Annotated in this window: 90 protein-coding genes, 3 tRNA genes and 2 rRNA genes (2 of these 95 running past the window's edge); 28 read left to right on the top strand and 67 right to left on the bottom strand. The window is 70.2% G+C overall.

What is annotated here, in order from left to right:
• Both BJ992_RS09730 and BJ992_RS09725 read left to right on the top strand, forming a co-directional pair.
• Positions 1–1192: the 3' portion of an MFS transporter gene (locus BJ992_RS09730; RefSeq protein ID WP_184979645.1), read on the top strand. The gene continues 410 nt to the left of window position 1, outside the view; only the last 1192 of its 1602 coding nucleotides appear in the window; the start codon falls outside the window, past its left edge; it ends in the stop codon at positions 1190–1192.
• Positions 1189–1926: a DoxX family membrane protein gene (locus BJ992_RS09725; RefSeq protein ID WP_184979643.1), complete on the top strand. Its 738-nt coding sequence runs from the start codon at positions 1189–1191 to the stop codon at positions 1924–1926. The genes BJ992_RS09730 and BJ992_RS09725 overlap by 4 nt, the downstream gene beginning before the upstream one ends.
• A gap of 399 nt (positions 1927–2325) precedes the next feature.
• Here BJ992_RS09725 and BJ992_RS09720 read toward each other — a convergent pair whose 3' ends face one another.
• The 4 genes from BJ992_RS09720 to BJ992_RS09705 all read right to left on the bottom strand — a co-directional run bounded on the left by BJ992_RS09720 (position 2326) and on the right by BJ992_RS09705 (position 8734).
• Positions 2326–3342, bottom strand: a complete 1017-nt coding sequence (locus tag BJ992_RS09720) for a LacI family DNA-binding transcriptional regulator (protein ID WP_343072575.1) — start codon at positions 3340–3342, stop codon at positions 2326–2328.
• Entirely contained in the window at positions 3339–4361 is a 1023-nt protein-coding gene (locus tag BJ992_RS09715) for a LacI family DNA-binding transcriptional regulator (protein ID WP_184979641.1), read from the bottom strand. Before BJ992_RS09715 ends, BJ992_RS09720 begins: the two co-directional genes overlap by 4 nt.
• Positions 4358–7306 carry a glycoside hydrolase family 3 protein gene (locus BJ992_RS09710; RefSeq protein ID WP_184979639.1) on the bottom strand — a complete coding sequence of 983 codons (2949 nt, stop codon included), beginning with the start codon at positions 7304–7306 and terminating at the stop codon, positions 4358–4360. The genes BJ992_RS09715 and BJ992_RS09710 overlap by 4 nt, the downstream gene beginning before the upstream one ends.
• Positions 7307–7522: 216 nt before the next feature.
• Positions 7523–8734, bottom strand: a complete 1212-nt coding sequence (locus BJ992_RS09705) for an ROK family transcriptional regulator (protein WP_221474740.1) — start codon at positions 8732–8734, stop codon at positions 7523–7525.
• A gap of 240 nt (positions 8735–8974) precedes the next feature.
• On the opposite strand from BJ992_RS09705, the gene BJ992_RS09700 reads away from it, so the two are divergent.
• The 3 genes from BJ992_RS09700 (at position 8975) to BJ992_RS09690 (ending at position 12693) form a co-directional block, all read left to right on the top strand.
• Positions 8975–10684, top strand: a complete 1710-nt coding sequence (locus BJ992_RS09700; RefSeq protein ID WP_343072574.1) for an extracellular solute-binding protein — start codon at positions 8975–8977, stop codon at positions 10682–10684.
• Between the two features lie 159 nt (positions 10685–10843).
• The gene (locus BJ992_RS09695; RefSeq protein WP_184979635.1) at positions 10844–11776 is read left to right on the top strand and encodes an ABC transporter permease; all 933 of its coding nucleotides are present in this window, start codon (positions 10844–10846) and stop codon (positions 11774–11776) included.
• 11 nt (positions 11777–11787) lie between these two features.
• Entirely contained in the window at positions 11788–12693 is a 906-nt protein-coding gene (locus tag BJ992_RS09690; RefSeq protein ID WP_184979633.1) for a carbohydrate ABC transporter permease, read from the top strand.
• A 4-nt stretch (positions 12694–12697) separates the two neighbouring features.
• Here the strand turns inward: BJ992_RS09690 and BJ992_RS09685 are convergent, their stop codons facing one another.
• The gene (locus tag BJ992_RS09685; protein ID WP_184979631.1) at positions 12698–12946 is read right to left on the bottom strand and encodes a hypothetical protein; all 249 of its coding nucleotides are present in this window, start codon (positions 12944–12946) and stop codon (positions 12698–12700) included.
• 123 nt (positions 12947–13069) lie between these two features.
• On the opposite strand from BJ992_RS09685, the gene BJ992_RS09680 reads away from it, so the two are divergent.
• Both BJ992_RS09680 and BJ992_RS09675 read left to right on the top strand, forming a co-directional pair.
• Complete coding sequence (locus tag BJ992_RS09680; RefSeq protein WP_184979629.1) at positions 13070–15163, top strand: serine/threonine protein kinase; 2094 nt, start codon at positions 13070–13072, stop codon at positions 15161–15163.
• A 7-nt stretch (positions 15164–15170) separates the two neighbouring features.
• Positions 15171–17351 (top strand): serine/threonine-protein kinase, encoded by a 2181-nt coding sequence (locus BJ992_RS09675; RefSeq protein ID WP_184979627.1) that lies wholly within the window; start codon positions 15171–15173, stop codon positions 17349–17351.
• A gap of 989 nt (positions 17352–18340) precedes the next feature.
• Here the strand turns inward: BJ992_RS09675 and BJ992_RS09670 are convergent.
• Together BJ992_RS09670 and BJ992_RS09665 are read right to left on the bottom strand one after the other, a co-directional pair.
• Positions 18341–18541 (bottom strand): DUF397 domain-containing protein, encoded by a 201-nt coding sequence (locus BJ992_RS09670; protein ID WP_184979625.1) that lies wholly within the window; start codon positions 18539–18541, stop codon positions 18341–18343.
• On the bottom strand, positions 18532–19353 hold the full coding sequence (locus tag BJ992_RS09665) for a helix-turn-helix domain-containing protein (protein ID WP_184979623.1): 822 nt from the start codon (positions 19351–19353) through the stop codon (positions 18532–18534). The genes BJ992_RS09670 and BJ992_RS09665 overlap by 10 nt, the downstream gene beginning before the upstream one ends.
• A 178-nt stretch (positions 19354–19531) precedes the next feature.
• On the opposite strand from BJ992_RS09665, the gene BJ992_RS34525 reads away from it, so the two are divergent.
• The 3 genes from BJ992_RS34525 to BJ992_RS09650 all read left to right on the top strand — a co-directional run bounded on the left by BJ992_RS34525 (position 19532) and on the right by BJ992_RS09650 (position 21651).
• Positions 19532–20050 carry an ATP-binding protein gene (locus BJ992_RS34525; RefSeq protein WP_184979621.1) on the top strand — a complete coding sequence of 173 codons (519 nt, stop codon included), beginning with the start codon at positions 19532–19534 and terminating at the stop codon, positions 20048–20050.
• Positions 19996–20952, top strand: a complete 957-nt coding sequence (gene pip, locus BJ992_RS09655; RefSeq protein WP_184979619.1) for a prolyl aminopeptidase — start codon at positions 19996–19998, stop codon at positions 20950–20952. Before BJ992_RS34525 ends, pip begins: the two co-directional genes overlap by 55 nt.
• Before the next feature lie 276 nt (positions 20953–21228).
• Entirely contained in the window at positions 21229–21651 is a 423-nt protein-coding gene (locus tag BJ992_RS09650) for a PIN domain nuclease (RefSeq protein WP_343072573.1), read from the top strand.
• A gap of 60 nt (positions 21652–21711) precedes the next feature.
• Here BJ992_RS09650 and BJ992_RS09645 read toward each other — a convergent pair whose 3' ends face one another.
• Genes BJ992_RS09645 through BJ992_RS09625 form a run of 5 tightly spaced genes read right to left on the bottom strand, consistent with a single transcriptional unit; the run spans position 21712 to position 30065 of the window.
• Positions 21712–24666 carry a glycoside hydrolase family 3 protein gene (locus tag BJ992_RS09645; RefSeq protein ID WP_184979615.1) on the bottom strand — a complete coding sequence of 985 codons (2955 nt, stop codon included), beginning with the start codon at positions 24664–24666 and terminating at the stop codon, positions 21712–21714.
• 46 nt (positions 24667–24712) lie between these two features.
• Positions 24713–25537: a carbohydrate ABC transporter permease gene (locus tag BJ992_RS09640; RefSeq protein ID WP_343072572.1), complete on the bottom strand. Its 825-nt coding sequence runs from the start codon at positions 25535–25537 to the stop codon at positions 24713–24715.
• On the bottom strand, positions 25534–26418 hold the full coding sequence (locus BJ992_RS09635; protein WP_184979613.1) for a carbohydrate ABC transporter permease: 885 nt from the start codon (positions 26416–26418) through the stop codon (positions 25534–25536). Before BJ992_RS09635 ends, BJ992_RS09640 begins: the two co-directional genes overlap by 4 nt.
• Positions 26419–26424: 6 nt before the next feature.
• A complete protein-coding gene (locus BJ992_RS09630) occupies positions 26425–27744 on the bottom strand; it encodes an ABC transporter substrate-binding protein (protein WP_246496587.1) in 1320 nt (439 codons plus the stop codon).
• A gap of 2 nt (positions 27745–27746) precedes the next feature.
• Positions 27747–30065, bottom strand: coding sequence for a TIM-barrel domain-containing protein (locus BJ992_RS09625; protein ID WP_184979609.1), 2319 nt, complete (start codon positions 30063–30065; stop codon positions 27747–27749).
• Between the two features lie 181 nt (positions 30066–30246).
• Here BJ992_RS09625 and BJ992_RS09620 point away from each other — a divergent pair, with 181 nt between their 5' ends.
• Together BJ992_RS09620 and BJ992_RS09615 are read left to right on the top strand one after the other, a co-directional pair.
• Positions 30247–32253 (top strand): beta-galactosidase, encoded by a 2007-nt coding sequence (locus BJ992_RS09620; RefSeq protein WP_281390597.1) that lies wholly within the window; start codon positions 30247–30249, stop codon positions 32251–32253.
• Between the two features lie 247 nt (positions 32254–32500).
• Entirely contained in the window at positions 32501–32668 is a 168-nt protein-coding gene (locus tag BJ992_RS09615; protein WP_184979607.1) for a hypothetical protein, read from the top strand.
• Positions 32669–32752: 84 nt separating this feature from the next.
• Here the strand turns inward: BJ992_RS09615 and BJ992_RS09610 are convergent, their stop codons facing one another.
• From BJ992_RS09610 to nrdR, 4 genes are all read right to left on the bottom strand, one after another.
• Complete coding sequence (locus BJ992_RS09610; RefSeq protein WP_184979605.1) at positions 32753–33550, bottom strand: MBL fold metallo-hydrolase; 798 nt, start codon at positions 33548–33550, stop codon at positions 32753–32755.
• 13 nt (positions 33551–33563) lie between these two features.
• Positions 33564–33971: a hypothetical protein gene (locus BJ992_RS32115; protein ID WP_221474739.1), complete on the bottom strand. Its 408-nt coding sequence runs from the start codon at positions 33969–33971 to the stop codon at positions 33564–33566.
• Positions 33972–34051: 80 nt separating this feature from the next.
• Entirely contained in the window at positions 34052–36934 is a 2883-nt protein-coding gene (locus BJ992_RS09600; protein WP_184979603.1) for a vitamin B12-dependent ribonucleotide reductase, read from the bottom strand.
• 83 nt (positions 36935–37017) lie between these two features.
• Positions 37018–37497 (bottom strand): transcriptional regulator NrdR, encoded by a 480-nt coding sequence (gene nrdR / locus BJ992_RS09595; RefSeq protein WP_184979602.1) that lies wholly within the window; start codon positions 37495–37497, stop codon positions 37018–37020.
• A gap of 584 nt (positions 37498–38081) precedes the next feature.
• On the opposite strand from nrdR, the gene lexA reads away from it, so the two are divergent.
• Positions 38082–38792 carry a transcriptional repressor LexA gene (gene lexA, locus BJ992_RS09590; protein WP_184979600.1) on the top strand — a complete coding sequence of 237 codons (711 nt, stop codon included), beginning with the start codon at positions 38082–38084 and terminating at the stop codon, positions 38790–38792.
• A 189-nt stretch (positions 38793–38981) separates the two neighbouring features.
• Here lexA and leuS read toward each other — a convergent pair whose 3' ends face one another.
• Positions 38982–41474 (bottom strand): leucine--tRNA ligase, encoded by a 2493-nt coding sequence (gene leuS, locus BJ992_RS09585; RefSeq protein WP_343072971.1) that lies wholly within the window; start codon positions 41472–41474, stop codon positions 38982–38984.
• A gap of 457 nt (positions 41475–41931) precedes the next feature.
• Between leuS and BJ992_RS09580 the strand changes: the two genes are divergently transcribed.
• A complete protein-coding gene (locus BJ992_RS09580; RefSeq protein ID WP_184979597.1) occupies positions 41932–43611 on the top strand; it encodes a hypothetical protein in 1680 nt (559 codons plus the stop codon).
• 49 nt (positions 43612–43660) lie between these two features.
• Here BJ992_RS09580 and BJ992_RS09575 read toward each other — a convergent pair whose 3' ends face one another.
• Both BJ992_RS09575 and BJ992_RS09570 read right to left on the bottom strand, forming a co-directional pair.
• Entirely contained in the window at positions 43661–44941 is a 1281-nt protein-coding gene (locus BJ992_RS09575; protein ID WP_184979595.1) for a cytochrome P450, read from the bottom strand.
• 52 nt (positions 44942–44993) lie between these two features.
• A complete protein-coding gene (locus BJ992_RS09570) occupies positions 44994–46541 on the bottom strand; it encodes a GMC family oxidoreductase (RefSeq protein ID WP_184979593.1) in 1548 nt (515 codons plus the stop codon).
• A gap of 181 nt (positions 46542–46722) precedes the next feature.
• On the opposite strand from BJ992_RS09570, the gene BJ992_RS09565 reads away from it, so the two are divergent.
• Positions 46723–48270 (top strand): long-chain-fatty-acid--CoA ligase, encoded by a 1548-nt coding sequence (locus BJ992_RS09565; protein WP_184979591.1) that lies wholly within the window; start codon positions 46723–46725, stop codon positions 48268–48270.
• A 45-nt stretch (positions 48271–48315) separates the two neighbouring features.
• On the opposite strand, the gene BJ992_RS09560 is transcribed toward BJ992_RS09565, so the two are convergent.
• Together BJ992_RS09560 and BJ992_RS09555 are read right to left on the bottom strand one after the other, a co-directional pair.
• Positions 48316–49575, bottom strand: coding sequence for an SAM-dependent methyltransferase (locus BJ992_RS09560; protein ID WP_184979589.1), 1260 nt, complete (start codon positions 49573–49575; stop codon positions 48316–48318).
• A 13-nt stretch (positions 49576–49588) separates the two neighbouring features.
• On the bottom strand, positions 49589–50971 hold the full coding sequence (locus BJ992_RS09555) for an FAD-binding oxidoreductase (protein WP_246496583.1): 1383 nt from the start codon (positions 50969–50971) through the stop codon (positions 49589–49591).
• A gap of 209 nt (positions 50972–51180) precedes the next feature.
• Here BJ992_RS09555 and BJ992_RS09550 point away from each other — a divergent pair, with 209 nt between their 5' ends.
• A complete protein-coding gene (locus BJ992_RS09550) occupies positions 51181–52332 on the top strand; it encodes a CaiB/BaiF CoA transferase family protein (protein ID WP_184979587.1) in 1152 nt (383 codons plus the stop codon).
• 17 nt (positions 52333–52349) lie between these two features.
• On the opposite strand, the gene BJ992_RS09545 is transcribed toward BJ992_RS09550, so the two are convergent.
• Positions 52350–52844 (bottom strand): GyrI-like domain-containing protein, encoded by a 495-nt coding sequence (locus BJ992_RS09545; RefSeq protein WP_184979585.1) that lies wholly within the window; start codon positions 52842–52844, stop codon positions 52350–52352.
• Positions 52845–53039: 195 nt separating this feature from the next.
• On the opposite strand from BJ992_RS09545, the gene BJ992_RS09540 reads away from it, so the two are divergent.
• From BJ992_RS09540 to BJ992_RS33695, 5 genes are all read left to right on the top strand, one after another.
• Positions 53040–54479, top strand: a complete 1440-nt coding sequence (locus tag BJ992_RS09540) for a GuaB1 family IMP dehydrogenase-related protein (protein WP_184979583.1) — start codon at positions 53040–53042, stop codon at positions 54477–54479.
• A 739-nt stretch (positions 54480–55218) separates the two neighbouring features.
• Positions 55219–56184 (top strand): general stress protein, encoded by a 966-nt coding sequence (locus BJ992_RS09535; protein WP_184979581.1) that lies wholly within the window; start codon positions 55219–55221, stop codon positions 56182–56184.
• A gap of 148 nt (positions 56185–56332) precedes the next feature.
• The gene (locus BJ992_RS09530; protein ID WP_184979579.1) at positions 56333–56707 is read left to right on the top strand and encodes an FKBP-type peptidyl-prolyl cis-trans isomerase; all 375 of its coding nucleotides are present in this window, start codon (positions 56333–56335) and stop codon (positions 56705–56707) included.
• 175 nt (positions 56708–56882) lie between these two features.
• Entirely contained in the window at positions 56883–58409 is a 1527-nt protein-coding gene (locus tag BJ992_RS09525) for an ATP-dependent DNA ligase (protein ID WP_184979577.1), read from the top strand.
• 683 nt (positions 58410–59092) lie between these two features.
• The gene (locus BJ992_RS33695) at positions 59093–59764 is read left to right on the top strand and encodes a septal ring lytic transglycosylase RlpA family protein (protein WP_221474737.1); all 672 of its coding nucleotides are present in this window, start codon (positions 59093–59095) and stop codon (positions 59762–59764) included.
• A 120-nt stretch (positions 59765–59884) separates the two neighbouring features.
• On the opposite strand, the gene BJ992_RS09515 is transcribed toward BJ992_RS33695, so the two are convergent.
• The gene (locus tag BJ992_RS09515) at positions 59885–60478 is read right to left on the bottom strand and encodes a DUF1707 and DUF4870 domain-containing protein (protein ID WP_184979575.1); all 594 of its coding nucleotides are present in this window, start codon (positions 60476–60478) and stop codon (positions 59885–59887) included.
• A gap of 169 nt (positions 60479–60647) precedes the next feature.
• On the opposite strand from BJ992_RS09515, the gene BJ992_RS09510 reads away from it, so the two are divergent.
• The gene (locus tag BJ992_RS09510; protein WP_184979573.1) at positions 60648–60989 is read left to right on the top strand and encodes a hypothetical protein; all 342 of its coding nucleotides are present in this window, start codon (positions 60648–60650) and stop codon (positions 60987–60989) included.
• Between the two features lie 145 nt (positions 60990–61134).
• Here the strand turns inward: BJ992_RS09510 and BJ992_RS32720 are convergent, their stop codons facing one another.
• The 6 genes from BJ992_RS32720 to BJ992_RS09480 form a co-directional block, all read right to left on the bottom strand.
• Positions 61135–62412, bottom strand: a complete 1278-nt coding sequence (locus BJ992_RS32720) for a DUF4192 domain-containing protein (protein ID WP_246496581.1) — start codon at positions 62410–62412, stop codon at positions 61135–61137.
• 715 nt (positions 62413–63127) lie between these two features.
• Positions 63128–63913 (bottom strand): EI24 domain-containing protein, encoded by a 786-nt coding sequence (locus BJ992_RS09500; RefSeq protein ID WP_246496579.1) that lies wholly within the window; start codon positions 63911–63913, stop codon positions 63128–63130.
• A gap of 183 nt (positions 63914–64096) precedes the next feature.
• Positions 64097–64684, bottom strand: coding sequence for a Maf family protein (locus BJ992_RS09495; protein WP_184979571.1), 588 nt, complete (start codon positions 64682–64684; stop codon positions 64097–64099).
• 38 nt (positions 64685–64722) lie between these two features.
• Positions 64723–65820: a hypothetical protein gene (locus BJ992_RS09490; RefSeq protein WP_184979569.1), complete on the bottom strand. Its 1098-nt coding sequence runs from the start codon at positions 65818–65820 to the stop codon at positions 64723–64725.
• A gap of 144 nt (positions 65821–65964) precedes the next feature.
• Positions 65965–66684 (bottom strand): peptidyl-tRNA hydrolase, encoded by a 720-nt coding sequence (locus BJ992_RS09485; protein WP_184979567.1) that lies wholly within the window; start codon positions 66682–66684, stop codon positions 65965–65967.
• Positions 66685–66728: 44 nt separating this feature from the next.
• On the bottom strand, positions 66729–68039 hold the full coding sequence (locus BJ992_RS09480; protein WP_221474736.1) for an MFS transporter: 1311 nt from the start codon (positions 68037–68039) through the stop codon (positions 66729–66731).
• Between the two features lie 62 nt (positions 68040–68101).
• Here BJ992_RS09480 and BJ992_RS09475 point away from each other — a divergent pair, with 62 nt between their 5' ends.
• Complete coding sequence (locus BJ992_RS09475; RefSeq protein ID WP_184979563.1) at positions 68102–69082, top strand: GlxA family transcriptional regulator; 981 nt, start codon at positions 68102–68104, stop codon at positions 69080–69082.
• 1 nt (position 69083) lies between these two features.
• On the opposite strand, the gene BJ992_RS09470 is transcribed toward BJ992_RS09475, so the two are convergent.
• A complete protein-coding gene (locus BJ992_RS09470; RefSeq protein WP_184979561.1) occupies positions 69084–69671 on the bottom strand; it encodes a DUF1707 domain-containing protein in 588 nt (195 codons plus the stop codon).
• Positions 69672–69732: 61 nt separating this feature from the next.
• Positions 69733–69805: transfer RNA gene (locus BJ992_RS09465), tRNA-Ala, on the bottom strand.
• A 315-nt stretch (positions 69806–70120) separates the two neighbouring features.
• On the opposite strand from BJ992_RS09465, the gene BJ992_RS09460 reads away from it, so the two are divergent.
• On the top strand, positions 70121–70669 hold the full coding sequence (locus BJ992_RS09460; RefSeq protein WP_184979559.1) for an EF-hand domain-containing protein: 549 nt from the start codon (positions 70121–70123) through the stop codon (positions 70667–70669).
• A gap of 79 nt (positions 70670–70748) precedes the next feature.
• On the opposite strand, the gene BJ992_RS09455 is transcribed toward BJ992_RS09460, so the two are convergent.
• From BJ992_RS09455 to BJ992_RS09400, 12 genes are all read right to left on the bottom strand, one after another.
• Entirely contained in the window at positions 70749–72230 is a 1482-nt protein-coding gene (locus BJ992_RS09455; protein ID WP_246496577.1) for a vWA domain-containing protein, read from the bottom strand.
• 113 nt (positions 72231–72343) lie between these two features.
• The gene (locus BJ992_RS09450) at positions 72344–72997 is read right to left on the bottom strand and encodes a class I SAM-dependent DNA methyltransferase (RefSeq protein WP_184979557.1); all 654 of its coding nucleotides are present in this window, start codon (positions 72995–72997) and stop codon (positions 72344–72346) included.
• Between the two features lie 183 nt (positions 72998–73180).
• A complete protein-coding gene (locus tag BJ992_RS09445; RefSeq protein WP_184979555.1) occupies positions 73181–74011 on the bottom strand; it encodes a GNAT family N-acetyltransferase in 831 nt (276 codons plus the stop codon).
• A 58-nt stretch (positions 74012–74069) separates the two neighbouring features.
• Positions 74070–74636, bottom strand: a complete 567-nt coding sequence (locus BJ992_RS09440; protein ID WP_343072571.1) for a GntR family transcriptional regulator — start codon at positions 74634–74636, stop codon at positions 74070–74072.
• 45 nt (positions 74637–74681) lie between these two features.
• Positions 74682–74754 (bottom strand) — tRNA-Ala (locus BJ992_RS09435).
• Between the two features lie 140 nt (positions 74755–74894).
• Positions 74895–75713, bottom strand: a complete 819-nt coding sequence (locus BJ992_RS09430; protein WP_184979553.1) for an SRPBCC family protein — start codon at positions 75711–75713, stop codon at positions 74895–74897.
• Between the two features lie 55 nt (positions 75714–75768).
• Positions 75769–76152, bottom strand: coding sequence for a hypothetical protein (locus BJ992_RS09425; RefSeq protein WP_184979551.1), 384 nt, complete (start codon positions 76150–76152; stop codon positions 75769–75771).
• Positions 76149–76511 (bottom strand): hypothetical protein, encoded by a 363-nt coding sequence (locus tag BJ992_RS09420; protein ID WP_184979549.1) that lies wholly within the window; start codon positions 76509–76511, stop codon positions 76149–76151. The genes BJ992_RS09425 and BJ992_RS09420 overlap by 4 nt, the downstream gene beginning before the upstream one ends.
• A 122-nt stretch (positions 76512–76633) precedes the next feature.
• Entirely contained in the window at positions 76634–77497 is an 864-nt protein-coding gene (locus BJ992_RS09415; protein ID WP_184979547.1) for a DUF11 domain-containing protein, read from the bottom strand.
• A 786-nt stretch (positions 77498–78283) separates the two neighbouring features.
• Positions 78284–79069, bottom strand: a complete 786-nt coding sequence (locus BJ992_RS09410; protein ID WP_184979545.1) for a hypothetical protein — start codon at positions 79067–79069, stop codon at positions 78284–78286.
• 348 nt (positions 79070–79417) lie between these two features.
• Positions 79418–82486, bottom strand: coding sequence for a CHAT domain-containing protein (locus tag BJ992_RS09405; RefSeq protein WP_184979543.1), 3069 nt, complete (start codon positions 82484–82486; stop codon positions 79418–79420).
• Between the two features lie 77 nt (positions 82487–82563).
• A complete protein-coding gene (locus BJ992_RS09400; RefSeq protein WP_184979541.1) occupies positions 82564–83367 on the bottom strand; it encodes a hypothetical protein in 804 nt (267 codons plus the stop codon).
• Between the two features lie 370 nt (positions 83368–83737).
• Here BJ992_RS09400 and BJ992_RS09395 point away from each other — a divergent pair, with 370 nt between their 5' ends.
• Genes BJ992_RS09395 through BJ992_RS09385 form a run of 3 tightly spaced genes read left to right on the top strand, consistent with a single transcriptional unit; the run spans position 83738 to position 87092 of the window.
• Positions 83738–85045, top strand: a complete 1308-nt coding sequence (locus tag BJ992_RS09395) for an AfsR/SARP family transcriptional regulator (protein ID WP_184979539.1) — start codon at positions 83738–83740, stop codon at positions 85043–85045.
• Positions 85046–85077: 32 nt separating this feature from the next.
• Positions 85078–85404 carry a CATRA system-associated protein gene (locus BJ992_RS09390; protein WP_184979537.1) on the top strand — a complete coding sequence of 109 codons (327 nt, stop codon included), beginning with the start codon at positions 85078–85080 and terminating at the stop codon, positions 85402–85404.
• Positions 85401–87092, top strand: coding sequence for a CATRA conflict system CASPASE/TPR repeat-associated protein (locus BJ992_RS09385; protein ID WP_184979535.1), 1692 nt, complete (start codon positions 85401–85403; stop codon positions 87090–87092). The genes BJ992_RS09390 and BJ992_RS09385 overlap by 4 nt, the downstream gene beginning before the upstream one ends.
• A 41-nt stretch (positions 87093–87133) precedes the next feature.
• Here the strand turns inward: BJ992_RS09385 and BJ992_RS09380 are convergent.
• The 4 genes from BJ992_RS09380 to nadD all read right to left on the bottom strand — a co-directional run bounded on the left by BJ992_RS09380 (position 87134) and on the right by nadD (position 89042).
• Positions 87134–87206: transfer RNA gene (locus BJ992_RS09380), tRNA-Ala, on the bottom strand.
• A gap of 121 nt (positions 87207–87327) precedes the next feature.
• A complete protein-coding gene (locus tag BJ992_RS09375; protein WP_184979533.1) occupies positions 87328–87984 on the bottom strand; it encodes a histidine phosphatase family protein in 657 nt (218 codons plus the stop codon).
• Complete coding sequence (rsfS, locus tag BJ992_RS09370) at positions 87977–88384, bottom strand: ribosome silencing factor (protein ID WP_184979531.1); 408 nt, start codon at positions 88382–88384, stop codon at positions 87977–87979. Before rsfS ends, BJ992_RS09375 begins: the two co-directional genes overlap by 8 nt.
• A gap of 52 nt (positions 88385–88436) precedes the next feature.
• Positions 88437–89042 carry a nicotinate-nucleotide adenylyltransferase gene (gene nadD / locus BJ992_RS09365; RefSeq protein WP_184979529.1) on the bottom strand — a complete coding sequence of 202 codons (606 nt, stop codon included), beginning with the start codon at positions 89040–89042 and terminating at the stop codon, positions 88437–88439.
• Between the two features lie 118 nt (positions 89043–89160).
• Between nadD and BJ992_RS09360 the strand changes: the two genes are divergently transcribed.
• Entirely contained in the window at positions 89161–90177 is a 1017-nt protein-coding gene (locus BJ992_RS09360; protein WP_184979527.1) for a M48 family metallopeptidase, read from the top strand.
• Between the two features lie 175 nt (positions 90178–90352).
• On the opposite strand, the gene BJ992_RS09355 is transcribed toward BJ992_RS09360, so the two are convergent.
• From BJ992_RS09355 to BJ992_RS09260, 20 genes are all read right to left on the bottom strand, one after another.
• Positions 90353–92167, bottom strand: coding sequence for a protein kinase domain-containing protein (locus BJ992_RS09355; RefSeq protein WP_343072570.1), 1815 nt, complete (start codon positions 92165–92167; stop codon positions 90353–90355).
• Positions 92168–92312: 145 nt separating this feature from the next.
• Positions 92313–93623 (bottom strand): glutamate-5-semialdehyde dehydrogenase, encoded by a 1311-nt coding sequence (locus tag BJ992_RS09350; protein ID WP_184979523.1) that lies wholly within the window; start codon positions 93621–93623, stop codon positions 92313–92315.
• Positions 93616–94773 (bottom strand): glutamate 5-kinase, encoded by a 1158-nt coding sequence (gene proB / locus BJ992_RS09345; RefSeq protein ID WP_184979522.1) that lies wholly within the window; start codon positions 94771–94773, stop codon positions 93616–93618. Before proB ends, BJ992_RS09350 begins: the two co-directional genes overlap by 8 nt.
• Positions 94774–94806: 33 nt before the next feature.
• Positions 94807–96159, bottom strand: coding sequence for a GTPase ObgE (gene obgE / locus BJ992_RS09340; protein ID WP_184979520.1), 1353 nt, complete (start codon positions 96157–96159; stop codon positions 94807–94809).
• Positions 96160–96301: 142 nt separating this feature from the next.
• Positions 96302–96559, bottom strand: coding sequence for a 50S ribosomal protein L27 (rpmA, locus tag BJ992_RS09335; protein WP_184979518.1), 258 nt, complete (start codon positions 96557–96559; stop codon positions 96302–96304).
• A gap of 12 nt (positions 96560–96571) precedes the next feature.
• Positions 96572–96886: a 50S ribosomal protein L21 gene (gene rplU / locus BJ992_RS09330; RefSeq protein WP_184979516.1), complete on the bottom strand. Its 315-nt coding sequence runs from the start codon at positions 96884–96886 to the stop codon at positions 96572–96574.
• A 188-nt stretch (positions 96887–97074) separates the two neighbouring features.
• A complete protein-coding gene (locus BJ992_RS09325) occupies positions 97075–100089 on the bottom strand; it encodes an Rne/Rng family ribonuclease (RefSeq protein WP_184979514.1) in 3015 nt (1004 codons plus the stop codon).
• Between the two features lie 102 nt (positions 100090–100191).
• On the bottom strand, positions 100192–100965 hold the full coding sequence (locus BJ992_RS09320) for a TIGR03936 family radical SAM-associated protein (protein WP_343072569.1): 774 nt from the start codon (positions 100963–100965) through the stop codon (positions 100192–100194).
• 198 nt (positions 100966–101163) lie between these two features.
• Entirely contained in the window at positions 101164–103086 is a 1923-nt protein-coding gene (locus tag BJ992_RS09315; protein WP_184979512.1) for a TIGR03960 family B12-binding radical SAM protein, read from the bottom strand.
• Between the two features lie 69 nt (positions 103087–103155).
• The gene (gene rodA / locus BJ992_RS09310) at positions 103156–104271 is read right to left on the bottom strand and encodes a rod shape-determining protein RodA (RefSeq protein WP_184987788.1); all 1116 of its coding nucleotides are present in this window, start codon (positions 104269–104271) and stop codon (positions 103156–103158) included.
• A 44-nt stretch (positions 104272–104315) separates the two neighbouring features.
• Complete coding sequence (gene mrdA / locus BJ992_RS09305; RefSeq protein WP_184979510.1) at positions 104316–106364, bottom strand: penicillin-binding protein 2; 2049 nt, start codon at positions 106362–106364, stop codon at positions 104316–104318.
• Positions 106361–106888 carry a rod shape-determining protein MreD gene (gene mreD, locus BJ992_RS09300; protein ID WP_184979508.1) on the bottom strand — a complete coding sequence of 176 codons (528 nt, stop codon included), beginning with the start codon at positions 106886–106888 and terminating at the stop codon, positions 106361–106363. The genes mrdA and mreD overlap by 4 nt, the downstream gene beginning before the upstream one ends.
• Before the next feature lie 21 nt (positions 106889–106909).
• Positions 106910–108028: a rod shape-determining protein MreC gene (gene mreC, locus BJ992_RS09295; RefSeq protein WP_184979506.1), complete on the bottom strand. Its 1119-nt coding sequence runs from the start codon at positions 108026–108028 to the stop codon at positions 106910–106912.
• Between the two features lie 28 nt (positions 108029–108056).
• Positions 108057–109088, bottom strand: coding sequence for a rod shape-determining protein (locus BJ992_RS09290; RefSeq protein WP_184979504.1), 1032 nt, complete (start codon positions 109086–109088; stop codon positions 108057–108059).
• 340 nt (positions 109089–109428) lie between these two features.
• Positions 109429–109839 carry a nucleoside-diphosphate kinase gene (gene ndk, locus BJ992_RS09285; RefSeq protein WP_343072567.1) on the bottom strand — a complete coding sequence of 137 codons (411 nt, stop codon included), beginning with the start codon at positions 109837–109839 and terminating at the stop codon, positions 109429–109431.
• A 72-nt stretch (positions 109840–109911) separates the two neighbouring features.
• Positions 109912–111723, bottom strand: coding sequence for a hypothetical protein (locus BJ992_RS09280; RefSeq protein ID WP_184979502.1), 1812 nt, complete (start codon positions 111721–111723; stop codon positions 109912–109914).
• A gap of 17 nt (positions 111724–111740) precedes the next feature.
• Positions 111741–112076 (bottom strand): DUF4233 domain-containing protein, encoded by a 336-nt coding sequence (locus BJ992_RS09275; protein ID WP_221474734.1) that lies wholly within the window; start codon positions 112074–112076, stop codon positions 111741–111743.
• Positions 112077–112369: 293 nt separating this feature from the next.
• Complete coding sequence (locus BJ992_RS09270) at positions 112370–113689, bottom strand: glutamate ligase domain-containing protein (protein ID WP_184979500.1); 1320 nt, start codon at positions 113687–113689, stop codon at positions 112370–112372.
• A gap of 730 nt (positions 113690–114419) precedes the next feature.
• Positions 114420–114536, bottom strand: a 5S ribosomal RNA gene (gene rrf, locus BJ992_RS09265).
• 122 nt (positions 114537–114658) lie between these two features.
• Positions 114659–115343, bottom strand: a 23S ribosomal RNA gene (locus BJ992_RS09260) (it continues 2439 nt past the right edge of the window).

Genomic DNA, 115343 nt, shown 5'->3' with positions numbered 1-115343 from the left:
GGTGTTCACCGACCGCGAGGAGCGCGCCGTCGCGCTCGGCGTGTGGAGCGCCGTCGCGGCCGGAGGCGCGGCGGTGGGGCCGATGATCGGCGGCGCGCTCGTGGAGCACTTCCACTGGGGCACGGTGTTCCTCATCAACGTGCCGCTGCTCGTCGTGGCGCTGCCGCTCGCGGCCCGGCTGCTTCCCGAGACCCCGCGGCGCGCCGGGTACCGCTGGGACGCGCCGAGCGCGGTGCTCGCCACCCTCGGCGTGCTCGGCCTCGCGGCCGGGCTGAAGGAGGCCGGTCACGGCGCCGTCGTGGGGACAGGCGGCGCGGTGGCGATCCTGCTCACCGGGGTGGCGCTGCTCGCGTGGTTCACCGTCAGGCAGCGCCGGCTCGCGCATCCGCTGCTGGACGTCGGGCTGTTCGCGCGGCGCGGGTTCTCCGTCGGAGTGGTGTGCGTGCTGCTCGCCGTGTTCGCGCTGGTCGGGCTGGAGCTGATGCTCGCGCAGTACCTCCAGCTCGTCCTCGGCGACGGACCGCTGCGCGCCGCCGTGCGCATGCTGCCGCTGATGGCCGCGGCGATCGCCGGCGGGCTCAGCGCGGCGTTCCTGCTGAAGCGGCTCGGGTTGCGCGCCACCATGGCGGGTGGGCTCGGGCTCGCGGGCCTGTCGCTCACCCCGACGCTCGCCTGGGGAACCGAAGCCCATCCCTGGCTGCTCACGCTGTGCTTCGCCGGCATCGGCTTCGGCGTGCAGGCCGCGCTGCTCGCCGCGTCCGACACGATCATGGCGTGCGCGCCGGAATCCCGGGCCGGCGGCGCCGCGGCCATCGAGGAGACCGCCTACGAACTCGGCGCGGGCCTCGGCGTCGCCGTCCTCGGCACCGTCACCACCGCCGTGTACGCACCCGCCGTCGCCTCCGTCCCCGGCGTCCCCCCCGCCGTGCTCGGCCAGGCACGCGAGTCGCTCGCCGCCGCCGCGCACGCCGCCGCCGGCCTCCCCGGCCCCGCCGGGGCCGAACTGCTCGGGACCGCGCGGCAGGCGTTCGTGACGGCACTGCACTCCACGGTCCTGGTGAGCGTCGTCCTGCTCGCCGTCACCACCGCGGCCGTCCTGGTACTGACCCCGCGCGGCAGGGGGCATGACGAGGCGGATACAGGGCAATTGTCTGGGCAACGCGGATCTACCCCAGGAGAATGGGCACCGTGAGACGAACTTTGACCGACATCGCCGCGCTGGCCGCACGGCTCGGCGTCGGCGGCATCTTCTTCGCCAACGGCTGGCACAAACTGGAGTCCGGCCTCAACGCCACCCAGGAGCAGTTCGCACGCATGGACGCACCCGCCGCTCCGCTATGGGCCGCCGGGACCATGCTCATCGAGCTCATCGGCGGCGCTCTCATGGTCGCCGGCCTGTTCGTCCCCGCCTGCGGCATCATCCTGTTCCTGGAGGCCCTCGCCGTCTTCCTCCTGGTCAGCGGCGACGTGGGCCTTCCTCTCACCGGCGGCGACATCAACCTCATCGTCGCGCTAGGCGCCGCCTCGGTCCTGCTGGCCGTGGTCGGCGCGGGCCGCCTGTCGGCGGACCACCTGATCGTCATACGCAGACGCGAAGCCGAGGCCGACGCCGAGATGACCGCCGACGTCGAAGCCGACCGCGTCATCGCCTCCTGGCGCGACCCCTCCCGCCAGACCGCTCCCCCCGAGGACGTCACAGCGGCCCGCGTCGTGCCGCCGAAGGACTCCCCCGTCGCCGCGCCTCCGGCCGACTCCCCGCCGTCTCCTGCCGAGGACAACGAGGTCACCGCTCCCCGGAAGACCCGCCCTCGGCGGACCACCAAACCCACGGACGACAAGACCGTCCAAAGCCCGGCCGCGCCGCCTGCCGAGACCGACCGCCTGGTCGCCGGTCCGCAGAGGACGACCACTTCGTCGTCCGATTGAGCGTAAGGAGTTGAGGAGCCGGCGGCGCGGCTGGGCCCGCGCCGCCGGGGCAGGTGGGGTCAGGCCGCTGTGCAGGGGTTGCTGTTCAGGCACGTGCCTGGTGGCGGTGGGGTGACGGTCGGGGTCACGGTGGGGGTGACGGTGAGGGTGGCCGTGCTGATTCTCATGTGTCCGTCCTGCTTCCGGCCCGGCCGACTCGGCGGCGACCTACGACTGAAACATTCCGAAGTCTGAGTAGAAACGTTTCACCGCACAATGCGGCAGGCCGCGACCGGCATGCTCCATGGCCGTGACCAGCGCACATCTCGGCGAAAGACCGTCAGGTAGCTGAAAATTTCGCTGGCGCCGGCACGACGGCACCGCCACGCCTCAGGAAGGGTCGTCGGCGGCGGGGCCGGGTCAGGAGCGGGACGGTGGCGCGGTGCTGTCCCGGATCACCAGATCGGTGGCGAGTTCTATGCGGTGCTGGGCCAGGGTGCCGCCTTCGGCCAGGTCGAGGACCATGCGGGCCGCGGTGGCACCCATCTGCACCAGGGGCTGGCGGACGGTCGTCATGGGAGGGCCGGCCCAGCGGCTGAAGGGCAGGTCGTCGAAGCCGACCACGCTCAGGTCCTCGGGGATGCGCACTCCGGCGCGGCGGGCCGCCTCGTACACGCCGAAGGCCTGGAGGTCGTTGGAGGTGAAGACGGCGGTGGGAGGGTCCGGCATGGCGAGCAGCGCGGCGCCGTCGCGCAGGCCGCCTTCGACGTACAGGGTGCTGTCACGGACCAGGCCGGGGTCGACCGGCACGCCTGCGGCGTCCATCGCGGCGCGGTAGCCGTCCAGTCTGGCGCGGCAGCACGGCCAGGCGAGGGGGCCGCACAGCATCGCGACGCGGCGGTGGCCGAGGCCGAGCAGGTGACGGGTCGCGGTCAGGCCGCCGCTCCAGTTGGTGGCCCCCACCGACGGCGTCTCGTGCAGCGGCTCACCGGTCGGGTCGAGCACGACCAGGGGGATGGAACGGGTGGCGAGCTGCGCCTGCTGTTTGGCGGTCAGCTCGGAGAAGACCGCGATGACGCCGGTGGGCCGCCGGGCCAGCACCTGCTCGGTCCAGGCCTTGCCGGGGGTCATCCTGCCTTGCATCTCGGTGAGGACGACGGCCTGGCCGCGCTCACGCGCGACCTCCTCGACCCCGCGGATGATCTCCAGGGCCCACAGGCTTTCGAGCGCGTGGAAGATCAGCTCCAGGATGGGGAACGACACGGCGCTGTCCCTGCGCCGGTAGCCGACCTCGCGCAGCACGGCCTCCACGCGCTGCCGGGTCGCGACCGCCACGCCGCTCTGCCCGTTGATGACCCGCGACACCGTCGGCGGTGACACCCCGGCGAGTGCGGCGATGCGCGCCACCGTCAGTTCGGCGCCTCCGGCCTCGCTCACCGCACGCCTGGGGTGGGGCCGCCTGTGCTCTGGCGGACGGTCAGACGGGGGGCCAGCAGCGTCGCGTCGGGGACGTCGAGGCCGTCGAGCTTGTCCATGAGCAGCCGGACGGCCTGATGGCCGACGTCGGCGGCCGGTATGGCCACCGAGGTGAGCGGCGGGCTGGCACGCTCGGCGACGTCGTCGGGGCAGATGGCGACCACCGAGACGTCCTCGGGGACACGCCTGCCGAGCAGGCGCAGCGCGCCGAGGACGTGACCGACGGCCGCCTCGTTGTGCACCACCAGCCCGGAGACCTCCGGGTGGCCGGCCAGCAGAGTGGTCACCGTCGCCGACACCTCGTCGAAGCCCTCCTCGCAGGGCAGCGCGATGGTGGTGGCCCCGTGGCCGCGTCCCGCCTCAAGGAAGCCCTCCATCGTGCGCTCGGCGTATCCGGTACCCCGTTCGTACACCACCGCAGGCGCGCCGAGCAACGCGATGTGGCGGTGGCCGAGCGCCGTGAGGTGTTCGGCGCACGCGGCCCCCGCGCGAGCGAAGTCGAGGTCGACGCAGGTCAGACCGGTGGGGTCGGCGGGGAACCCGATGAGCACGCTCGGTTCCCCGAGTTCGCGCAGCAGCGGCACGCGGGGGTCGTGGATCTCGACGTCCATCAGCACCAGGCCGTCCACCAGCGCGCTCGCGGCGACCCTGCGCAGCCCGTCGGGACCCTCGTCGGACGTCATCAGCAGCACGTCGTGGTCGAACTGCCGTGCCGTGGTGACCACGGAGGTGGCGAACTGCATGAGCACCGGCAGGTGCATGCCGGCCCGCAACGGCAGCACCAGCGCGATCACGTTGGACCGTTTGCTGGCGAGCGCGCGGGCCCCGGCGTTCGGGTGGTAGCCGAGCGCGCGCACGCTGCGCATCACCCGCTGGCTGGTGGTGGCGGAGATGGCGCGTTTGCCGCTGAGCACGTAGGACACGGTGCTGACCGCGACCCCGGCGTGCTTGGCGACGTCGGCGATGGTGACCGTCCTCAACGGGGACCCTCCGCCGTGCCGCGAGGCGCGCCACGCGCCGCCTTGCGCATGGGTCCCTGCCGGGTACCCGCGGCGGCCTTCGCGCCTTGCTTCGACCCCCGTGTCACCGGCGCGGGGCCGGGGACGGCGGCCTCGGTGAAGGCGGCGTCGCGCACCGTGACCCCTTCGCTTTCGAACACCACATATAGATCGTGCACTCCGGCCGCCCCGTCCAGCGGTGTGGCGACCGGCACAAGGTCGTAACGGTCCCGCGACGGCGCGACCGACAGCGCTCCGGCGACCGGCCCGAACAGGGGGTCGTCCAGGCGCAGCGTGACCACACCGCCTTCGGTGCTCGTGACGGTGAGCGCGCAGGCGGCGGCGCCGCCGGCGAAGTCGACCTCGCGGAACGCGATCCACGCACCCGGCACGGCCCCGCGCACCGCGTCCCCGGTCACGCGGCCGGCGTCGCACAGCACGATCCCGTCGTACTCGTCGTTGTCCACCGCCTCCAGGGGCCGCGCGTACGGGTCGCGCGGGGGGATGCGCTCACCCGCCACGGTGAACCGGCCGCACAGCCGGATGTCCCCCGACGACCGGCCGACCAGCACCGCGTGCGGCGCGTCCTCCACCACGAACCGGCCGCGGGTGACGTCCCAGAACGCCAGGTCGGCGACCTTGAGCGCCAGGGTGACGCCACGGCTCTCCCCGGGTGCGAGGCGCACGCGCGCGAAGCCGCGCAGCCGCCGCAGCGGCTGCTTCACCCGGGACCTGCGCTGGCGCGTGTAGAGCTGCACGACCTCCTCTCCGGGAAGCTGGCCGGTGTTGGTGACGGTGAGCCGCACGGTCAGCACGTCGTCAGGGCCCACCGTTTCCGCGGACAGCTCCAGGCCGGAGTACGCGAACCGCGCGTAGCTCTCGCCGTGGCCGAACGGGTACAGCGGCGTGCCGCGGTAGTACATGTAGGTCGCGTCGGTGGCGATGATGTCGTAGTCGAACAGGTCCGGCAGTTCGCGCGCGGAGCGGTACCAGGTCTGGGTGAGGCGGCCGGCCGGGTCGGCGTCGCCGAACAGCACGTCGGCGAGCGCGTGGCCGTACTCCTGACCGCCGTGCGAGGACCACAGGATCGCCGGCAGCTCGGCGTGGAGCGCCGGCACGGCGAACGGGTAGCCGCTGCTGACGACGAGCACGGTGGCCGGGTTGGCGGCGTGCACGGCGCGCACCAGCGCCTCCTGCGCCGGGGGCAGCGCGAGGTCGGCGCGGTCCTCGGTCTCCCTGCCGTTGACCAGTGGGTGGTCCCCGGCGACCACGACGGCGACGTCCGAGCGCGCGGCGAGCTCCGCGGCGGCCTCCGCGCCGCTCGCCACCGGCTCCAGGGTGAGCACGACGGCCGCGTCGGGGTCCTCGGCGAGCCGCAGCGTGCCGTCCTTGGCGAGTTCCACGTGGCGGCCGGTCGAGATGTGGCGCAGCGCGAGCGCGCCGCGGGGCCGTTCGTCCAGGCGGAACGTCTGGCGCACCTCCCAGCCGTTCGGCCCCGGCTGGTCGTTCACCAGCACCCCGTCGTCGCCGGCCGACACGTACCGGCCGTTGGCGACGGCACGCAGCGCGTAGGCGCCGCCTCCCCAGTCGAACAGGTCGAACCACGTGGTCCGCGGCTCCGCGCCGTGCCGCACCGTCAGCGGCCCGCCGCCGAGGTCCTCGGCCGCGGTCACCGGTCCGCCGGGTGCGTGCAGCGCGACGCGGTCGACGCCTTCGCAGAACTCGGTCTCGCAGCGCTCGGCGAGGCCGGCGCGCGCGGTGACGGCGTACGGCAGGGTGCCGCTGTACCAGTCCTCCATCAGCGTGTCGGCGAGCTGGCCGATCACCGCGACCTTGACGGGGCCGCGCAGCGGCAGCACACCGTCGTTCTTCAGCAGCACGAACGACCGGGTGGCGGCCCGGCGCGCGAGTGCCTGGTGCTCGGGACGGTTGACGACCTCCTCGGTGATGTCGTCGTACGGCGTGGCGGGGTCGAACTCGCCGAGCCTGAAGCGGATCGACAGCGCGTGGCGCGCGGCGATGTCCACGTCGTCCTCGTCGAGCAGGCCGCGCGTGAGGGCCGTACGCAGGTGGCCGAGCGTCGCCTCGGGCCGGTCGTCGTCCTGCGTGAAACTGTCCGTGCCGGCCCGGACGGCCGCCGCGTACGCCGCCGGCGGGTCCTCGTAGTAGTCCTGGAGGCCAGTGAGGTTGGCCGGCGCGTAGGCGTCGCTGACCACGAGCAGGTCGCCGGGGGTCCAGCCGCGCACCACGTCGTTGATCAGCGGGCTGAGCATGGCGGGACGGCCGTTGACGAGGTTGTACGACGGCATGAGCGACACCGCGGCCCCTGCCTGCACGGCGGGACGGAACGCCGCGAGCTCGTACTCGTGCAGCACACGGGGTGGCAGGTTGCTCGACGTGACGCAGCGGTCGGTCTCGTTGTTGTAGGCGAGGAAGTGCTTGAGCGTCGGCGCGGTGCGCAGCACACGGTGCTCGCCGCGCAGGCCGCGCGCGAACGACGTCCCCATGACGCCGGTCAGCCACGGGTCCTCGGAGTACCCCTCCTCGTTGCGGCCCCAGCGGGGGTCGCGCAGCGGGTTGACGACCGGGGCCCAGACGTTCAGGCCGGCGCCGGCGGGGTCCTTGCGGTGGAACGCCACCACCTCCTCCCCCGTGGCGGACCCCACCTCACGGACGAGGTCGGGGTCCCAGGTGCTGGCCAGGCCGATGGCCTGCGGGAAGACGGTGGCGGGGCCGAGCCAGGCGAGGCCGTGCAGCGCCTCGGTGCCGGTGCGGAACGGGCCGACGCCAAGGCGTGGGACGGCCGCCTGGTACTGGTGCAGCAGGCCGAGCTTCTCGTCCAGGGTGAGCCGGGAGAGGAGGTCGGCGATCCGGGCCGGCAGGGGCAGGCCGGGGTCGCGGAAGGTGCCTGACACCGGTTCGTTCATCGGGGGACCGTCCTTCGCTTCACCGAGTTGGCACGCCGGGGCGCGTCACGTGAACGGCTACGGCGGGATCGAAGCGGTGCGATCGGGATCGATTTGTCGAAGCGCTTCGATGACGCCGGTCAAAGGTTTCCACAGTGTTACAAATGGGGTTTCCTGAAGACTGCCGTTTCACGGGCCCGCGGTCAAGAGCCGTTTTCGCGGCTCGACAGACCGGCGTCAGCCCGTGGCCGGCAGGCGTCCGGAGTCGATGGAGTCCAGCAGACGCGCCGCCGCGCCGAGGGCCGCGGCGCCGTACCCGAGGGTGGAGGCGACCAGCTCGGTGCCACCGGCCTCGGGAGCGAAGCTGAGGCGTGAGAGCTCCTCCCGCGCGGCCGGCAGCACCCACGGGGTGAGTGCGACGTAGTAGCCGCCGAGGACCACGACCTGCGGGTTCAGCACGTTGGCGAGGACGGCGACACCTTTGCCGAGCGCGCGGCCCGCCTGGTCCAAGATGGCGAGCACCGCCGGGTCGCCGGCCCGCGCGAGGCGCACGATCTCCTCGACCTCCGGCTCCAGCTCGGCGAGTGTCGCGTCCGGCGCGGTGTGCCTGAGCACCGCGCCGAGCCCCGCCAAGGCCTCCAGGCAACCGCGGCGTCCGCAGCGGCACTCGGGACCTCCGGGGTCGATCGGGATGTGGCCCACCTCGCCGGCGAACCCGAGGCCGCCGCGGCGCAGCCGGCCGTCCATGATCACCCCGGCGCCGACGCCGATCTCACCGGTCAGGTAGACGATGTCCCCGACGCCGCCGTGCGGGCCGAAGCGGTGCTCGGCGAGCGCGGCCAGGTTGGCGTCGTTGTCCACCAGCACGGGGAAGCCCGGGTCGCGCAGCGCCTTGGTGAGGTCGCCGGCGAGGTCGACGTCACGCCAGCCGAGGTTCGGCGCGATGCGCACCGTGCCGCTCACGTCGACCAGGCCCGGCACCGCGACGGTGAGGCCGAGCACCTGGCGGGCCTCCTTGTCCATGCGGTTCAGCACGCGCCTCGCCAGCGCGGCGATGGCGGCGACGGCCTGTCCGGAGGTGGCGGCGGCGCCGGGGAAGGTGCGGCGCCAGGACAGCAACTCGGTGCCGGCGAGGTCGACGGCGACCGCCGTGATGTAGTCGACGTTGGCTTCGAGGCCGATGGCGGCGTACGGCGAGCCGTCCAGCGTCAGCATGGTGGCGGGCCGGCCGACGCGGTTCTCCGACAGGCCGGTCTCGCGCAGCAGGCGCCGGTCGATGAGGTCGGCGACCAGGCTGGAGACGGTGGCCTTGTTGAGGCCGGTGGACGCGGCGATGTCGGCTCGGGAGCAGGGGGCGTTCTGCCGGACGAAGCGCAGCACCACCGCGAGGTTGGTGGCCCGGACGTCGGCGAAGTCCGCCGGTTGAGGGCCCGTCTGCGTGTTGATCAAGTCAGCCCCGTTCCCGCTGTGCCCCGGTGGGCTCATCATGCCTCATCATCGAGCGGCAGGTCATGCCTCATCCCGGCGTGCTCACCGGCGCCGCCTGACGGCGGCCGGACCGCCGTCTCTTGTGGCGCACGTCACGCTGGTCTAGTTTGTTTGGTCGTAAGACGAACTAACTCTACCTCGTAGCCTGCCCGGGCCGACACCCCTGACGAGATACCTGACCCGAACCGAAGGGAAAGTGTCGTGGAACACCCTCCGCATCGCGACCAAGCCCCCGTGCGCACCACCCGCCGCGGTTTCCTCGGCCTCGCCGGCCTCGGCGCCGCCGCGCTCGCCGGCGGCGGCCTCACGGCCGCCTGCTCCGCCCCCGCCACCCGTCGACCCGGCAGCGGCGGCGGCGCCACCGCGGCCGCCGCCGACAAGCTCAAGACCCTCACCCCGTCGTACGTGGCCTACCCCGGCGTCGCCCCCGACGTACCCGGCACCGTCTCCAATCTGCCAGGCGTGCCAGGCGTCGGCGGCGGCTACCTGAAGTACCCGCTGAACGCCGCCGACGCGATCACCGCCAAGGGCCCCGGCGGCACGTACAAGGCCATGACGCCGCTGTGGGGTCCGCCGCCGCCGGGGCTCGACGACAACTCCTACTTCCAGGCGTGCAACGCCGACATGGGGTCCACGATCGAGTTCCAGATCGCCGACGGCATCACCTACGTCGACAAGGTCACCGCGCGGCTCGCGGCCGGGGACATCCCCGAGCTCATGGTCATCCCGCAGTGGGAGATCGAGAAGATGTCCGACTTCAACCTGGCCGTCGACAAGGCCTTCGAGGACCTCACGCCGTACCTGCAGGGTGACAAGGTGAAGGCGTACCCGATGCTCGCCAACCTGCCGTCGCCGGCGTGGGAGTTCTCGGTGTTCAACGGCAAGCTGATGGCGGTGCCGTTCCCCACCGAGCCCTACCCGTTCGCGTTGCTGTACCGCAAGGACCTGTTCGCCGAGAACGCCGGCTGGACGCTGCCGAAGAGCGCCGACGAGCTGTTCGAGCTCGGCAAGGCCATCACCGACCCCAAGGCGAAGCGCTGGGCCTTCGGGGACATCCACGAGATGCTGTGGCCGACGTTCCGGGTGCCGCAGGAGTGGCGCGTGCAGGACGGCAAGCTGGTGTACAAGTACGAGACGCCGGAATGGGAACAGTGCGTCACGTTCATGCGGAAGCTGTTCGAGGCCAAGCTGATCCATCCGAACGTCGCCGGCAGCAAGGGTGCCAACGAGAAGGACCTGTTCGCCTCCGGCCAGTTGCTCATCTACCGGGACGGCCTCGGCGCCTGGAAGGAACTGCTCGCGCAGCACCGCGGCAAGAACCCCGACTTCGCGATCGGCGCGCTGCCACTGTTCGCGCACGACGGCGGCACGCCGATGATGTACCACAACAACCCGGCGGGGATCTTCACCTTCGTCAGGAAGGGCCTCGGCCCGGAGAAGATGAAGGAGATCCTCGGCATCCTGAACTGGTGCGCCGCGCCGTTCGGCACCAAGGAGTACGAACTCGCGACCTACGGCGTCGAAGGCAAGCACTTCGACCGCGACCAGGCCGGGGTGCCGCAGCCGACCGACCTCGGCCGCAAGGAGATCGCGCCGTCGTACGTCTTCCTCGGCGGCCGGCCGCTCGTCGCCGAGTTCGTCGCCTACCCCGACGCGGTGCGCGACAGCGTGACCTGGCAGAACGAGAGCTTCAAGTACATCGAGCCCACGCCGCTCGCCGGCATCCGCCACCAGCGGCCGTCCAAGATGTCGGGGCTCCAGGTCCCCACCGAGGACAAGTTCACCGACGTCATGCGCGGACGGCGGCCGGTGAGCGACATCAAGAAGATCGTCGAGGAGTGGCGGCGGGACGGCGGCGACGAGGCCAGGGACTTCTACCTGAAGGTCCTGCGGGACAACGGCCGTGCGTGAGGACCGCGCCGGGGCACGGCCGGACAGGCGGCCGAGTTGACCTCCGACACGAGAAAGACCGGCCCGGCGGGTGACCTGACCTCACCCGCCGGAACCGGCACCCTTAACTCTGTCCGGAACAGGGGTGCCAAGGCAAGCCGGTACGGCGGAAAATCCCGGATGACCGGCAAAAATCCCGCCGCGGACCCGCTGCGGGCCCGGTTGCGGCGCGACTGGCCCCTGTTGCTGATGACCGCGCCGGCCGTCGGGCTGCTGCTGCTCTTCCACTACGTGCCGCTGCTCGGCAACGTCATCGCGTTCCAGGACTACTCTCCGTACGTCGGCATCGCCGAGAGCCCGTTCGTCGGGTTCGCCAACTTCCAGTGGCTGCTGCTCGACGCGAGCTTCTGGGACGCGACCCTCAACACCCTCGGCATCACGGCGTTCCAGCTCGTCTTCTACTTCCCCGTGCCGATCGCGCTGGCGATCCTGCTGGACAGCGTGGTGCGGCCGAGGGTGCGGCTGCTGGTGCAGAGCGTCGTGTACATGCCGCACTTCTTCTCGTGGGTGCTGGTGGTCACGCTGTTCCAGCAGATGCTCGGCGGCGCGGGCCTGGTCTCGCAGATCCTGCGCGAGAACGGCCACGAGGGCATCGACCTGATGACCAACCCCGACACGTTCCTGCTGCTCGTCACCGGCGAGACGGTGTGGAAGGACGCCGGGTGGGGCACGATCATCTTCCTCGCCGCGCTGGCCGCCATCGACCGCAACCTGTACGAGGCGGCGGCGGTCGACGGTGCGGGACGGTGGCGACGCCTGTGGCACATCACGCTGCCGGGCCTGCGTCCGGTGGTGATCCTCCTGCTGATCCTGCGGCTCGGCGACGCGCTCAACGTGGGCTTCGAGCAGTTCTTCCTCCAGCGCGACGCCGTCGGCAGGGACGCCGCCGAGGTGCTCGACACCTTCGTGTACTGGCGCACGCTCACCACCGGCGAGTGGAGCTACGGCGCGGCGGCCGGCATGGTCAAGGGCCTGGTCGGGCTGGTGCTGATCCTGATCGCCAACAAGGTGGCGCACCGGTTCGGCGAGCAGGGCATCTACAAGCGGACATGAGAGCGAGCGGCATGACGGTATCGACGGCCCGGCCGATATGGGACGAACGGCCGAGCGTGGCGGGACGCACGCTCAAGAGCGTGATCCTCACGCTGATCGTGGCGAGCGTGGTGTTCCCGATCTACATGGTGGTGCTGACCAGCCTGTCCCCGCAGGACGTGGTGAGCAGGGCCGGCGGCCTGGTCACCGTGCCGGGGGAGCTGACGCTCGCCGCCTACCGTGAGCTGTTCTCCGGCGGGGTGGTGACGCGCGCGGTGGTGATCAGTCTCGCGGTCACCGGGGTCGGCACGGCGATCAGCCTGTCGGTGACGGTGCTGGCGGCGTACGGCCTGTCGCGGCCGGGCTCGCTGTTGCACCGGCCGCTGCTGTTCCTGATCCTCGCGACGTATCTGTTCGGGCCCGGCATGATCCCGAACTACCTGCTGGTCAGCTCGCTCGGGCTGATCGACACCTACTGGGCCCTGATCCTGCCGTCGGCGGTGACGGCGTTCAACCTGGTGGTGATGCGCGCGTTCTTCATGAACATCCCCGGTGAGATCATCGACAGCGCGCGCATCGACGGGGCCGGCGAGTTCCGCATCCTCGGCCGGATCGTGCTCCCCATCTCCAAAGGCGTCGTCGCGGTGATCGGCATGTTCTACGCCGTGGGGTACTGGAACTCGTTCTTCAACGCGGTCCTGTACCTCAACGACAACGCCAAGTGGCCCCTGCAGGTGGTGCTGCGGCAGTACGTCCTGCAGGGCCAGTCGCTGGTGGTCGGCCAGACCAGTGACACGATCGCGGGTGAGCCGCTGCCGCCGAGCCTCGCCATCCAGATGGCGATCGTGGTGCTGGCGCTGATCCCGGTGCTGTTCGTCTACCCGTTCGTGCAGCGCCACTTCACCAAGGGTGTGATCATCGGCGCCGTGAAGGGCTGACGGCTCAGCGCACGCCGGCGCCGACCCGGTCGACGATCTCGGTGACGCCTTGCGAACGCGCACAGTGCGCGCAGCAGTACCAGTGGCCGTTCGCCTCGACGCCGTGGCCGATGATCCGGCAGCCGCAGTGCTCGCAGGACGGCGCCATGCGCTGGATCGCGCACTCGAAGCTATCGAAAGTGTGCACTCCACCCATGGCATGCACTTCGAAGGTCATATCGTAATCATTTCCGCATACTTCACATCTCGCCATGTTCGCCCCCTTAGTTCTCTAACCACTCAGTTACCCAGGAAAAGCGGGAAGAGCCTGCCGGACATGTGCTTCAGTACGCATAATTGATGATCTAGGGACCCACTTTTTAAGGAGCCTCCCGATATGCCGCAGGTCCTGCCCCTGCAATCGGACGATCCCTCCGCGCTGGGCCCGTATCACATCATCGGCCGGCTGGGCGAAGGCGGCCGGAGCACCGTCTACCTCGCCAAGAGCCCGCAGAGCGAACACGTCGCGATCAAGTTGCTCCACGAGGACAGCCGCGGCGGCGACGACTTCCTCGCCAAGATCGAGGAGCTACGGCAGGTCTCGGCCTTCTGCACCGCGCAGGTCCTGGAGACCGGCCAGGCCGGCGGACGGCCGTACGTCGTCAGCGAGTACATCGACGGCCCCACGCTGCAGGCGGCCGTCGAGGCGGACGGGCCGCTGCGGGGACCCGCGCTGCACCGCCTCGCCATCGGCACCATGACGGCCCTCGTCGCCATCCATCAGGCCGGGGTCGTGCACCGCGAGTTCAGCCCGTCCAGCGTCCTGCTCGGCCCCGACGGTCCCCGGGTGATCGACTTCGGCATCGCGCAGGCGCTCGACGCCGGGGTGGAGAGCACCACACGCTCGGTCGGCACCCCCGCGTACCTCACCCCCGAGCAGCTCGAAGGCGCACCGATCGGCCCGGCGGCCGACATGTTCGCCTGGGGTGCCACCATGCTGTTCGCCGCGTCCGGCACGGCGCCGTTCGACGCGGGGTCGATGTCGGCGACCATCAACCGGGTGCTGCGCCACGAACCCGACCTCGGTGTGCTCGACGACGACCTGCTCAGCCTCGTCGCCGGCTGCCTGGCCAAGGACCCCGCGCGACGTCCCGCCGCCGGCGAGGCCCTGCTGCGGCTCGTCGGCCACTCACAGATCCTCGCCACCCTGGAGGCGGTCCCCGCCGATCCGGCCCCGCCGGCCACTCCCGTCACCCCCGAGGCAGCCCCCCAGCCACCCGTCGCGCTCGGTGCCCCGCCACCGCCGGACCCCTCCAGCCGTGTCGACTTCCTGCCTCCGCCGCCGCCGTCCGGCGGGGGCCGCAGGCGCGGCCTCATGCTCGCCGCGGCGGCCGTCGCCATCGCCGTGGTGTCCGGCGGCTCGGTGTACGTCCTCACCTCCCGGCAACCGCAGACGACCGGTCCGGCCGCGCAGGCCACACAAGGGACCCAGGCCGCGCCGCCGCCGACGCCGCTGCCGGCCCCGTCCGCCTCGGTCATCGAGGCGTCCCCCAGCCCGCCGCAGAAGGCCACCAAGGAGTTCACCACCCCCGGCATCCGCCTCAAGGTCCACGAACACCCCTCGGATCCGGTTCAGCTGGTGTCGTACTTCGTGCAGAACCTCGACGACAAGAAGTTCGAGACCTACGTCCGCGACCCGGACAAGGACACCTTCACCGCCGTCGCGAAGAACGCCGAGTTCGGCGACCCCACCGTCTCCCCCGACGGCGAGTGGATCGCGGTCAACCCGTGGCTGAAGTTCGCCGCGTCCAGCTACGACAACGTCGTCTTCATCAACCGCAGGACCGGCGAGCGGTTCTCGGTCGACACCCTCAAGCAGCCGCTGCGCGGGCTGTCCGGCACCTGGTCACGGGACAGCACCCGGTACCTGCTCACCGTGTACGAGATCGACACCAAGAACGAGACGCAGTACCCGCGCGGGTTCGTCACCGTCGACGTACGCACCCGCAAGGCCACCGTCGTGATGACCGACGACGCACGCGACGGGTTCGGCAACTTCGACTGGAGCCCCGACGGCACGCAGGTCGCCGGTGCGTACGAGAAGAAGACCAAACCCCGTTTCGGCCTGCGGTTCCGCACCCTCGACGGCAAGCTGGGCCGCACCCTGCCGTGGGTCGGGCTGGTCCCCGGACCCGGGTTGTTCTCACCATCAGGCGCCTCGTTCTACACCTACTGCCCGAACGGCGACGGGGACGCCATCTGCGTGTGGAATGTGGCCTCCGGCAACCGTGTCGCCACCATCCCCGTGTGGAGCGGGGACGCGTCCGTGCAGGGCTGGTGGGACGAGAACCACCTGCTGGTGTACGACCCGCGCAAAGCCACCAAGAAGTACGTGGTGCTCGACTTCCACGGCAAGGTCCAGCGCACCCTGGTCGAGGTCGACAAGAAAGACGCCAAGTACTCCCAGCAACTCCGCTTCGCGCGCAAGTGACGAGACCATGAGCGAGATCGCACCCCTGCGTCCAGGCGACCCGGAAAGCCTCGGCGAGTACCGGCTGACCGGACGGATCGGCGAAGGCGGCCAGGGGTCGGTCTACCTCGGCACCGCGCCGACCGACGAACACGTCGCCGTCAAGATGCTGCGCCGCGGCCTCGGCGACGACGCCTCCGCCGCGCGTTTCCAGCGGGAGACCGAGATCCTGCGCCGCGTCGCGCCGTTCTGCACGGCCCAGGTCGTCGAGAGCGGCACCGAGGACGGACGGCCGTACATCGTCAGCGAGTACATCGAAGGCCCCACCCTGCAACAAAGCGTCGAACGCGACGGCCCCCTGCGCGGCGCGCGGCTACGACGCCTCGCTGTCGGCACCATGACGGCGCTCACCGCCATCCACCGCGCCGGAGTTGTGCACCGTGACTTCAAACCCAGCAACGTGCTGCTCAGCCGGGACGGCCCCCGCGTCATCGACTTCGGCATAGCCCGGGCCCTCGACACCTCCGCCACCGGCTCAGGCGCCATCGGCACCCCGCCGTACATGGCACCGGAACAACTCGAAGGCACCTCCGTCGAGCCCCCCGCCGACCTGTTCTCCTGGGGCTCCACCATGGTCTTCGCCGCGATCGGCCGTCCCCCGTTCGGCATGGACTCCCTCCCGGCCGTCATCAACCGCATCCTGCACAAGGACCCCGACCTCGGCGACCTCGACGGCGACCTCCGCGACCTGATCGCCGACTGCCTCGCCAAAGCCCCCGCCGTCCGCCCCACGGCCCGCGACGCCTTGCTCCGCCTCCTAGGCGCACAGAACCGTCCCCCAGGAGCCGACCTCCTGTCCGCCGGCACCGCCGCCGCCTCCACCGGCCCCCCTCCATCGGCACTCACCGGCGGTCCCCCGATCCCCTCCGGCACCCCCGGGAATCCCCTCTGGCCGTCCCCCGGAGCCTCGGTCTCCCCGGTTCCCGACACGCACGGCGTTCCCTGGCCGTCCCCTGGAGAGCCGGTGCCCACCAGCTCCGGACCGCACAGTGTCCCCGGTCCGTCTTCAGGCGGGCCGGTGGACACCGGCCCGGGACTCTCGACGTCCACCACCCGTCCCGACGGCCCCGCCAGGAACCGCCGTGGGCTGTGGATCGGGGCCGCCGCCACGATCGCCGTGGTCTCCGCGCTGCTGGCCTACGTGCTCATCCCTCGCGGCGACGACCCCGTGTCCCGTCCCACCCCCTCGGCGACCCTCGCGGTCCCCGTCCCCGAGATCACGGCCGCACCGCCGACCCCGTCCACCGAGCTGACCCCGCCGGGAACCAAGACGACCCTGTACGAAAGCCCCGGCGACCCCGTGCGGCTGACGTCGTACATGTACCTCGGTGAGAAGGAGAGCAAGTCCTACGCACGCGACTCCCAAGGCGGCTTCGAGTCCGTCGGCCCTTTCCACGAGCCGCTGGTCTCCCCCGACGGCACATGGCTCGCCGTCCTGCCGTGGCTGAAGGACACCATCCCCCAGCCGTACGACCTGGTCCGCCTCGTCGAACGCGCCACCGGCCGCGAGTTCGCCGTCCGCCTCACCGACAAACCCCTGCAGAACTTCTCCCCGTACTGGTCCTCCGACGGCCGCCGCCTGCTCCTCACCACCTACGACGTCACCCCTACCAACAACCGCACCGCGGTGGGTTTCGTCATAGTCGACCGCGAGACCGCCACCGCCAGATCCGTCCCCCTGCGCGTTCCAGGCGCCGCCGGCTATCCCTTCATGTGGGCCCCAGGCGAGACAAGCGTGGCCCATCGCTACCTGGACGGCGCCAAATCCGGGGTCCGCTTCTACGACCTCGCCGGCAAGCTCATCCGCACCATCCCCAACACCGGCGACCCCATCGACCGGGAATCCATGTTCAGCCCCGCCGGCAACCTCTTCGCCACCTTCTGCCCCGACAGAGCCGGCACCCTCTGCGTCTGGAACACCACCGCCAAGCGCGTCGCCACCGTCCCCCTCCCCTACAGACGGACAGTGATCGGCTGGTACAACGACGCACACCTTCTGGTCCACGACCTGACGAAATCCCCCACCGAGGTGACCGTCCTCGACTTCAAAGGCACCCCGACCCGCACCCTCGCCAAGATCCCCGCCAACGAGACGAACGGCAACCCCTACCGCCTCATCCCCCGTTTCACCCATCCCACCACAAACTAACCGGAAATCTCCGTTCACCCGTAAACCTCAAGGGATTCGCACCATCATTTATGCGAACCTCACTTCGAAGCGGTCACCTAAAAGCCTCAGTTGAAAACACCAGTGTGATCCCAAATGGTAACATCACCAGAGAACGTCCCACCAGCGAGAGAACGGATATTCAGAGCCACTACTCTTCCTTCACTGGTTCTAATGCAGTACCATCCCGGAGTGGCATCCGACACCTGCTCAAGCCCACTAGCCATTGACAGCTCATAGCACTCACCGTACCCCGGCTTGATCTTTCGACCTAACAGAAAAGCTATAGTCGCATCATCCGAAGCATAAATGTCTCCGGAAATAATACTAAGATCACCGTCGTTATCACCCGCCATCGCGGGTGGGCTCGAATCTAAATCCTTTCTTGAGTATCCGACCACTACAGACCCCTGCCAGAAAACAGCAGGATCAGGTGCGGAAGTCGACGAAGGGGAGACGGATGGGATGCTTGATTCTAATGGTACCATCCTGGAAGGATCGGGCGATGCCTCGGCAGCGAGCGTCTGAGTAACAGTAACTGTTACGGTAGGCGATACCACTGAAGCCTCAGGGCCGATATTGATCCAATTCTGGGCTATTGCCCCGGCAAGCCCGAGCGTTGCTGCGATCACTGTTGCCACAGCGCTTATGACTGCCGATTTGACAGTTGACGCCGAATTACTATCCACATGATTCGGTGCGTCAGGCCGCCTAGACGGCCCACCCGGTGATCGCAAAGTCATGGAGAGATGTTACCGAGTTTCAGCCAGACAGAGAGGGTAATATCTTCTAGAAAGTTACGTTTTCGCTCACATCGCCGAACTACGCAAACAGGCATATTCATTGCCACAAGTGGACTGCAGCGGCTCGACAACGACTCTGTTGCGACTCGCCGTACTAAGATCCACTGGCACTCAACCTCATCGACCCCTCCGAAATGAATCTCACGGATATGAGCCCCTTGAAGAGCCTCAGCCCTTCAGTGCTTCATCTCTTACCGCGCACACGAAGAGCACCCACTCCGGACGGCGGCACAGGATCACCGCACCACCAGTGCTCTTAGAATCCCGTACCCCCACGGAACCAGGCAGACTCAACGCGACTTCGACACACTCACCTCCGTCATCACCCGATCGGATCGACTTCCGCCAGACCGCTCCGCTCAGGTCCATCTCTGCCTCACCACTTCCTCGATGATCCGCCCGGACTGGTGCCTTGGATGAGCGTCCGCCCGCAGGACGTCATAACGACGGACGTTGTTCGCGATCACGGCCCTGTCGGTGACGGTCCGCCCTTGAGGCTGGCACTCCACTCGCACCGTATACGCGTTCCCCCGCATCTCCGCAATGGTGTACGCACCCAGAAGTCCGGACAAAACCTCGGCGCCGTGCGGAACGACCTGAATGGTGATATTCGGCCGGTGCGTAAGTTCCAACAGGTATTCCAGTTGCTCGCGCATCACCACCGGCCCTCCCACAGGACGATGGAGCACCCCCTCGTCCAGCAGGCACATGATCGCCGGTGGGTCCGGCCGCGCGAATACAGCCTTCCGCCGCATTCGGCCCTCCACCCGTGTCTCGACTTCCTCAGGCGTGATGTCCGGCGAACTGGAGAAGACTCTCCTGGCGAAAGCCTCGGTCTGCAGGAGCCCTGGAATGAGGAGAGGAGCCCAGAACCTCAGGGCCGTGGCTCGTTGTTCCTCCACAGCCCAGTCCTGGAAGTGCGCGGGAACCGGCGGCGGTGGCGGCCATACCTCTACGTACAGCCGCACGATGACCCCGTCGAGCCCGAATGCCTCATCGCACAGTTCCGCAAACCGCCTCGACGGCCGGAACTTCGACGTCTCCACCATCGCCACCGAGCTGGTGGAGAAACCCAGCCGCCGACCGAGTTGCTTCTGCGTCAGACCGGCGGCCAGCCGTTGCCGCCGCACCTCGTACGCGAACCGCGCTCGTGGCGACTCGTCCGGGTCGATGTCGATCATCCTGGTCATGGGTCCCTCGTGGCTCCCGATCAGAACCGGATCACCGACCTCAGAACAACTCTGAAGTCATTCAGTAGTCAATCGGCCACCAACAGTAATAGGTCGCCATCAGCCTGGGGCGAGAATTCACGGTCCACCGGGACCGCATCCCACGAGTTCCCGACCCACGAGGTGAACCATGACCGGCCTCCCGAGGCGACAGCACGCGGACTTCCCGCCTCACCCGACGTCGGCCGCCGAGGCCCGTCGTCACGTCCGCGCCGTACTCACTACCTGGCACCTCTCAGACCTGGTCGACACCGCACAGCTACTCGTCTCCGAACTCATCACCAACGCACTCAAGACCACCACGACCAGCCCCGTACGCCTGACCCTCGACTCGTCCCGGTCCCACCTCGTGATCGAGGTCCGGGATCCGGACCCCATTCCGCCGACTCCAAGAGACCCTTTCACCATGGACGAAGGCGGCCGTGGCCTGTTCCTGGTCGAAACCCTCGCCGAGGCGTGGGGCCACCGTCCGGCCTCCCCTGGCAAGACCGTCTGGTGCGTCCTTCCCGCAAGCCCGGAAAAATGCCGCGGCGCCACCCCCGAACCCCTTCTAGAGTCTCCGGGTGCCTCCGCTCACGAAGGGACCCCGGAACCATGGCCGACCGCTTCCCACCCATCGAGCCGTACGCCACCGGCATGCTCGACGTAGGCGACGGCAACCACATCCACTGGGAGACCAGCGGCAACCCCGCCAGCAAGCCGAGCCTGGTCGTCCACGGCGGCCCCGGCTCCGGCAGTTCCCCCGGCACCCGCCGCTTCTACGGCCCTGAGGCCTACCGGATCATCCAGTTCGACCAGCGCGGCTGCGGCGAAAGCACTCCGCACGCGAGCGACCCGGCGACCGACATGTCGGTCAACACCACGCACCATCTGATCGCCGACATGGAGCGCCTCCGCGAACACCTGAACGTCGACCGCTGGCAACTGTTCGGCGGCTCCTGGGGCTCCACGTTGATCCTCGCGTACGCCGAACGCCACCCCGAACGCGTCACCGAGATCGTCCTGACCGGCGTCACCACCACCCGTCCCGCCGAGACCGACTGGCTCTATAAGGGGGTTGGCCGCTTCTTCCCCGAACAATGGCACCGCTTCCAGCAGGCGGCCCCCCACCACGCCACCACTACCGACCTCATCGCCGCCTACGCACGCCTGATGGACGACCCCGACCTCGATACCCGTACCGCCGCCGCGCGAGCCTGGTGCGCCTGGGAGGACGCCGTCATCTCCGCCGAACCCAACGGCGTCCCCGGCGCCTACTCCAACCGTCCCGACACGGCCCTCATGGCCATGGTCCGCATCTGTGCGCACTACTTCTCCAACAACGCCTGGCTGGAGAAGGACATCCTCCTCAAGCAAGCCGGCCGCCTGACCGGCATCCCCGCCGTCCTCCTCCACGGCCGCCTCGACCTGAGCAGCCCCCTCGACACCGCCTGGCACCTCACCCGAGCCTGGCCGGACGCCGAACTGCTGGTGATCGACGACGCCGGCCACACCGGCAGCGACACCTTCCGCACCCACGTCCTCGACACTCTCCAGCGCTTCGCGACCTGACAGGGAGACGGCTACAACTTAGTCACGCAACGCCACCGATCCATTACTATGTGTTGGCATGGATGTGATGACCTTTTGTAAGTCCACGATCACGGAGTGTCCGAGTAGACTCCCATGCAGGAGCGACATCACGGAGGTACGCGTTGAGCAAGATCCACGCCGATGTGAGCGGGGAACGAGACGACGACGCCTCCTTCGAGCATGCGTGGGCACGCCTCGCGGAGATCGCCGAGACCGGCGTCTGGGACTGGATGGCCGACAAGAGGTCGTACCGCGGTGGCCATCCACTATCTGATCGACACAAGTGCCCTGTGGCGCATGATTCGGAACCAGGACATCCGTCATAAATGGCATGACGAGACGAAGGCTCGCCTGATCAACATCTGTCCCGTCATCGAGATGGAGATGTTCTTCAGCGTCCAGTCACCTGGACAGCGTCGAGAGTGGCGCGACCTGTTCCATGAGATGTTCGGCTGGGTCTTCGTGCCCGATCGTGTCTTCGAGCGGGCCTTGAACGTGCAGAGCCTGCTGGTCGGAAAGGGCCTGCACAGATGCGCGAGTCCGGTCGACCTTCTGGTCGCCGCGACCGCCGAACTCAGTGGCCTCACCATCCTGCACTACGACCAGGACTACGAGACGATCGCGAAGCTCACCGGACAGCCCATCAGGTGGCTGGCGCCACCCGGATCGCTCAATTGAGCGACACGCAAGACCGGCACCTCGTCACACGAGGCGAGGTGCCGGTCACTTTGCAGGCGGTCATCTGGTCAAGGAGAAGTCCTTGATTCTGGCTGGGCCGGTGAAGACCAGGTAGAGGTCGTGGGTGCCGGTCAGCCGGGTCACGGGGGTCGTGGTGGTGGTGTAGGTGTACTTGTCGGCGGTCGTGGCGGGGGTGAGGGTGGCCAGGAGTTTGCCGGTGGGGGAACCCTGGCGGAGTTCGACGCGCACGGGGGTCTGGGTGGAGGTTGTGGCGGTGAACTTGGTGGGGGTGTTCAGAGATGTGGAGTTGTAGGCGAGCCAGGTGCCTTGTTGGGTGGCGACGGCGGTGCCGGTGGTTTTGGTGAGGTCTACCAGTTCGGCGGTGTTGTGGTCGTCGAAGGTGGTGGCCTTGGTGGGGGTGGTCAGGTCTCTTGGGGGGATGGTTTCGCCGGCCACCTGGAGGGTGGTGCGCTGGTGGACGGCGGTGGAGGAGGAGCCGACCATGATGTCGTGGGTGGACTTCTCCACGGACCAGCGGTCTCTGGTCACGTCCCAGAGGGCCAGGTCGGAGGCTTTGAAGGTCAGGGTCACCGTCTTGGTCTGGCCGGGGGTCAGGTGGACTCGCTGGAAGGCGCGGAGTTGTTTCACCGGTTGCTTGGTGCGGCTGGTGTGCTGGTGGGTGTAGAGCTGGACGACCTCGTCGCCTGCCGCGCGGCCGGTGTTCTGGACCTTCACGGTGGCGGTCACGGTGCCGTCGGGGCGGACCGAGGACGCGTTCAGTTTGAGGCCGGAGTAGGCGAATGTGGTGTAGCTGAGGCCGTGGCCGAAGGGGTAGAGGGGCTTGGCCTTGGAGTACAGGTAGGTCGCGCCGGCCTTGATGATGTCGTAGTTGAGGATGTCGGGGAGGTCGGACGCCTTGCGGGGCCAGGTCTGCGTCAGGCGGGCCGCGGGGTTGACGTCGCCGAAGAGGACGTCGGCCACGGCGTGGCCGGTCTCGGCGCCGGCGTGGGTGGTCCAGAGAATGGCGGGGACGTTGTCCTGGAGCCAGGTGACGGTGGTGGGGTAGCTGTTCTCCAGGACGACGACGGTCTTCGGGTTGGCCTTGGTGACGGCCTTGACGAGGGCCTCTTGTGCGGCGGCGAGGTTCATGTCGGTGCGGTCGTGGTCCTCGCGGCCGTTGATGAACGGCATGCTGCCGACCACGAGGACGGCGGCGTCGGCGGCCTTGGCGGCGGCGACGGCCTCGGCGGTGCCGTCGGTGACGAGTTCCCTGGTGAACTTGGCGGCCTTGTCGGCGGTGGTGAGGGCCAGCACGCCGTCGGAGTTCGGGGCCAGGTACTTGTTGGGGCCGAACCAGTCGAAGGCGGTCTCGTAGCCGGCGTAGCGGAGCAGGTTGGTGCCGTCGGGCTGGGGTTCGAGCTTGAACTGCTGCTGGACGAACCAGCCGTTCGGCTGGGCCTGGTCGTTGACGAAGCTGGACCAGTTGTAGCCGACGTACTTGCCGTTGGCGGCGCTGCGCAGGGTCAGTACGCCGTCTCCCCAGTCGAACGCGTCGAACTGTGTCGTCGGGCCGGTGGTGGTGGCGCTCTCGGTGAGGACGGAGCCGGAAGCACCGGCGCCGGCGGTGATGTACCTGCCGGTGGCGGCGTTCTTCAGCGCGATACGGTCGGCGCCTTCGGTGCCGGTGACGGTGGCGGAGGTGCCGAGGCGTTCGCGGATGCCGGCGAGGGGGGTGACCTTGTACGGCAGGTTGCCGGAGTACCAGTCGGTGTAGAGGGTGTCCGACAGGGGGCCGATGACGGCGACCTTGCGGGTCGAGGGGCTGAGCGGCAGGGTGCGGCCGGAGTTCTTCAGCAGGACGGTGGCCGCGCCGGCGGTGCGGCGGTTGAGCGCGCGGTGCGCGGGGGTGTCGATGACGTCGGGGGTGATGGAGCCGTACGGGCCGCCGCCGGGGTCGAACTCGCCGAGGCGGAAGCGGATGGACAGCAGGTGCCGTACGGCGCGGTCGATGTCGGCCTGGGTGACGAGGCCCTGGGACAGCGCGGTGGTGACGGCGTTGACGGTCGGCGCGGCGTTGGTGTCGTCGGTGGTGTAGCTGTCGATGCCGGCTTTCAGCGCGGCGGCGTCGCCTTCGGCGAGGTTCGGGTAGTAGGCCTGCGAGTTGACGAGGTTGTTCGGCGCGTGCGCGTCGGTGACGTTCATCAGGTCGCGGCGGGTCCACGTGCGGACGACGTCGTTGAGCGCCGGGTTGACGGTGGCGGGACGGCCGTTGACCAGGTTGTAGGACGCCATGACGCCGGTCGCGGCGTCGGTGGCGATGGCGGGCTTGAACGCCGCCTGGTCGTATTCCTGCTCGACGCGGGGCCGCAGGCTGGAGTTGGTGGTGTCGCGGTGCGCCTCGTTGTTGTTGGCGAGGTAGTGCTTGAGGGTCGGCGCGGTACGCAGGTGGTCGGGGTCGTCGCCGCGCATGCCGGAGGCGTAGGCGATGGACATCGCGCCGGTCAGCGTCGGGTCCTCGGAGTAGCCCTCCTCGTTGCGGCCCCATCTCGGGTCGCGCAGCAGGTTGACGACCGGGGCCCACATGTTGAGGCCCCACACCTTGGGGTTGCGCGCGTTGAAGCCGCGGGCCTCGGTGCCGACGACGGTGCCGACCTGCTTGATCAGCGCCGGGTCCCAGGTGCTGGCGAGGCCCACGGCCTGCGGGAACACGGTGCCGTCGGCGGTGACGACGGCACCGCCGTTGTCGATGTCGGTGGACCAGGCGACGCCGTGCAGCGCCTCGGTGCCGGTCTTGAACAGGCCGATGCCGAGGCGCGGGACGGCGGGCTGGAACTGGTGCAGGAAGGAGATCTTCTCGGCGACGGTGAGGCGGCCGAGCAGGTCGTCCACGCGCTGGTTGAGGGGGAGGGACGGATCTCGGAACGGCGGGTCCTCGGCGGCGCGGGCCGGCGCGGCGAGAAGGGTGACGGCCAGGCCGAGGACGGCGGCCAGGCACAGCGGACGGCGGGGGGACATGTGGCGCCTCCAGGTCAGGTGGTGCGACGCGGGATGGTGGGTCAGGTCACTTGACGGCCCCGACGGTGACGCCGCGGGTCAGGGTGCGCTGGAAGATGAGGAAGAACGCCACGGCGGGGATGATGCCGAGCAGCGAGGACGCGCTCGACATGGTGGCGTCCATCATCTTGTCGCCCTGCAGCACGCCGAGCGCGACCGGCACGGTCTGGGTGTCGTTGGAGATCAGGAACACCAGGGGGAGGAAGAACTCGTTCCAGGTCCAGATGAAGAAGAAGATCATCAGTACGGTCAGGGTGGGCCGGCTGATCGGCACCACGACCCGCCACAGGATGCGCCACCGGGACGCGCCGTCGATGGCCGCCGCCTCCATGATCGCCTTGGGGAAGTCACCGAGGACCGCCGACAGCAGGTACGTGCCGAACGCCGCCTGGATCACGGTGAAGATGATGACCACGGCGAGCCGGCTGTCGTACAGGCCGACCTGCTTGGCGATGTAGTACAACGGGTAGACCAGCGCCTCCTGCGGCAGCGTGTTGGCCAGCAGGAACAGCACGAGGATCCACAGTCGGCCGCGTACGCGGCCGATGCCGAGCGCGTAGGCGTTCAGCACCGACAGCAGGGTGGCGAGCACGGCCACCGCCGCGCTGATCATCAGGCTGTTGAGCAGCTTCTGGCCGAAGTTCACCCGCTGCCAGAACTGGACGATCCCGTCGAGGTACAAGCCGTGCGGCAGGCTCAGCGGCCCGCCGGAGGAGTACTCGGCGGGGCTCTTGACGGCGTTCAGCGCGACGATCACGAACGGCAGCAGCATGACGACCGCGAGCACCGTGAAGGCGGACAGGACGGCCCAGCGGCCGGGGCCGCGCGTCACGTGTCACGCTCCTGGACCCGCAGGAACAGGAAGGTGATCACGACGATGATGAGCGCCAGCACGGTCGCGATGGCCGCGCCGTACCCGGCGTTGGCCTTCTCGAAGAAGTTCAGGTAGCTGAAGTACGACGGCACGATCGTGGAGCGGCCGGGGCCGCCGCGGGTGAGCACGAAGATCGGGCCGAAGACCTTGAGCGCGGCGATCGTGCAGGTCAGCAGCACCACGAAGGTCTCGGGCCTGATCTGCGGCACCGTGATGTGCCAGAACCTGCGCCACCAGTTCGCGCCGTCGATCTCGGCGGCCTCGTACAGCGCGGGGTCGATCCGCTGGAGGCCCGCCATGAAGATGACGACGGGGTAGCCGAGCTGGAACCACACCATGATCGCCATCACGGTGGCGAGAGCGAGGTCGGGGTCCCCGAGCCAGTTCTCCGCCAGCGAGCCGAGCCCGACGGCCTTGAGCATCTCGTTCAGCGCGCCGTACTGCGGATGCAGCATCCAGCCCCACACCACGCCGGCCACCGCGACCGGCAGCACCTGCGGCAGGTAGTACGCGGCACGCAGCGCGCTCGCGGTGCGCGCGCCGAACTTCTTGCCGATGTAGTCGAACAGCGCGGCGGCGAGCACCAGCCCGATCAGGGTCGGCACGATCGCCATGGCGACGATCAGCGCAACGTTGTGCCGGAACGAGGCCCAGAAGGTCTCGTCCGACAGCAACCGTTCGTAGTTGGCGAGGCCGATCCACCGGGGGGTGCCGAATCCGCTCCACCGCGTGAAGCTCACCGCGACGTTCATCAGGAACGGCACGATGACGACCGCGAGGAACAGCACCGCCCCGGGGATCAGGTACAGCCAGTAGCCCCGTCGTGCGGATCGGTTCATGGGGTGTCAGTCACCGATGGAGTCGGCGTTCTCCTGGTACGGCCCGGCGAGCTCGTCCAGGACCTTGTCCGGCGCCTTGGTGCCGTTGATCAGCTCCTGCGTCCCCGCCACCATGACGTCGTAGTAGCCCGGCACAGGCCAGTCGGGGTAGAACGCCAGGCCGTCCTGCGCGGACAGCTTGGCGAAGTTCTCGATGAGCTCCTTGTTCTTGGCGTCGGTGATCGCCGCCGGATCGGCCGCCACGGGGATGCCACCGGCGTTGCCGAGCTTGTTCTGGATGTCCTTGCCCATGGTGATGTCGATGAAGTCGTACGCGAGGTCCTTGTTGGCCGACTTCTCCGGCACGACCCACAGGTTGCCGCTGGACCCGGCGCTCATCTGGTTGCCGGGCCACAGGAACGTGCCCCACTCGAACTTCTTGATCTCGGCGGCGAACCGGCCGTACCACCAGCTGCCGCTCACCATGATCGGATACTTGCCGGAGATGAACGCGACCCCCATGTCCTCGGCCTTCACCCCGGCCGAGTCCTTGCTGATGTACCCCTTCTTCACCCAGTCGGCGAACGTCGTCGCGCCGTAGGTGAACTCCGGCCCGTGGAAGTCGACCGGCGCCTTGTAGGTCTGGAAGGCGTCCACCCACGGCCGCTGCGCCTTGCTCAGCGCGAGCTGGTACATGATCTGCTGCGCGGGGTACTCGGCTCCGCCGACCGAGATCGGCGTGGTCCCGGCCTTGACGAACTTGTCCATCGCGGCGGTGAACTCGTCCAGCGTCGTCGGCACCTCGATGCCCTGCTTGGCGAAGGCGTCCTTGTTGTAGTAGACCATCACGTACTCGGCGTAGTTCGGCACCCCGAACCATTTGCCGGACCCCATGATGCCCCGGTCGTCGTACTTGGCGGTGGTCTGCAGGCTCGGGCTGAGCAGCTTGTCCCAGCCGCGCTTGGCCGCCTCCTCACTGAGGTCGGTCAGCAGCCCCTGCTTGGACAGCAGCCCCGCGGTGGCGTTGCCCTTGTTGTACTCCATGATGTCCGGGGCCTCGTCGGAGCCGAGCACCATGCCGGCGGTCTTCTGGATCTGCTCGAAGCCCTTCTCCTCGAACTTCACCGTGACACCGGGGTGGCTCGCCTCGAACTTCTTGATCGCGTCGGCCCAGGCCACCCCCATGGCGCTGGTGGCCCCCTCGTAGTGCCACAGCTTCAGGGTGCGTGGCGCGGCCGAACCGCCGCCGTCCCCGCCGCCGGGCTCGGAGGACCCGCAGGCGGCCAGGGTGAGCGCCGCCGCGGCCGCCACGGCGGCCAGTATCGTCATACGTCCCTTGTTGGACATGGTCATTCTCCCAGCTCTGCCGGTCGGCCGACGACGGCCCGCGCGGGGGCGCCGGCGACGGGGGCGATGTGCACCTGCGCGATGGAGGCGGGGCCTGAGGCGGCGACGCGCAGCACATCGCCGTCCCGGGTGGCGGTGACCGTGGTGTCACCGTCGACGTCGTGGATGGTGGTACGGCTCGTGGCGCCGTCCGCGCCGCCGTAGGCGACCACGGTGACGCCGTCGAACGGCGCGTCGCCGACCGCGTCGCGCGCCTCGGTGAGAGGGATCAGCGCGCCGTACCGCACGAAAAGGGGGATCCGGTCCAGCGGCGTGGTGACCGTGATGTACCTGCCCCCCTCGTGGACCTCGTGGGTCCAGTGGTCGACCCAGCTCCCGGCCGGCAGGTAGACCTGCCGGGTGCCGTCGGGGTCGGTCATCGGCGCGACCAGCAGGTCGGGCCCGAGGAGGTACTCCAGGTCGGCCTGCCAGGCCACCGGGTCATCGGGGTGGTCGACGCACAGGGCCCGCATCATGGGGGACCCGGTGCGCGCCGACGCCACGGCCGCCGAGTAGATGTACGGCATCAGCCGGTACCGCAGCCGCAGCGCCTCGACGGCGAGTCGTTCGACCTCGGGGAACTCCCACGGCTCGCGGCTGGTGGTGCCGTGGAAGCGCACCAGCGGCGACAGCGCGCCGAACTGGGCCCACCGCGCGTACAGGTCGTCGCTCGGCCGGCCGGTGAAGCCGCCGGCGTCGTGGCTCCAGTACGGCACGCCGGACAGGCCGTGCGACAGGCCGCCGCGCAGCGTGCTCGCCATCGCGGCGTAGGAGGTGTAGCTGTCGCCGCTCCACTGCGCCGCGTGCCGCTGGCCGCCGAGGTACGACGAGCGGGCCCACACCATGCCGTGGCCGTTCTCCTCGCGGGTCACCTCCGACACCAGGTCGTTGAACAGCAGCGTGTAGACGTTGTGCAGTTCGGTGCCGGTCATGCCGTTCGAGGCCACGGCGTCCGTGGGGACGCCTTCGGCGAAGTCGGTCTTGAACAGCGCGACCCCCTGCCGCAGCAGGCGGCGCAGCTTCTCACGGAACCACGAGGCGGCGCCGGGGTCGGTGAAGTCGACGATGCCGCCGGCCGGGTAGGAGCCGTGCCAGGAGTCGGCGACGTACGTCTCGCCGCCGGTGTTCTTGAGGAAGTACCCGGCGGCGTCGCCTTCGGCGAAGGCGGGGCTGAGGTGGGAGATGTAGGGGTTCATCCACAGGCAGACCTTGAAGCCCTGCTCGGCGAGCGTGGCGAGCATGCCTTCGGGGTCGGGGAAGTTCTCCGGGTCCCACCGCAGGTCGGACCAGTTGTCGGCGGCCTGCCAGTAGCAGTCCAGGTGCAGCACGTCGCACGGGATGCCGCGTTCACGGATCTTGGCGGCCCTGGCGAGCACCCGTTCGGCCGAGTCGCGGAAGAAGCCCGAGGAGATCCAGGTGCCGAAAGCCCACTTGGGAGGCAGTGCCGGCGCGCAGGTCAGCCGGTCGTACCTGGCGAGCACGTCGGGGATCAACGGCCCGGCGATCACGTAGTAGTCGATGAGGTCGTCCGGCGCGACGATCTCCACGACGCTGTGGGTGGAGCGGCAGACGTCGAACTCCACCGGCATGCCGCTGTCCACCAGCAGGCCGTAGCCGCGGCTGGACAGCAGCAGCGGGACGTTCTTGTACGAACGGTCGGACTCGGCGCCGAAGGCGTCGAAGTTCCACATCACCGGACGCTGGCCGCGCTTGTCGAGCGGGGTGAACTTCTCGCCGAGCCCGCCGAAGTGCTCGTCGGGCCGGGCCGCGAGGCTCTCGTGGTACGCCACGGTGGCGCCGTCCACCTGGGAGCGGCCGAACGGCAGGGTGCGCAGCCGGCCGCTGATGTCGACGTGGCCGCGGTCCTGCTCGGTGAGCACGCGGCCCGACGCGTCGGTGAACCGCAGGTGCCAGGGGTTCAGGGTGATCTCGGCCCGCACCGGCCCGGCGTCCACGACGACGCGGTCGTCCCCGGTGTCGACGCGGGTCCCGGCGTACTGGCCGGGGGTGACCATGCGCAGCGCGCGTGCGCTGCGGGTGAGCGCCGCGACGTCCTGGCTGAGCCTGACCCGGATCACGCCTTCACCGGCGGCGCTCACCTGCACGACGAGCACCTCCTCCGCCGAGGTGGAGGCCTTGAGCGTCACGCCGTGCGCGTCCGCGGCCATCGGCTCGGCGCGGGTGACGGCGGACAGGCCGTTCTCGCCGTGAGCGCGCACGGGGAGCTCCGGCGGGTCCGCGCTGAAGTACTCGTGCGCGACCAGAGGCGGACGGTAGGGCATTGGCACGCTCCTCGTGAGCCGTCGTGGCGACGCGAATTAGTTTGCTTGCTATACGAACAAACGTCAACGGAACGGCGGCGGGAACCGAGGGCCGTTGACAGCTCTTCCACGTGATCTTTAGTTTGGTCGCCACACCAACCTCCGGGGGGCGAGGACCACGGACACACCCGATCGCGCCGGCCTGCTGTGGTACGGCGGCGACCACAACCCCGAGCAGTGGCCGCCGGAGGTCTGGGAGCAGGACGCGGAGCTGATGCGCGCGGCCGGCGTCACCCTCGTCACGGTCGGCGTCTTCTCCTGGGCCGAGCTGGAACCCGAGCCGGGCCGGTTCCGGTTCGAGTGGCTGGACCGTGTCCTCGGGTCGCTGCACGACGCCGGTGTCGGGGTGTGCCTCGCCACCCCCACCGCCGCTCCGCCGCCGTGGTTCGCCATGGCCCACCCCGACGCGATGCCGGTGCGCGCCGACGGCACGCCGGTGGCGCACGGCAGCAGGGACACCTACTGCGTGTGCGCGCCGGCGTACCAGGAGGCGGCGGCACGGATCACGCGTGCCGTCGCGGAACGGTACGCGAGGCACCCGGCGCTCCGGCTGTGGCACGTGCACAACGAGTACGGCACGTGGTGCCACTGCGACCACGTCGCGGCGGCGTTCCGCCGCTGGCTGCGGGACCGGCACGGCACGCTGGAGGCGCTCAACGAGGCGTGGACGACCGCGTTCTGGAGCCAGCGGTACGCGGCGTGGGACCAGATCACGCCGCCGCGCGCCACGCAGTACCTGCCGAACCCGTCGCAGGTGCTGGACTTCCGCCGGTTCCTGTCCGACGCGATGCTCGGCCACTTCCTGGCACAGAAGGCCGTGCTGCGGGAACTGAGCCCCGGCGTGCCGGTCACCACGAACTTCGCGTTCGGCAGCTGGGTGCCGGTGGACCCGTGGCGATGGGCCGCCGAGGTGGACGTCGTGGCCCTCGACCACTACCCCGGTGACCGCGGCACCGCCGCCGAGGAGGTCGCGTTCGCCGCCGACCTCGCGCGCGGCTGGGCCGGGGGACGGCAGTGGCTGCTCATGGAACAGGCCGCGGGGGTCGTGTACACGGGGCCGCGCATGCTCGCCAAGCGGCCCGGCGAGATCACGCTGCACAGCCTGTCGCACATCGCGCGCGGGTCGGCCGGCGCGATGTTCTTCCAGTGGCGCGCCTCACGCGGCGGCGCCGAGCTGTGGCACGGCGGCATGGTGCCGCACGCCGGCCCCGACAGCCGGGTGCACCGCGAGATCCAGGAACTCGGCCGGCTGCTGCCGTCCCTGGCGGAGCTGCGTACCCGTGGCCCGGTGTCGATCGGCGCGCGGGCCGCGATCCTGTGGGACGCGCAGTCGTGGTGGGCCCTTGAGGCGCCGGCGTTTCCGTCATCCGAGCTGCGGTACCTGGACGCGGTACGGCAGGCGCACCGCGTGCTGTGGCACGCCGGCGTGCCGGTGGACTTCGCGCACGCCGGCCAGGACCTGTCGGCGTACGACGTGGTGATCGTCCCGTCGCTGTACCTGATCGGCGACGCCGACGCCGGCCGCCTGGCCGCGTACGTCGACGGCGGCGGCACGCTGGTCGTGTCGTACTTCAGCGGGATCGCCGACGAGCACGCCAGGGTGCGCCTCGGCGGCTACCCCGGCGCGCTGCGCGACCTGCTCGGCGTCCGCGCCGACGAGTTCCTGCCGCTGGACACCCCCGTCCCGGTGCGCCTCGACGGGGGTCCGCACGCCACCGGGACCGTCTGGAGCGAGCGCCTCGAACCGCGCGGCGCGTCGGTGATCGGCGCCTACACCGGCGGCGATCTCGCCGGCCTGCCGGCCGTCACCCGTCATGTCGTCGGCGCGGGCCAGGCGTTCTACGTGTCCACCCGCCTGGACGACACCGCGTACGGCCACGTCCTCACCACGGCGGGCCTGTCCCCGTCCCCCGTTCCGCACGGCGTCGAACTGATCCGCCGCCGCGGCGCCGGCGAGGACTGGCTGTTCGCGCTCAACCACTCCCCCGGACCCCGGACCCTGCCGGCGGACGGCACGGACGCCTTCACCGGTGCGCGGATCAGCGGCCCGGTGACCCTGCCGCCGCGCGGCCACACCGTCCTGCGTGTCCGCCAGGAAGGCCAAGAAACGGCCACGAAGGCATCCGGCGGGGAGGGTGCGAACGGATGACAAGGGAAGAGCAAGCGAGTCGCGCGACAGTCGTCTCATCAGCTCGCTTGCTCGACCCGGAGGGAGACCGTGATGAGGCGAGTCAGAGTGAGCCGGCGCCGTGCGACCCGCCGCGCCACGGACGGGTTCGCGCTGGATCTGCGCTCCCCGTCGGGGCGTCCGCTCCCGTACTAGAGATCTTTACAATAGTCTTACGACAACCTCTGTAGACATCTCTGTAACGAAGAAATCACGCCGGGGGGACTCCATGAGAAGGCTGACCGCCGTACCCGCCTACGCACCCCGTCCCAAGGTCCGCGACATCCGCACGGCCCACCCCCGCCGCCACACCAGGGACCCCAAGGTCGTCCATCTCCAGTCCTACACCGGCCGCAACATCGTCCGCTTCCCCGGCAGCCCCACCCCGGCCGCCTGACCGGTTCGGCGCGACCCGGCACCATCCGTGTCCACGCGACCCGGCACTCGGCCGTGCGCGCACAGACATACCGATCCGTGCGGATCACAAGGACGCGCGGCCGAGTGCGTCGGCCGTGAACCGCTCGGGGTACGGCGAGAGCGCCTGGGCTTCCTCCGCCGTCATCTCCCCCGCCACGACGGCCCGGCACAACGCCGCCACCCGTAGCAGCTCCGCACGCTGCGCCGCCACGAACGCCACGTCCACCGGATCGCCGTGCCCCGGCACCACCGTGGCGGCCCCGAGCGTCATCAGCCGCAGCACCGCCGTCGGCCACGCCAGGGGGAACGCGTCCTCGAACGCCGGCGGAGCCCCCTGCTCCACCAGGTCCCCGGCGAACACCACACCGGCGTCCGGCACGTGCGCCACCAGGTCATGTCCCGTGTGCCCCGGCCCCGGATGCAGCAGCCGCACCGTCCGTCCCCCGAGGTCGATCTCCGCCTCCCCGGCGACGAGCCGCTGCGGCGCCACGACCCGCGTTCCCTCGATGCGCCGCGCGACATCGTCCCGTCCCGCGGCTCGATAGTGCTCCACCCAGAAGGCCCGCTGCCGCTCACCACCGCTCACCAGCTCGGCGGCACACCCAGGATGCCCCCACACCTCGCAGTCCCCGAACGCCGCCGTCCCGAAGGCGTGGTCGAAGTGACCATGGGTGACCACGACCGTCCACGGCAGCGTGGTCACCTCACGTACGGCGGCGGCGAACTCCGCACCCTGCGTCTGGTCACCCCCGGTGTCCACCACCAGGCATCCGTGCTCACCGACGACCAGCCCGAGCGACAGATCGAGCTCGTCGTGCCGCCGCACCAGCACCCCGTCGCCGACCTCGGCCCATCGCACCATCGGCCGTCAGCCGCTAGGGCCGCGGCCCGGTCTCAGGCGCCGCGTCCAGGTGAGCGAACTCCTCCGGCGAGACGGGCTCGTGCTCGGCGCCGATCAACGCCGCCAGCTCCTCCCGCAGGTCGAGCTCCACCTGCCGCGTGACCGCCGCCACGACGTACCGCTCGAACCCCTCCTCACCGGCCCGCGACCGCACCGCCGCGACCAGCGCCTCAGGCATGGCGAGCCGGACGTCCCGCGTCACCCCCGCGTCGCCGTCACCTCCCGCGGACCTCCCGAGGAACCCCGGCGAGGAGGCGGAAAGGTTCTCAAGGAACGCGACCGCCTGAGCGAGGTCCCCCTCACCCAGCCGCGCCGCGGGCTCCCCGTCCCAAGCCAGCGGAGACCGCTCCCCCGCCGCCGACATAACCGGTTCATCGCTCACGCGCCGATGCTAACGGAATCACACGACGGACGGCGGACCCGGAAGGTCCGCCGTCCGAATGTGGCAGGTGCGCGCGGCGGTCAGCTGCAGCCGCTGGTGCTGCCGCAGCCCTCGCAGACGTAGCAGCTGCCGGCGGGACGCATCTTGGTGCCGCAGGTGAGGCACAGCGGTGCGTCGGCGGTGCGGCCCTGGTGGCTTTCCAGAGCGGGAGCGGTGCCGTTGTGGTTCTGGGTGGGTTCGGGAGCCGCCACCAGGTGGAGCGTGGCGGGGTCGGCGGGGGTGGACGGGGGCTCGATGGGGGCGGACTGGGCCAGGGCGGCGGTGTCGATGACCTCGGGGGCCGTGGCGGGGTCCTCGCCTCGTTGCTGCGCGGCGCGCTCGGCGGCGGAGAAGACGCCTAGGGCGGCGCGGTCGTCGTAGGGGAGGTGGTCGAGGGCCAGGCGGCGGAAGATGTAGTCGACGACCGAGGCGGCCATGCGGATGTCGGGGTCGTCGGTCATGCCGGCCGGCTCGAAGCGCATGTTGACGAACTTGCTGACGTAGGTCTCCAGCGGGACGCCGTACTGCAGGCCGACGGAGATGGCGACGGAGAAGGCGTCCATCACACCGGCCAGGGTGGAGCCCTGCTTGGACATCTTGAGGAAGACCTCGCCGAGGCCGTCGTCGGGGTAGGACGACGCCGTCATGTAGCCCTTGGCGCCGCCGACGGTGAAGCGCGTGGTGCTGCTCGGCCGCTGGTTCGGCAGGCGGCGGCGGGTGGGGCGGTTCACCTCGACGACCTTGACGACCGGCTCGGGGGCCTGCTCGGCGCCTGACTCGGCGACTGTCTCGGCGGCCTTCTCGGGGGTCTTCTTGGCGATCGAGAGCGGCTGGCCGACCTTGCAGTTGTCGCGGTAGACGGCGAGGGCCTTCAGGCCGAGGCGCCAGCCCTCCAGGTACACCTGCTCGATGTCCTCGACGGTGGCGGACTCCGGCAGGTTGACGGTCTTGGAGATCGCGCCGGACAGGAACGGCTGCGTGGCGGCCATCATGCGCACGTGGCCCATGGGGGCGATGGCCCGCTCACCCATGGCGCAGTCGAACACCTCGTAGTGCTCGGTGCGCAGACCCGGCGCGTCCATGACGTGGCCGTGCTCGGCGATGTACTCGACGACCGCCTCGACCTGCTCGGGCTGGTAGCCGAGCCGGCGCAGCGCGCGCGGGATGGTCTGGTTGACGATCTGCATGGAACCGCCGCCGACGAGCTTCTTGAACTTGACCAGGGCCAGGTCGGGCTCGATGCCGGTGGTGTCGCAGTCCATCATCAGGCCGATGGTGCCGGTCGGCGCGAGCAGCGACGCCTGCGCGTTGCGGTAGCCGTGCTTCTCGCCGAGCTTCAGGCACTCCTGCCACTGGCCGGTGGCCTCGGCGAGGATCGGCCGGTCGAGCTCGTCGGCGGCACGCAAGGAGTCGTTGGCGGCGGCGTGCTTGCGCATGACGCGCTTGTGCGCGGTGGCGTTGCGCTTGTAGCCGTCGTAGGGGCCGACGATGGCGGCGAGCTCGGCGCTGCGGCGGTAGGACACGCCGGTCATCAGGCTGGTGATGGCCGCGGCGACGGCCCGGCCGCCGTCGGAGTCGTAGGCGTGGCCGGTGGCCATGAGCAGAGCGCCGAGGTTGGCGTACCCGATGCCGAGCTGGCGGTACGCGCGGGTCGTCTCGGCGATCTTGCTGGTCGGGAAGTCGGCGAAGGTGATCGAGATGTCCATCGCGGTGATGATCAGCTCGGTCAGCTTGACGAACCGGTCGACGTCGAAGGTGTCGTCGTCGCGCAGGAACTTCAGCAGGTTGATGCTGGCGAGGTTGCAGGAGGAGTTGTCCAGGTGGACGTACTCCGAGCACGGGTTGGACGCGGTGATGCGGCCGGTCTCGGGGCAGGTGTGCCAGTCGTTGATCGTGTCGTCGTACTGCACGCCGGGGTCGGCGCACTCCCACGCGGCCTTCGCCATCTTGCGGAACAGCGACTTGGCGTCGATCCGCTCGATCACCTCGCCGGACAGCCGGGCCCGCAGCCCGAAGTCGCCGCCGGACTCGACGGACCGCATGAACTCGTCGGACACGCGGACGGAGTTATTGGCGTTCTGGTACTGCACCGAGACGATGTCACGGCCGCCGAGGTCCATGTCGAAGCCCGCGTCGCGCAGCGCGCGGATCTTGTCCTCCTCGCGGGCCTTGGTCTCGATGAACTCCTCGATGTCGGGGTGGTCGACGTCGAGCACGACCATCTTGGCGGCCCTGCGGGTGGCGCCGCCGGACTTGATGGTGCCGGCGGAGGCGTCGGCGCCGCGCATGAACGACACCGGGCCGCTCGCGGTGCCGCCGCTGGACAGCAGCTCCTTGCTGGACCGGATGCGGGAGAGGTTGACGCCGGAGCCCGACCCTCCCTTGAAGATCACACCCTCTTCCTTGTACCACTCCAGGATCGACTCCATCTGGTCGTCGACCGCCAGGATGAAGCACGCGCTGACCTGCTGCGGCGAGGCGGTGCCGACGTTGAACCACACCGGCGAGTTGAAGCTGAACACCTGGTGGATCAAGGCGTGCTTCAGCTCGTGGTCAAAGATCTCGGCGTCCTCCTCGGTGGCGAAGTAGCCGTGCTCGCGGCCCGTGCGGGTGTACACGCCGACCACGCGGTCGACGAGCTCCTTGAGGCTGCGCTCGCGCACCGGCGTGCCGACGGCGCCGCGGAAGTACTTGGTGGTGACGATGTTGGCGGCGTTCACCGACCAGAAGTCGGGGAACTCCACGCCGCGCTGCTCGAAGTTGACCGAGCCGTCCCGCCAGTTGGTCATCACGACGTCACGGTGCTCCCAGCGCACCTGGTCGTACGGGTGCACACCGGGGGTGGTGTGGATACGCCTGATCTTCAAGCCCTTGGGGGCGCGCTTACCCCCGCGTCCCACTGAGCCACTCACCGTCTCCGTCATGATCTCCCCCTTCCGGGGCCCAGGCCCACGTTGTACGAAACACGTCGTCACACCGCCGAAGTCCCCGCGGGGACCGGTCACCGTCAGGCCGGTGCCTCCCGGCCGGCCGCCCTGGCGTCCCGCGCGGCTCGCAGCTGCTCGATCTCCGCCTCGAAGTCGGCGAGGGTCTCGAAGCCGCGGTACACCGAGGCGAACCGCAGGTAGGCCACCTCGTCCAGCTCGCGCAGCGGCCCGAGAATGGCGAGGCCCACCTCGTGCGCCGGGATCTCGGCGGCCCCGGTGGCCCGGATGCTCTCCTCGACCCGCTGGCCGAGCTGCGCCAGGGAGTCCTCGCCGACGGGCCGGCCCTGGCAGGCCCGCCGCACCCCGGCGATCACCTTGTCCCTGGAGAACGCCTCGGTGACCCCGCTGCGTTTGCTGACCATCAGCAGCACGGTCTCCTGGGTGGTGAACCGGCGTCCGCACTCGGGGCAGGTGCGCCTGCGGCGGATCGCCGCGCCGTCCTCGGTGGAACGGCTGTCGATGACCCGGGTGTCCGGATGACGACAGAACGGACAGTGCACGTGCCACCTCCCCGCCGCATGCGGAAGCAGGCCGGCGCACTTACCCGTTGACTACCCGGTGCGCCGACAGAAACACAACCTATGGTGAACCACATCGGTGTAACTACTAGATGTTGTGGTCCAACCGTAGGAGTGCCGCACCATGAACGCAAGTCGGCGCGACCCCTACGCTCGAAACACCCTCCCCAGCAGCGGCAACGGGCCCCGATGGCGGCGTGTCGCAACCACGGCCCCACCTGCACCCCAGGACTCGGACGCCTCGACCGCGACGCCGCCGGGACACCACCGGGGGAACCTTACGAACAGGCGCCGCGCGTGATCGACTTCGACACCCACCCGGCATAAGATCGCAGAAGTCGAACACGAGAGCGATCGAACTCCCGTACGATGGCGGACACGATCGTGCCCGCTCAGGGGCATGTTTCTCGAACACCAGTTTGATGACGATCTTCAACAGAGTTATTGTCGCGTGTAGGCGGCATGGCAGGTAGGGCAGGCAGGGCAGGCAGGGCAGGCACACGGCGGCCGGACGGGGCGGCTGCCACGGACCGAGCGCCTCACCGGCGCGCGGTGAGGAGGAGTTCATGAGTGAGCAGGACGCGATCGGCACGGTCGCCAGCGACCTGGCGGTGCGCAGGCGTGACGAACTCGGTCTCACCCCGAGGCAGCGCAAGATCCTCGAGGTGATCCGCGACTCGGTGCAGCAGCGCGGCTATCCGCCGTCGATGCGCGAGATCGGCGAGGCCGTCCGGCTCACCAGCACCTCCAGCGTCTCCCACCAGCTCACCGCGCTCCAGCGCAAGGGGTACCTCCGCCGCGACCCCCACCGGCCCCGTGCCCTTGAGGTCCGCCTCCCCGGCGAGCCCGTGCTGTGGGTCGACCCCGTGGACGGCGAGGAGGAGCCGCTCGTCACCCGGCCCGCCGCGGCGTTCGTGCCGCTGGTCGGCCGCATCGCCGCCGGCGGTCCCATCCTGGCCGAGGAGCGCGTCGAGGACGTCTTCGCGCTGCCGAAGCAGCTCGTCGGCGAGGGCACGCTGTTCCTGCTCCAGGTCGCCGGCGACTCCATGATCGACGCCGCCATCGCGGACGGCGACTGGGTCGTGGTGCGCCAGCAGCCGGTCGCCGACAACGGCGACATCGTCGCCGCGATGATCGACGGCGAGGCCACCGTGAAGACCTTCAAGCGCAAGGACGGCCACGTCTGGCTGGTCCCGCAGAACGCCGTGTACGACCCCATCCCCGGCGACGAGGCCACGATCCTCGGCAAGGTCACCGCCGTCCTGCGCAAGCTCTGAGCCCACCCCGCCAGGCCGCCCCCCGCCGGGTCGGACCACCACCAGCCGGGTCAGCAGTGGCTGACCCGGCTTTTCGGTGTCTCCCTGGCCCTGTGCCGGCCGCAGTGGCGACCGGCCTCAGTGCCGACCATGGTGCCAACTGTGATGCCGGACGTGATGCCGACCATGGTGCCGGCCGTGATGCCGGCCTCAGGGGACGATGTTGACCAGCTTGGGTGCGCGCACGATCACCTTGCGCGGGCTGCCGTCGAGGTAGGCCCGCACCTTGTCCGACGCCAGGGCCAGCTCCTGCAGCTCGGCGTCCGAGACGCCGGGTGGCACCTCCAGGCGGTCACGCACCTTGCCGGCGACCTGCACGACGCACGTGACCGACTCCTGCACCAGCAGAGCGGGGTCGGCGACCGGCCAGGGGGCCGTCGCGACCGTGGGGCCGTGGCCCAGACGCTCCCAGCCCTCCTCGGCGCAGTACGGCGCGACCAGGGACAGCAGCACCGCCAGGGTCTCGGCCGCCTCGCGGACCGCCGGGTCGGCGGCGCCAGGGCCGCTGTCGATGGCGCGGCGCGCGGCGGTGGTCAGCTCCATGGTGCGCGCGACCGCCACGTTGAACTTGTGCGACTCGACCAGGCGGGTCACCTCGTCGACGGTGCGGTGCACGACCTTGCGCAGCTCGATGTCGCCGCCGGAGAAGCCGGCCCCCGGCGCGGACGCGGCCCCGGCCTCGGCCATCACACGGAAGGCCCGGCTCAGGAACTTCTGCGACGCCGCCGGTGACACGTCGGCCCAGTCGATGTCGTCCTCAGGCGGCCCGGCGAACACCATGGTCAGCCGTACGGCGTCCACCCCGAAGTTGTCGATCTGCTCGCCGAGGTCGACGCCGTTGCCCAGCGACTTGGACATGGCCTTGCCCTGGTTGACGACCTGCCCCTGGTTGAGCAGGCGCAGGAACGGCTCGGTGAAGTCCACCATGCCCATGTCGTGCAGGACCTTGGTGAAGAACCGCGAGTACAGCAGGTGCAGCACCGCGTGCTCGACGCCGCCGACGTACTGGTCGACCGGCCCCCAGCGGCGCACCTGCTCGACGTCGAACGGCGCGGTCTCCAGCTGCGGCGAGCAGTACCGCAGGAAGTACCACGAGGAGTCGACGAAGGTGTCCATCGTGTCGGTGTCGCGCAGCGCCGGGCCCTCACACTTGGGACACGCGACGTTCACCCAGTCGGTGGCGCTCGCCAGCGGCGACACACCCTTCGGCGCCAGCGCCTCGCCGCGCAGGTCGGGCAGCGTGACCGGCAGCTGGTCGTCGGGGACCGGCACCTCGCCGCAGTCGGGGCAGTGGATGATCGGGATCGGCGTGCCCCAGTAGCGCTGGCGGGACAGCAGCCAGTCGCGCAGGCGGTAGTTGACCGCGGCGGCCCCGGTGCCGCGCTCGCCGAGGATCTCGACGATGCGCGCGATGGCCTCGGCCTTGGTCAGCCCGTCCAGCGGCCCGGAGTTGACCAGGCGGCCCTCCCCCGGCGTAGCGGCGCCGGTCTCGGCGGGGTCGGGCAGGCCGGTCTCGACGACGACCCGGACCGGCAGGCCGAACTTCAGCGCGAAGTCCAGGTCGCGCTGGTCGTGGGCCGGCACCGCCATGATCGCGCCATGGCCGTAGTCGGCCAGCACGTAGTCGGCGGCCCACACCGGGATCCGCTCGCCGTTCACCGGGTTGACCGCGTGCCGTCCGAGGAAGACGCCGGTCTTCTCCTTGTCGGTGGCCAGCCGCTCGATGTCGCTCAGCTTGGCGACCTCGGCGCGGTAGGCCTCCAGCGCGGGACGCTGCTCCGGTGCGACGATCTCCTCGGCCAGCTGCGCGTCCGCGGCCACCACGAAGAACGTCGCGCCGTACAGCGTGTCGGGCCGGGTCGTGTACACGGTGACCGGCTCGGCGCGGCCCTCGATCTCGAACGCGACGTCGGCGCCTTCGGACCGGCCGATCCAGTTGCGCTGCATGGTCAGCACGCGCTCGGGCCAGCCGCCTTCCAGCTGCGCCATGTCGTCCAGCAGGCGGTCGGCGTAGTCGGTGATCTTGAAGTACCACTGGGTCAGCTCACGGCGCACGACCTCGGCGCCGCACCGCTCGCAGTGACCGGCGACGACCTGCTCGTTGGCCAGCACCGTCTGGTCCTGCGGGCACCAGTTGACCAGGCCGCCCTTGCGGTAGGCCAGACCCCGCTCGAAGAAGCGGTTGAACAGCCACTGGTTCCAGCGGTAGTACCCGGGGTCGCTGGTGTGCAGGCGGCGCGACCAGTCGAAGGAGATGCCGTACCGCTTGAAGGACGTGGCCTGGGTCTCGATGTTGGCGTACGTCCACTCGGCGGGGTGCGCGTTGCGGCGGATCGCGGCGTTCTCGGCCGGCAGGCCGAAGGAGTCCCAGCCGATGGGGTGCAGGACGTTGTACCCCTTGTGGAACCAGTAGCGCGCGACGACGTCGGCGATCGCGAAGACCTCGCCGTGCCCCATGTGCAGGTCGCCGGACGGGTAGGGGAACATGTCGAGCAGGTACTTGCGGGGACGCTCGTCGTCCTCCCCGCCGGCCCGGTAGGGGTCCAGTTCCTCCCAGCGGCGCTGCCACTTGGGCTGCAGCGTCTGCGGATCGTACTGCTCGTCGCTCACGGTCTCGTCCTTCGGTTCATCTGGGGCGCGGATGGCTTGATCGGTCCGAGGCAATAAATAAACCCCCCGTTCAGCACGAGGGGCAGCCGCGTCGACCCGCGTCTCAGCGCGCTCGACGCGGCCGGCCAAGAAGCAGGGTCCCGCCACGCATAGCTCAAGGGTAGCGCAGCGCGCAAAGCGCGTTCGTGGCGTTCGGAGTACCACCGACGCCAGTGATCGGAATGAGCACACATAGCGATCCGAAGGTGATAGATCCGTTGTGCCCCGTATGTACCTTTAGTTTACGCTTTCCGCTGTGGTGAACTCGTATGGGCCAGGACGTGGCCTGGAAATCCCGGGGGAGGACCTGCCGATGCAGGATCCGCCCACCGATCCCCACGGCCTGAGACTGCGGGAACCATTCTTCGATTCTCCTGCGGACCACCCCGCTCCACATGAGATCATGCCGAGCACCCCCAATCCGGGCATGATTTCGGGAGGTTCGCCCGCGATGGCACCTGAGCAGACCAGCCGGCCCACACGGGCCCCGGCGTGGCCGGAGAGTCCTCCGCCGTGGCCGGAGATGCCACCGCCGTCCGCTCCCCCGTCCTCCTCGTCCCGCCAGGACCCGGCCCCCCGGCTCCCCGGTCCCCCGCAGCACGCCGGCCACCCCGATCACGGCCCCCACACCACCGGTCCCCAGCGGTACGACACCCCGGCCCCGCCGGCGTACGCGCCTCAGCCCTCCGGCCCGCACCAGTACCCGCCGCAGACCGGCCCGCAGGGGTACACCCCTCGGTCCACCGGCCCCCAGGAGTACACGCCGCAGCCGACCGGCCCCCAGCACCACACCCCCCAGCCGACCGGCCCCCAGCAGTACGCTCCTCGGCCGACCGGCCCGCAGCAGTACACCCCGCGACCCACTGGCCCCCAGGAGTACACGCCGCAGCCGACCGGCCCCCAGCAGTACACCCCGCGACCCACCGGCCCGCAGGAGTACTCCCCTCAGCCGTCCGGCCCTCAGCACCACACCCCCCAGCCGACCGGCCCGCAGGAGTACACGCCGCAGCCGTCCGGCCCGCACCACCACACCCCTCAGCCCACGGGTCCCCAGCACCACACCCCCCAGCCGTCCGGCCCTCAGCAGGACGGCCCCGCCGCGCGCCAGTACACCCCACCCGGCACCGAGACCACCGTGCGGCTCGCCGAGGCGGCGGCCCCCGCGCGCACCGCGCCGGCCCCCGGCCGCAGGCGACGGCCCGAGAACGGCCCGGGTGGCGGTCCTGAGGACCCCGAGAGGCGGTTCGTCACCGCCGGTCAGATCAGCGGGCCGAAGACCCCGCCGCCTGAGCGCCAGCAGCAGCTGTGGAACACCGTCTTCGGCGACAACTACGAGGCGATCGGCGAGGCCCAGGACGACGAGGGTGGCGGCGGCAAGCGGGTGTGGCTGCTCGCGCTGGTGGCCTCGGTCGCGGTCGCGCTGGTCGCCGCATTGCTGTGGGCCTTTCTCGCCGGCCCGCTGCGCTCGGCGCCGGAGAGCGGCAGCGCGTCGGGGGACGGCGGAGCGAGCGGCGCCGCGTCCCCGCCGGCGGCCAAGCCGTCCGCCAGTGCCAAACCGCCGGCGGCGACCAGGCTGCCGAAGTACCGCGGCACGGCGTCACCGGTGGCCGGCACGGTGAGCGACGACGCCGCCGGGCTGAACGTCCCGCGGCTCGGCGGCCAGTGGCGGCTCGACACGCGCACCGACCACATCCGCACGACGTACGGCTTCGAGACCCGCCAGTACGTCCCCGCCGGCCAGGACACCGCCGGCAAGCCGCAGTTCGCTCAGCTGATGACGGGCCCGCTCGCCAAGTCGCTCGGCTCGAAGTACTCCCCCGACGAGCCGCAGAACCTCACCCCGGTGATCAGCGCCGTGGCGTTCGCCGCGCGCGGCAAGTTCTTCCCCGAGGGCAACAAGGTCGTCAAGACGGCCGAGCAGCGCCTGACGGCGGGAGGCAAGCCCGCACGCGTGGTGGCGTACCAGGTCACGGCCGGCGAGCAGAAGACGACGATGGTGGTCGCGGCGGTGAGCACCGGCGCCGATCTGCCGTCGATCGTCTACATGGCGGTGCCGGAGGCCAAGAAGGCGCTGCTGCCGGACGTCACGACCGTCTTCACCTCCATCCGTCCCTTCACCGGCGTCTCCTGACCGGCCGTGCCCCCTCGGGGGCACGGCACGGCAGAGCTTCAGAACTCACTCAGAACTCACACGGCATGTGCTTGACGCCGTTGATGAAGCTGGAGAACAGCCGCTTGGGCCGTCCGGCCTCGATGGCCGGCACCCGGGTCAGCAGCTCGCGGAACATCACGGTGATCTCACGGCGGGCCAGGTGCGCGCCGAGGCAGAAGTGCGGCCCCGGTCCGCCGAAACCGACGTGCGGGTTGGGGTCGCGGGTGATGTCGAACCGGTAGGGGTCGTCGAACACGGCGGCGTCCCGGTTGGCCGACCAGTAGAACATGACGGCCTTGTCGCCTTCGCGGTAGTCCACGCCGTTCACGGTGATGTCGCGGGTGACCTTGCGCCGCATGTAGTTGACCGGCGAGGCGAGCCGCACGATCTCCTCGACGGCCTTCGGCGCGTGGCCGTCGATGTCGGACAACCACAGCTGTTTCTGGCCGGGGTTGGCGGTGAGCAGCAGCAGGCCGTGGGAGATCGCGTTGCGGGTGGTCTCGTTGCCGGCCACCACCAGCAGGATGAAGAACGACCCGAGCTCCTGCAGGGTGAGCCGCTCGCCGTCGAGGTTGGCGTTCACCAGCGCGGAGATGAGGTCGCCTGTCGGCTTCTCGGCGCGTTCGGCGGCGAGTTCCTGCACGAGCTGCTGCAGCTCGGCGCCGGCGGTGAGCAGCGCGGTCGCGATGCTCTCCATGTCGGCGTTCGGGACGTACTCGGAGTCGGACGCGCCGAGCACGATGTTGGAGCGGTCGTAGACGAACCGGTAGTCCTTCTCCGGTATCCCCATCATGTCGCAGATGATCTTCAGCGGCAGGCGGGCCGCGACCTCGCTCACGAAGTCGCAGCCGGGGCCCTTCTCCAGCAGCTCGTCCACCACGGTGGAGGCCGCGACCTGCACGTCCTCCTCGAACTTCTGGATCATCTTGGGGGTGAAGGCCCGGGACACGATGCGGCGCAGGCGCGCGTGCCGGGGGTCGTCCATATTGATCATCGAGCCGAAGTACTCGGTGAACTCCGGCGGCATGTCGTTGATGTTGGTGGCGCCGCCGGCCGCCGAGCTGAACACCTCGGAGGCACGGCTGATCGCGAGGATGTCCGCGTGCCGCACGATCGCGTGGTACCCCTGTCCCGGCGGCGCGTACGACACCTCGGGCTCGGCGAAGAACATCGGGGTGTCCCGTTCGCGCAGCAGCTCGAAGGCGTGCTCCCTCTCGGCCATGGGGCGGGCCCAGAAGTCCCAGTCCGACAGGTCGATCTGCTCGCAGGAGGTGATCGGCAGGCGCTCCTGCGGTTTTTCCACGGTCATCGTTCAATGATTGAGAAAAGCGTGCACTTACGTCAAACGGCCGTGATCCGCCTCACCCGGCCCTGACGAGATCCGCGGCCCGTTCGGCGATCATGACGGTGGGTGCGTGGGTGTGGCCACGGTTGAGCGACGGCATCACCGAGGCGTCCACCACGCGCAGACCCGGCACGCCGACGACGCGCAGCGACGGGTCGACGACGGCGCCGGGGCCGAGACCCATCGCGCAGGTGCCGACCGGGTGGTACAGCGTCTCGCTCCTGCCGCGCACCAGCCGGGCCAGCTCCTCGTCGGTCTCCGAGCCGTCGTACGGCGCCACGGGCTCCCCCGCGTACGGCTTCAGCGACGGCGTGGCGAACAGTTCCTTGGCCTTCCTGAGGCCGGCCACCATGCGCCGCACGTCGCTCTCCTCGGTCATGTAGCGGGGGTCGATGAGCACCTGGCCGTCCGGCCCCAGCGTGACGCGGCCCCGGCTCTCCGGCCGCAGCAGCACCACCCCGATGGTGAGGCCGTGACCCGGCGGCGGCGTCAGGCCGTGGTTGTCGAAGATCACCGGAGCGAACACCAGCTCCAGGTCAGGCGCCGGCTCGCCGGGATCCGAGCGTACGAACGCCACCGCCTCGCCGACGTTGGAGGTGAGCATGCCGCGACCGGCGACCAGGAAACGCAGGAGATTGCCGACCGACTCGGCCGCCGCGAGCGTGACGGGCTTCGGGCAGGTCAGCACGATGCCGCACGCCAGGTGGTCGCTGAGGCCGCGGCCCACCCCCGGCAGCTCGTGCCGCGGCTCCACGCCGGCGGCACGCAGGTCGTCCGGATCCCCCACCCCCGACCGCAGCAGCAGGTACGGCGAGCCGACGGCGCCGGCGCAGAGCAGGACCTCACGCGCCGCGGTGACGCGGCCGCCGTCGCCGTACTCCACCCCCGTGGCCCGGCCCTCGTCGTCGAACAGCACGCGCCGGGCCTCCGCGCCGGTCAGCACGGTGAGGTTGGGACGGCGCATGGCGGGACGCAGGTAGGCGTCGGCGCAGCTCCACCTGCGGCCGCGGCGCTGCGTCACCGGGGTCGGCGAGAACCCCTCGTTGGAAGGGCCGTTCAGTTCCGGCAGGCGCGTGAGACCGGCCTCCTCGCAGGCCCGCAGGAAGGCCGCCGTGGCGACGTTGGGGGTACGCAGCTCACTGATGTGGATGGGGCCGCCGGTGCCGTACACGTCGCCGTGGTTGGACCCGGTGCGCCGCTCGGCCCGCTTGAAGTACGGCACCACCTCGTCGTAGGACCAGCCCGGCAGACCCCAGCCGTCGTAGTCGGCGCGGTGGCCGCGCACCCACATCTGCGCGTTGATGGCGGACGAGCCGCCGAGCGTGCGACCGCGCGGCCAGTACAGCTCGCGGCCCGCCATACCGTCCTGCGCGACGGTGGAGAAGTCCCAGTCGTACTCGGTCTTGAACAGCTTGGAGAACGCCGCGGGGACACGGATCTCGGTCTTGCGGTCGGGCCCGCCGGCCTCCAGCAGGCACACCCGCACCGACGGGTCCTCGGTGAGCCGGGCCGCGAGTACGCAGCCGGCCGAGCCCGCACCCACGATGACGTAGTCGTATTGCATCCTCCGGCCCTCCGCTGGGGGAAAGGTCACCACCTGCCTCCCCGTAATTACGCCCCCGGGACACCGGCCGTCCATGGCCGTTACCGATTAGTAGCCCTCGGCTGCCAGGATTGCGCGCAATCCGCAAGCGGGCAAGCGTCTCGACAGCCCCGAGACCCCGCAGAACTGGAGGAACGCAGCGATGCTCAACCTGTCGGTCATCTTGGAGGACAGCGCCAGAGAGTGCCCCGACCGTGACGCGGTGGTGCTCGGGGACGTGCGGATCCCGTACTCCGTGCTGGACACGGTGGCCAACCAGGTGGCCAACCTGCTGGTCTCACGGGGGATCGGCCGTGGCGACACCGTGGCGCTCGCGTGCCCCAACCTGCCGTACTTCCCGTTCGTCTACTACGGCATCCTCAAGGCCGGCGCCACGGTCGTGCCGTTGAACGTGCTGCTGCGGTCGCGGGAGATCGCCTACCACCTGCGCGACAGTGGCGCACGTGCGATGTTCTGCTTCGAGGGCACACAGGAACTGCCGCTCGGTGAGCGCGGACACGCCGGTTTCCGCGAGGTGGTGAGCGCTGAGGACGCGGAGAACTTCTTCCTGCTGCCGGCCACGCCGTTCGCCACCGAGTCCGGCATCGACGGCGTGGAGACCTTGTGGACGGCGCTCGACGGCAGGTCCGGCACGTTCGAGACCGTGGCGACCGCGCCGGACGACACCGCCGTGATCCTGTACACCAGCGGCACCACCGGCCAGCCCAAGGGTGCCGAGCTGAGCCACCAGAACATGCTGATGAACGCCTTGGTGTCGGACCAGATGTTCGAGCGCACCCCGCATGACGTGTTCCTCGCGACGCTGCCGCTGTTCCACTCGTTCGGCCAGACGGTGGTGATGAACCTCGGGCTGCGGCGGCGCGCCACCCTGGTGCTCGTGCCGCGGTTCGAACCCGAACAGGCGCTGCGGCTGATGCGCGACGAGAGCGTCACGATGTTCGCCGGCGTGCCGACGATGTACTGGGCCATGCTGACCGCCATCCACACCGGCGCCGCCGACGTGCCCTCCAGCCTGCACACCGCCGTGTCCGGCGGAGCGTCGCTGCCGGTGGAGGTGCTGAAGGACTTCGGCAAGACGTTCGGCGTGCCGGTGCTCGAAGGGTACGGCCTGTCGGAGACGTCGCCGGTGGCGAGCTTCAACCAGCCCGGCAGGCCCGCCAAGGCGGGGTCCGTCGGCACCCCGATCTGGGGGGTCGAGATGAAGCTGGTCGACCCCGACTGGAACGACATCGACGGCGACCGGCCCGGCGAGATCGCCATCCGCGGCCACAACGTCATGAAGGGCTACCTCGGACGGCCCGACGCCACGCGGGAGGCCGTGCGCGGCGGGTGGTTCCGCACCGGCGACATCGCGACCAAGGACGCCGACGGCTACTACTTCATCGTCGACCGCGCCAAGGACATGATCATCCGCGGTGGGTTCAACGTGTACCCGCGTGAGATCGAGGAGGTGCTGATGACACACGAGGCCGTCTCGCTCGCCGCGGTCGCCGGCGTGCCGCACCCCTCGCACGGCGAGGAGATCAAGGCGTACGTGATCCTTCGGCAGGGGGCGAGACTCGGCGAGCAGGAGCTGGTGGACTGGTGCCGGGAGAACATGGCGTCCTACAAGTACCCGCGCCTGGTCGAGTTCCGCGAATCGTTCCCGATGACGGCCAGCGGCAAGATCCTCAAGCGCGAGCTGCGCTGACGCCGGGGACGGCGAGCCGCCGGCCCGCCGTCCCCGCCACACCGATCAGGGCCAGCCGATGGACGGCCGCAGCGCCACCCCGGACTCGCCACCGTCGCCGAGCTTCACCGAGAGCACCTGGTGGAGCTGCACCTTGTTGCGCTCGAACCCCACGACGCACCCCGCCATGTACAGCCGCCACACCCGCGCGGTCCCCTGGCCGACCTCCTGCACGGCCTCGTCCCAGTGCGCGTCGAGGTTGGCGCACCACTTCTCCAGGGTCTTGGCGTAGTGCTCCCTGAGGTTCTCCTCGTGCCGGATCTCGAAGCCGGTGTCCTCCATCTCACGGATGAGATGGCCGACCGACTCCAGCTCGCCGTCGGGGAACACGTAGCGGTTGATGAAACCGCCCTTGTTGATCGTGCGCTCCTTGCCGGTCGGCCGGGTGATGCAGTGGTTCAGCAGGCGGCCGCCGGGCTTGAGCTTGCCGTACAGGAAGCCGAAGTACGAGGGGAGCTGGTCCTTGCCGATGTGCTCGGTCAGGCCGATGGAGCTGACCGCGTCGAAACCGGACTCGGTGACGTCGCGGTAGTCGAGGAACCGCACCTCGGCGAGCTCCGACAGCCCGGCCTCGGCGATGGCCTTCTGGGCCCACTCGGCCTGCTGGCGCGACAGCGTGACACCGAGGCCCTTGACGCCGTAGTGCTTGGCCGCGTGCATGACCATGCCGCCCCAGCCGCAGCCGACGTCGAGCAGCCGCATGCCGGGCTTCAGGTCGAGCTTCCTGGCGACGAGGTCGAACTTCGCGAACTGCGCCTCCTCCAGCGAGGAGGTCTCCTCGGGGAACACCGCGCACGTGTAGGCCATCGACGGGCCGAGCACCCACTCGTAGAAGCGGTTGGAGACGTCGTAGTGATGGTGGATCGCCTCGGCGTCGCGCTGCTTGGCGTGGCGGCTGCCGAGCTTGGCCATGGTGCTGCGGCGCACCTCCTGCGGCGGCGGCGGCACCCGCATCAGCAGGGGCTTGACGCCGAGCGACCGCGCGACGGCGATCTTCTCGCGCATCGGCAGATCGTCCAGCGTGACCGACGCCATCTGCGACAGCAGGGTGTACATGTCGCCTTGCACATCGAGATGCCCCGCGACGTACGCTCTCGCCAGGCCCATTTCCCCGGGGGCCTGCGCGAGGTACGCGATCGCGATGGGGGATTTCACCTCGATGTGGACCTCGGCGTCCGCACGTCCCGCCTTGCTGCCGTCATAGGCGGAGAACGACACGGCCGCCTCGGGCCCCACGACCTTCTCGAAGATCTGGGCGAGTGTCATCGAACCAACCTCCTCAACGCCCCCGTACACACTTTTCGTAGAGGTCCAGCAATCGCCCCTGCGGGTCGTAGGCGCGTTTGACGGGCCAATAGGCGTCGCCGTTGTAAAGCCGCCAGAACTCATCACGGGGGTAGAACGATGTCGAATACAGGGACTTGTGGCCGCCGAGCTCGTGCACGGAGTTCTCGATGAGGCGGTTGTGGTAACCGTCGAACTGCCCCCGTGGCAGGGCGACCATTCCCCAGAATCCGAAGTTGACGTACAGCTTGCCGGGGTCCAGCGGGTAGATCGGCCACTGCCGGCCGGCCCGCAGCGGGCACATCCAGACCGGGGTCATGCCGACCTTGTCGTGGAAGAACTCCAGGAAGTCCGAGCCCTTCTCGATCGGCACCTCGACATCCTGGATGACCGACTCGTGCACGGGGTTGCCGCGCCACCGGTCGATGCGCGCGGTGACGCCGTGCTTCTGGTCGAGGCCGACGAGCTTGCGGTACACGTCGGAACGCAGCCAGCGGCGCGGCACCAGGGAACGGATGAAGGGCTGCTGCACGCCGAAGGCGCGTGAGCACCAGAACCAGTCGGTGTCCCAGCGCCACAGGTAGTCGCGCACCGTCAGCCAGTCGCGGGTGCGGGTGCGGATGGACTGGTAGTAGATGCGCATGCCGGTGTAGTCGGACGCGTAAGGCGCGCGGTCGGCGAACCGGCCGACGGTGACGTACATCTCCTCGGGTGAGAAGAACGTGCCGTCCACGAAGTCGACCTGCTCGCCGTCGTGCTCGCCGCTGTCGCAGATCTCCTGCATCGCCAGCATGCACTTGCCGGCGTCGGAGAACGGGATGTGCGTCAGCCGGACGTACGGCCGCACGGGGAGCAGCTTGATGCGCAGCCGCAGAGCGTATCCGAGGGTGCCGTAGGAGTTGGGGAAGGCGTGGAACAGGTCGGCGTGCTCGTTGTCGGCGCGGGCCACCACCACGCGGCCGTCGCCGGTGAGGATCTCCATCTCCTCCACCGACTCGTGCGGCAGCCCCTGCCGGAAGCTGGTGGACTCGATGCCGAGCCCGGTGACGGCGCCGCCGAGCGTGATGGTCTTCAGCTGCGGCACGACGTACGGCATGAGGCCGGCGGGCAGCGTGGCGTCCACGAGGTTCTCGTAGGTCGTCATGCCCTGCACCTCGGCGGTGCGCGACTCGGGGTCCACCGAGATGACCTTGTCGAGGTCGCGCGCGGACAGCCGCGCGGTGGGGCCGGCGTCGCGGAACCTGAAGAGGTTGGTGGTGGCCTTGGCGAGGCGGGGGGAGCTGCCGTCGGGGAGTGCGGTGTAGGACTCCTTGATCTGCGCCACGGCCCGCTTGTGCGCTTCCATCTGGGCGGTCGAACTCACCGTGCGATCTGGCATGCCACCACCCCTGAGCTAAGTGTTGGAGATCGTCCTTAGAACGCTATCTCCTGAGATGACCACCGACCAGAGTAGACACGTTAAACCCGCGCAAACTCAAGGACCCCCCTGGGAACCACTATCCCATAGGGGTTAGCGTCGTGTTCGCAGGTGACGGACGCGCGGTCGCGCGCGGATCAACCTAGCGCTTGCTAGAGCAGGAGGCAGCGATGACCGGAGTTGGCCACGAGGAGCCCCCGCCACCCCGCGGCCCGCTGTCCGGCGTACGGGTCCTCGAACTCGCCGGGCTCGCCCCCGGGCCCTTCGCCGGCATGATGCTCGCCGACCACGGAGCCGAGGTGCTGCGGGTGGACCGCGTGGCCGCGGTCGCCGCCGCGGGTGACACGCCGCGTACCGACGTGATGGACCGCGGCAAGCGGACCATCGGCCTCGACCTGAAGTCCCCCGACGGCGTGGCGGCGTTCAAGGATCTCGCCGCCGCGGCGGACGTCGTCATCGAGGTGTTCCGGCCCGGCGTCGCCGAGCGGCTCGGCATCGGGCCCGACGACCTGCGCGCCGTGAACCCCCGGCTCGTGTACGGCCGGCTGACCGGCTGGGGACAGGACGGGCCGCTGGCCCGCACCGCCGGCCACGACATCGACTACATCGCCGTCTCCGGCGTGCTGTCCATGCTGGGCCGCGCGGGGGAACCCCCCACACCGCCGATCAACATCCTCGGGGACTTCGCCGGAGGCGGGCTCATGCTCGCGTACGGCGTGCTGCTGGCCCTGTTCGAACGCGAACGCACCGGACGCGGCACCGTCATCGACGCCGCCATGGTGGACGGCGCCGCCGCCTTGTTCGCGATGTTCTACAACAGCGCGAACACCGGCCTGTGGGGGCCGCGCGGCACCAACCTGCTCGACACCGGCGCGCCGATGTACGACACCTACGAGACCGCCGACGGCGGACACCTCGCCGTCGGCGCGCTGGAAGGTCCCTTCTGGGCCGAACTCCTGGAAAGGACCGGCCTCACCGGCCTTCCCTCCCGCGCCGACCCCGCCAACTGGCCCGCCATCCGCGAACGCCTGGCCGAGACCTTCCGCACCCGCACCCGCGCCGAATGGCAGGAGATCTTCGAGGGCTCCGACGCCTGCGTCTCCCCTGTCCTCTCCCTGGCCGAGGCCCCGCACCACCCGCACAACAAGGCGAGAGGCACCTTCATCGAGGTGGCCGGCGTGACCCAGCCCTCCCCGTCCCCCCGCCTCGGCGGCAGCCCTCCCGCGTCGCCGGCACCCGCCACCCGCCTTCACGACCTGACCACCTGGGGCCTCGACGCCTCCCGCGCCGACACCCTGCGCGCCGCCGGCGTCCTGGCGTGAGCACGCCGCCGGCCGGGTCAGGCCTGCGCGCGCTCGGGGGCCGGGACCGGGGAGTTGAGCACCGCGAGGTACAGGTCGACGCCGGCGGGGTGGTGGATCTCCAGGTCGGTGGTGAAGGCCCGGGGAGGCACACTGCCGGCCTCGGTGTGACGCCAGACCTCCTGCCACGCCTCGATCAGGGCCTGGGGCATCGGGCCGTGCGCCTCGACCTTCAGCGACCGCACGGCCGGCACCCGTACGGCCACCATTCCTTCGGGGAGCCGGGCCAGGGTGCGTACGGCGGACCCCACCACCTGCGTGTAGGCGCCTTGGTGGTCGGAGCCGTCGTAGTCGAACAGGACGGCGTAGAGGTTCTCGTCCAGCCGGCCGGGGATGTGCGCGAACGCGCCGGGCACGCCGGAACGGGCCCACAGGCCCGGCAGCCGCGCGCGGGACGGGTCCGCCTCGTCGGCGTTGGTCGTGCGTACGGCGTAGCCGATGACGAGCGTCTCAGGCCGGTCCACGATGATCATTGCGCCTCCAACCTCAGTGTCCTCCCGCCGCTGAGCCTGATCGCGCGGCCGATGTGACCGCACCGGCCGACCGCCGTCTCGATCATCACGCAGAGAAAATCAGCATAGGGGACGGTCAGGTGTACCTATCCCCATACAACCGTTCTGACCTGGGACATCCCCGGACAGACCTCTCATCACATAGGCTGGATCAACGTGCGATTCCTCAACGAACAGGTGCCGGCCCACGACCTGACCTACAGCGATGTGTTCATGGTCCCCATGAGGTCGGCGGTGGGCTCCCGGCTCGACGTCGACCTGTCCGCCGGTGACGGCACCGGCACGACCATCCCGATCGTGGTGGCCAACATGACCGCCGTCGCCGGCCGCCGCATGGCCGAGACGATCGCGAGACGCGGCGGCATCGCGGTCATCCCGCAGGACATTCCCATCGAGGTCGTCGCCGACGTCATCGACTGGGTGAAGAAGCGCGACCTGGTGCACGACACCCCGCTCACGCTCACCCCTCACGCCACCGTCGGCGAGGCGCTCCACCTGCTGCCGAAGCGGGCCCACGGCGCCGTCATCGTCGTCGACTGGGACGGCCGTCCCGTCGGCGTCGTCACCGAGGCCGACTGCAAAGGCGTGGACATGTTCACGCAGCTGTCCCAGGTGATGTCCGGTTCCCCGCTGACCATCCCGGCCGGCGCCGACCCGCGGGCCGCGTTCGACGTGCTGCACGAGGGACGGCACCGCCTGGCGCCGGTCGTCGACGCCGAGGGCCGCCTGCAAGGTGTGCTGACCCGCACCGGCGCGCTGCGCGCCACGCTGTACCGGCCCGCCGTGGACGCGACCGGCCGGTTGCGGATCGCCGCCGCCGTCGGCATCAACGGCGACGTGGCCGCCAAGGCCAAGGAACTGCTGGACGCCGGGGTGGACTGCCTGGTGGTGGACACCGCGCACGGGCACCAGGAGAAGATGCTCACCGCGCTCGCGTCCGTGCGCGCGCTGCGGCCCGACGTGCCGATCGCCGCGGGCAACGTGGTGACCGCCGCCGGGGTTCGCGACCTGGTCGACGCCGGCGCCGACATCGTGAAGGTCGGCGTCGGCCCCGGCGCGATGTGCACGACGCGCATGATGACCGGCGTCGGCCGGCCCCAGTTCTCCGCCGTGGTGGAGTGCGCCGCGCAGGCGAGGGCCCTCGGCAGGCACGTGTGGGCCGACGGCGGCGTGCGCCACCCCCGCGACGTGGCGCTCGCCCTGGCCGCCGGCGCGAGCAACGTCATGATCGGCTCGTGGTTCGCCGGCACGTACGAGTCCCCCGGCGACACCCACAGCGACGCCGACGGCCGCCTGTACAAAGAGAACTACGGCATGGCCTCCGCACGCGCCGTACGCCTGCGCACCTCCGACGACACCCCGTTCGACCGCGCACGCAAAGCCGTCTTCGAGGAAGGCATCTCGACGTCCCGCATGTACCTCGACCCCCGCCGGCCGAGCGTAGAGGACCAACTCGACGCCATCGTGGCCGGCCTGCGATCCTCGATGACATACGCCGGCGCCACCACACTGGAAGAGTTCCACGAACGCGCCGTGGTCGGCCTGCAGAGCTCATCGGGCTACTCCGAGGGCATGCCACTGCACCAAAGCTGGTGACCCCGCCCCACATCCGGAACCGCCACCGACAAAAGTCGCGACCCCCACCACCGGAACCGGTGCCGCGATCTGTGTCCGGCACCGAATCCGAAGTGGAGGTCGCGACACGCCACCGTCGACGTCGGTGACACGGCCGACATCCGGGATCGAATCCGAAGTGGAGGTCGCGACACGCCACCGTCGACGTCGGTGACACGGCCGACATCCGGGATCGAAACCGAAGTGGAAGTCGCGACACACCACCATCGACGTCGCCGACACAGCCGACATCCGGGATCGAAACCGAAGTGGAAGTCGCGACACACCACCATCGACGTCGCCGACACAGCCGACATCCGGGATCGAAACCGAAGTGGAGGTCGCGACACGGTCGCACCATCGGCCGTCCCCGACCGTCATGAGTGGCGGTGGCCGGACGCGTCGGAGCTTTTCCGGCGTGGTGGTGGGGTTCTCTTCGGCGCCGCGACGGCGAGACGCCGTACGGCGAATCCGGCGCCGCCGTACGGCGCGACACCCGGCGGGCCCCGCGGCGCGCCACAGGTGAGGCCGGCGGATCGGGCGACGCCGACCGTCATGAGTCGCGCGTGCGGACGGCAGGTCGGACGGCCGCCATCGAGAGACGGCTCGTTCCCCACCGCAGGCGGGGAATCGGGGACACCGGCCGGTGCGCGGACGGTGATATCTCGGCGGGGCCGGGTAGTGCGGAGCCGCACACCAACCCCAGCCATGGAGGCGGCACATGCTCACCTCTTCACCTGAGCCGACCCCGGCCATGCCGGAGGATCGGCGGCTTCTGGTCAGCTACGACAACTACGCGGCCGCGCAGCGCACCGTGGACACCCTCTCCGACGCCGGCTATCCGGTGCAGAACGTCGCCATCATCGGCAGCGACCTGCGTCTGGAGGAGAGGGTCACCGGACGGCTCACCAACCCGCGCGCGGCGCTGTCCGGCGCGATCAGCGGCGCCGTCTTCGGTTTCATCGTCGGGATGTTCCTCGGGCTGTTCACCTCGACCACCGCGTCATTCGTCGCGCTGGTGCTGTGGGCCCTGCTGTGGGGCGCCGTGATGGGGGCCGCGTTCGGCTTCGCCAGCCACGCGTTCAAGGGTGGCACGCGCGACTTCACCTCACGCAGCGCCATCGTCGCCGGCCGGTACGACGTCCTGGTCCCCGCCGCGGCCCTGGAGCAGGCGCTCACGATCCTCGACGGCGGCGTCACCCCCGCCGACACCGTCGCCGTCCCGCGTCCCCCGTCCGCCGGTGTGGCCCCGACGGTCTTCAGCCACGCCACGGCCCCCCAGCCCCCCGTCCCGCCGCAGACCCCCACCGGCCCCTGGACCCACGACACCGGGTCGCACGCCGGGTCCGGCCCGCGCACCGAGGCCCACACCACCGGATCGCATGCCGAGACCCACGAGACCGGCCCGCGCACCGAGGCCTTCGACATGAGGCCGGACGCCGAGACCCATGAGACCGGCGCCTCCGCTCCGGTCCACGACAGCGGCCCCTACGCTCCGGCCCGCCACACCGGCCCCGAGGCCCCGGAGCACGACGGTGCCGAGCCCCGCGTGGCGGCCGACGAGACCGGTCCCCGTGCCTCGGCGCCGGAGGCCGGACCCCACGTCCCGGCGCAGGGCACCTCGCCGGACACCCCCGCCGCCACCGCCTCCCCCTCGCGTGGCGCCACCCGTCCGACCGCGGAGTGAACGTTCACAAAAACGTCCCCTCGCCGCCCGCCGGACCCGCCGGACCCCGTAGAGTCGTCCGGTCGGCCGGCAGGCGGCCGGAGCGTCACCGGCAGGCGGCCCGCGCGGGCCGGTCGCCGGAGACGCGAACACCATCCAAGGAGCACACGTGGCACTCGAGAAGCCCGAGATCGATTTCCCGGAGGGCCAGCCGCCGCAGGATCTCGAGATCGTAGACATCACCGTGGGGGACGGTGAGGAGGCCAAGCCCGGCCACATGGTGAACGTTCACTATGTCGGCGTCTCGTTCTCCACGGGTGAGGAGTTCGACGCCTCCTGGAACCGCGGCGACAGCTTCCAGTTCCCCCTCGGCGCCGGCCGTGTCATCGCCGGCTGGGACCAGGGTGTCGCCGGCATGAAGGTCGGCGGTCGCCGCCGCCTCACCATCCCGCCGCACCTCGGCTACGGCAACCGCGGCGCCGGCAACGCCATCAAGCCCGGCGAGACCCTGATCTTCGTCGTCGACCTCCTCGGCGTGAGCTGACCTCCCAGCCCCACCCGGACGGCCGTGTTCACGGCCGAAGCGTGCGGGCCGGGGCACGAGGATCCACCTCGTCGGCCCCGGCCACCGCTGGTCATCGGCCGTTCATCGTCACATCGGCCCAATGCGCACGGCCCGATCGACCCGTTCCGGCCACTGAACTGGCACGATGAGACATATGTTGCTCATCGACCTCGCGCGCACCTCGGCTGCCGTCGCGGCGGACTCGGCGCGCCTCGCCAAGATCCGTCATCTCGCCGAGTTGCTGAGCCGGGTCGAGCCCGCCGAGGCCGAGATCGCCGTCGCCTACCTCTCCGGTGAGCTGCCGCAACGGCAGATCGGTGTCGGCTGGGCCACGCTGCGCGATCTGCCGGGCCCCCGGCAGATCGCGAGCGCCACCCTCACCGAGGTCGACGCGCTGTTCACCCAGATCAAGACCCAGACCGGCCCGGGATCACAGGCGGTGAGAAAGGCGCTGATCTCCGACCTGTTCCGTTCACTCACCAGTCAGGAGCAGTCGTTCCTGCTCCGCCTGCTCGGCGGGGAACTGCGGCAGGGTGCGCTGAACGGCGTCATGATCGAAGCGGTCGCCAAGGCGGCGAGCGTGCCGTCCGCCGAGGTGCGCCGCGCGCTGACGCTGCGCGGCTGGCTCCCCGCCGTCGGCGCCGCCGCGCTCACCGGCGGCGTGGAGGCCCTGCGTTCCTTCCACCTGGAGGTCGGCCGTCCCGTGGCGCCGATGCTGGCGCAGAGCGCGCCGAACCTCCCCGCCGCGCTGCTGAAGATCGGCGGCCCGGTCGCGTTCGAGTGGAAGCTCGACGGCATCCGCGTGCAGACCCACCGCTCCGGCGACCGCGTCAAGGTGTTCACCCGCACCCTCGACGACATCACTCCGCAGGTCCCCGAACTGGTGGACGCCGCGCTGTCCCTCGCCGCCGACGACCTCGTGCTGGACGGCGAGGTGATCGCCATGCGTCCCGACGGCCGTCCCGAGCCGTTCCAGGTGACCGCCGCCAGGGTCGCCTCCAAACTGGACGTGGAACGCCTGCGGGAGACGACGCCGCTCCAGGTCTTCTTCTTCGACGCGCTGCGCGTGCACGGCAAGGACATGCTCGATCTGCCTGACAGCGAACGCCACACCGCGCTGGAACAGGCCGTCCCCGCCACCCTGCTCATCCCCCGCCTGGTCACCGCCGACGCCGAAGAGGCCACGGCCTTCTACACCGACGCGCTGCGCCGCGGTCACGAAGGCGTGGTCGCCAAGTCCCCCGCCACGCCGTACGCCGCCGGCCGCCGCGGCGCGGGCTGGATCAAGGTCAAGCCCCGCCACACCCTGGACCTCGTGGTCCTCGCCGCCGAATGGGGCCACGGCCGCCGCCAAGGCAAGCTCTCCAACCTCCACCTAGGCGCGCGGGACCCGCACACCGGCGACTTCGTCATGCTCGGCAAGACCTTCAAAGGTCTGACCGACGAGCTCCTGACCTGGCAGACCGAACACTTCCCCACACTCGCCGACGGCCCCACCGACACCGCCGTGGTCACCCTCCGCCCCGAGCTGGTGGTCGAGATCGCCTTCGACGGCGTCCAGCGCTCCCCCCGCTACCCCGGCGGCCTGGCCCTCCGCTTCGCCAGAGTCCTCCGCTACCGTCCGGACAAGCCACCCACCGAGGCCGACACCATAGAGACCGTCCGCTCTCTCCTCCTGTAACCCCTCCCGCCGCCACGACCTCCAGAGCGACTGCCTCGCCGCCACCTTCGTCGAGAGCGTATGGACTTCCCCCGACCGCGATGAAGAAGCCCGGGACGACCTCCTCTTCGATCTTCGTAGCAACGCCGGCACGTACGGCGGCACCCGCACGTCCATCACCTATGTCGCCGGTCCTGCCTGTCCCGCGTCTACGAGAGGCGAGCGGAGCGTACCCCTTAGCCCCATGAGCACGGCCACCCCGCCACGGCGCTTCCTCTTCGTGTCCCCTCGGGCCGCGACCTCAGATCGACACCCATCGGGTGGCGGACCGGCCGGACGGCTCACCGTCCCTCGGCAGCCGAACCACGCGACTCGCCGCGATCACCGAGCCGCGCACCACTCCATGAACGTGGCCGCCGCGAGCGGGACATCCTCGTGACGGCACATACAGCGTCACGCCGGCATCCAGCGTTCGTCGTGACCGTCCAGGCCGGTGCAGTCATCGCGACCGGGGTGTCCCACCCGCTCTTTCAGTGGTCTTGACCTGCACGATCACCGTTTTGTGACCTGAATCACTTTATGTCCCCTTTACTCGTTTTACGTCCTCTTTGTCCGATACGGTGCCGGAACTTACGGAACCGGCACGACGCCCCCCGCGTCGTCCGTCCCGTAGACCTGCCCCCTATCGAGGACCGTGGTTCTACTTGGGCTCACAAGACCCCACCCTCACCGCGAACACCCGCAGCCGGCGTCGCCTGACCCTCACGGTCGCAGCCGCGCTCGCCGTCGCGACCGCCGCAGCCGGCGGCACATGGCTCCTGACCGGTGGAACACCGGCAAAGCTCACCGCCACCGCGACCATCGCCACCCGTCCCCCGGACACCCCTCCTCCCGGCGCACCAAGCGCCACATCCCCCGCGTCCGCCCCCACTCCCGCCCCCTCGCCGACCGAAACCGCCGCCCCCGGCTCCCCCGAGCCGGCCACGGACCAGGCCCTCCCCCCGCAGACCCCCGCACCGAAGCAGCCGCAGAAGACCCCGGCTCCCAAGAAGACACCGAAGAAGAAGGCCCCGGTGAAGAGCAAGGTCCTCGCCTCCGGCTCGTGCGGCGCCTCCTTCTACGACGAGGGCCAGATGACGGCCAGCGGCGAGCGCTTCAACCCGAACGCCATGACGGCGGCCCACAAGACCCTCCCCATGGGAAGCATCGTCCGCGTCATCAACCCCGGCAACGGCGCATCGGTCAAAGTCCGCATCAACGACCGCGGCCCCTTCATCGCCGGCCGTTGCCTCGACCTGTCCCGCGCCGCCTTCGACGCCATAGGCAGCCTGAGCGCAGGCACCATGACCGTCAGATACCAGGTACTGGCCCGCTGACCCCGGCCGTCACCCGACGCCGCCCCCTCACCACGAGCATGACGACGTCAAGCTCCAGGTGCTCGCTACCACGAGCATGACGACGTCAGGCGGCAGGTGCTCGCTCGCCGAACCGGTCCGTCACTTCACCAGGCGGAGCGTGAACGGGTACCGGTACGGCGTGTCGCCTCCCGCGCTCGCCGCTCCGACGACGCCGAGGACGACGGCCACGATCAAGATGACCGGGATCAGCAGTGCGCCGACGATGGTGAACGGCAGCAGCAGGACCGCTCCGGCGATGGTCAGGTGGAAGTTCAGCGCCTCCACGGCGTGCGCACGGATGAACGGCGAGGTCCGGCCACCGGTCAGCAACATGATCAGCGGACCGACGAAGGACAGGCCGAAGACCGGCAGCAGGTGGGCCGCCATCGCGCCGAACCTCTCCCCACCGGTCACCGGCATGCCGTAACGCGGACGGCCGCCGGCATGCCTCTGAACCGGCGGTACCGGCCTCGGCGCGACGGCCGGCGTCCCGTACAGGTCACGCATGATGGGGGCGAGGTCGGCGTGGGTGCGCGCCGTCATCGCCTGGTGCAGCCGCTCGTCGAACTCGGTCTTGTCGAGCCTGCCCTCCGCGTACGCGGTGGTGACGTGCTCGACCACCTGGTCGCGGTCCTGGTTGGACACCCGGAGCCGCGGATCGGGAACGTGCCCCCACGCGCCCTCGGACGGCATCGCTGGTCGCATTACGCCTGCCATCGGTGGCCGGCCCCTTCCGTTCGGGATCCCTGTCCATCTCATTGTTCGGCCTTGCGTATTCCGACGGCCATCCGGAACATCCCCGACACAACCCCGATGCGTCCCCGAGCCCCCACGCAGCCCCTCTTCCGGGTATACAAGGGGTATGGGATGGCGAGATCGCTACGGTATCCGTCGGCTGCGTGGCCCCAAAATCCAGAGATTCGACCGGGAGGCCAACGACGCCGACATCGAAGCGCTCATCGCCTTCGCCAAGTCGCGCCGAGGCGTCGAGTTCTACGTGGAGCCGGAGACCTTCGCCACCGACACCACAGCCGTCGCCGTGGCCCACGACGGCGAGTGGACCCGCCGCCGCGTGGGCTCCCCCGCCGTGATCATCAAGGTCGCCAGGAACCTCGCCCTCCCCGTCTACGACGTCCAGCTGACCGGTTACCCCGGCCGCATGCGCGCCTACAACGACCGCAACCGCGACCGCCCCGACATCTGACCCCTGGGAAGCCGTCCGACGAGCACACGGACCAACGGCCGTCAAGGCCGGGACACCATCCGCCGGCCAACCCGAACAGCGGCCGAACAGATCCCGGCGCCACCGAGAGCGCCAACGCGCACCACCGGCCGGACACACCTCGGCGTCATCCGGTGGAAGGCGCGCACGGAGGACGACAGGCCCGGGGGTGTTCGAGAAGGGTGAGCAGCGGTTGCAGCCACTCGACTCGAGGTGGTCCCATGGAGTCGTCCAGGTCCTGTGGGGTCGGCATGCGGTCACGCAGGATGGCCGGGCTGACGAGCTGGCGGAGGCCCTGGGCCACGAGAAGCGCCATCGAGTAGGCGGGGTCCTCGGCCAGAGCGCGCTCGACGGCGACAGCCGCCAGAGCGCAGTCCCCGCGCCGCCAGGCCGCGGCCGCGAGAAGCGACGCCGCAGGTGGCACGAACCGCGGCTCCAGCCTGCGGGTGAGGTCTCCCCACAGAGCGATGTGCGCGTCCTCGGTGTCGTCCCCCATCGACGTCCACGCCTCGTCCCGCACACGTAACACCGCCAGATCCATCCCCAGCATCGCCGCCTCCCGATCACTCAGCCGATCCCCCGCCGCGTACGTCGCGATCGCCGCCCGCACCCGCGCCAGCCCATCACCGACGAACACCCTGATGGCCTCCCCGACATCCCGCACACCACCCCCAGAACCCGCCGCTCGGGCCGAGTCACCACCGGCCACCGCGGCCTGAACCATGTCGGCGCCATTGATGCCACCACCTGCCATCCCACCACCGGCGACACCACCACCGGCCGCATCGGCATCGGTCGACTCAGGATGCGGTGGTGGCGCCGTCGTGGTGCCGGTGAGGGGAGCCAGTCGTGTGCGCAGGTGGTCTGTGGCCCAGGTGGTGGCCTCGCGCATGGCTGTGCGTGGTGGGCCTTCCACAGGGGACACCGCGTAGCGCAGGTGATCGCGTCCGGGGAGGGCGACCATGCCGTTCACGGTGGCCCTGGCGGCCACCGGGCCGGTCACCGGGTCGTAGGGGGTGCCGTCCGGGGGGCAGCACTCGGCTTTCTGGCAGACGTAGGACCAGTAGCGGGAATCGTCGGCGCGCAGGGCTTCGATGACATCGATGCCTGCCTCTCTCAGCAGGCGCAGCACCTCCTCCACGGCAGGGGTGACGAGTGCCCCTGAGCCGAAGCCGGCCACGATCACGTGGGTGACGCGCTCGCGGCGGAACAGCGGCACGAGGCGGTCGAAGGAGCCGGGTTCCGAAGGGAGGTCCCAGCGGGTGGTGACACGCAGTTCACCGCGCGACCCCCGGCCGGAGAAGGCGATGACGACGAGGCTGTCGGCGGGGTGGAAGCCGAGGAGGTAGGGAACGGCTCCGAGGATGTCCTCAGGAGAGGTGAGGAGGATGGGTGAGGGAGTCATGCCGCCATGATTCAACGTAAGGCGATCGTCCGATCTCTGAGAGTGACCAGCTGTGGATGAGGCGCCGGACCGACCCAGATCGATCAATGAAATGTCCCGTACCGAGCATCCCGCTGCGCTCCGGTGTGCGCTCCGCGGCACTCCCCGGACACGTTCTGTGGATAACCAGGGCCACGGGACTTCCGAACCGCCGGGATATCCACAGAAACCCGGATACGCCTACGTGCGATCTTGAAAGCGTCCTACTGGAGCCTCACGCATAGGCAGCCCCGATTCTCCAGAAGGCCGCTCAGCAGAGGATCCCAAACCGTCACGCACGAACCGGCAGCTGTCGCCGGTGAGCCGCCGTACCACGGCGCCGAATCCGCCGCACCACGTCCCGCCGTACCGGCGCCGGTAAGTCAGGCGAGCTCCAGTGCGTGGGTAACGGCCACCGCGACAGAGTGGCCGGGCCACCACGTTGGCCGAGGGTCGCGTCCAAGGTTCGAGGTGGAAGTCGCGGGCCCGGACAACAGCGACATAGCCGGATCTAAGGAATTGGAAGGTAGTACGGCCACAAGTTGCCGCGGGTAGGAGCCGGCAGGCCGGACGAGATGCCGGCACCAGGACAGGGGACGTGGCAGAAGGTGAAGGTCAAAGATTGCCGGAAGGTGGGGAGTAGCGGGCTCGGACAAGATGCCGGCACCAGGACAGGGGACATGGCAGAAGGTGAAGGTCAAAGATTGCCGGAAGGTGGGGAGTAACGGGCTCGGACGAGGAAGGTGGCGCCGGCTATGGCGGCGGGCATGGCCAGTACGGCCAGGAAGGGGATGAGGAACAGGAGGAAGGTGAGGATGCCGAAGCCCAGGGCTGGGGACTTGGCGGCGCGGAGAGCCGCGAAGCGGGTGCGGCGGGTCATGGAGCGGCGTTCCATGGCGATGGTGGTGAGTTCCACGGTCAGGAAGAAGCCGGAGACGGCGGCGCCGAGCACGGGGACCACGGTCTGGCCGATGACGGGGACGAAGCCCAGGAAGAAGAGAGGGATGGTGAAGACCAGGACCCAGCCGAGTGTGACGAGGCTGTCGCGGACGGAGCGGGTGATCGACCGCCAGAGGGGGATGTCGGGGGCCGTGGGGCCGCCACCCAGGTCGTCCTCGACGCGTTCTGAGAGTTTCTCGTAGAACGGCCCGCCGATCGTCAGGGTGACGGCGGTGAAGGTCACGAGAGCGAGCACGAGACCGAGGCCGAAGACCACCACACCGATCAGGACGCGCAGGAGATCGCGTGCCGTCTCGGACCAGCCGTCAGCGAACGGGGTGGCCCAGGCGGCCAGGTCACCGGCGTACGTCCCGAGCACGGCGAGCGCGGCGACGTACAGCACGAACGCGATCAGCGCGGGAACCAGGCCGAACAGCCACTGCCGGGGGTGGCGTGAGACCCAGCCGACCCCTTGGAAGAAGTACTTGACCCCGTCCGCGACGCCGCGGACGCCACCGCCTGCGGCATGCCCCATCGTGCTCATGCCCGGCAGGCTAACGCCTCTGGTTCCGGCGCGACATCAACGGGAAGATCACGGTTCAGCGCCACAGTGAGGTGACCCGGACACCGAGGCGGCCGAACAGCTCACGGGACCGGCACGGATCAGCACCCCGGAAACGTGACCAGGACACCGCACCGGACGAAGACGTCGCGGAACGTGCGCCGTTCAGCGCCACAAGGAGGTGACCGGGACGCCGAGGCGGCCGAAGAGGTCGCGGAGCAGGGGGAGGGACAGGCCGAGGACGTTGCCGTGGTCGCCTTCGATGGCGTTGACGAACCAGCCGCCGAGGCCGTCGAGGGTGAAGGCGCCGGCGACGCGCAGGGGCTCGCCGTTGGCCACGTAGGCCGCGATCTCGTCGTCGCCTGGGGTGCCGAAGTGGACCACTGTGGAACCCACCTCGGCGACTTCCTCGCCGGTGGTGGCGTCGATCACGCAGTGGCCGGTGAGAAGCCTGCCTGTGCGGCCGCGCATGGAACGCCAGCGTGCGGCGGCCTCGTCGGCGGAGGCGGGCTTGCCGTACGCCTGGCCGTCGAGCTCCAGGACCGAGTCGCAGCCGATGACCAGGCCGGCGCTCAGGCCGGCGGCCACCACCGAGGCCTTGGCGCGTGCGAGGGCCAGGCACAGGGCCGCCGGGGACTCGGCGGTCACGGCCTCCTCGTCCACACCGCTGACGATCACCTTGGGGTCGAGCCCGGCGCCTCGCAGCAGTGCGAGCCTGGCCGGTGAGGCGGAGGCGAGAACGATCTCGGTCATGTCATCCGAGCCTAGGGCAGACCGGCGGATGCGTGGGTTCAGAGGGCTCGGATGCTGGAGACCAACGTGTTGATGTCGGCGTACCGCTTCTTCTGCGCCTCGGGGATGGTGATGAACACCAGGGCCGGTTTGGCTTTGGGGACGTCGACGAGGGCCACAGCGGCGGTGGAGTGCCGGGTGTGGCCTTTCACCTGGTACGTGACGCGGTAGCCGAGCAGCCATCCGTCCCGTTTGCCCGCCTTGAACGGCTGCGAGGCCGTCCAGGTGATCATGGACCCGTCGGGGTGGTGGTTCAACGTCCAGCGCGCGGCCAGGTACGCCGTGTCCTTGAGCTCCTTCTGCACCAGGATCGGCACAGGGCAGGTGGCGAGCAGCCCGCGCTGGCCGGCCCCCTTGACGGCGGGCAGCACGCGACGCGTGGCGAACGGCGACGACTTGGTGAGCTTCCACTGCTTGGCGAACCGAGCGAAGCTGATGCCGGACCTTTTGTCCTTGACCACACCCTTGGTGGCCCCGCCCTTGCCGGGGAAGTTCGCGAGCTTGCGCTCGTCCGGCATGGCCGGCACCCGGGGGTCGGCCTCGGCCAGTTCCAGCGCGGTACGGCCCGGGGTCGCCACCGGCGAGGGATCGGTCGCCGCCGGCGATGCCTGGCCGGTGGCCACCACGGAGCCGGCGGGTCCTCCCGGCGTGGACGTGGCGACGGCCGAAGGCGGCGTGGAGAGCGAGGCCAGAGGCGACGCCAAGGGGACACCGGCCTCCGGTGAGGCGGCCGGGGAGACCGAAGGCGAGTCGCCGGAGGCGGACGCCGAAGGCAACGCGACCAGCGGGCTGATCAGAGTGCCGGCCGGTGCCGGGGCCGCGGCGGGTGAATCGTCCGGCCGGCTCACCATGAAGGCCGCCACGGCAGCGGTCACGGCGACGGCCGCGCCGACACCGGCCACGGTGCGGTAGATGACGCGCATCGGCACGTCGCCGAACCGGGACGGCCGGAAGCTGAAGCTCCGCGCCGCCGGTGGCGCCTGTGCCGGTGGAGGCTCCTCGATCGTGATCCTCGGCAGCGGCGCGGTCTCGGCCTCAGCGAGTACGTACGTTGGGACGGCTTTGGTGCCGTACTTCCCACCCACCCCATTTGACACGTTCGGAGCGTACGGCATATCTCCGGCGCGCGGCATGCCCCACGATCACACTTCGGGAACGAGTGTCATTCGGTTTCGGGCCTTGCACCCCCGCTGACCTTGGCTTTCATCAAGCCGGCCAGCAGAGTGGAAGGTGTTCACCGATCAGCCCGCGGGGTCGCGCAGCGGACCCCATGCCGCGGGCCGGGCCCCACCCGCGCGCAACCACGGAGCGTCCGCCACCACCGTGCGAGAACCCGGCTCGATCTCGGTGAACCCGGCGTCCCGGACGATCGGCAGGTCGCCGCCGGCGAGCTCGGCCCAGCGGTCCTGGCCTGCGGTGCGCACCGCCACCGTCAGGCCGCCGTCCCGCCAGGCGCGGCGCGCCTCCGCACCGGTGCCCCACCACGCGAGCTGCGCGGCGTGACCGGCCTGGGCCATGGCCTTGCCGGCCGACATGGTGAGACCCGGATTCATCCAGAGCACCGGGCCGCTCTCGTCGGGTGGCCCCGGCTCGTCGTCCCCGTCGGTCAGGTCGGTGCCGGAGACCTGGAGCCGCGACAGGTCCCTCGGCCAGCCGTCCAGCGGCACCGGCGGATGCACCCGCACCTGCGCCGACCGCAGTTCCACCGTGATCCCCGGCAGGTCGAGGACCCTGCGCCACTCCGCTCCCCTGGCCCGTCTGACCACCTTGCGGATGGCCGCCGTCTCCCAGGCGCGGATCGCCTCGGCCCACTCCCCCGAGGTCGATCTCTCGTCGTCCAGCAGCCGCAGCACGGCGGTGGCCGTGGCCTCCAGCGCGTCGGTACGCGAGGGAGGCGCGGCCCGCTCGACGCGGACGACAAGCGGGAGGACCCGTTGATCGGGGTGATCCAGCGGACTCATGTCCCAAGGATGTCAGGTCCCCGCCGTACGCCGGCGAGCACCGGTCACGGTGTGGCGGCGGGGGTGCGCGGGGACGGCGCGGACGTCCTCGTACGGCTGACGATGAGCAGGGACATCCAGGCGGCCGCGGCGCAGAGGATCCCCGCCGCGTACCAGGCGGCGTCGTAGTGACCGAGGTGGTCACGCGTCACCCCGGCCGCGGTGGCGGCGAGCGCGGCCCCGACCTGGTGGGAGGCGAAGACCCAGCCGAAGACCACGGCGCCGTCCTTGCCGTAGATGCTGCGGCACAGGGCCACGGTCGGCGGGACGGTGGCCACCCAGTCGAGCCCGTAGAAGATGATGAAGACCAGCATGCTCGGCTGGGTCGTCCCGGCGAACAGCGACGGCAGGATCAGCAGCGACAGCCCGCGCAGCGCGTAGTAGGCGCCGAGGAGCTTCCTCGGGTCCACGCGGTCGCTCAGCCAGCCCGACAACACGGTGCCGGCGATGTCGAACACGCCGACCAGCGCGAGCAGCCCCGCGGCGGTGGTCTCCGGCATGCCGTGGTCGTGCGCGGCGGGGATGAAGTGGGTGCCGACCAGGCCGTTGGTACTGGCGCCGCAGATGGCGAACCCGCCGGCCAGGTACCAGAACGGCCGGGTGCGGGCCGCCGAGCGCAACACGCTCAGAGCCCGCGCGGCGGCGCCTCCGGTACGGACCGGCCCGGCGTCACCGGGGACGTCGGGAGGCGCGCCGAGCGCGGTCAGGCCCACGTCCCGCGGATGGTCGTGCAGCAGGAACCACACCAGCGGGACGACGCTCAGCGCGGCGACGGCCACGACCAGCGCGGCGGTACGCCAGCCGGGCCCCTCGGCGAGCCAGGCGAGCACAGGGAGGAAGACGAGCTGGCCCGCGGCGCCACCGGCCGTCAGCACGCCGATGACGACGCCGCGGTGCCGTACGAACCAGCGGTCGGCGACGGTGGCGACGAAGACCATGGCCATGGAGCCGGTGCCGAAGCCCACCAGCACACCCCAGCAGGCGATCAGCTGCCAGCTCTGGGTCATGAAGACGGTCAGGCCGCTGCCGAGGGACACCAGCAGCAGCGCGGTGGCGACCACGCGGCGCATGCCGAAGCGGTCCATCAGCGCGGCGGCGAACGGAGCGGTGACGCCGAACAGGATGAGGTTCACCGACACCGCCAGCGAGATGGTGCCCCGGCTCCAGCCGAACTCCTCCTCGAGCGGGGTGATCAGGACCCCTGGTGTGGCACGGAAACCGGCCGCCCCCACGATGGCCACGAGCGCGACCCCGGCCACGATCCAGGCCCGGTGCAACCGCCGCCTCTGCGATTCCGTCGTAGTCATGCCGACCATCATGTAATGCCAGGTGACACCGCACGAGTGGCCGGAAAGCCAAGATGTGAAAGAATCGGGCCATGCCGCATCGAGTAGCCGTCGTCGCCCTGGACCATTTCGCGGGGCTGGACCTCGGGATCCCCGGCCAGGTCTTCCGTGTCGCCGTGGCTCCGGGGGAACAGCCACTGTACGAAGTCGTGACCTGCAGCCCCGGCGGCCGGGCCGTACGAGGACACGCCGGGTACAGCGTGCTCCCCGACCACGACCTGAGCGTCCTCGAAACCGCCGACACGGTGGTGGTCCCCGGCGTGCTCGGCGGGCCACCGCTCGAAGACGGCGTGATCGACGACGAGCTGCGCACGGCCCTGCGTCAGGCGGCGACCCGCTCGCGCATGATGTCGATCTGCACCGGCGCCTTCGTCCTCGCCGCGGCCGGCCTGCTCGACGGACGGCCCGCCACCACACACTGGCGGCACGCCGCACGCTTCCGCGCGCTGTTCCCGCGCGTGCCGCTCGACCAGGAGGTGCTGTTCGTCGACGACGGCGACCTGCTCACCTCCGCCGGCGTCGCCGCCGGCATCGACCTATGCCTGTATGTGGTGCGCCGCGACCACGGCAGCGAGATCGCCAACCACGCGGCCCGCCGCTGCGTCACCGCGCCGTGGCGCGAAGGCGGCCAGGCGCAGTTCATCGAACGACCCCTCCCCGAGCCCGGCGGCATCAGCACGGCATCCACCCGCGCCTGGATGCTCGGCAGGCTCGGCGAACGCCTGCCGTTGAGCGCTCAGGCCCGGCACGCCGGCATGAGCGTACGCACCTTCACCCGCCGCTTCCGCGAGGAGACCGGCCTCAGCCCCGCGCAGTGGCTCATCCGCCACCGCGTCGAGTACGCGCGCCACCTGCTGGAGACCACCGGCCTACCTGTGGACCAGGTCGCCGAACGCGCCGGTTTCGGCACGTCCGTCTCCCTGCGCCAGCACCTGCATGCCGCGGTCGGCCTGTCCCCCCAGTCCTACCGCGTGACCTTCCGCGCGTCCCCACCCGCACCGGCGAGAGGCTGAGTCACCATCTCCAGCCGAGGAACCGGCGCCGCGTGCGGGTGACCAGCGTGCCCGCGCGCTGCTTCCCGCGGATCACGACATGCAGACCGTCCGCCGCGAACGAGGAGGCGGTGACGCCGCGGTACACCCGTGAACTCCCCGCGACGAACTCGACGTTGTCGATGTCCACGGTCGTCCCGGCCGGCAGCACCAGGATGGTGGACCCCGCGTACACGTCCAGGTCGACGTAGATGACGGGATGAGAGATCACCGCCTCGGTGAAGTCGAGCTTCACCGTGCCGGCCTTGGCCTTCACCACGAGCTGACGCGGCACGACCCACCGGCCACGACGCTTGAGTGTGGCGGCGGTGGTCCGCAACTCGGCACGCTCGGGAACGGCGGCCGCGAGCGGACTACCGGGAAGATCGGCGACGTACTGCTCCACCTCGGCGAACGTCCGCGCCGCGTACACGCCGGAGATCCGCTGCTCGAACTCCTCCAACGTCAGCCGGCCCTCACCGTGCGCGACCCGCAACCGCTCGGCGACCCGCTCACGATCGGCGTCCGACATGCGCGTCTGGGGGAGGCGCGGGGCTGAATCTCCGCTCACGACGCAAACTCTAGAGGATCGAGCACGCACGACGAGGGGTGGAAGTCAGGTCGAACTTCGGTGGAGCTATGGGGATTCGAACCCCAGACCTCCTCCATGCCATGGAGGCGCGCTACCAACTGCGCTATAGCCCCTGGTCGCGCCGTACGTCCCCTGGCGAGGACCACGACGCGAGGCACAAGTGTATCGGAGGCCGGGACAGGCCTGCGCACATGACGGACGACATCGGCCTCAGGGTGACGCATGGGAGGGAGGCGGATACGGATGGGATCGAATCGGCTACGAATCGTGGCGGCGTTTGCTAGTTTTCTGAAGAGAAGCGGCTGGGGAGGTCGCTTGCCGGTCCGCGACTGCGGTACGGCTGCCCCTCTGGGGAGGCGTCCGGCGCGGGGCGGGTTACGGGGAGAGTCCGCGTGAGGCGCGACACTTCGGGACAGTCAGGAGCGGAGATGCAGCCGAGCCCGTTGGAACTCAACGCCGGGTCCGCGTTCGACATTACCGACATCGACCAGGACGGTTTCCTCGGCAAGGAGGACATGGACCTCGCGGGTCCGCTGGTGGCCGACCGGCTGGGGCTGCCGGCCGAGGCTCCCGCTCGGGACCGGCTGCGGGACGCCTATCTGCGGGTGTGGGAGAGCGTTCTGACGGCGGTGGGGGCCGACGCGTCGGGGCGGGTCAGCAGGCGTCGGTACGTCGAGTACGCCGCGTCGCCTCGGCTGGACCGTACGGGGTTCATCGTGCACATCGTGTGGCCGATCACCGAGGCGTTGTGGGACGCGCTCGACACCGACGGTGACCAGCGGCTCAGCATGGCCGAGTATCTGCATCTGTGGTCGGCGTACGAGGTGGAGACCTCCGAGGCGCGTGAGGCGTTCATCCTGCTGGACACCGACGGGGACGGCCACCTCGGCAAGGACGAGTTCGCGCAGGCGATGTACGACTTCTACTTCAGTCTCGACCCGAAGAAGACGGCCATCCCCATCCTCGGCCGCTGCTGAACCACGCCGGCGCCACGCGGCACGGCGACCGGCCGGGAAACGACGGGCCGCCGCCACCACGCGCACAGACACGTCCACCTCAGTCCAGAGAGCGGGCCGTTCTGATCAGGTCGGCCAGTTCGGCCACCATGGAGTCCTCGGTCGTGGCGGCCAGCCGGGACGCGTGGCCGGCGAGGCCGTCGAGTTCCTCGCCGAACATCGTGGCGTCGGCCTCTCTGAGTCGTTCGGCGAACGCCGCGACGACCGCGTCGACCTGGAACCGTGGTGACGTGCCCTCCCACAGGCCGGTGGACAGGTCGGCGACGTCGAAGGCGCGGGCCGCTTCGGCGGGGGCTCGGCTGTCGGGGTCCTGCCAGCGCACTGTCGCTGTCGCCAGTTGGCCGGCGGCGCCGGGTTTCAGGGTGAGTGCGTACAGTGCGGTGACGGAGTGGCCGGGGCCGACTTCGCCGCCGTCCTTGTTGTCGTCGCGGAAGTCCTTCTCGGTCAGTGCGCGGTTCTCGTAGCCGAGGAGGCGGTAGGACGCGACGGCGGCGGGGTTGAACGCCACCTGGGCTTTGGCGTCTCTGGCCCGCAGGTCGAGGTTGGCGGGGAGTTGCCGGGTGAAGGCCTGCCTGGCCTCTTCGGGGGTGGCCACGTAGATGGCGGAGCCGTCGCCGTTGTCGGCGAGGCGTTCCATCAGTTGGTCGCCGTACTCGCGGCCGACGCCGACGCACAGCAGCGTGATGTGCCGTGCGGCGTGGTCGCTCACCCGTCTCAGGATGCCGTTCCAGGTGGTGTCGCCGGTGTTGGCGAGACCGTCGGACAGCAGGACGACGCGGTTGACGGCCACAGGACGGTACGCGCGTGCCGCCTCCTGGTAGCCGATCACCAGGCCTTTCTCCAGGTTGGTGGAGCCTTCCGCCTGGAGTTCGTCGATGGCGGCGTGCAGTTCGGTGCGCCGGTCGGCGGGGGTCATGGACAGCAGGAGCCGGGCCTGGTCGCCGAAGGACACGATGGAGACCTGGTCGCCGGGGCCGAGCCGGTCCACCAAGGTGTGCAGTGCGTCGCGCACCAGGTCGAGCCGGCCGGGTTCCGCCATGGAACCCGAGACGTCGACCACGAAGGTGAGGTTGGCGGGCCGGCGGCCGGCTTCGTCGACCGAGCGGGTCCGCAGGCCGACCCGCAGCAGCGCCGACCCTTCTGTGGTGCCGCGCGCACCGTCGAGGTGCACGGCGAAGCCGTCGCCGTCCGGTTCGGCGTAGTCCTGCGCGAACGCGTTGACGAACTCTTCGGTACGGACGTCCGCGGGGTCGGGACGCACACCTTCCCGCAGCTTGCCGCGTGCGTAGCCGTAGGAGGCGGTGTCGACGTCGAGCGCGAACGTGGAGACGGTCCCGGCCGGCGGGGGTTCCTCGGCCGAGGTGGTGGGAGCGGGTCTGGCGGGTGCGCCGGACGGCTCACGGGCCCGGCCGGCGTCGTTCGGCACGGGGCCGGCGCCGCAGGCGGTGACGACGGCCAGCAGGAGCACGAGGGACACAAGGGCCGCGGCGGCGCGGACGGCGGTGCGGACACGTGTTGTCAACGGGGCCTCCTCAGGTCACCCCGTTCGACGGCGGGAACGCCGCCGGTGGCCGGATCCGTCACCCAAGCGTCAGGCAACTGTTTCCGCTCCGTGACCGCGCGGGCACCGATGGGTCAGAAGGTGTTCCTGCGGCAGTTGAGGAAGAGCTGCATCTCCAGCGGCTCCTCGTCGGTGGCCGGGATGTAGGCGAGGTCCATCTGCTCGCGGACGCTGAACCCGGCTTCCTCGACCACGGCGCGCAGCGCGGCCCTGGCGTACCCGGTGAGGCGCAACGGTGTGCCGAGCACGCGGACCGGCGCGTCGTCGACGTCCATCTCGACCATGCCGACGGCGAGCCAGCCACCGGGGACCAGCCGCTCGTGGATGCGCAGCAACGAGAGCATGATCTCGTCGCGGGGCAGCATCGACAGGGAGAAGAACGCGACGACCGCGTCGAACCGGCCGAGTTTGCTGTCGAGCTCGACGACGTCCATGAGGCGCAGGTCGGCCTCGGGGACGTGCCTCGACGCGAGCCCCAGCATGACCGGCGAGATGTCGATGCCGATCACTTCGCAACCGGCGTCGGTGAGTTGGCGCGCGGTGGGGAGGCCGGTGCCGCAGCCGACGTCGAGGACACGGGCCCCGGGCCGTAGCCGCCGCAGCACCCACTCCGCGGAAGCGATCTGTCCGCCTTTGTAGGGGAACGCTTCGTCATACCGCTCGCCGATGCGGTCGAAAGCCTCAGCCTGCGCGGCCCGGTGCGACGGGCGCGAGCATTCCGCTGACATTCCATCCACCCAACGCCGAAAGCATCATGTGTCTTAAGTAGATAGAGCCATATCACAGCTTAAGTCAAGTCCAGTCAGGACCAAGGTTGACGATGTGGGGTGGATGAATGGCGTGGAACGGTACTTTCCGCGTCAACCGAACATTTCATCAGCGAGTCACCCGGTTCCGGCGGGCCGTAAGGCTTACACCGGTGCGGTCGCCACAGTGAAGGTGATCTCGGCGTAATCGGCGACCGGACGGTAGCCGATGGCCTGGTAGATGGAGTTGGACGTCGGGTTGGCGAGATCGGTGAACAGCAACAGCAGACCGGCGCCGGCGTCCTGCGCGGCGCGGGTCGCGGCGTACGTCACCGCCGAGCCGTACCCACGGCCTCGCAGCTCCGGCGGTGTGTAGACCGGCCCGATCCTGGACATGCCGACGAGCGGAGCAGAGAAGGCGGCCATGGCGACCGGCCGTCCCTCGTCCTCCCACAGCACGAACTCCCCCCGCGCGACGCGATGCTCCACCTGGGGCCGTACGTCCGTGGCACGGCGCTGCGGTTCGGCCTCGGCGAGGAACGCCGCCATCCACGCGGCGACGGCCGGGACGTCACCCTCCAGCGCCACTCGCGGCGTGCCTTCAAGGCGCGGAGCGATCAGTGCGCCGAGGCGGTACAGGCGGTGGTCGACGCGTTCCCCCGGCGCCATGCCGTAGGCCGCGGTGAACGCCTCCGCCTGTTCCCTCGGCCCGGTCACCGCGGGGATGTCCCGGTCCCGCAGTTCCAGTGCCAGTTCCGTGACCGCCGGCACGGGGATGTCGCCGAGCAGCAACGAGTACGGCGGGGTGCGCAGCACCGCACCGGTCACCTCACCGCCGGAGGTGTGCCAGCCGAGCAGCAGGTCGTCGCTCCACAGGCCGGAGCGGACGCGGGCCAGCACGGTCAGCGGCACGGTGTTGAGCACAGGGTCGCGGCGCAGCCACGCGTCGGCCGGTGCGGGGAACTCATCGACGTCGCCGGTGAATGTCCAGGTCATCACGCGAGTCTTCCAGCACCGTCGAAACGGTGCGACCGTATTTCCGCGCGGCCGGACGTCAGAACTCGTCGGCGCCGCTCGGCTGGGTGATCTCGAAGACGTGCCGGCTGGCCGCGCAGACGGTGTGCAGCGCGTGCACCGGGGTGTCGCCGGCGGAGAAGCCGGTGCGCAGGATCTCGACGACCCACTCCCCCGGCGCCAGAGCCAGCGTGGCGGCCTCGGCGGGGAGCGGCGGACGTGCGCGCAGTTCCTCCTCCGCGTGGCCGAACCGATGGCCGAGCGCCTCGATGCCGGCCTGCAGGCTGGGTTCGACGAACCCGGGCTCGCACAGCGGCGTGCCGCCGAACAGATCGAGGCGGAAGTAACTGGTGGCGACGCGCACCGGCACGTCCCCCGCCAGCAGGAGCTTGCGGCGGGCCAGCACCTCGGCGCCGGGCTCCACCCGCAGCGCCGCCGCGACCCGCTCCGGAGCGGGCTCCGGCCCGACGTACAGCATGCGCCGGCCACCGGTCAGCCCTTGCCGCCCCGCCTCCGCCAGGAACAACGACGCCGAGGCCCGGACGGCGGGTGGCGTCGGCACGGCGCGGCGGACCAGGACGAGCGGAACGGCGGAATCGGGCTCCACGGGTAATCGGCCTCCACCGGGAGCGGACGAGAGAAGAAAGAAAGGTGGAGCTATGGGGATTCGAACCCCAGACCTCCTCCATGCCATGGAGGCGCGCTACCAACTGCGCTATAGCCCCTCGCGAACGCGCCGCCAGTCTATCGGAAGTCGCGCGCCACCGGGAAACCGTCGCCGGCACGCGGGACCCCGGCGGGTGGGGCGAGGGGCGGGTCGGGGCCCGCCCCTCGCGTGCCCGCTCACCCGGGTCCGCGTGAGGGGTCAGGCGCGGCGCTCCGGAGTCAGCGGGGGCTCGTCGTCATAACGGGGGGTACCGAGCGGAGACACCGGGCCGCTGCCGGGGGCCGGGAGCGGGGTGTCCGGCGGGTACTCGCCGCCGACGTGGTGCGCGGGCTCGGGCTCGTCGGTCAGCGGACGCGGCCCCGGAGCGGGCTCGTCCAGGACGGGGACGGCCCCGGCGACGCCGACGTCCGACGTGGTCGTCGGGGACGGCACATCCGTGCCGGTGGTCCCGGCGCTGGTGGGGATGCCCGTACCGGTGGCGCCGGTGCCGGTGCCTCGCAGCACGTCGGCGTCCGGAGCGGTGCGGGCCGCGCCTTCGTCGCCGGTCCAGTCGCCGCCTCCGCCGGTGGTCGGGACCTCGCCGCGCCAGCCGCCGGTCTCGTGACCTCTGGCCTCGATGAAGGCCTTGAAACGCTCCAGGTCGCCGTGCACGCGCATGCGGACGATCTGGAGCTTGTCACCCAGGGTCTCGACCAGGCCCTCGGGCTCGAAGTCCATCGTGAGGTTGACCCGCGTGGAGTCCTCGTCGAGGCGCTCGAAGGTGACCAGACCCGCCTGGCGTGGCTCCTCAAGCGAACGCCACGCGAGGCGCTCGTCCGGCCGCTGCTCGGTGATCTCGGCCTCGAACTCACGGTGAACCCCGGCCACCTGGACGTTCCAGTGGAGACGGGTGTCGTCGATCTGCTTGACCGACTCGACGCCTTCCATGAACTCGGGGAAGCTCTCGAACTGTGTCCACTGGTTGTAGGCCGTACGCACCGGTACGGCCACATCCACCGAATGCTCGATGGTGCTCATCAGGCTTCCTCCCTGTCTGTCGGTTGGAAACCAGCCCTGCCCCCGATCGTGGCTCCTATTCGGAGCTTCGGGTACGAAGAATCCAATAGATGCCGATCACCGGCAGCATCAGGGGGATGAAAAGGTAGCCGCTGCCGTACCCGGACCACACCGTGGCGCGCGGGAAGGCGGCGGGGTCGAACACGCTGAGCGTGCCGACGATGAGGACACCGGCCAGTTCCACGGCGCACGCGGCGAGCGCGGTACGGCGCGCGCCGCGTGCCAGGGCCACGGTGAGCACGATGTACACGGCGGCGGCGACCGCCGACAGGACGTACGCGAGCGGCGCCTCGGCGAACCGGGTGGACAGCTGTACGGCGGCGCGGGCCCCGGCGGCCAGCGCGAACAGTCCGTACACGGCGACGAGCACACGGCCGGGACCGGTGCCGACGCCGGTCACGCCGTCCCCTGCCAGATCTGCAGCAGCCTGCCGGTCATGACGGGGACGGCGAAGCAGGCGACGGCGGCGACCGCGGGACCCCAGCGGCTGCGCTCGGCGAGGGCCCAGAAAGCGGCGGCGGGAGGGATGACGACCATGGCGGCGAGGTAGCCGACGAACGTCGCGGTCTCGGCCGGTCCGTCGCCGCGCGCCACGTGGACGATGCCGGCGACCGCCTGCGCGAGCACGCCGAGTTCGAGCACGCCGAGGCCGATCAGCAGCACCATGCCCATCGGCCGGTTCCGCACGGCCGTGATCACGCACAGCGCGGCGAGCAGCAGGGAACCGCCGATCAGCGCGACGGCCAGCGCGGTGATCACCGCGGGCCCGCGGTGACGATGACTTCGCAGAACACCGCCGTAGATTATCGGCCGCGGGGACCGGTCACGTGGCCGGTACGCGCGGCGCCGCGAGCGGACGCGGCGCCGCGCGGTTCGGCGGGTCAGGCGCAGTTCACCAGGACGATCGACACGACGGTGCACCGCACTGTGGCCACGTCGTTGCCGCTCACCGGGTCGGCCGGGGTGGAGGCCGTCCGGGTGGCGGTGAAGGTGTAGGGGACGCCGATGGTGAGCAGGCCGATCGGCACGGAGAACTTCTTGGTCGCCGAGGCACCCTGCGGCAGGTTCGCGAACGCGCAGGACACGGTGCCTGAGCCGGTGGCGCAGGCGGAGGAGGTCGCGCCGAGGCCGGACGGCAGCGTGGTGGTGACGGTGGCCGCGCTCACCGTGCCGGGGCCGTTGCCGGTGAGCCGTACCGTGAACTCGATCTTCGGCACGAGCAGGCCGAGCCGCGGTGTGGCGGTCAGCGCGACGGCGGCGTCCGCCTCGGTCACGACGGTGAGGGTGGGCCCGGTGACGATCTCGGACCCGTAGTTGGAGCCGGTGAGGTCGCCGCGCAGGACGTACTCACCGGCCGGCGCGGCGGCGTCCACGGCCAGCGTGAACACCGCAGTGGCCGACTGGCCGCCACCCAGCGCGCCGAGGCTCGCGCTGTACCCGAGCGGGCCCTGGCCGTCCGACACGGTGCCGCACGAGCCCGGAGCGGAGCAACCGGTCAGCGTGGTGAACGACGTGATTCTCGGGTCGGCGGCGAAGAGGCGGGCCGCGGCGTTGAGCACGGTGAAGCCGTGGATGTTGGTGACCGTCACGGTCACGTCGATCGTGTCTCCGGGGTACGCCGTGGCCGGCGACACCGACAACGCGACCTCCGGCGGGTCCGCGGCGGCGGGGACGGTGACCAGCGGGGAGACGGCCAGGGCCAGGGACGCGGCGATCAGGGCGAGGGGGCGCCGTAGGGATCTCATCGCAGCCTTTCGGAGTCGGGTCTCGGACGACACGGACTCCTCCGACTATCGCGTCTTATTTCCCGGTCGGCGGTTGATTGCGGGGATTCACCGGCCATACACCGTGGCCGAATGTGGACGCTTCAAGGCCCGCACCGCCGGATATGGGAACGACGGCCTCGTACCGTGCGGTCTGCGGCTCTCCCTGCGACCATTCGCATTTCATTTTCGGACTTTGCTCTCCATATCCGAAATATCGGTATTCAACTTGCCGGACGGTGATCGACCACCGGCCGGAACCCGCCGCGTTCCCCAGGAGGTGTCGTCGAAGCGGTCCTCGACGGCATCGAGAGCGCCGGCCGGACCGGCGGCGACCCGGCCGGCACCCTCACGGCTCCCCGCACCGGCCGTGACCCGCGACCCGAAGGCCGGCCGCACCGGCCGCACCTCGCGACCCGGTGGTCAGCCGGCCGAGGAGCCTGCCGCATCGCCGGCGATGCCGCCAAGACCACAGGAGCCGCCTGGCGGCGGAACCGGTAAAGTTGACACAGTTGTCATCGAGTGAACGCCCTGACGAAACATAGGCACGGCAGAGTCTTCCTCGACGGCGGATAGTTCGGCCAGAAGACGTGTGGCGACGCGTAAGTCACCTGGGGAAGGGGACGCCTTAGGTGACGAGCGCGTCGCCGTACGTCTTTTCTGCCCGTTTCATCCGGCTCGTCGGAAAGACCCCGGCGAAGCCTCGTGCCGCCGGGGTCGTCGCTTTCCGTGTCCAGTGACCTGATCCGGTTCAGACCGGGCCCGCCGTCACGAGGCAGGTGGCGCGGTCTCCGTGAGCGTCGCGGTCGGCGTCTCCGACGGCAGTTCGGGACTCGGTGTCGGCACCCCGGTCGGGGTCTCCGACGGAAGTTCGGGGCTCGGTGTCGGCACGGGGGTCGGGGTCTCCGTCGGGGGTTCGCTGGGGGTGACCGTCGGGGTCGGGATCACCGTGGGGGTCGCGCACGGCTCGGGGGTGCGGAACTTGGCGGGCTTGGCCCAGCGCCAGTGCCACTGCGGGGTGCCGTACCACCAGCCCTTGCCGCGCGACAGGTTCTTGCTCGGCCGCGACAGGTCGTAGACGTAGGCGGCGGTCGCGTTCTCCGTGCCGGCGAGGGAGGTCACCGCCACCCAGTCACCCTGCCTGACGCCGGAGTTGCCCCGGCCACCCGCGACGACCTTGGTGGTGTCGTCCACGACGTACACCTTCTCGAAACCGTCGACGCTGCGCACCGTGATCGACCCGTCGGCCACCGCGGTCGCCTCACCCGTCTGGCCGAGCACGGTCACGAAGACACAGGCGTCCTTGGTGCCGACGACGTACTCGCCGTGCGGCGTCCCCGAGACGGCCCAGGCGCCAGGAGGCGGCACCTTGACCGCCGGAGGCGTCGGAGTCTCCGTCGGTGGCGCTGTGGGTGACTCTGTCGGCGGCACCGTCGGCGTCTCGGTGGGGAGATCGGTCGGCGTGGCGGTCGGCGTCTCCGTGATCGTCGCCGTCGGACTCGGCGGAGGGTCGGGAGTCGCGGCGGCCGCGGCCGCACCGATGCCACCGCTCACCAAGAGCACGGTCGCACCTGCGAAGATCATCGTTCGTTGAACCCGCCGGTGCGCCCCACCCTGTCGGTGTACCTCAGGGTCTGTCGCCATCAGTACATCCTCCATCTGGATCGCTCTGATCGAAGGGACCGCGAAGACCTGCCCGCTCTCCCCGCACCCATGCGACCCCCTCCGGCGACCGGCTCGCCGCACCCCCACCCCGCTCCAGGTCACAGCCGGTATTCCGCAATTACAAAAAATCCGTCTCGACAGCAAGCCGTCAGTCAGGCCACACGGCCCGCGAACCCACCAAGAACCAACATCCGGCCGGAACGGCCCCAGAACGCTCTCTGAGGCGCTTCTTCCGCTTCATGGACCGCTGTGCACGTGTGCGGCCCACACCGACGGCTGCTCCGGCACCAGGTCGCGTATGGCTCGCGTCACCTGGTGGAGAGCCCCGGGGGCGGCCGTCAGACCATCATGCTTGAGAGCGTTGTAGAAATGGTCGGCGATCTGCTCGGACGCACCGGCGGCGACCGGCCACAATGTCGCGATCACGTGACGATAGCCCGCAAGTTGGAAGGCCGACCCCAGATGGATCGCCTTGTCCGCGAGCGTCGCACCGGACTGCCAGGTCTCACAGGCGCTCAGGAACGCCAACTCTGCGTGCGGCAGCCTCAAGGCCGCGACGTGACCGGCCGTCAGCCCGCCGGTTTCGTGATCGTGCAGGGCCAGGAACCCTTGGGCGGGGTCATCCATGTCGCTCCGCGCGTGACACGAGAAGTGCACCCATGGATGATCCGGCAAGGTCGACCGGACGGCTTCGCGGGTCGCCTGCTCCCCGATCACCGCCTTCGCACCGAACAGGTCCTGGAGCAGCGTCACCTCCCGCTCGACGGCCAGGAGCGGTGGATGTCCGGGAGTCACCGGCATCGCCACCACGAGCGGTGGCGAGGAATGCGTGACCGGCTGACGACGCGCGTACTCCAGTGACCTGACGGTAGGCACGTAGGACGAGATCACCCGGTCCATCGCCGTCAATGGAGCAGCGGCGGACGAGGTGGTGTGATGACCGGCCGCGTGAAGCGGAAGGAACGAGAGCAGCCCCGAAGGAGACCACCACAGCCGCGGCCCGGATGCCCCTGGTTCCAGCGCCACGTTCATCCCGAGGTGATCGAGAACCGGGCCGACGATCACGTCCCACATCCACCCGAGCAGATCCAGCAGCTGCTCCTCGTCGTTCTGGGCGATGTTCCGGCGAAGTTCGGCGACCATGGTCCGAGCGGTGGGGGGATCGAGGCGAGGCAGACATACCGACTCGATGCCGTTCGCACGGACGAGGAGCGCGACCGAACCGAACCAGCTTGTGCTGACCTGGACGATCGGCCCGTACCGTGCCGCGGCGATGAGGTCCTCCGCGTGCGGGGCAAGCAGAAACCCGTCAAGACCCGGCTTCCGCCGGATCTCATCGACCAGCCGGTCCCACTGTCCCGTCAGCCTCCGGCGCGCGGCGACCGTCTCCGCGTGGCCCACAGTCCGGCCGGATCCGGCCAGACCACTGGCGATCTCGTCCATCTGCCCGCTCAGCCGCTGGAAGTCCGCGGCGAGTCCAGGAGCGACAGCTGCCAGGCGCACCAGGTCGACCCGCGTGTCCATGCTCTGCGCCAGAAGTACTCCACGTCCCTGCTCGAAGAGCGTGGCGGCGAGTTCGTCGTCCTGGATCCGCACCGCCGCCGCGGCCGCCTCGCCGGCCAGTCCGCGCAGGCGCTTGAGCTGGAACTCACGATCACCTCTGGCCAGGCTACGCGGCACGGCATGGTCGAGCAGGCCGACCGCGTCCTGGAAGTGCCGCACGGCGGAGGACCAGTCACACCGGGAGCCGGCCATCCGTCCGGCGGCGACGGCCAACTCGACGCGAGCTCTCGGGCTCGCCGACGGAGGTGCCGTCGTGTCGCCGAACACCTCGCTCGCACGATCGAGCGTCTGCGAACGGTCGCCGACCTCGTCGGCCTGCAGAAGTGCCTGCCCGAGATTCACCAGTGCGGCCGTCGCGGACGGGTGCCCGGCGGGTGCCTCGTCGATCGCCGTGAGGAAACACTCAAGGGCCTCGTCCAGAGTGTCCATCCGCGTCGACAGGCCCAGATCAGGGCCACCGCTCGAACGATACCTGGCCATCAAGGCGAGACCGAGGTGGTTGTTCGCGGCACACCGGGCCACCGGGCCGCCGGCCAGGCGCAACGCGAGCCGGCCCCACCTGACCGCGGCTTCCTCAAGGGACCGGTCCTCGGTACGCGCGCCTTTCTCCAGCAGCATGAGCACGAACGCGAGACACAACCTGTGGCCGTCCCGGGACGGTTTCTGAAGCAGATCACGACGAGACGTCTCGATGTGCCGCAGGGTACGGGTGGCCTGGTCGAGGTGGTGTGGTTCCTGGGTGCGGAGATACGTCCGCAGGAGCAGGTCGACGGCGTCCAGGTCCCGCGACACGGCGGTATCAGGAGTGACCGGCGGCACGGCGGCCAGTCCGGCCGCGGCCGCCAAGGCGCTTCCGTCGCCGACCATCTCGTACAGGTATCCGTACGCGTATCCGATAAGGGGGCGGAGGACATCGAGAAGCAGGCGATCGTCCGCGATGTCGGGAAGGGCCGCGCGAAGACGGTTCAGCGCCTCGTCCAGATCGGCCGGTTCCTGGGTCTCCGCACACCGGCCCAGCAAGATGGCCGCGAACAGCGCCTCACGTTCCGCTCCCTGGGGATGTCCCGAGGGGGTTGCCTCTACGCACCGCCGACCGGCCGTCACCGCGGCTTCGATGTCCGGCCGGCGCCTGTCGCGAAGGAAGCGCGTCAACAACGCTGTGGCGAGAGCGCCGTGCGTACTCCCCTGATCGGGGAGTCCGCTCGCCTGGCGCAACGCGTCGATGGACGCGTCCAGGGTGCGTGCGTCCTGATCGAGGAGGTGGCGGCTGAACGCGATCTTCCCGGCGTCGGACAGCCTCCATTGACGCTCCGGGTCGTTCACCGGCGTGAGCCGTATCGCGTGAGTGAGTACGGCGCCTGCCTCGGCCAGTGACCCGTGGTCCTTCGTGGCGCGGAACATCTCCCAGAGAACACCGGCCGCATGCGCCGCCACGGCGGCCCAGGCGTCCGCGGCCGGCCCGCGGCTCTTCAATGCCCTGCGTAACGCGGTACGGGACGGTGGCGCGTGCCTGTCGAACCACTTGCGGCGCATGCCGACGAGGAGATCCCGGACGAGGACCGGGATCACATCCGCGCTGTGGGCCAGCAGCGGAGCGTACATCAGGCACGCGACCATGAGGTCCGCGTGTCCGTCCGGTCCGCGGGCCTTGAAACGGAGATAGTGCAGTTCTCCCACCAGAGCGAGTACCTGCGTCCCGGCCGGCCGGTCGCCGGATGACTCCAGCAGAGCCGCCGCCTCCAAGCCGGCCTCCGGATCGAGTACGAGGTGGGGGGCCGGCCGGGTCCGGCATCGGGCGATGCGACTTTCCAGGGCGGAGGTCACCATGTCTGTCGCCGGTACTCCCTGAGGAAGTCGAGCCGGTCCTGGTACCTCCGCGCGGCCACCATGTCACGCTGAGCCTTGGCGTCCGCGATCAGCTTGACGAAGCCGGCGTCGACGTCGTCGTTGAGCAGTTCCGGATGCTTGGCCACAAGCCGGCTCCGCTCGGCGGGCCGTTCCGCGCGGACAAGCTGGTTCATCAGATCGGCGAGCCTCTTGAAACGCTCGGCGACGGACGTGGACATGTCCTGTATCCAACGCTCTGTCGAGGGGTCATCGTCCGTCGGCATAGGGGTGCTCCTTAACGCTTCGGCACGTTCGTAGCAGAACTTGAGAACAGGCTGGATCTCGGGCCAGTTGCCTCCGACGACGTCGCGCTGGAACACGTCGAGAAGCCGGGCCCAGCGGGGAGGCGAGCCGCCGGTGAGAGCGCACGACGCTCCCGTGCTCGGGCGACCGACCAGGACAAGTCCCAGCATCCCCGGCGAAACCGGCAGCGACCGCGAGCCGGCGGCCAGTGCCGCCGACGCGTGGAGTGCGACGGCGACGGTCCCGGTCATGGGACGGCCGCGCCACAGGTCACCGGCGAACGGTGCGGGATCGGGAAACCTTTGCGACATGGCCGGGGTAAGCTCCCCGAACTCCAGCCACAGCCGCTGCCAGTCGCCGTCGACGTCGATCCTCGCCATGGCGATCAGCAGCGCGATCGTGTCGATCGGGGATTCCTGCCGCGTATGCGCCAGTTCGTCCAGAGCCGCCAGCACCTTGTCCCCGAACGTTCCTCTTACTTCATCAAAGCCCATGCTCGTCTCTCAAGCCGGTCGATCAGTGGCGACGGGAACGGATCCGGAGCCGGTCGGCTGAATCAATAATTGACGACATTGCCAATCTAGTCACAAATCATTGCGAATCATTCCACTTCTGAGCCGAACGTCTACAATCTCACCGCCGGCTCATCAGGTGCAGGCGGCTACACGGGTCTGGAACTTGAGGAATATGAGGAAGATTGTCGGTATTTTTCGTACATGGGTGATTCGCACGTTCAGCACGTCGCGGTGACCCCATAAGGAGACACGAGCCCACGCTTCCGCAGCCAGGGAGCACGCGCTTCCATATTGCTTCCACCGCGCTTCCGTCTCGGTGGCGTGAGCCCTACAGGCAGAGGAGATTCACATGAAAGGGCTGCGCATCAGGCTGCTCGGCCAGGTGTCCGTCGAGACCGACGAAGGCGAGGCCGTCCTCAGACCACTGACGGCCGCCGTCCTGATCCGGTTGATCATGGCGGAAGGTGAATCGGTAACGGTGGCGGACCTGTACCGGGACATCTGGGCCGACGGCCGGAAGGCCGGACGGGGCGAGCGCAACCAGGTCCAGAAACAGATCATGAGCCTGCGCGTGCTGCTGAACACACCGGATTCCGTGGTCCTGTCCACCGAACGCGGTCAGCCGACGGCGTACCGGCTGCAGTTGGAGCGTGCCACTGTGGACGCGCTTCGATTCCAGGATCTGGTCGGCAAGGCCCAGCAGGTGGACTCGGTCACCGCTGTCGAACTGCTCGAGCAGGCGCTGGCCCTGTGGCGGGGACGGCCCGTGGCCAACGCCGCCATATGCGGGAGCGTCACCGCGCTGTCGGACCTGCTGACCCGTCTCCAGCAGACGGCGCGCCGCGAGTTACTGCGCGCCTATCAGAAGGTGGGCCGCCCCGAGAAGGCCCTCGTCCTCGCCGAACGTCTTCACGCGCACTCCCCCGGCGACCCGGAGCTGAGCGGTCATCTGGCGGCGATCCGTGAGCAGTTGCGCGCCAGACCGGAAGGCACGGTTTTCCGGCGCGACCTGCCTGAACTCGACACCTCGCTCGTGATCATGCCTGGCGACCTGTTCGCGCAGGACGACGCGCACCTGGTCACGGGGTTCACCGACACGTTCGACACGGCGGTGGAGGGCGATCTCGTCATCAGCGACTCCAGCGTGCAGGGCCAGCTCCTTCGACGCGTGTACCACGGCGACCGCAAGCGGCTGGACCAAGAACTCCGGGCCGGGCTCAGCCATGTCCCCCGGGTGGGGACGGAGAGCAGATCGACCAAGCCGCACGGCAAGCTGATCCGCTATCCGATCGGAACCGTCATCACCTTACGACCGCCTGGACGCTGCGTCTTCGCCGTCGCCTACAGCAGGATGGGGAACGACCTCGTCGCCCGGTCCAGCGTGGCCGATCTCACGCTCAGTCTGGACAACCTCTGGACGGCCGTCTACCGGCACGGTCAGCTCCGGCCGGTTGCCATCGCACTTGTCGGTTCCGGACTGTCCAGACTCGGAGCGGCCGAGCCTTGGAAACTGCTACGCATGATCATCGATTCCTACCTGGCGGCCGCTTCTCGCGATGGCCACCTCTGCAAAGAATTGCGTGTCATTCTGCGGGCCTCGGCCCTCGAGAAGATCGACATGATGGAGCTGGCGAAATCGTATCGCGAGACTCAATGAGCATTCGCTTTTCCCCTATACACTGGTAAATCGTGCAGCCATTCGACAGCCGACACGACATCACACGCATCAAGAGTGACGGCCTCTCCGTGTTCCAGGAGATACTTTCCTGGCAGATGGCACCCGCTCGTTGGGATCGGATCAGCCGGACCGTGGAAAGCGCTCATACCGCGTATGACACGGGAGACCTCGACGCGTTCCAACTTGCCGTCAAGGTCTTGAAACTGGCCGGCCCGACGAAGGTCACGCCTATCAGCCCCGAATCGGACACCCCTCCCCCGCCACAGGTCGAGGAACGGCTCGCCTACCTGATCAGCAGGCTGAGCAGCACGCCTGACGCCGACCAGGAATCCCGATGACCGGCCTGTCCGAGGTGAACCATCAGTTCGTCACCCACCTCTACGCGCCGGGAAGCGGGCCGGACGCCGGTCCGGCGTATCGAGCCCTGCGCGACATCTGGTCAGGATGCCGCCAGGTCTTCCAGATGGTCGATCCCGTACCGGGGCTCCGTCTCCGTCACCTCCTACCCGACTCGTACGACGATCTACCTCCCGTCACCTGGTCCGGCCCGGAGGCGGCGCTGGCCGTACAGGAACAGACGGGTGCCAGATGCCAGGCCGTGCTACGGCGCCATCACAACATCCTCAATCTCTCCGTGGCGCTGGCACCGACACCCCTGATGCCGTCGCCGGACGGACCACGGTCGTGGTGGCGAGAACTGGACCGGCAGTGGACCAGGCTCACCGCTACCCAGGCACCCCACCTGCTCGGCGAGGCGCGCCTGTACCTGGCCGACCTCGCGGCACCTCCGCCGGATCACACGATGACAGGTCGCGAACTGGGCCCGCTCGTTCCCGGGGACCAGGCCGAGAACTGGTGGCGGCGCGGCGTCACCCACGAGGAGCGGACAACCATCTGGGAGACGTCCCCGTCGGACGACGGACAGTGGCTGCGCAGGTTTCTGGTCGCCTTCGCCACGGCGGACGCCAAAGCCGCGAGCGCATGGACATGGTCCCACGGCAGCCCCACGATTCCCCCGCTCGCCCGTTACCTCCTGCACGCCGCGGTGATGCGCTTCCACTTGCGCGTCTGGCAACGCGACGACCGTACCGCCGAGTCGCGTGACGCCATCGACGCGTTGCTCGCCGATCTGCGCCGGCGACGTGCGACGGCGCGAGGCGGCGGCCGGCCGCTCGACCTGTCACGGCTCGGCTTGTACGACGCGTCTCTGATCTGCGCCGATCTGCGAGAGTTACGGGAAAGCGTGACCATTTCGGTGCACAACATGAGCCGCGTCGTCGGCACCCCTCAGTTGCTCGCGGCCGGGCCGTTCGCCGACGACCGGGCCATGGCCCGGTCGTTCATCGCACGACTGGACGACCAGATCGCGTACTTGGAGATCGCAGCCCACCGAACCGACCGGCTCGAAGCCCTATCCAGGGCTTCGGAACTCGCGGCACGTCCTTTCCCCGAACCGGAGGCCACCATGGACGCTTCACCCGACGTGACGAGGCGGGTCTTCGTGGTGCACGGCCGTGACGAGGAGGCGCGGACCGCCATGTTCGACTTCCTGCGTTCCCTCGATCTGGAGCCTCTGGAATGGGAGCCCCTGGTGTCCCTCACCGGCAGCACCCTGCCCTACCTCGGAGACGTCGTCTCACAGGCGGTCTCCCGTGCGCAGGCCACCGTGGTCCTGATGACCCCCGACGACGTCGTCTCGCTGCATCCGAGCCTGCACGGGACGCACGAGGACAGCAAAGAAATCGGTCCGAGCATGCAGGCCCGGCCCAACGTCCTGCTGGAACTCGGAATGGCCCTGGCCATATACCGCGACCGCACGATCATCGTCACGGCCGGTGATCATCGTCCGATCACCGATCTCGGCGGTATGAACTACATCCGGCTCACCGATTCGGCGCAATGCCACAACAAGATCGCGACGAGACTCCAGATCGCCGGCTGCCAGATCAAGAACAATGGCCACGACTGGCTACGTCCGAGATTCCAGGCGCTGGCCTCGTATCGCCGGGAGCCGCCGGTGACATGAAAGAGCGTCCATGTGCCTCACATGGACGCTCTTTGATCGGGTGGAGCTATGGGGATTCGAACCCCAGACCTCCTCCATGCCATGGAGGCGCGCTACCAACTGCGCTATAGCCCCGCGCCACCGCTCAGGGACACCCCCACGCGGCGCTCGCCGAGCATATAGCCATCACCCGTCGTTCACCTAATCGGCCACCTCCCGGCCTTTCGGGTCAGGTGGTGGCCGTGTCCGGGACGTGTCAGGTGGCGGCGGTGGCCGACTCCGGCCGGTCGTCGCTGTTGACGGGGGTGGGGAGCGTGCCGGCGTTGTGCTCGACGAGGCGCCAGCCCTTGCGGCCTTCCGCGAGCACCGACCAGCAGCAGTTGCCGACGCCGCCGAGGGCCGGCCACAGGGCCTCGGGGAGGCCGAGGAGGCGGGCCACGCCGAGGCGGATGGCGGCGCCGTGTGAGGCGACGACCAGGGGGCCGTCGCCGGTGAGGCGGTCGGCCCAGCGCAGGGTCGCGGCGGCCACGCGGTCGGCGACCCCGGTGACCACCTCACCTCCGGGGGCCTCCCACGCGGCGTACTCCACGGGCCAGCTCGCGCGGATCTCCGACCGGGTCAGGCCCTCCCACTCGCCGCCGCCGCGCTCGCGCAGATCCTTGTCGACCATGATCTCAAGGCCGGTGAGCGCGGCGAGCTTGGCCGCCGTGTCGTGGGCCCTGCGCAGGTGGGACGACACGATCATCGAGGGCCGCAGCGCCGCGAGCAGTGCCGCCGCGCGGGCCGCCTGCGCGACGCCGGTCTCGTCGAGCGGGATGTCGGTGTGACCCTGGAAGCGTTGCTCGACGTTCCACTGGGTCTGGCCGTGGCGCCAGAAGACGATGCGGCGGTCGCCGCGCGCCGCCTCACTCACCCGTGGTCCCGCGGCTCCGCTGCTCCTGCACGCGCAGGACGCTCTCAGGCAGCGGGATGGCCGGGCAGTCCTTCCAGAGGCGCTCCAGCGCGTAGAAGGTGCGGTCCTCCTCGTGCTGCACGTGGACCACGATGTCCAGGTAGTCGAGGAGCACCCAGCGGCCCTCACGCTCTCCCTCGCGGCGCACGGGTTTGGCGTGCGCCTCGATGCGCAGGCGCTCCTCGATCTCGTCCACGATCGCACGCACCTGGCGGTCGTTGGAGGCGGAGCACAGCAGGAAGGCGTCGGTGATCACGAGCTGGTCGCTGACGTCGTAGGCGATGATGTCGTCCGCCAGCTTGTCGGCCGCGGCCTCGGCGGCGACTCTCACGAGCTGGAGGGATTTGTCCGATGCTGTCATAGATAAGGGTCGTTCCTCCGGTGAGGGATACGAGGTCCAGCACTTCCCATTATCAGGATGCCCGGTAAAGACCTCGCTTGTTGATGTACTGCACGATCCCGTCAGGAACGAGATACCAGATGGGTTCCCCCGCGGCCACCCGCTGCCGGCACTCCGAGGACGAGATCGCGAGCGCCGGGATCTCGACCAGGCTGACCTTCCCCTCCGGGAGTCCCGGATCCTGCAGCACATGACCGGGCCTGGTACAGCCTACGAAATGCGCCATGGTGAAAAGCTCGTCGACGTCCCGCCAGCTCAGAATCTGCGCCAGCGCGTCGGCGCCGGTGATGAAGAACAGCTCCACGTCCGGCTCGTACAGTGCGGCGATGTCGCGCAGAGTGTCGATGGTGTAGGTGGGGCCCGGCCGGTCGATGTCGATCCTGTTGACGGAGAACCTCGGGTTGGACGCGGTGGCGATCACCGTCATCAGGTAACGGTCCTCGGCCGCCGACACGATCTGGTCGGCCTTCTGCCAGGGACGTCCCGTCGGCACGAACACCACCTCGTCGAGCCCGAAGTGGTGCGCCACCTCGCTCGCCGCCACCAGGTGACCGTGGTGTATCGGGTCGAAGGTTCCGCCCATGACACCGAGCTTCCTGGTCCGGGCCCCATTCCTCATGCGAGGGACCCTAGCCTGCCGCGCTCCGGCGACCGGCGATCGCCCCCCGTGGCCGGAGAAATCCACAGGCACAGGCAACGCCGCGCGCACGCATCTGGCCCGACGTAGCATGCCGACCATGACCACCACCACCCCGGACCGCAACCGCGTCCAGCTACCCGGCATCAGCTCCCGGGCCTACGAGCACCCCGCCGACCGCTCGGCACTGGTCGCGATGCGTTCGCTCTCAGGCTTCGACGCGGTGCTCAAACGCACCTCCGGCCTGTTCAGTGAGCGCCGCCTGCGGCTGATGTTCCTCGGCTCCTCGGTGCGGGCGAGCGAGACCCAGTTCCGCGGCCTGTACGACATGGGCCGCGACAGCGCGTTCCTGCTCGACCTGCACCGCGTGCCTGAGATCTACGTCCAGCAGGACCCGAAGCCCAACGCCATGGCGATCGGGTTCGACGACCCGTTCATCGTGGTCAACACGGGCCTGCTCGACCTCATGGACGAGGAGGAGCTGCGTTTCGTCGTCGGCCACGAGACGGCCCACATCCTGTCGGGACACGCCGTGTACGGCACGATGCTCGCGATCCTCACGCGGCTCGCCACCCGGGTCGCGTGGATCCCGCTCGGGTACATCGGCCTGCGGATCATCGTGACCGCGCTGGAGGAGTGGCACCGCAAGGCCGAGCTGTCGGCCGACCGCGGCGGCATGCTGTGCGGGCAGGACCCCGACGCGGCCATGCGTGCCCTCATGAAGCTCGCCGGCGGCTCGCGGCTGCACGAGATGAACATCGAGGCCTTCCTCGACCAGGCCCGCGAGTACGACACCGCCGGTGACGTCCGCGACGGCCTGCTGAAGGTGCTCAACCTGCTCGGCAGCACCCACCCGTTCGCGGTGATCCGGGTCGCCGAGCTGGACCGCTGGCGCCGCGACGGCGAGTACCAGTCGATCCTCGCCGGCAACTATCCGCGCCGTGAGGACGACGCCAACGCCAAGGTCTCCGAGGAGATCAAGGCCGCGGCCCGTTCCTACCGCGAGTCGTGGGCCCAGTCGCAGGACCCCTTCATCGGGGTGCTCCGCGACGTCGCGGAAGGCGCCGTGCACGCCGGCGAGCGCATCTTCAACCGCTTCGCCCGCCGGGACGCCTGACGGCCCCCTCCCATCGTCCCGTCGCACCGCCGGCGGGACGGTGCCACAGGGCTGGTCACAGGGGACGGAGGGCAGGACCGGTCCCGAAGGCCGGTGAGCAGGACCGGTGATCCCGGCCGGTGAGCAGGACTGGTGATCCCGGCCTGGTGGGCCGGGCCCGGTGAGCGACGGCCGGTCACAGTGCGTGCGGCAGCACCCAGGCGAGCACCCGCACGGCGGCGGCGCACAGCGCGACGAAACCGCCGAGCACCGACAGGGCCCGCAGGCCCTCGCGGCGCAGGTCGGGGACATGGCCGCCGATCCGCTCGACCTCACGGCCGACGATGCCGCCGCAGACGACGCCGAACACGACACCGGCCACCGTCATCGGCCCGTCCTGTGTCCACCAGGCGTCGGCCACCTGGCCACCCGCGGTGACCCAGAAGGCCGACGCGGCGATGGCCGCCGCCGGCAGGCCGGGCCAGACGGCGGCGCTGAGCGCCGACCCGCTGAGCGCCAGCGGGAACGACACCACGCGCAGCGTGCCGCGCACCCGGGCCGACCGGCGGTTGCGCACCAGCCAGTGCCCGCCCCACCAGGCCCTGGCGAGCACGCAGAACGCCGCGGTGACGGCGAACGTCGCGGGTGGCCAGATCACCGACACCACGACGCACGGCACCGCCAGCATGGCGAGCACGATCAGCACCGCGCTCCCCGGCGGCGCCGTGGCGCCGGCGGCGATCGCTTCGGCGGCGAGCGCCGGCCGTCTCTCGGCCGTCCCGGCCCTGGCCCGCGTGCGGCGCGCCGGCACCTCCGCCTTGACCTGGGTCTCCTCCCGGCCCCTGCGGCGTACCGGCGTCTCCGCCTGGACCTGGGTCTCCTCCCGGCCCCTGCGGCGTACCGGCGTCTCCGCCTTGACCTGGGTCTCCTCCCGTCCCTTGCGGCGTACCGGCGCGTCCGCCTGGACCTGGGCCTCCTCCCGGCCCTTGCGGGGAGCGGCGTCGGCCTTGACCTGCGCGTCGTCGACCCGCGGCTTGCGCGGCGCCGCCTCGGCCTTGACCGGTGTCTCCTCCGCGCGGCCCACGCGAACGGGCTTGTCCGGGGTGTCGCCGGAGGCGCGGCCACGGCGGGGCTCGGGCTTCTGCGTGCCGTCGGCGGCCGGGTCGGCGGCGTCGGCGCGCGTGCGGCGGCGCGGAGGCGGAAGCGGCGGGCCCGCGGTGGCGCGGGCCAGGCGGGACAGCCGGTCCGACAGCAGCGCCGCGGTGGGCCGCTTGTCGGGGTCGCGGTGCAGCGCGGCGCGCACCAGCGGCAGCAACACCCCCGGCACTCCGGCGAGGTCCGCTCTGCCGTTCAGCACGGCGTACATCTGCGCCTCGACACTGCCACGGCCGAACGTCGGCCGTCCCGTGGCGGCGAACGCCACCGTGGCGGCCCAGGAGTGCACGTCGGACGGCTCGGCGACCTCCTCCTCGGCGAACACCTCAGGCGCCGAGTACCCGGGGGTGCCGAGGAACGTGCCGGTCATGGTGAGCCTGGTGGCGTCGACGACCTGCGCGATGCCGAAGTCGATCAGCACGGGGCCGTCCGGGCCGAGCACGACGTTGGCCGGCTTGACGTCCCGGTGCACCACCCCGGCGGCGTGGATGATCGCGATCGCGGTGGCCAGCCCCTGGGCCAGGTCGATGAGGCCGCCGCTCGCCAGCGGCCCGCCGCGTCTGACGGCGTCCAGCAGCGTCTCGCCCTCGACGTACTCCATCACGAGGTAAGGACGGTCCCCGGACAGCTCGGCGTCCAGCACGCGGGCGACGTACGGGCTCTCGACCCGCCGCAGCGCCTTCACCTCGCGCTCCAGCCTTAATCGCGCCTCGGGGTCGTCGCCGATCGCCTCACGCAGCAGCTTGACGGCGACCTTCTCACCGCGCCTGCTGACGGCGAGGTAAACCTCGCCCATGCCACCGCGGCCGAGGCGTTCCACCATGGTGTACGGACCGGCCTTACCCAGCCCGCTCACTCGCCGTGCACCCATAGAAGTCGCCACCATAGCGCTGATCGGCCCGGGAACCGCGGCGGCGCGCCGTAGCGTTTTGCGTGTCTTGTCCTAGGCACACCGGTAAGCGGCCCGCATCCGGCGTGCCGGATGCGGGCCGCGACCCGGGTCAGCTCGCGTCGGAGCCGGTGGCGATCACCGTGCCGCCGGAGGTGCGCAGGTGGCCCTCGCCGGTGTACACCCACTTGGTGGAGGTCAGCTCCGGCAGGCCCATGGGGCCTCTGGCGTGCAGCTTCTGGGTGGAGATGCCGATCTCGGCGCCGAAGCCGAACTCGCCGCCGTCGGTGAAGCGGGTGGAGGCGTTCACCGCGACCGCGGCCGAGTCGACCAGCGAGACGAACCGCCTGGCGGCCTTCTGGGAGCGGGTGACGATGGCGTCGGTGTGCGCCGAGCCGTACCGGCGGATGTGCGCGACGGCGTCCTCCAGGGAGCCGACCACCGCGGCGGCGATGTCCAGCGACAGGTACTCCTGCCGGAAGTCCTCCTCGGTGGCGGGCACCACGGTCACGCCGGTGCTCTGGCCGCCGTACGCCGCGACGCGCTCGTCGCCGTGCACCGTGACGCCTTCGCGGGCCAGCCGGGTCAGCGCCATCGGCACGAACGCGTCGGCCACCGCCGCGTGCACCAGGAACGTCTCGGCGGCGTTGCACACCGACGGACGCTGCGCCTTGGCGTTCACCAGGATCTCCAGGGCCAGTTCCAGGTCGGCGTCCGCGTCGACGTACACGTGGCAGTTGCCGACCCCGGTCTCGATCACCGGCACGGTGGACTCCTCGACCACCGAGTTGATCAGCGAGGCGCCGCCTCGCGGGATCAGCACGTCCACCAGGCCCCTGGCCCGCATGAGGTGCTTGACCGACTCGCGGGTGGTGCCGGGGACCAGCTGCACGGCCTCCGCCGGCACCTCGGTGCCGGCGAGGGCCTCCTGCATGACCCGCACCAGCACGGTGTTGGACTGGTAGGCCGAGGACGAGCCGCGCAGCAGCGCGGCGTTGCCGCTCTTGAGGCACAGCGCCGCGGCGTCCACCGTGACGTTGGGCCGGCCCTCGTAGATGATGCCGACGACGCCGAGCGGCACGCGGAGCTGCCGCAGCTCCAGGCCGTTCGGCAGCGTGCTGCCACGGATGACCTCACCCACAGGGTCCGGCAGCTCGGCGACGTCGCGCACGGCACGCGCGATCGACTCGACGCGGGCCTCGTCCAGGCGCAGCCGGTCGATCATCGCGTCGGGGGTGCCGGCGCTCCGCGCGGCCTCGACGTCCCTGGCGTTGGCCTCGACGATCTCGGCGGCGCGGGCCAGCAGATCGTCGGCGACGGCGTGCAGCGCGGTGTCCTTGGCGGCGCGCGGCAGCGGCGCGAGGACGGCCGCCGCGTCGCGTCCGGCGTTCGCCACCTTCAGAAAGTCGTCGGCGTCAGACATGCCGCATGCTCCTGCTCTCGGTCGTGGGCTCCAGTATGACCATGTCGTCGCGGTGGATCAGCTCGCGTTCGTACTCGGGCCCGAGCGTCGCGGCGAGCTCGCGGGTGGACCGGCCGAGCAGCTCGGGGATCTCGGCGGCGTCGAAGTTCACCAGGCCCCTGGCGACCGGCGTGCCGAGCGGGCTGTACAGGTCCACGGGGTCGCCGGCGGTGAAGTCTCCCTCGACGAGGGTGACCCCGGCCGGCAGCAGCGACTTGCGGCGCCGCACCACGGCCTCCACCGCGCCGTCGTCCAGGTGCAGGCGGCCCCGGCCGGTGGTGGCGTGCGCCAGCCACAGCAGGCGGGTGCCGGGGTGGCGCGCGTCGGCGTGGAAGTACGTGCCGACGTCCAGCCCGGCGAGTGCCTGCGCGGCGTGCGCGGCGGCGGTGAGCACCACCGGCACCCCGGCGCCGGTGGCGATGCGCGCGGCCTCCACCTTGGTGATCATGCCGCCGGTCCCGACCCTGCCGGACCGGCCGAGCTCCACCCCGGCGAGGTCGGCGGGACCGAGCACCCGCTCGATGCGGTTGGCCCCGCCGGGACGGCGCGGGTCGCCGTCGTACAGCGCGTCCACGTCGGACAGCAGCACCAGCGCGTCGGCGCGGATCAGGTGGGCCACCAGGGCCGCCAGCCGGTCGTTGTCGCCGAAGCGGATCTCGTCGGTCGCCACGGTGTCGTTCTCGTTGACCACCGGCATGATGCCGAGTTCGAGCAACCGGATCAGCGTGCGCTGCGCGTTGCGGTGATGGGAGCGGCGCATCATGTCGTCAGCGGTGAGCAGCACCTGGCCGACCCGCAGGCCGTACCTGGCGAACGACGAGGTGTAGCGGGCCACCAGCACCCCCTGGCCGACCGAGGCGGCGGCCTGCTGCGTGGCGAGGTCGCGGGGCCGCGCGCTCAGGCCGAGCGGGCCGAGGCCGGCGGCGATCGCGCCGGAGGAGACGAGCACGAGCTGCGTGCCGGTCGCCGCGCGCGTGGCGAGCACGTCCACGAGCGCGTCCACCCGGTCGCTGTCGATGGTGCCGCTCGCGGTGGTCAGCGACGACGACCCGACCTTCACCACCAGACGCGCGGCGGCGGCCACCCGGTCCCGGCCGTTGTCCACGTTCATCACCCTTCGCAGCAGGTCGTTGTGCTCGCGGCCTCAGCCGAGGCGGTCGTCGGACCCGCGCGGCCCCTGGTGGGCCACGCCGGACTCCAGGGAGGCCCGCCAGTCGAAGACGTAGCCCCCCTCCATCGGGCCGATGATCACCTCGGCGCCGTCACCGGCGCCGGCCTCGGCCAGGGCCTTCTCGATGCCGAGCCGCTCCAGGCGGTCGGCGAGGTAGCCCACCGCCTCGTCGTTGGAGAAGTCGGTCTGCCTGATCCAGCGTTCGGGCTTCTCGCCGGTCACCTGGAAGGTGTTGTCACCGACCCGCCGCACGGCGAACCCGGCGTCGCCGAGCTGCTTCGGCCGCAGGACGATCCGCGTCGGCTCCTCGACCGGCCGCTCGGCGCGGTCGGCGCGGACCATCTCGGCCATCGCGAACGACAGCTCGCGCAGGCCCTCGTGGGTGGCCGCGGAGATCTCGAAGACCTGCATGCCCTGCGCCTCCAGCATGGGCCGCACCATGTCGGCCAGTTCCCTGGCGTCCGGCACGTCGATCTTGTTGAGCACCACCAGGCGTGGCCGGTCCTCCAGCTCGCCGTACGCGGCGAGCTCCGCCTCGATGACCGCGACGTCGGTCAGCGGGTCACGGCCCGGCTCGATGGTGGCGCAGTCCAGCACGTGCACGATGGTCGAGCACCGCTCCACGTGGCGCAGGAACTCGTGGCCGAGTCCCTTGCCCTCCGACGCGCCGGGGATCAGCCCCGGCACGTCCGCGACCGTGAACACCGTCTCCCCCGCGGTGACCACACCGAGGTTCGGGACCAGCGTGGTGAACGGGTAGTCGGCGATCTTGGGACGGGCCGCGCTGAGCGCGGCGATCAGCGACGACTTGCCGGCGTTGGGGAAGCCGACCAGCGCCACGTCGGCGACGGTCTTCAGCTCCAGCACCACGTCGGACTCGTCCCCCGGCTCGCCGAGCAGCGCGAACCCCGGGGCCTTGCGCTTGGTCGAGGCCAGCGCGGCGTTGCCGAGGCCGCCGTGACCACCCTGCGCCACGACGTACCGGGTGCCGGCGCCGATCAGGTCCACGAGGACGTCACCGGTCTTGGCGTCCTTGACGACCGTGCCGTTCGGCACCTTGAGCACCACGTCGGGGCCGTTGGCGCCGTCCCGGTTGGCCCCCATGCCCTGCTTGCCGTTGGTGGCCTTACGGTGCGGACGGTGGTGGTAGTCGAGCAGCGTGGACGTGTTGGGATCGACCTCCAGGATCACGTCCCCGCCGCGGCCGCCGTTGCCGCCGTCCGGGCCGCCGAGCGGCTTGAACTTCTCCCGGTGGATGGACGCGCAGCCGTGACCCCCGTCGCCGGCCTTCACCTGCAGGACCACACGGTCCACGAACTCCGCCACGCGCCGAACTCCTGATCTTCCGGGCCGGTACGGCCCCCATAACGACGATGAGGCGGATCGATCGACGTCGATCCGCCTCATGCGACGATCTTCTGAGGCCCTGCGGCCCCTTCGCTCGCCCCTGTGCTCCCCGCCGGCGGATCTACTCCGCGGCTGGGACGATGCTCACGGCACGACGGCCGCGCTTGTTACCGAACTGCACGTGCCCGGCCACCAGGGCGAACAACGTGTCGTCGCCACCGCGGCCGACGTTGTCGCCGGGGTGGAAGTGGGTGCCGCGCTGACGGACGATGATCTCGCCGGCGTTGACGAGCTGACCACCGAAACGCTTGACGCCGAGCCGCTGGGCATTGGAGTCACGGCCGTTCCGGGTGGAGGAGGCGCCCTTCTTGTGTGCCATGATTCGCTACCACTACTTCCCGGGGTTGATGCCGGTCACCTTCACCTGGGTGTACCGCTGGCGGTGACCCTGGCGCTTCTTGTAACCGGTCTTGTTCTTGTACTTGAGGATGCGGATCTTGGGGCCCTTGGTCTCGCCGAGAATCTCGGCGGTGATCTCGAACCTGCCAAGCTTGGTGGCGTCGGTGGTCACATCGCCGTCGTTGACGACGAGCACCGGCGCCAGCTGCACCGTGGAGCCGACCTCACCGGCGACCTTGTCCACCTCGAGGACGTCACCGACGGAGACCTTCTGCTGCCTGCCGCCGCAACGAACGATCGCGTACACCGCGGAACCCTTCTTCTGGCTGATTGCTCCTCGAACACCGCGCCACTCGCATCCGGCTCTTCGTCGATGACACGACCGGCGAACCGGGCTAGGCGCGCGAAGCAGGCGCGCCTCGGACGCACCGGTTGACTAGAATACCGGATCGCGGGACTCCTGGTCGAACCGAACGCCGAGGCGCGCCTGACTTGTCACTCCGCCGGTCCGGCCGGCCGGGTGGCCTTCCTCGGCCGGCGCCGCGCGCGTGCGGGCTGCGGCTCCTCGCCGGTCAGCGCGCCGGTCACGCTGTCGCGCAGGGCCTCGCCGCTCGCCGCGACGGCGGCGACACCCTCCTTGACCCGCTCGGCGGCCTTCTCGAGCTTCTCCGCCACGGCCTTCTCGACGGCCATCTTGCCCTGCGTGCCGCGGGGCTCGGGCTTGCCGTCGACCGGCTCCGAGGACACGATCAGCCCGCGGCCGTTGCAGCACTCGCACGGCGTGGAGAACGCCTCAAGCAGCCCCTGACCCACGCGCTTGCGCGTCATCTGCACCAGGCCGAGCGAGGTCACCTCGGCGACCTGGTGCTTGGTGCGGTCGCGCGCCAGGCACTCCAGCATGCGCCGCAGCACCAGGTCGCGGTTGCTCTCCAGCACCATGTCGATGAAGTCGACGACGATGATGCCGCCGATGTCACGCAACCGGAGCTGCCGCACGATCTCCTCGGCGGCCTCCAGGTTGTTCTTGGTGACCGTCTCCTCCAGGTTGCCACCCTGGCCGGTGAACTTGCCGGTGTTGACGTCCACCACGGTCATCGCCTCGGTGCGGTCGATCACCAGGGAGCCGCCGCTCGGCAGCCACACCTTGCGCTCCATCGCCTTGGCGATCTGCTCGTCGATGCGGTACGCCGCGAAGACGTCGCCGTCCTCCCACTTGGTGAGGCGGTCGGCCAGATGCGGCGCGACGTAGCGGACGTACTCGTCCACCGTGCCCCACACCTCGTCACCGGAGACCACCAGCGAGGAGAAGTCCTCGTTGAACACGTCGCGCACCACACGGACCGTGAGGTCCGGCTCGGACGACAGCAGCTCAGGCGGGCTGCCGGACTTGGCCTTGCGCTGGATCGCCTCCCACTGCGCCGACAGGCGTGCCACGTCGCGGCTCAGCTCGTCCTCCGACGCACCCTCGGCGGCGGTGCGCACGATGACGCCGGCGTTCTCCGGCATGACCTTCTTGAGGATGGCCTTGAGCCTGCTGCGCTCCTTGTCCGGCAGCTTGCGGCTGATGCCGGTCATCGAGCCGTCCGGCACGTACACGAGGTAACGGCCCGGGAGGCTGATCTGGCTGGTCAGCCTGGCACCCTTGTGACCCATGGGGTCCTTGGTGACCTGCACGAGCACCGACTGGCCCGACTTCAGCGCCGACTCGATGCGCTTCGGCTGGCCTTCGAGGCCCGCGGTGTCGAAATTGACCTCACCGGCGTACAGCACGGCGTTGCGGCCCTTGCCGATGTCGATGAACGCGGCCTCCATCGACGGCAGGACGTTCTGCACCTTGCCGAGGTAGACGTTGCCGACGTACGACTGGCTGGACTCGCGGTCGACGTAGTGCTCCACGAGCACGCCGTCCTCCAGCACCGCGATCTGGGTGCGGCCACCCTGGCGGCGCACCACCATGACCCGCTCCACCGACTCACGGCGCGCGAGGAACTCCGACTCGGTGATCACCGGCGGCCGGCGGCGGCCCTGCTCGCGGCCCTCCCGGCGGCGCTGCTTCTTGGCCTCCAGGCGGGTGGAGCCCCGGAAGCCCTGCACCTCGTCCACCGACGTGGAACGGCCGGCGCGGGGAGCGCGGATGCGCACCACCGTGTTCGGCGGGTCGTCGGTGTGGGTCTCGGCGTCCTCGGTGCCGCGGCGGCGACGCCGGCGGCGGCGGCGCGAACCACCGGCCTCGTCGTCGTCCTCGGCGGCCTCGGCCTGCGGCTCCTCCTCGGCCGCGGTCTCCTCCGCGGCCTCCGGCTCGTCGCCGCTCTCGTCGCCGTCGGCCTCGTCCCTGGCCTTGCCCCGGCCCCTGCCGCCCCTGCGACGGCGGCGGCGACGGCCACCGGCGTCGTCCTGGTCGTCGTCCTCGGCGGACGTCTCGGCGGTCTCGGGCTCCTCGGTGAGGTCGTCGTCCTCGGCGCGTTCCTCCTGCCGCTGCTCCTCGGCACGGCGGGGCTGCGGCGGCACGACCGGCGGCACGACGGCACGCGGCTCGGGGGCCTGGAAGATCGGCTGGAACACCGCGGCGGGAGCCTGGAACGCGACGGCCGGCGACGCGACCTGCTCGGTCAGCGCCGTCAGGCCGAACGGGTCGGCGAACAGCGACGTCGCGCCGCCGGACGACCCGGCCTTGGGCTCCTCGACGACGTCCTCACCCGCGGGCTCGTCGTCCAGCGCCTCCTCCTCGGGGAGCACCTCGGCGATGTCCCCGGCGATGTCCCCGGCGATGTCCCCGGCGTCCCCGGTCTCCTGGCCGGGCACGCCGGCGCCTGACGCGGCGGCGTCCGGGGTGGCGGCGACCTCGGGGGTGGTGGATCGTTCCGTGGGGGCCGCCGGGGTCTCGGGGACCACGGCCGCCTTCCTGCTGCGCCGCCTGCGGGCCGGCGCGGCGGGAGCGGACTCCTGCGCGGGGACCTCCGGCGCAGCGGTGACGGACTCACCGGCGGGGAACTCCGGGGCCGTCACCGGTGCCTGCGCGGCGTCGTCCGGCTGGACCGCCGGGGTGTCCTGCGCGGGGACGACCGGCGCCGCGGGTGCGGCGTCCGGCTCGGCGTCCGCCTTGACGGACTTCCTGGCACGGGTGCGGCGCGCCGGCGCCTCACCGTCCTTGACCGCCGTACGGCGGCGCGTGACCCGCTTGGCGGGCTCCGGCGCCTCCGCGGTCTCGCCGGCCACCGGCGCGGCGTCGGCGGTGCCACCATCGGCGTCACCCGTACCGATGCCGGCACCGGTCCTGACACCGGTGTCGGCGGTCGCTTCGGTCCTGGCGGCGACGCCGTCCGCCGCTCCGGATCCGCCGCCGTCGGCGGTGCCGGTCACGGCGGTGGCGGCGCGCTCCGTCTCCTCCGGAGGCGGGCCCGCCGGTCGGCTCGCCGCGCGGCGGCGCCGGACCGGGGTCTTGGTCTCCTGCTTTTCCGTTGTATCCCCGCCGAGGCCGGCGGCCCCGACGATGGGCTCGTTGTCGAGCATGCGGGCGTTCTCCCGTCAGCTCCCGGGCGCGTCACCGCGCCGCGCGGGAGCTCTCGTCTCTCGCTGTACGCCGGTCCGCCTCGCGGGGCCCGGCGCCAAGTCCTATTTGTGGTCATCGACGTGCCGCACAGCCGGCCCCGTCTCGCCGCCGCGAACGTCGCGGTCCAGGTCGAGCGGGTCGGCGGTTCCACCGGTGTGCGCGTCGAGCGGTCCCTGCGCCAGCCTGGTCACCTCAGGGGGTGACGGCGGCGCGAAACCAGCGACAAGACGCAGACCCGTGAGCACGTCATCGGGCCGGACGGCGGGTGTCACCTGCCGTACGACCATACGCAGTATCGCACACGGCGGGCCGGAGGCCCCGTCCGCCGTGACCGTCGTCTCGTCGCCCGCCGTCAGGGTGTGCACGGCCTGCCTGGCGTCGAAACGGCGCATTCCTTTTTTGGTGAGGCGTTCCACCTCGACCGTGTCCCGCGTGAGGAACTCCTTCACCGCGACCTCGGCCTCCCTCGCCGAGGCGCCGGGAAGGCGCACCTCCCACTCGGAGAACTCCAGCCGGTCGGCCAGGCTGCCGGCCCGCGCCTCGACCACGTCGAGAACGTCGAGACCCGGAGGCAACGAGGAGTCCAGTTGGGCTCGGACGCGGTCGGGCACGCAGGCCGACACGACGCCGATCTCCAGATATTCCGCTTCGCTGGCCACCCCGGTGGGGGCGGCACCCGCGTATGAGATCTTCGGGTGGGGTGTGAACCCCGCGCTGAAGCCGACGGGGATGCCGGCTCGGCGCACCGCGCGCTCCACGGCGCGCGAGATGTCTCGGTGACTGGTGAACCGCAGCCTGCCGCGCTTGGCGTACCGCACCCGGAGGCGCTGCACCACCGGCGCGGGCGGGGGCCCATCAGGTACAGGGTTCTTCAGCTAATCGTCCTTTCTCCGTCGTACCGTCCCCTTGACCTCCTACTCAGGATAGGGGCGCCGGGGCGGCCGGGGCTCGTGACGACGGGCCCCGGTCACCCGGCGGGACGGCTCTACAGCATGCAACGATGACAGGCCGTGTGCGCTTCCCCGCGTCGTGTCTCAGACGACGGTCAGGGGGAGCAGCTTCCGGCCGGTGGGGCCGACCTGGATCTCGGTCCCCATGGTGGGGCAGACGCCGCAGTCGTAGCAGGGGGTCCAGCGGCAGTCCTCGACCTCGGTCTCCGAGACGGCGTCCTGCCAGTCCTGCCACAGCCACTCGCGGTCCAGCCCGGCGTCCAGGTGGTCCCAGGGCAGCACCTCGACCTCGTCGCGCTCCCTGGTGGTGTACCAGTCGACGTCGACCGGCTGACCGGCCAGCGCCTTCTCGGCGCAGGCCATCCAGCGGTCGTAGGAGAAGTGCTCGCTCCAGCCGTCGAACCGGCCGCCGTCCTCCCAGACGGCCCTGATCACCGCGCCGACCCGGCGGTCACCCCGCGACAGCAGGCCCTCGACGATGGACGGCTTGCCGTCGTGGTAGCGGTACCCGATGGCCTTGCCGAACTCCTTGTCGGAGCGCAACGCGTTCCTGAGCTTCGCCAGGCGGTCGTCGACGGTCTCGTGGTCGGTCTGCGCGGCCCACTGGAACGGGGTGTGCGGCTTCGGCACGAACCCGCCGATGGACACCGTGCAGCGCACGTCACGGGTGCCGGTGGCCTCACGGCCCGCCTTGATGACCTTCTTGGCGAGATCGGCGATGCCGAGCACGTCCTCGTCGGTCTCGGTCGGCAGCCCGCACATGAAGTACAGCTTCACCTGGCGCCACCCCTGGCCGTAGGCCGCGGTGACGGTGCGGATGAGGTCGTCCTCGGAGACCATCTTGTTGATGACCTTGCGCATGCGCTCGGAACCCCCTTCGGGGGCGAACGTCAGGCCCGAGCGGCGGCCGTTGCGCGACAGCTCGTTCGCGAGGTCGATGTTGAAGGCGTCGACCCGCGTCGACGGCAGCGACAGGCTGGTGTTGGTGCCGTCGTACCGGTCGGCGAGGCCCTTGGTGATGTCGGCGATCTCGGAGTGGTCGGCGCTGGACAGCGACAGCAGGCCGACCTCGTTGAACCCCGACTCGCGCACACCGGCCTCGACCATGTCGCCGATCGTGGTGATCGACCGCTCCCGCACCGGCCGCGTGATCATGCCGGCCTGGCAGAACCGGCAGCCACGGGTGCAGCCGCGGAAGATCTCGACACTGAACCGCTCGTGCACCGTCTCGGCCAGCGGGACCAGCGGCTTCTTCGGGTAGGGCCACTCGTCGAGGTCCATGACGGTGTGCTTGTGCACCCGCCACGGCACACCTGGCCGGTTCGGCGCGACCCTGGCGATGCGGCCGTCGGGGTGGTACTCGACGTCGTAGAACTTCGGGACGTACACCCCGCCGGTGGAGGCGAGGCGCATGAGCAGCTCGTCACGGCCGCCGGGGCTGCCCTCGGCCTTCCACTCGCGGATCACCTCGGAGATCGCGATGGCGATCTGCTCGCCGTCGCCGAGCACCGCGGCGTCCAGGAAGTCGGCGATCGGCTCGGGGTTGAACGCCGCGTGACCGCCGGCCAGCACGATCGGGTCGTCCTCGCCGCGGTCGGCGGCCGCGAGCGGGATGCCGGCCAGGTCGAGCGCGGTCAGCAGGTTGGTGTAGCCGAGCTCGGTGGAGAACGACACGCCGAGCACGTCGAACGCGCGCACCGGCCGGTGCGCGTCGACGGTGAACTGCGGCAGGCCGTGCTCGCGCATCAGCGCCTCAAGGTCGGGCCACACGGCGTAGGTGCGCTCGGCCAGGGTGGCGGGCAGCTCGTTGAGGATCTCGTAGAGGATCTGCACGCCTTGGTTGGGCAGGCCCACCTCGTAGGCGTCCGGATACATCAAGGCCCAGCGGACGTCCGCCTCGTCCCAGTCCCTGACAGTCGAATTGAGCTCACCCCCGACGTACTGGATGGGCTTCTGCACCCGGGGCAGCAGCGCTTCCAGGCGGGGAAACAGCGACTCGACAGACATGTGTCCAAGGGTAGTTCCTGCTCAGCACGCCTCGCACCGGGCATGACACGGCGAGGCGCCTGCCGGCCCTCAGAAGCGCCGTTCCCTGACGTGCACGGCCTGGAGCAATCCGATGGCGATCATGTTGGCGAACGTCGCCGTGCCGCCGTAGGAGACGAACGGCAGCGGCACACCGGTGATCGGCATGATGCCGATGGTCATGCCGACGTTCACATACGTCTGGAAGGCGAACCAGCAGACGATGCCGCCGGCCATGAGCGCGCTGAAGCGGTCCTCGCAGTGGCGCGCGATGCGCAGCCCGCGCAACAGCACCACGCCGAGCAGCGCGACCACGGTGAACGCGCCGAGGAAGCCGAACTCCTCCCCCACCACGGTGAAGATGAAGTCGGTGTGCTGCTCCGGCACGAACCGGCCGGTGGTCTGACCTCCGTGGAACAGCCCCTTGCCGAACAGCTCACCCGACCCGATGGCGATCAGCGCCTGTGTGCTGTTGTACCCGGCGCCGCGCGGATCGTTGGCCGGGTCGATGAAGGCGGTGAACCGCGCGATCTGGTACGGCTTGAGCAGGCCGAAGAACCAGACCGCGAGGCCCCCGAGCAGCGCCAGCAGGCCGAGCGCGACGATCCAGCGTTTACGCAGGCCCGCGAAGATGATCAGCGCGCCGGTGGTGACGGCGAGCACCATGGTGGTGCCGAAGTCCGGCTGGAGCATGACCAGGCCCATCGGGACGGCCGCGGCGAACAGGCCGAGCAGCAGGTCCAGCGGCCGGGGCCGGTCCGAGCCCGCGGCGGGCTCGGCGAGCAGCGCGCCGAGCATCAGGACGAGGGCCGGTTTGGCCAGCTCCGACGGCTGCACCGCGAAGCCGCCGCCGAGCAGGATCCACGAGTGTGAACCGTTGACGGTCGACCCCAGCGGGGTGATCACCGCGAGCAGCCCGAGCAGCGACACGCCGTACACCACCGGCGCGTACACCCGGAGCCTGCGCTGGTCGGCCGTGGCGGCGAGCCCGCACAGGGCCCAGCCGATGAGCAGGTTCAGTATGTGCTTCTTCACCATGCCGGTCGGCGCACCCGCGGCCCAGGTGCGGGTGGACGACCACACCAGCAGTGTGCCGATCACCGACAGCGCGAGCACGGCGACGAGCAGCACGCCGTCCAGCCGCCACACCGCCGACCGCGCACCCATGGCCCGCTGGATCAACGAGTCACCCTGCGGCGCGAGAGCCTGGTTCACTCGGCCACCGTCCCGTCCCTGTTGATCGTCGGCAGCCGGTCCGGGGGCCGGCCGCCAGGCAGCGCCGCCTTGCCCTTGATGCCGTAGATGGCCTCCCAGATCTCGCGGGCCGCCGGCGCGGCGGCCATGGCGCCTTGACCACCCTGCGAGACGGTGACGACGACCACGAACCGCGGGTCACCCGCCGGAGCGAACGACGCGAACCACGAGGTGTCCTCCTTGCCGTACACCTCGGCCGTGCCGGTCTTGCCGCCGATCTTGACGACGTTCATGGGGAAGCCGCCGAACGCACCCGCCGCGGTGCCGTCGGACGTCACCTCACTCAGCGCGTTGCGGATGTAGTCACGTGTCCCCTTGTCCACCGGCAGCCGGCCCGTCACCGGGGCCGTGACCTCGCGCACCCGCGTGCCGTCGGGGCTGACGATCGCCTTGGCGATCCGCGGGCTGCGCAACCTGCCGTCCCCGACGAGCGCGGCGTACGCCACGGCAAGCTGCAGCGGTGTGACCAGCACGTCCCCCTGGCCGATGGACAGGTTGGCCGCCTCGGCGGCGTGCCACTCGAAACCCTCCAGGCAGTTCTCGTTGGCCAGCCGCTTGAGGTAGGCGGCCCGGCCCGGGTCCTTCTTGGCCACCTCGGGGTAGCCGGTCCTGGCGCGCAGGCAGCTCAGGTCCTTGGTGGCCTTCCACTGCTCCTTCTTCCAGTTCCTGCCGGGGATGCGGCCGGGCACCTCCCCCGGCAGGTCGATGCCGGTGCGCCTGCCGAAGCCGTACGCCTTGGCGGTGTTGGTCATCGGCTCCTTGGGATGGGGGACCGGTTTGTCGCCGCCGTCGCGTTTCCACATCTCGTACGCCGCGCGGTAGAAGATCGTGTCGCAGGACTTCACCAGCGCGGTGTGGAGGTTCATGGGGCCGAGGCCGATGCCGTGGAAGTTGTGGAACGACGTCCCCGCGACGTCGTAGGCGCCGGGGCAGTCGTAGGTGCCCTTCAGCGGGTAGCCGTCCCTGACCATCGCCGACACCGACGAGATCTTGAAGGTCGAGCCGGGTGCGTACTGGCCGTGCGTGGCGCGCGAGATCAGCGGCAGGCCGGCCTTCTCCGACAGCAGACTCCGGTACTCCTTCTCGGAGATGCCGCCGGCCCACACCGCCGGGTCGTACGTCGGCATGCTGCCGAGCGCGATGACGCCGCCGGTCCGCACGTCCAGCACGACAGCGGCGGCGCCGTCGGCCTTCGGCGCGTTCTTCATCGCGTGGGCCAGCGCCTGGTCGACGGCCCTCTGCACACCGGTGTCCATGTGGGTGATCAAGATGGCGCCGGGGACCGGGGAGGTCTGGCGCTCGACCCCGAGCACCTTGCCCATGCGGTCCACCTGCACGCGGCGCAGGCCGGAGGAGCCACGCAACTCCTCGTCGTACACGTACTCCAGGCCGTCGCGGCCGACGAGGTCCACACCGGAGAAGTTGGCCTTCAGCGTGGAGCGCTTCTTCAGCTCCTCCTCGGTGACCGGCTGAAGGTAGCCGAGCGTCTGCGAGGCTCCGGCGCCGAGGGGGTACTCCCGGACGGCCTGCACCTCGGCGTGCACACCGGGGAAGTCCTCCTGGCGCTCCAGGATCTGCAGGGCCTGGCGGGTGGACACCTTGTCGTCGATGGGGATCGGCGAGTACAACGACCCCGGCCAGCAGGGACGGGTCACGTGCGGGCCGCAGGGACGTATGCGCTGGCGCAGCTCCTTGACCGGACGGCCGAGCACCGTGGCGAGACGTCCGAGCACGGCGGCGCCGCCGTCACGCATGCGTTCGAGCTCGGCGCGGTCCACCGACACCACCAGCGCGGAACGGTTGCGCACCAGGGGACGGCCTCTGGCGTCCAGGATCGGGCCGCGGACCGCCGGGACGATCACATCCCTGGTGCGGGTCTCGGTGGCCGCGGCGACGAACTGCGGTCCGCGCACCACCTGCACCTGCCACAGGCGCAGCCCCAGCACCACCAGCAGGGTGATCACCAGGAACTGCAGCACCACCAGCCTGGCGCGTACCCGGTTCACACCCGCCTCCGCACCGGGTAGGCCCCGGTCGGCACGGACCGGCGTCTCGGCCGCTCCCCCGCGCGCCGCGACACCACCCAGAAGCCCGCCGCCACGATCGCCAGGTCGTACACCACCATCGACGGCCAGTCCTCAAGCGGCGCGGGCCAGTCGACCCGTGGGTCGCCGAGCAACCCGCCGACGCCGGCCGCGAGCAACGGCGCCGCCATCACCGCCACGATCACCGTCGCCGCCAGCGCGCCGCGGGCCCGCTCCCCCGCGCGGCCCACCGCGAACCCCACCAGGCAGAACACCAGCGCGTACTGCCCCATCACGTGCGCCGCGGGAGGCAGCACGTCGGCGACCGCCCCGGTGAGGAAACCGATCAGCGCGCCGGCCGCCGCGCTCCGCACGGCCGCCAGCGCCACCACGCCGAGCAGGACGAGATCAGGCCCGCCACCACCGGGGAACGCGAACCTGTTGATCACGCTCACCTGCACGACCATGACCGCCGGCACCAGCAGGACCGCCGCGACCCCCCTCATGACCGCACCCCTCTCGCTCGCTCATTCCCGCTCACCGTCCCGGCCCCGGCCGTCGCCGGCGGCGCCTTCGCCGTCGCCGGGAGGCGCGTTGCCGCGTTCGCCGGGAGCGACGACCTCGCCGTCACCCGGGGTGGTGTCGCGACGGCGGGGACGCCGTTCCTCCGGTGGGCCGGACGGGTCGGCGCGCCGGCCCACCGCCGGTGGCGGCCCTGACGGCGGTGGCGCGGGGGTCGGGGACGGGGCCTCGGCACGAGCGGGTCTCCGCGCCGGCGCCGGTGGCAGCAGAGCGTCGCGGGGATCGCGAGCAGGGGCCTGGACGACGACCCCGACCACGTCGAGAGCGCCGAAGTCCACGAACGGCGTGGCGTAGGCGACGCGGGTCAGCTCGCCAGGCGTCGGCTCGACCCGCTCGATCGTGCCGATCGGCAGGCCCGGCACGTACGGCGTGCCGCGCTCGGAACCGAAGGTCACGATGCGGCTGCCGGTGGTCAGGGACGACACCGCGTCCAGCAGGCGGAACCGCACGAACCGGCCGTCGGCCGACGGGCCGAGCCCCGAGACCAGACCCACCTTGTTGCCCTGCTCCACCCGTGCCCCCACCGATGACGCCGGGTCGGTGAGCAGCACCACGGTCGAGGTGGACGGGCCCGCGCGCACCACACGGCCCACCAGCCCGTCGCCGTTCAGCACGGTCATCTCGGCCCGCACACCGTCCACCGAACCGGCGTCGATCTCGACGGTGTCCTCGAACCCCGGCACCCCGCGCCGCGCGATCACCTCGGCCGGCACCACGCGGAACCTGCCGAGGCCCGACAGGCCGAGCATCGCCGACAGCTCGGCCGACCGGCGGCGGTCCAGGCCCCGCGCGGTCAGCTCACCACGCAACCTGGCGTTCTCGGCGCGCAGCCGCGCGATGCGGCGCTCGGCGTCCGGCGCCGAGGCGAACGTCGAGACGAACTCGCCGACCGGCCGCGCGACCGCCGTACCCGCCTGCTCGGCCCAGCCGAACACCGACGCGCCGGCCGAACGGAACGGATCGAACAGCGAATCACCCCGCTGCCGGTGGTCGATCGTGATCAGGACGAGTGACGCGGCCAGCAGCAGGCCAAGGGTGGTCCGCGCACGGCGGGTGTCCCTCATCGGGGTCGTCGCTTCCTCGGCGCGCCGGTCAATGTCTCGGTTCCGGCACCAGCACCTGCTGCAGCACCTCGAACTCCTCGACACACTTGCCCGAGCCGAGCGCCACCGAGTCCAGAGCGTTCTCCACCAGATGGATCGGCATGCCGGTCTCGTCACGCAGACGGTCGTCCATGCCGCGCAGCAGCGCACCGCCGCCGGTCAGCGCGACACCTCGGTCCATCAGGTCGCCGGACAGCTCGGGAGGACACTTGTCCAAAGTGGTCTTCACCGCGTCGATGATCAGCTTGAGCGGCTCCTCGGTGGCGCGGCGGATCTCGTCCGCCGAGACCACCACGGTCTTCGGCAGGCCGCTGACGAGGTCACGGCCCCGGATCTCGGCGTGGCGGTCGTCACCGGTGGAGCACGCCGAGCCGATGGCGATCTTGATTTCCTCGGCGGTGCGCTCCCCGAGCATCAGGGAGTACTCCTTCTTGGCGAACGCCATGATCGCGTGGTCCAGCTCGTCACCACCCACCCTGATGGACTGGCTGGTCACGATGCCACCCATCGAGATGATCGCCACCTCGGTGGTGCCGCCGCCGATGTCGACCACCATGTTGCCCGTCGGCTCGTGCACCGGCAGCCGCGCGCCGATCGCCGCCGCCATCGGCTCCTCGATGATGTACACCCGCCGCGCACCCGCCTGGTAACCGGCTTCCTTCACCGCGCGCTGCTCCACGCCGGTGATGCCGCTCGGCACCGCCACGATGATGCGAGGCTTCGCGAAGTGACGCCGCTTGTGCACCCGCTGGATGAAATAGCGCAGCATGCGCTCGGTCACGTCGAAGTCGGCGATCACGCCGTCCTTGAGCGGACGGATCGCCACGATGTTCCCAGGCGTCCGGCCAATCATCCTCTTGGCCTCGATGCCAACCGCGACGATCTTGCCCGTGGTGGTGTTGATGGCCACCACCGACGGCTCGTTGAGCACGATGCCGCGCCCGCGCACGTAGACCAACGTGTTGGCCGTGCCCAGGTCGACGGCCATGTCACGGCCGAGGAACGCCAGCTTGCTGCCCATGGGGAAGGAAACCTTCCTTCAGGTGAGTCGCGAGAGATTACGATTCGCATTCGAATCGTAACGTGACGTACCCACTCCTGAGGGCAACGAGCCGCCAGCCCGGGGAAAATCTTGCCCCACCCGACACTCAAACCCACCCGCACAACCGGGCCCTGAACGATCGCTTCCCCGCCTCCACCAGCGAAAACGCCGCCGTCTCCCGCTGGCGTCACCGTGTCACGCCACCCCGGGACGACCGGACGAACACCGTGCCGGCGAAGCCCCACGACGCCTGGAAGGCCGGGCGAACACAGCACGCGGCCCCGGGTGCGTCAGCACACCGGGGCCGTCGTGGAATCGCTCAGAAGCGGTCCGGAAAGAAGATCTTGATCTCGCGCGCGGCGGACTCGGGCGAGTCGGAGCCGTGGACGACGTTCTCGCCGATCTCCAGCGCGTGGTCGCCGCGGATGGTGCCGGGAGCGGACTTCACCGGGTCGGTGGCCCCGGCCAGCGCACGGAACGCCTCGATCGCGCGCGGGCCCTCCAGGACCAGGGCCACCAGCGGGCCGGAGGTGATGAACGACACGAGCTCCCCGAAGAACGGCCTCTCGGAGTGCTCGGCGTAGTGCGCCTTGGCGGTCTCCGCGTCCAGTGTGCGCAGCTCCAGGGCGACGACCTTGAGGCCCTTGCGCTCGACTCGGGCGATCACGTCCCCGATGAGCCCACGGCGGACACCGTCGGGCTTGATCAGGACAAGCGTGCGCTCGGACACGAGAATCTCCTTAAGTCAACTGATCGCCACCCCGGCAGGGGCCCACGGCGAAAGGGGAAGCCTGCCCGCAGCCTACCGGCCCCCGCCGCCTACCCCATCCTCATGTCCACGAGGGTCTGCGTGCGGGTCCTCCCCGCCGGCAGGCGACGAACCGGGAGGGACGGCCGGGAACGCGACCGTGTCCCCGGCGCGCGCGATGTGCGCGCCGGCGGTGGAGGAGGGGATGGGGTCCGGGGACGGAGGCGCCGGCCGGGGGGCCGGGTCGCGGCGGCGCAGAAGAGCGCCGAGCACCAGGATGGCCACGACGACGAAACCCGCGACCAGAGCCCAGACGTGCAAGGCGCCGACGAAACCGTCCACCATGGCCTGGGACGTGACCGTGCCGGAGGCGCTGATCGCGCGCAGCCACCCCACCTGGATGCCGGTGCCGAGCAGGAAGCCACTGAGCACGGCGGGGAAGCACAACGACAGGCCGAACAGCCCCGCATGAGGGCCCGCGAGCAGCACGGCGGCACTCACCGCGACCGCGGCCCCGGCGGCCAGCAGCACCAGCGGCACGACCAGCGGGAGCCCGGTCGCCGACGGCACGAGCAGCCGTATGCCGCACAACCCGGCGACCACCGCGACCAGCCCGGCCGCCACGAGCCTCGCCACCGGCCCGTCCACCGCACGGCTCTGCGCGCCGCCATCGGCTCCGAGGCCGGACGCCGTGCCGTCCAGCGGCACCGGGTCGTCACCGACATCCCGGTGTGACGGCCCGCTCGCGGACGACCGCGCCGCGGCGGCGCCTTCGAGCGCCGCGGGGCCGGGAAACTTCGCGGACGGATCGACCGCGCCGGTCGACGTGACGGCGACACGGGAGCGTGCCGTGATGAAGCGGACAGCGGCAAAGGCGGCGGCGAACGCCGCGAGCGCGGCCAAGGCGAACGCGGCCCACAGCCCGGACAGCCCCGGCCCGCCGAGACCACCGAGCTCGACGTAGGTCACCTGGGCCGCGGTGGGCAGCACGACCAGGCCGACGGCGATCATGACAAGAGCGGCCATGCGCTCCTCGGAGCCCCCGGCCTGCCGTACGCACGCCATGGCGGGCAGCGAGACGACGGCGACGGCGGCCGCCACCAGGATCAGCTCGGACGGCCAGTTGAAGGTCGTGCCGACCGCCAGCGCCGCGACCCCCGCCGACGGCCCGGCCGTGAGCACCAGAGCCCTCCGTCCCGCCGCCGGCCACCGGATGGCCGCCGAGGACCCGGCCTCACCGCGACGCGACACCGCCAGATGGACGGCGGCGACGGCGAGCGCCACACCGGTCAGCAGTGGGTACGGCTGGAGCGTCACGCGCCACGACGTCACGTCGGCCAGCGGCCACAACGCCAGCGCCTGCGCCGCGAGCAGGCTCGCGCACAACGCCGCGGCCCACAGCGGCACCAGGACGCGCCGCGCGGCCCGAGGCCGCTCCCACGCCGCCGCGAACGTCGCGGGGACGAGGAGCCCCGCGCCGGCGCCGTGCATGGCACGCAGGGCCCCCACCTCGAACGCCGAGCCGGCGAAGCCACCGGCGAGGTCGGCCGCGGCCAGCATCGCGAGACCGGCGAGCACCAGCGGCGCGGGACGGAACCGGCGCAGCGCGGCGCCGGCCAGCGGCACGACGCACAACATGACAGGAAGGGCGAGCCCATGGGCCCGCAGGATGCCGACCCCCGCGAGGCCCGGAGGCAGCAGGGCGGACACCACGGAGATCGTGTTGGGGATGGCGACGATCGCCAAGGGGAGCCCGATGACGGCCAGCAGACCGACGACCACGTCGGCCGCGAACGGCAGGCGATTGACCCTGGCGAACCCGGCGAGCCTCGCCGCCGGCACTGATGGAGCGGGGGGAACGGCCATACCAGCCGACTTTAGCGCTAAGTCACGCCCTCGACACGACGAGCGACGAATATCGCGGTAATCCACAACGCGGCGAAGATCACTCCCAGGAAGAACATGATCGGCACAAGGAACCCGGTGGCGATCGCCAGCACCTGCAGAACGCTCCCCGCCACATACGCGAACGGCCGCTTCAGCAGCCCCGCGACCACCACACACAGCACCGCGAGCCCAAGCCCCACCGTGACGGCGATCGCCGGCTCCACCTTGTTCACCATGATCGCCACCGGTGTCACCAGCCCGAGCACGATCGCCTCCATGCCGAGCACACTCGCACACAACCGCCGCATCCCCGGCGTCACAGTGATGTTCATCGGGCCACCTCCTCCGCCACCGGACCGCACGTCACGCCGCACGTCACACCGACTCCACGCACAACCGACCCACGACCGGCATCCGGACGATGCTCCTCAAGCCTCGTCCGCCACCACGCCACGTACGTCACTCGAACTCCACATGCAACCAGCGCATCTCCGGCATGACAGTAATGCTCATCGCGTCTCCTCCCGCCACCGCGCCGCACCTCACTCGGACTCCGCACGCAAGCGGCACCCCTCCGACACGGCAGTGATGCTCATCGAGTCTCCACCCGTCACCGCGCCATGCCTCATTCGGACTCCGCGCGCAGCAGAGTGCGCGCGTCCCCCGCGGTGACCACCGAACCGGTGATCAGGACGCCGGTGCCGCTGAACTCCCCCGCCTCCTCGGCCAGACCGATCGCCATGTCGATCGCGTCGTCGAGGCGCGCCGCGACGTGGACGCGCTCGGTGCCGAAGATGTCCTCGGCGAGCGACCGCAGCTCGTCCACCTCCATCGAACGAGGCGAGGAGTTACGGGTCACGACGACCTCCGTCATGATCGGCTCAAGTCGTTCCAGCACGCCGGCGACGTCCTTGTCCGCCATGACGGCGACGACCCCGATGAGCCGGGAGAACCCGAACGACTCGTCGATCGCCTCGACGACCGACTCGGCGGCCCCCGGATTGTGCGCCGCGTCAACCAGCACGGTCGGCCCGCGCCGCACGACCTCGAGACGTCCCGGCGACGACACCTGCGCGAACGCGTTGCGCACCAGATCGGCGTCCAGCGGCTCGTCCCCGGCCGTCAGCATCTCGACCGCGGCCAGAGCACATGCCGCGTTCCCCGCCTGATGGTCCCCGTACAGCGGCAGGAACACCTCGTCGTACACCCCCTTGAGCCCCTGCAGCCGCAGCATCTGCCCCCCCATGGCCCCTCCGCGCTGCAGGACCCCGAACTCGAGACCTTCACGCGCGACCGTGGCCCCGACCTCCGCGACACGCCGCAGGAGCACCTCCGCCGCCTCCACCGGCTGCTGCGCCAGCACCGCCGTGGCCCCCGGCTTGATGATCCCCGCCTTCTCCCGCGCGATGGCGTCGATGTCCGGCCCGAGGTACGCCGTGTGGTCGAGCGAGATCGGCGTCACCACCGCCACCGTCCCGTCCGCCACATTGGTGGAATCCCACGTCCCACCCATCCCGACCTCGACCACCGCGACGTCCACCGGCGCGTCCGCGAACGCCGCGTACGCCATGGCCGTCAACGTCTCGAAGAACGACAGGCGGCCGTGCCGCTGGTCGACCAGCTCCAGATACGGCAGCACGTCCTCGTAGACCTGGACGAACCGCTCCTCACTGAGCGGCTTCCCGTCCACGGTGATCCTCTCCCGCATGGACGTCAGATGCGGACTGGTGAACCGCCCCACCCGCAGGTTCCGCTCCCGCAGCAGCGTGTCCACCATCCGCGCCGTACTGGACTTCCCGTTCGTCCCCGTGATGTGCACAACGGGATACGCACGCTGCGGCTGCCCCAGCAGATCCATCAACTGATTGATCCGGTCAAGAGTCGGATCGATGTCCCACTCCACACCCCGCCGCAAGATCGCCTTCTCAACCCCCAAGTACTCCACCCCCGAAGCCTACTGACCCACCCCCCCAACCACTCCACGACCTCCACCCCCCGCAAGTCCCCCCCACCGACACTCCCCCGCCGATTCCCCTACACTCCCCCACGACTCCGACCGAACCGCTCCCCTCCCGATCTCCTTCTCGACACTGACCGAACCGCACCCCAGCCGACTTCACTGACCGACTTCTCGACACCGCTCCCCTGCCGACCTCCTTCTCGACACCGACCAGACCGCACCTCAGCCGACTTCTTCTCGACACCGACCAGACCGCACCCCTGCCGACTTCTTCTCGACACCGACTAAACCGCACCCCTGACCGACTTCTTCTCGACGGCCGCTGTCTCAGCCGTCCTCGACGGCCGCCGTCTCAGTCGTCCTCGACGGCCGCCGTCTCAGTCGTCCATCACGATGACCGCCGTTGTTCGGCGCCGCGACGGCGGGACGCAGGTCGGCGAACCCGGCGCCACCCTACGACGGCCAACCGGCCCACGCCGGCCACCCCACACCTCCGCGAGCGGCCAGCCCCCGGCAACCACCCCCACACCAACGCCGGCACTACACCAACGCCGCCACCCCTCCCCCCCTCCCCCCACCAGCATCGCCGGCAGGACAACCCCCACAGCCCGCGCGGGAAACCCGGCACAAAGCGGATCCCCCCGGAAACGCGAAAAGCCGCCCAGGCAGTGCCTGGGCGGCTTTTCGTGACAGCAGCAGTGTGCTGTGAATGTTTGTCCGGCGGTGTCCTACTCTCCCACACCGTCCCCGGTGCAGTACCATCGGCGCTGGACAGCTTAACTTCCGGGTTCGGAATGTAACCGGGTGTTTCCCATCCGCTATGACCGCCGTAACCCCATGAAACAACCACCCGCGGAACGGGTTTGTTGTCTCTGAGTCACACAGTGGACGCGAGCATCACCCAACCAAACACACACACAGCAACTGCAGCATGCAAGGTCGGATAAAAGTTTTGTGGTCAAGTCCTCGGCCTATTAGTACCGGTCGGCTGGGCGCCTTACAGCGTGTACACCTCCGGCCTATCAACCCAGTCATCTCCTGGGAGCCTTACCCCCACAACGGGGTGGGAGACCTCATCTCAAGGCGAGCTTCCCGCTTAGATGCTTTCAGCGGTTATCCCTGCCGAACGTAGCCAACCAGCCATGCACCTGGCGGTACAACTGGCACACCAGAGGTTCGTCCGTCCCGGTCCTCTCGTACTAGGGACAGCTCCTTTCAAGTCTCCTGCGCGCGCAGCGGATAGGGACCGAACTGTCTCGCGACGTTCTAAACCCAGCTCGCGTACCGCTTTAATGGGCGAACAGCCCAACCCTTGGGACCTACTCCAGCCCCAGGATGCGACGAGCCGACATCGAGGTGCCAAACCATCCCGTCGATATGGACTCTTGGGGAAGATCAGCCTGTTATCCCCGGGGTACCTTTTAGCCGTTGAGCGACACCGCTTCCACACGCCGGCGCCGGATCACTAGTCCCAGCTTTCGCTCCTGCTCGACCCGTCGGTCTCACAGTCAAGCCCCCTTGTGCACTTACACTCACCACCTGATTGCCAACCAGGCTGAGGGAACCTTTGGGCGCCTCCGTTACTCTTTAGGAGGCAACCGCCCCAGTTAAACTACCCACCAGACACTGTCCCCCACCC

The organism is Sphaerisporangium rubeum, assembly GCF_014207705.1.
GTDB classification, from domain to species: domain Bacteria; phylum Actinomycetota; class Actinomycetes; order Streptosporangiales; family Streptosporangiaceae; genus Sphaerisporangium; species Sphaerisporangium rubeum.
The sequence above is the reverse complement of the archived record's forward strand: the minus strand, read 5'-3'. Positions and strand labels throughout refer to the sequence as shown.

Excerpts from the sequence above, each read along its gene's own strand:
- BJ992_RS09710 (WP_184979639.1), bottom strand. The coding sequence starts at position 7,306 with ATGAACGAACCGGTGTCAGGCACCTTCCGCGACCCCGGCCTGCCCCTG.
- BJ992_RS09695 (WP_184979635.1), top strand. The coding sequence starts at position 10,844 with ATGACCGGCAAAAATCCCGCCGCGGACCCGCTGCGGGCCCGGTTGCGG.
- BJ992_RS09690 (WP_184979633.1), top strand. The coding sequence starts at position 11,788 with ATGACGGTATCGACGGCCCGGCCGATATGGGACGAACGGCCGAGCGTG.
- BJ992_RS09685 (WP_184979631.1), bottom strand. The coding sequence starts at position 12,946 with ATGGCGAGATGTGAAGTATGCGGAAATGATTACGATATGACCTTCGAA.
- BJ992_RS09680 (WP_184979629.1), top strand. The coding sequence starts at position 13,070 with ATGCCGCAGGTCCTGCCCCTGCAATCGGACGATCCCTCCGCGCTGGGC.
- BJ992_RS09675 (WP_184979627.1), top strand. The coding sequence starts at position 15,171 with ATGAGCGAGATCGCACCCCTGCGTCCAGGCGACCCGGAAAGCCTCGGC.
- BJ992_RS09670 (WP_184979625.1), bottom strand. The coding sequence starts at position 18,541 with ATGGACCTGAGCGGAGCGGTCTGGCGGAAGTCGATCCGATCGGGTGAT.
- BJ992_RS09665 (WP_184979623.1), bottom strand. The coding sequence starts at position 19,353 with ATGATCGACATCGACCCGGACGAGTCGCCACGAGCGCGGTTCGCGTAC.
- BJ992_RS34525 (WP_184979621.1), top strand. The coding sequence starts at position 19,532 with ATGACCGGCCTCCCGAGGCGACAGCACGCGGACTTCCCGCCTCACCCG.
- pip (WP_184979619.1), top strand. The coding sequence starts at position 19,996 with ATGGCCGACCGCTTCCCACCCATCGAGCCGTACGCCACCGGCATGCTC.
- BJ992_RS09645 (WP_184979615.1), bottom strand. The coding sequence starts at position 24,666 with ATGTCCCCCCGCCGTCCGCTGTGCCTGGCCGCCGTCCTCGGCCTGGCC.
- BJ992_RS09635 (WP_184979613.1), bottom strand. The coding sequence starts at position 26,418 with ATGAACCGATCCGCACGACGGGGCTACTGGCTGTACCTGATCCCCGGG.
- BJ992_RS09630 (WP_246496587.1), bottom strand. The coding sequence starts at position 27,744 with ATGTCCAACAAGGGACGTATGACGATACTGGCCGCCGTGGCGGCCGCG.
- BJ992_RS09625 (WP_184979609.1), bottom strand. The coding sequence starts at position 30,065 with ATGCCCTACCGTCCGCCTCTGGTCGCGCACGAGTACTTCAGCGCGGAC.
- BJ992_RS09615 (WP_184979607.1), top strand. The coding sequence starts at position 32,501 with ATGAGAAGGCTGACCGCCGTACCCGCCTACGCACCCCGTCCCAAGGTC.
- BJ992_RS09610 (WP_184979605.1), bottom strand. The coding sequence starts at position 33,550 with ATGGTGCGATGGGCCGAGGTCGGCGACGGGGTGCTGGTGCGGCGGCAC.
- BJ992_RS09600 (WP_184979603.1), bottom strand. The coding sequence starts at position 36,934 with ATGACGGAGACGGTGAGTGGCTCAGTGGGACGCGGGGGTAAGCGCGCC.
- lexA (WP_184979600.1), top strand. The coding sequence starts at position 38,082 with ATGAGTGAGCAGGACGCGATCGGCACGGTCGCCAGCGACCTGGCGGTG.
- BJ992_RS09580 (WP_184979597.1), top strand. The coding sequence starts at position 41,932 with ATGGCACCTGAGCAGACCAGCCGGCCCACACGGGCCCCGGCGTGGCCG.
- BJ992_RS09575 (WP_184979595.1), bottom strand. The coding sequence starts at position 44,941 with ATGACCGTGGAAAAACCGCAGGAGCGCCTGCCGATCACCTCCTGCGAG.
- BJ992_RS09570 (WP_184979593.1), bottom strand. The coding sequence starts at position 46,541 with ATGCAATACGACTACGTCATCGTGGGTGCGGGCTCGGCCGGCTGCGTA.
- BJ992_RS09565 (WP_184979591.1), top strand. The coding sequence starts at position 46,723 with ATGCTCAACCTGTCGGTCATCTTGGAGGACAGCGCCAGAGAGTGCCCC.
- BJ992_RS09560 (WP_184979589.1), bottom strand. The coding sequence starts at position 49,575 with ATGACACTCGCCCAGATCTTCGAGAAGGTCGTGGGGCCCGAGGCGGCC.
- BJ992_RS09555 (WP_246496583.1), bottom strand. The coding sequence starts at position 50,971 with ATGCCAGATCGCACGGTGAGTTCGACCGCCCAGATGGAAGCGCACAAG.
- BJ992_RS09550 (WP_184979587.1), top strand. The coding sequence starts at position 51,181 with ATGACCGGAGTTGGCCACGAGGAGCCCCCGCCACCCCGCGGCCCGCTG.
- BJ992_RS09545 (WP_184979585.1), bottom strand. The coding sequence starts at position 52,844 with ATGATCATCGTGGACCGGCCTGAGACGCTCGTCATCGGCTACGCCGTA.
- BJ992_RS09535 (WP_184979581.1), top strand. The coding sequence starts at position 55,219 with ATGCTCACCTCTTCACCTGAGCCGACCCCGGCCATGCCGGAGGATCGG.
- BJ992_RS09525 (WP_184979577.1), top strand. The coding sequence starts at position 56,883 with ATGTTGCTCATCGACCTCGCGCGCACCTCGGCTGCCGTCGCGGCGGAC.
- BJ992_RS09515 (WP_184979575.1), bottom strand. The coding sequence starts at position 60,478 with ATGCCGTCCGAGGGCGCGTGGGGGCACGTTCCCGATCCGCGGCTCCGG.
- BJ992_RS09510 (WP_184979573.1), top strand. The coding sequence starts at position 60,648 with ATGGGATGGCGAGATCGCTACGGTATCCGTCGGCTGCGTGGCCCCAAA.
- BJ992_RS32720 (WP_246496581.1), bottom strand. The coding sequence starts at position 62,412 with ATGACTCCCTCACCCATCCTCCTCACCTCTCCTGAGGACATCCTCGGA.
- BJ992_RS09500 (WP_246496579.1), bottom strand. The coding sequence starts at position 63,913 with ATGAGCACGATGGGGCATGCCGCAGGCGGTGGCGTCCGCGGCGTCGCG.
- BJ992_RS09495 (WP_184979571.1), bottom strand. The coding sequence starts at position 64,684 with ATGACCGAGATCGTTCTCGCCTCCGCCTCACCGGCCAGGCTCGCACTG.
- BJ992_RS09485 (WP_184979567.1), bottom strand. The coding sequence starts at position 66,684 with ATGAGTCCGCTGGATCACCCCGATCAACGGGTCCTCCCGCTTGTCGTC.
- BJ992_RS09480 (WP_221474736.1), bottom strand. The coding sequence starts at position 68,039 with ATGGTCGGCATGACTACGACGGAATCGCAGAGGCGGCGGTTGCACCGG.
- BJ992_RS09475 (WP_184979563.1), top strand. The coding sequence starts at position 68,102 with ATGCCGCATCGAGTAGCCGTCGTCGCCCTGGACCATTTCGCGGGGCTG.
- BJ992_RS09460 (WP_184979559.1), top strand. The coding sequence starts at position 70,121 with ATGCAGCCGAGCCCGTTGGAACTCAACGCCGGGTCCGCGTTCGACATT.
- BJ992_RS09450 (WP_184979557.1), bottom strand. The coding sequence starts at position 72,997 with ATGTCAGCGGAATGCTCGCGCCCGTCGCACCGGGCCGCGCAGGCTGAG.
- BJ992_RS09445 (WP_184979555.1), bottom strand. The coding sequence starts at position 74,011 with ATGACCTGGACATTCACCGGCGACGTCGATGAGTTCCCCGCACCGGCC.
- BJ992_RS09430 (WP_184979553.1), bottom strand. The coding sequence starts at position 75,713 with ATGAGCACCATCGAGCATTCGGTGGATGTGGCCGTACCGGTGCGTACG.
- BJ992_RS09415 (WP_184979547.1), bottom strand. The coding sequence starts at position 77,497 with ATGAGATCCCTACGGCGCCCCCTCGCCCTGATCGCCGCGTCCCTGGCC.
- BJ992_RS09400 (WP_184979541.1), bottom strand. The coding sequence starts at position 83,367 with ATGGGCTTTGATGAAGTAAGAGGAACGTTCGGGGACAAGGTGCTGGCG.
- BJ992_RS09395 (WP_184979539.1), top strand. The coding sequence starts at position 83,738 with ATGAAAGGGCTGCGCATCAGGCTGCTCGGCCAGGTGTCCGTCGAGACC.
- BJ992_RS09385 (WP_184979535.1), top strand. The coding sequence starts at position 85,401 with ATGACCGGCCTGTCCGAGGTGAACCATCAGTTCGTCACCCACCTCTAC.
- rsfS (WP_184979531.1), bottom strand. The coding sequence starts at position 88,384 with ATGACAGCATCGGACAAATCCCTCCAGCTCGTGAGAGTCGCCGCCGAG.
- nadD (WP_184979529.1), bottom strand. The coding sequence starts at position 89,042 with ATGAGGAATGGGGCCCGGACCAGGAAGCTCGGTGTCATGGGCGGAACC.
- BJ992_RS09360 (WP_184979527.1), top strand. The coding sequence starts at position 89,161 with ATGACCACCACCACCCCGGACCGCAACCGCGTCCAGCTACCCGGCATC.
- BJ992_RS09350 (WP_184979523.1), bottom strand. The coding sequence starts at position 93,623 with ATGTCTGACGCCGACGACTTTCTGAAGGTGGCGAACGCCGGACGCGAC.
- proB (WP_184979522.1), bottom strand. The coding sequence starts at position 94,773 with ATGAACGTGGACAACGGCCGGGACCGGGTGGCCGCCGCCGCGCGTCTG.
- rpmA (WP_184979518.1), bottom strand. The coding sequence starts at position 96,559 with ATGGCACACAAGAAGGGCGCCTCCTCCACCCGGAACGGCCGTGACTCC.
- BJ992_RS09325 (WP_184979514.1), bottom strand. The coding sequence starts at position 100,089 with ATGCTCGACAACGAGCCCATCGTCGGGGCCGCCGGCCTCGGCGGGGAT.
- BJ992_RS09315 (WP_184979512.1), bottom strand. The coding sequence starts at position 103,086 with ATGTCTGTCGAGTCGCTGTTTCCCCGCCTGGAAGCGCTGCTGCCCCGG.
- rodA (WP_184987788.1), bottom strand. The coding sequence starts at position 104,271 with ATGGGTGCGCGGTCGGCGGTGTGGCGGCTGGACGGCGTGCTGCTCGTC.
- mreD (WP_184979508.1), bottom strand. The coding sequence starts at position 106,888 with ATGAGGGGGGTCGCGGCGGTCCTGCTGGTGCCGGCGGTCATGGTCGTG.
- mreC (WP_184979506.1), bottom strand. The coding sequence starts at position 108,028 with ATGAGGGACACCCGCCGTGCGCGGACCACCCTTGGCCTGCTGCTGGCC.
- BJ992_RS09290 (WP_184979504.1), bottom strand. The coding sequence starts at position 109,088 with ATGGGCAGCAAGCTGGCGTTCCTCGGCCGTGACATGGCCGTCGACCTG.
- BJ992_RS09280 (WP_184979502.1), bottom strand. The coding sequence starts at position 111,723 with ATGGCCGTTCCCCCCGCTCCATCAGTGCCGGCGGCGAGGCTCGCCGGG.
- BJ992_RS09275 (WP_221474734.1), bottom strand. The coding sequence starts at position 112,076 with ATGAACATCACTGTGACGCCGGGGATGCGGCGGTTGTGTGCGAGTGTG.